We start from the raw sequence: 111,292 nt of genomic DNA on the forward strand, positions 1-111,292 counted from the left end.
CGCCGGGCGCAGCGTCACCGACTCGCCGATGATGTCGGCTATCGACGTCCGGTCCCGGACCAGCGCGATGTCCTCGTCCTTGACCCTGCCCGCCACGGCATACATCCTGCCTCGCGCTAGGTGCGGGCCGCCACCAGGGTCCGGTGCCACGCCATGGCCGCGGGATCGGTGAGCGAGGCCACCTGGTCGATCACCACCCGGAGTGCCGCCGCGTCAGTGTCGGCAGCCTCATAGAGGGGCCTGAAAACCGGGTCCAAAGCAGAGGGGGTACGCGACAGCGCCGCCACCAGCTCGATCAGGATGGTCCGCTGCTGTTCGTACCGCTCCCCCGCGGCCGGGGACCGCATCACGTACCGCAACGCTATGCCCTTGAGCAGGGCGCACTGGTTACGCACGGTGCGCGGCACGATGAGGTCGGCCTCGTACCGGCGCACCGGATCGGTCCCGTACCTGCTCTGCGTGGCACCCACCGCGGAGGCGACGAAGCGGCCGGTCAGGACACTGGTCATCCGCTTGAGGGTGACCTGGGCCGCAAAGGTGCCGTCGTAGTCGGCGACCGGGATCACGGCGGGGTCGGCCAGCAGCTGATCGAGGGCGGGCGCGAGCGCGTCGGGAGGCTCGTCGGAGTAGGTGGCGGCGACGTCGGCGCAGAGTTCGGCGCGTTCGGCCGGGTCGTCGAGCAGCGGGCGCAGCGACAGGTAGCCGCCGTGCACGCCGTCCTCGACGTCGTGCACCGAGTACGCCACGTCGTCGGCCCAGTCCATCACCTGGGCCTCCAGGCAGCGACGTTCGCCGAGGTGGGCCGGGCGGAACCAGTCGAAGACCGGGCGGTCGTCGGGGTACACACCGAACTTGCGGGCGCCGTTGCGGCGCGGCCACGGGTATTTGGAGCAGGCGTCGAGCGAGGCGCGGGTCAGGTTCAGACCGGCGCCGGGGACCTTGGCCTCGAGCCGGGTGAGCACCCGGAGGGTCTGCGCGTTGCCCTCGAAGCCGCCGCACTCCTCGGCGACCTGGTCGAGGGCGTGTTCGCCGTTGTGACCGAAGGGCGGGTGGCCGAGGTCGTGGGCCAGCCCGGCGACGTCCACCACGTCGGGGTCGCAGCCGAGGCGGGCGCCCATCTCGCGGGAGATCTGGGCGACCTCGATGGAGTGGGTGAGACGCGTACGCAGGAAATCGTCGGACCCTGCGGTGTGCACCTGAGTCTTGGCCGCAAGCCGGCGGAAGCCGGCCGAGTGCAGGACCCGGGCCCGGTCCCGCTGGAACGGGGTGCGTCCGTAGCCGGAATCCTTCGCCGGTTCGCTTTGCCACCGTTGCGCGTCGAGCGCCGTCATGATCTCACCCTAAGCGCCTCGTCCCCGATGCCGATGTGTAAGCCGTGGAGTCCGTTTCGTCAGTCAGTCGTGGTCTGACCATCGTTGCCCGCCTGATGGTGATGGGCGCGGCGGGTCTGCTGTCGGTGGCCCTCGTGGTCGGGTTCGCCATCTATAGCTCGGCCGTGCAGGCCGAGGCGAACCGGGACATCGCCGCGGTGAGCGACGGCATGAGCAACCAGTGGAACGCCGACATGATGCACGATGCATTACGGGCGGACGTGATGGCCGCGCTCTACGCCCGGACCGGCGCGCAGCGGGAGGCCTACGCCGTCGAGGAGGTCGCCGAGCACGGCGAGGTGATGCTGGCCAAGTTCGACGCCGCCGCGAAACTGGCGCCCGAGTCGATGCGGGCCGAGTACGAGCAGGTCCGCCCGCGCGTGGTCGCGTACGCGGAAACCGCCGCCCAGGTCGTGCAGACCGCCGGGACCGACCACGCGAAGGCCGAGGCCGACCTGGACGGTTACCTGGCGATCTACTCCGAGTTGGAGGAGTCGATGGGCAGCCTGGACGACGGCATGCTCGCGGCCGTGCAGGCGGCGGCCGAGGAGGGCAACGAGTCGGCCGCCGAGAGCGACTGGATCATCTTCGTGGCCGGCCTGGTCGGCGGGCTGATCACGCTGGTGGCCGGGGTGCAGACGCTGCGGGCGATCCGGCGGCCGTTGCGCGAGATGCTGTACGGCCTGCGCGCGGTGGCCGGCTGCGACCTCACCGTGCAGGTGCCGGTGCTGCGGCGGGACGAGCTGGGCGAGATGGCCGGTTCGCTGAACGGCGCGATCGGGTCGATTCGCAGCACCGTGGCGGCGACCGCGAGCAGCGTCGGCACGCTCGCCCAGGCCAGCGGGGACCTGCGGCAACTGGCCGGTGAGCTGGACTCGTCGGCCGAGCAGACGACGTCGCAGGCGCGCGCCGCGGACGCCTCGGCACGGCACGTGTCCGGCGCGGTCAGCGACATGATGGCGGCCACCGACCAGCTGTCCTCGTCGATCCGGGAGATCGCCCGGCAGACCGCCTCGGCGACCGAAACGACAAACGAGGCAAATCAAAATGCAGCGCGTACGGCCGAGGCCGTCGAGAAGTTGAGCGAGGCCAGCCGGGAGGTCGGCGACATCGTCCAGCTGATCACCAACATCGCCGAGCAGACCAACCTGCTGGCCCTGAACGCGACCATCGAGGCGGCCCGGGCCGGCGAGATGGGCAAGGGCTTCGCGGTGGTGGCCACCGAGGTCAAGGACCTGGCCCAGGAGACCGCGCAGGCGACCGCGGACATCACCGCCAAGATCTCGGCGATCCAGGAGATGACCGGCAGCACGGCCGCAGCCATCGCGTCGATCACCGACGTGATCGGGCAGATCGACGAGGGGCAGCGGACCATCGCGTCGGCGATCGAGGAGCAGTCCGCGACCACCGACCTGATGTCCCGCAACGTCGGTGACGTGTCGGCGGCGGCCGCCGAGATCACCGGCACGGTCACGAACATCACCCGATCGACGGAGGCCACCGCCGAGGGCGCGAACACGACGCGGACCTCGGCGGAGCGGGTCAGTTCGGCGGCGGGCGAGATCGAGAGCCTGATCGGGCGGTTCCGCTACTGAGGCTTGGCGGCCGAAAGCACGCAGAACTCGTTGCCCTCCGGGTCGGCCAGGACCACCCAGCTGACGTCGTGCTGGCCGATGTCGGCCGGCCGGGCACCCATGTCCACCAGGCGTTCCACCTCGGCCTCCTGGTCGTCCGGGCGCAGATCGATGTGCAGGCGGTTCTTCACCGTCTTGGCGTCCGGGGCGGTCGCGAACAGGATGCCGGGAAGCTGGTCGGGTGCACGCCGGATCTCCACCTCGTCCGGCTTCTCGTACACCAGCACGTAGCCGAGCGCCTCCGCCCACCAGCGGCCCAGCCGGGCTGGGTCCTCGGCGTCGACGACGATCTGCTCCCAGGTGCTCGGCATATGGCCGCCTCCTTATCGAAAAGTGACGATCATGTTACGCGACAACGGCCCGATCCCCCGGGCCGGAACAGCGGACTAACCGTCCGACGACCACGCTCGATACCCACGAGGATACGAAGCGTGCCGGAGCGGTGGAAGTTCCGGCCCTGGAGTTCGGGAGCAAGTCGTGATTCCAGGATCACCGGCGACCGCTACGCTGCGGCGCCTGCTGACCGAGTTGGGCGAGACCGGCCGGACCGGTGCGCTGCACGTCGGCGGCACTCCGGGGGGCGTCGTCTATCTAGTGGCCGGCCGGATCTCCTACGCCGAGACGCCGGCCTGCCCGGGCATCGGCGAGCGGCTGATCGGCTCCGGCCGGCTGCACCCGGACGCCTGGGCCGCCGCGGTCGCCGAGGGCCGCGGCGCGCACCGGGTGGGCCGCCTGCTGCTGCGCGACGGCCACATCGGACAGAACGAGCTGACCCTGCGGGTGGTGGCCGCGATCGGTGACGCCACGTGGGAGCTGCTCCAGTCGTCGGACGCGCCGGTGCGCTTCGTACCCGGCGAGCGGCACTGGCTCGGCGACATCCAGCAGGTCGAACTCTCCTCGCCCGGCCATGTCGCGGCGCGCCGGCTGCGTCGCGTACCGGAGCGCTGGCGACGCCCGATGCCGGGCCGGTTTGCGGCCTGCCGACCATGACGCACATCCGGTGCGACTTCTCGCCGCACTGTCGCCGCAGGATGGCCCACGGTGACGGCGCGGAACGCTGGTGCACCGGCAAGGGAACAAGAAGCGCTGAGGAGAGATGTGCCCGGCGTCGATCACTGTTTGCAGGAGGCCATGGCGATTCCTGGCGCGGTCGGCGCCAGCATCGTCGACTACACCACGGGATTCCCGGTCGCCACGACGGGATCAGCACCGAACTCCGACCACGAGGCGGCGGCGGCCGGCACGGCGGATGTGATCCAGGCGGCGACGAGCCGTTCACTGTTCGTCTCGGCGGTGCCGCACGACCTGCTGGAAGACCTGATCATCACGACGGCGGGCGGCTATCACCTGCTCCGCCTCGTCCAGACCGACTTCGACAGCCGGCTGGTCCTCTACGTCTGGCTGGACCGGGTGCAGGGCAACCTCGCCGTGGCCCGGCGCCGGATGCAGAAGCTCGCCGACGAACTCGTCCTCACCTGAGAAGTTACGGAGCGCATGTGACCACCTCGACGACCGCCTCCCCGGCGAGCCTGCTCGCGCAGGTGGCCGGCGAGCGGCAGACCGGAGCGCTGGTGGTCGGCGGCCACCCGGGCGGCACGGTCTACGTCCTCGAGGGACGGGTCATCTACGCCGAGTCGCCGGCCGCGCCCGGGGTGGGCGAGTTGCTCACCTCGTCCGGCCGGCTGGCCGGGCGCACCTGGCAGAACGCGCTGGACCGGGGCACCTCGACCGCTCGGGTGGGCCGGCTGCTGGTCGAGCAGGGCCACCTCACCCAGGGTGAGCTGGAGCTGTGCGTGCTGGGTGCGACGTACGACGCCGCGTACTTCGCGCTCGCACCGGCGTCGGCGCGGGTCGAGTTCCTCGACGAGGCGACGCACTGGCTGGGCCCGGTCGTCCACATCGACCCGGCCGCGATCGACCGCGAGGTCGCCCGCCGCCGCCGGCTGCTCGACGAGATCTTCCCGGACGCCCGGGTGGACACCGCGGTGGTCAGCCCGGCGCCCCGCCCGCCGCGGGAGCGGATCACGCTGACCGCCCTGCAGTGGGAGTTGCTGGTGCACGCCGACGGCCAGCGCACCCCCGCCGACCTGGCCCAACTGCTCGGAAAGGCCGGCTACGCGACCATCCAGGAGCTGCGGCGCCTGGCGGCGCTGGGGTTGCTGGAGCTTCCGGAGGTACGCGCCGACGCGCCGGAGTTCGTGCGGCTCCCCCGGGCCCGCGGCCAGGCCGTGGACGCCCGCCGTCCGGTGGTCCGGCCGGACGAGGCGCCGACCGTGCCCGTCGTCGCGGGCGCGGCACCGGAACGCCCGGTGGCCGCCGACGAGACCCCGGCCAACGGGACGGTGTACCGGCCACCCCGGCTGGCCCGCCGGAAACCCGGGGCCAAGCTGCCCAAAGAGGTCGCCGGCGAGGTACCGCCAGTACACCCGGGCACCGACGAAGTCCTGCTCAAACGTATCCGCACCGCATTGCGGGCCTTGCGGTGACGCGCGCACCCCCCGATGAGAAGGAGAGACCCGAGGATGACGGTGGATCCGGCGGTGCTCCAGGAGCTCGACCGCCTGCGTGGCAGAGTGCCGGAGCTGTCCGGCAGCGTGCTCGCCACCACCGACGGGCTGGTGGTCGCGCACGATGCGCACGGCATCGAGCCGGACGGGCTCGCCGCGCTGTCCGCCGCGCACCTCGCGCTCGCCCGCCGCTTCGCGCACGCGGTGAACCACGGCGAGCTGCGTGAGTCGGTGGTGGAGTGCGATCGCGGCTACATCACCACGTACAGCGTGGGCCCGAGCGCCCTGCTCACCCTCGTCACCTCGGGCGACGCCAACCTCGCCATGGTGCACCTGGAGGCACGGCGGTGCGTCCGCCGGCTCGTCAAGATCCTGGCGGTCGGCCCGAAACCGCAGGCCCGCCCCGAGATCCCCACCCAGTCCGGACCGCCCACGCCACTGGCCCGGCGTACGCCCATGGCCACCCTGCCCAACAACGCTCGCCGGCGGCAAGCCGCGGGCTGAGCCCCGGAAATCAGCGGCATCCGCCGCGACGACACGGTTCCGCCAGGCGGCGGACCGCCATCCCACCGCAACGGAGGACCATCCATGACCGACATGGACACCGCACTCAAGGAAATCATGGAGATCGACGGCGCCGTCGGTGTCGCCCTCGTGGACCACACGAGCGGCATGGCGCTGGGCACCGTCGGCGGCGGCAAGGAGCTCGACCTGACGGTCGCGGCCGCCGGCAACACCGACGTGGTACGCGCCAAGCTGCGCGCCATGGAGATGCTGAACATCTCCGAGAAGATCGAGGACATCCTCATCACGCTGGACAGCCAGTACCACATGATCCGCCCGCTGACCAGCCGCTCCGGCAAGGGCCTGTTCCTCTACCTGGCCCTGCGACGCGACCGCGCCAACCTGGCGATGGCCCGCCACCAGCTGAAGCGCATCGAAAACGACCTGGACGTCTGACCAGGCCACACCCGATGAGGCGGGGAGGGCCCGCACCGCCCTCCCCGCCCACCCGTGTCCCCTCCCACCGAACGAACGCGGGAGCTCAGGTGGTGGGCGCGGGGCTGGGCATCGCGACGGTTACCCCGGGGTGGGCTGCTCGCCGTTCGGTGCGGTGGTCAGCTGAAGTCGAAGCCGCCGGGGCGGTCGTTGCGGTCGGCGATGAGGCCGGCCAGGGTCGCCACGGCGATCTCGGCCGCCGTCCGGGAGCCGATGTTGAGGCCGACCGGGCGGTGCACCCGGGCGATCTGATCGTCGGGCACGCCGAGGGAGCGCAGGGCCGCCACGTGCGGTCCTTCCTTCTTGGGGTTGCCCACGATGCCCACCCACCGGGTCTGGGCCGCCAGCGCCGCCCGCAGCACCGTTCCGATCTCGGCGCGGTTGTGGTCGCTGAGCACCACGTCGGTGTCCGCATCGAGGTGCGCCGCCCCGAGATCGTGCACGAACAGGTCGCCGTGCGGGCGCGGCGTGCCCTGCAAGCGGGTCGCGTCCGGCTCCACCAGCACCGACTGGAAGCCGAGCTCGACCGCCAGCCGCAGCATCGCCTCGGCTATCGGCGACTCGAACACGACCACGAGCCGGCGCGGCCGGGAGCGTTTCTCCTCCGGATCAGCCATGGCGAGAACTCTGCCAGAGATCAGGCCGAGGCGCCCGCGGCCGCGGCGGCCTGGGCCTCCCACATGCTGATGACCACGCCGAGGACGAAGACCTGGAGGGCCGGGGCGAGGCCGGGGAGTTCGACGTCGACGTCGCCGCGCCAGAAGCTGGTCTTGCGGATGCTGCCCACCCGGGTGTCGCCGAGGACAAGTTCCTCCTCGTTGCCCCAGAACGAGCGGCGGCGGAAGTGGTAGGTCTGGCCGCCGGCCTCGACGGTCCAGCGTTTGCGGCCCACCCGGCTGGCCTCGGCGAGCACGGTGTCCGCGTCGTCGGTCATGGTGTATCTGGTGCCCCAGGCGTTGGAGCGGACCCGGAACTGCCGGCCGTCGAGCGTGAAGTCGCCGCCGCTGCGCCAGGCCGAGCCGTCCCACGTGGTGATCTCGCGGCCGCGGTCACTCACCAGGTACCGGCTCCGCCAGATGCTGATCTTGCGTGCCTCCATGATTTCAGCGTACGGAGAACCGGCAAGCGGGCCGGTTCGGTCGGCATGGCATCCTCGAAGGCGTGACTTCGCCCCTGATGCTCGGAAACCACGTGGTGCACCCGCCGGTCGTGCTCGCGCCGATGGCCGGGATCACCAACGTGGCGTTCCGGCGGCTGTGCCGCGAGCAGGGTGGCGGGGTCTACGTCTGCGAGATGATCACCACGCGCGCGCTGGTGGAGCGGATTCCCAAGACGCTCAAGATGATCGCGTTCGCCGAGGACGAGGACTTCCGCAGCCTGCAGCTGTACGGGGTCGACCCGGCGGTGACCGCGGCGGCGGTGCGGATGGTGGGCGAGGACGGCCTGGCCGACCACATCGACCTGAACTTCGGCTGCCCGGTGCCCAAGGTGACCCGGCGCGGCGGCGGTTCGGCACTTCCCTGGCGGCGCCGGCTGTTCGGGCAGATCGTGGGGCAGGCGGTGGCGGCCGCGCGACCGTTCGGCATCCCGGTGACGATCAAGATGCGCAAGGGCATCGACGACAACCATCTGACGTACGTCGAGGCCGGCCTGGCCGCGCAGGAGGCGGGAGTGGCCGCGGTGGCCCTGCACGCGCGCACCGCCGAGCAACGTTATTCGGGCCGTGCCGACTGGGACGCGATCGCCACCCTGAAACAGGCCCTGGACGTGCCGGTGCTGGGCAACGGCGACATCTGGGAGGGCTCGGACGCGCTGCGCATGGTCGAGCAGACCGGCTGCGACGGCGTCGTGGTGGGCCGCGGCTGCCTGGGCCGGCCGTGGCTGTTCGCCGACCTGGAGGCGGCGTTCACCCAGGGTGCCGGTTACCGGCCGGTGCTGCCGGCCCTCGGCGAGGTCGCCAAGATCATGTCTCGGCACGCCGAGCTGCTGGTCGACGCGCTCGGCGACGAGCGGCACGGCTGCGCCGACTTCCGCAAGCACGTGGCCTGGTATCTGAAGGGCTTCCCGGTCGGCGGCGACCTGCGCCGCAGCCTCGCGATGATCTCGTCGCTGGCCGAACTGGACGACCTGCTCGAGCTACTCGACCCGGGGGTGCCGTTCCCGGCCGAGGCGCTGGGCCAGCCGCGTGGCCGGGTCAACTCACCCGGCAGGGTCTCGCTGCCCTACGGCTGGTTGGACAGCCGGGACGACGAGACCGTGCCGGAGGGTGCCGAGTCCGACGACTCGGGCGGCTGAATCAGTAGGGCTGAATCAGTAGGGCTGAATCAGTAGGGCTGCGGATTCTTTTGGCCGCCGCCGAACGTCTCCAGCAGGATCTCGCGTTCGCCGTCGGTCAGGTTGGTGCTGATCAGCTTGCTGTGCAGGCCGAAGCCGTGGAAGCGCTCGCCCAGCCGGTCCAGGTTGCCGGCGTCGGTGACCAGGAACAGCGCGGACGTGCCCTCGGTGACCTCGGTGCGGATCCGCTCGAGTTCCTCCTTACGGATGCCGGAGTCCTCGGTGGCTTTGCTGAGCGCGCCCAGCCCGGCACCGACCGCACCACCGACCAGCGGAACCAGGAAGAGCGTGCCGCAGAGCAGGCCCCAGAGAGCACCCCAGCCGGCGCCACGCCACACCCCGTCGTGCCCGTGCAGCCGGGTCGGCTGGGACGCGCCCTCCGGCCAGATCACCGCCGCATGGTCGAGGATCTTGACGAGGCCCTCGGATTCGGCCCGGCGGAGTTGGTCGGTGGCACGTTCGGCGCCGTCGGCGCTGTCGAACTTCCACACCGTGAAGGTGGTCATGTCGGACTCCTCGGTGACGACTGAGTGCCATCGTCCGGATCGGCCGGGCCCGGCCCCTCATCCTTGGCGGGCGAATTCCGGCCGGGTGAGCGGGGGCCGGCGAGGAGCGCGGTCAGCAGCAACGGCAGGGCGCACATGGCGAACAGCACCGGCAGCGGCAGGGCCAGCGCGAACCAGGCGTACAGGCCGACCGCGAAGACCTCGGCGGCGAATCCGCTGACCGAGAGCACGGTGCTGCGGGCCCGGCCGGTGATCTCGTCCTGCAGGCGGGTCTCGGCCCGCACCATGCCGAATTGGAGCAGCCCGAACGCGGCCGACACGGCGACCATGCCGGCCAGCGGCGGCACCAGGGCGCCGGCCGCGAGCAGGGCGGCGGCCATGGCGGTGGCGACGGGCAGCAACACCGGGCGGGCCGCCGACTCCCGGCCGGCCAGCGAACTGCCGGCCGCCATGGCCAGCGCGGTCACGGCGTAGACCAGGGGCACCGCGACGGTCGGCGCACCCTTCTCCCGGGCGAGCAGCGGGAGGTATTCGTCCAGCGCGCTGAACCCGGGCAGCAGCGCGGCGATCGCCACGGCCCGCAGCACGCGCCGGTTGCGGGTGGCGTCGCGCACGCCGGAGCGCAGGAGCGCCAGGTAACCGCCGTCGCCGTCGTCGCCGCCCGGTGGCGTACGGCCAGACTCGGGAAGGCCGAGCGCGAGCAGCCCACCCAGGGTGACCGTCGCGATGCTCACGACGCCCACCAGCAGATAGCCGCCCGCCGCGAAGGCCGGCGTCGCGAGCAGCGTCGCGGCGAGCATGGCGAGGATCGCGACCGTGCCACCGCGACCGGCGATCCGGGCGTAGTCGGCGGACCGGCCCTCGGCGTCGAGTTCGTCGTAGAGCAGCGCCTCGAGCGACCCGGACGACAGCGAACCGCCCAGGCCCCAGAGCACGAAACCCAGCGCGAAGCCGGTGAACGTCGGCCAGATCAGCCACAGGGCGTAGCCGGCCGCGGTGAGGACCTCACCGATCGCGTAGAGGCGGCGGCGGGACCAGGCGTCGGCGAGCGCGCCCGAGGGCACCTCGAAGGCGAACGCCACCACCGACCAGATCGCGAACAGCGTGGAGATCTGCGCGGTGGAGAGACCGGCGTCGGCGAACAGCAGCGCGTAGACCGGGTAGAGGAGAACGCCCTCCGAGCAGGCCCGGACGGCGTAATAGCGTCGTGTTCAGCGTCAAACCGGGTGCATGGATTTATCCAAGCACCCTGGTCAAGCCAATTCCGCCCGGTCGGCGGCGGCCCGGCCGGACTCCCACCCCTCCAGGCTGTCGACCCGCGAGCCGCGGGCCCGGACCGTGCGCGGGAACGCCTTGGTCATCGCCTCGCGCACCTGCAGGTCGCGCCCGCGCAGCACCGGCAGCAGATCGCCGGCGGCCTGGGCGATCTCGTGCTGGGTGGCCCGGCTCAGCCGTTCCGCGATGCGGCTCGCGTACGCGATCAGGAAGCTGCGCCGGAACGCCTTGATCCGCGCCTTGCCCTTGGCCGGCTCCTCGGCCGCCATCGCCCGGTTGGCCTGCACCAGTAGCGAGGTGTGCAGCAGCTCGACGCCGTCGATGTCGGCGTCGAACCCGAAAACGGTCGAGAAGGCGAGCTCCGGCGACCACACGGTGTGACAGTGGTTGGCCCGGGCGACGGCGTCGAGCAGGCTGGCTTTCTCGCTCTCGTACGGGTGATCCACGCCGACCCGCCGGGCCAGCGGCACCACCTCCGGCCCCGCGGCCCGCACCTCCTCGATGCTGTGCCGGGCGATCAGTTCCTGTGCTTTGGCCGAGTACGCCTCGGCCTCGGCCGGAAAGTCGGTGGACTCGGCCTTGGCGAGCAGCGCCCGAACCCGGTCGAGGATGCGCGAGTCGGCGCCGCGGTGCACGGTGACCAGCGGACTGCCGGGCGGCGGCACGAGGATCTCGATGCGCGGCAGTTTGCGCAGCGCGAGCAACAGACCGAGCCGGGCGTCGAGCAGCCGGACGCGATCGGCCCGGCCGCGGCTGGGGCGGGTGAGGTCGCCGGCCTGCGCCCGCCAGCGCGGGTCGATCTCGGGGAACCGGGTGAGATAGCCGCGCAGGACGTCGGCGATGAGCTGCCCATGGAGCGGGTCACCGAGGCGCGCGACGACGCGGTGCAACTCGGCGGGCTGCCAGCCACCCTGCACGAGCCGCTCCACGCCGGCGTCGAGAGCGCCGCCCAGCGCGGCGTCGGCGTCACCCGCGGGAGCCACGGTGAGCGCGTCCAGGCCGTCCTCGTAGCTCAGCGTCCCGTGCTGAACCGCCTCGATGATCGCCGCAATCGACATCATGCCGACGGGGTGGTCCAGAGAGCGGAGATGGGCAGTGCGACCAGGCCGTCACCGAAGCTGAGCGACTCGGCGCCGCAGTAGAGCACGTAGCCGGCTCGGAAGCGCGCACCGAGGCGGCGCTGCAGCAGCCGGACCCCCCGGAAGTCCTCTGACCTGATGGTCTCGGCGGACTTCACCTCGATGGCGATGATCTCGCCTGCATTCTCGATCAGGCGTCCGCTCGACGTATCGGGCGCGGCTCCCGGTGCGAGGTGGCCGGCCAAGCCGGAGTCGAGAAACATCACCTTGGGTGTCGAAGTGGCGCGCGCCGTACGGTTCGCCGACCAGGCAGGCACCAACTTGATGAGAAAGATGGTCTCGAGAATGCGCAGCCAGGTCCGGACAGTGGGCACCGTAATGCCGACGGCGCCCGCGAGCCGGCTCATATCGGCAAAGAATCTTGCACGGCGCCGGTCGTTGTCTCGGTGGACGGCCTCGGGGTAGCCGCCTCGCCGGGCGCGGGCCAGGTAATCCCGGCGCCCGAGTCCTGCCGCCTCGGCCCGCAGTTGTGCACCGTGCCGGAAAGCGGCCTGCACAAATCCGTCCGGCATGCCGTCGATCTCGCCTTGCGACAGCGGCCATAGTTCGATCGTCTCGGAACGTCCGGGGAGCGCGTCCGGCAGACTCCGCAGGGCGAGCAGCCGCGCCGAACCCGTCAGCAGGAACCTGCCGGGCCGCGGGTCGCGGTCCACGAGGTATTTGACTGCCAGCCACAGGTCGGGGACCCGTTGCACCTCATCGATGAGCATCAACCCGTCGTGCTGGAGGAACCCGACAGGGTCGGCGGCGGCGGCCCGGGTACCGGGGTTGTCGAGAAATCTGGCGACCGCGGCCGGCTGCTGTTTGCGTACCTCTTCGGCCAGCGTGCTCTTGCCGGACTGCCGGGCACCGTTGACGACCACCACTCGGGTGTCCGCCAATGCCTCCTCGATGAGGCGCGCGGCGTGGCGCGGGAAGTACTGGCTGGCGTGACGCACCCGCCACCGGCAAGGAAGGGCCGCCCGGGGCGGCCCTTCGCTCACTCGGTTGGTCAGCAACCCGGCAGGCGCTTGATCAGGTAGTCCTCGATCTGGTCGAGGGCTACCCGCTCCTGCTTCATGGTGTCGCGGTCGCGCACCGTCACCGCGTCGTCGGTCAGGGTGTCGAAGTCGACCGTGACGCAGAACGGGGTGCCGATCTCGTCCTGGCGGCGGTAGCGGCGGCCGATCGCCTGCGAGTCGTCGAACTCGACGATCCAGCGCTTGCGCAGCGTGTCGGCCAGGCCGCGGGCCTTCGGCGACAGCTCCGGGTTACGCGACAGCGGCAGCACCGCGACCTTGATCGGGGCCAGCCGCGGGTCGAACCGCATGACCGTGCGCTTGTCGACGCCGCCCTTGGTGTTCGGGGCCTCGTCCTCGTCGTACGCCTCGAGCAGGAAGGCCAGCACCGCACGCGTCAGACCGGCGGCCGGCTCGATCACGTACGGGACCCACCGCTCTTGCTTCTCCTGGTCGAAGTAGGACAGGTCGACACCGGAGTGCTTGGAATGCGTGCTGAGGTCGAAGTCGGTGCGGTTGGCGATGCCCTCGAGCTCGGCGAACTCGGTGCCGCCGAACTGGAAGCGGTACTCGATGTCGACGGTCCGCTTCGAGTAGTGCGAGAGCTTCTCCCTGGGGTGCTCGTAGTACCTCAGGTTGGTCTCGGACAGGCCGAGCCCGAGGTACCAGTTCCAGCGCTCCTGGAGCCAGTACTCGTGCCACTTCTCGTCGCTGCCGGGCTCGACGAAGAACTCCATCTCCATCTGCTCGAACTCGCGCGTACGGAAAATGAAATTGCCCGGGGTGATCTCGTTGCGGAAGCTCTTGCCGATCTGCGCGATGCCGAACGGCGGCTTCTTGCGGGCCGCGGTGGCCACGTTGTTGTAGTTGACGAAGATGCCCTGCGCCGTCTCGGGCCGCAGGTAGTGCAGGCCCTCGGCGCTCTCGGTGGGGCCGAGGTAGGTCTTCATCAGGCCGTTGAACATCTTGGGCTCGGTGAAGGTGCCCTTGTTGCCGCAGTTCGGGCAGTTCAGCTCCTGCAGCGAGGACGGCAGCGAGCCGTGCTTGGCTTCGTATGCCTCCTCGAGGTGGTCGGCGCGGAACCGCTTGTGGCAGGACTGGCACTCGGTCAGCGGGTCGACGAACGCGTCCAGATGCCCGGACGCGGCCCACACGTCGCGAGCCAGGATGACGGCGGAGTCGAGGCCGACGATGTCGTCCCGCTGCTGCACCATGGCGCGCCACCACTGGCGGCGGACGTTCTCCTTCAGCTCCACGCCCAGCGGACCGTAGTCCCAGGCCGAGCGGGTGCCCCCATAGATCTCGCTGGAGGGGAAGACGAAGCCGCGGCGCTTGGCCAGGCTGACGACGGCGTCGATACGGTCGGCGGGCATGTTCCTCCTACGCCGGCTGGGTGTCGGCGGGGACCTCGAAGTAAGTTCAGGACAAACAGCGAGATTACTCCCCGAGGTTGCACACCTCGAAGGCGCCCGTGTCCGGGTCCTGTCCGAGGTACGCCTCCAACTCGGTGACGTCGCCGTCGGCGTAGGTGGCCTCCACCGGGACGGAGAGCGTGATCAGGGCGAACTCGCCGATCTCGTACGTCTCGATGGGCTTCTCGGCCGAGACCCGCTCGCGGAACTCGCCGGCGGTCTCGTCCTGTTGGGCCTGCTCGCAGAGCAACTCGTAGGCGCGGTCGTAACGCTTGTCGTGCAGGGCGTCGAGATAACCGCTCACGGCCGCCTCGGCCCGCTCCTGCAGCGCGCCCTCGGACGACGCGAACACCCCGATCGCCGCGGCGATGCCCCCGCCGCAGACCAGCACCAGCACGCCCGCCCCGATCGACAGGCTCAGCCAGAGCCGCTTGCCCCGGCCCTCGACGGGCGGCGCCGGGAACGGCGGATGGACGCCGGGGCCCTGCGGTGGCGGCGGAATGTGAGGGGCCGTCGACATACCGCCAGACTAGCCGTCAGCGCCAGGGCTCGGCCGCCCGGTCACTGGCGGTCACGACCACCGCGCCGCCGGGCTCGGCGCTCGCCAGCGTCTCGAACGCGGACGGCGCGTCCACCGACTCGGACAGCAGCGGGGTCGCGTGCACCTTGACGTCGTATCCGCCCAGCGCACGCCGGTAGGCTCCGACGGACTCCCACTCGGTCACCAGGGTCCAGTGGGCGGGGTCGTCGAGCGCGCGGGTGAGCCGGCCGGAGAGATATCCGGGCCGCTCGGCCAGGGCGGTCAGTGCGGCGTGCGCGCGCAGCACGAAGCCGTCCTGCGTGTCCGGCGGCACCACGAAGCGGTTGAGCACGAGCATGCGATGAGCGTACGCAGCACTAGGAGGCACCCGGTGACCCCGTCCGACAACATGCTGCGCCGGTTGGCCAGGGTCAACCCGACCACGGCCTTCATCGTGGCGCTGGCACTGATGCTGGCTGGAGTGTTCCTCCCCGGGATCGTCGGCGCCGCCCTGCTGTTCGTGCTGGCCGGCGGTCTGGCCGCGCTCACCTGGACGACCTGGCCGGTGCAGTCGCCGTCGACCCGGGTGCTGCGGATCGTGATGCTCGGCCTGCTGCTGGCCGCGGTGGTCGCGAAAGCGTGGTGACCCATGCGCTTTTGACAATCATTGTCATTATCGGGGACAGTGGATGCTATGCCCCGCCGTCACGCCTCCGCAGCCGCCGCCGTCGCCCTCCTCACCCTCGCCTCCGTGGCCGCCTGCGGTGACGGCAACAACGCCGCCGCCGACGACGGCAAGCTCACCGTGGTGACCGCGTTCTACCCGCTCCAGTTCCTCAGCGAGCGGATCGGCGGCGACGCGGTCGCGGTCAGCAACCTCACCAAGCCGGGCACCGAGCCGCACGACGTCGAGCTCAACCCGCGCCAGGTCGGCGAGGTGGCCAACGCGAAGCTCGTCGTACACCTGCATGGTTTTCAGCCGGCGGTGGACGCCGCGGTCGAGCAGGAGGCCAAGGACCGCGCGTTCGACGCGGCCACCGTGGTCGAGATGCTGCCGATGTCGGCCGACAAGCACGCCGGCGAGGAGGACGGCGCGCACGCCGGGGAAGAGGAGGCGCACGGCGGCACCGACCCGCACGTCTGGCTCGACCCGGTCCGGTACGCCACCATCGCCGACCGGCTGGCCGAGCGGCTCGGCCAGGCCGACCCGGCGCACGCCGCCGACTTCACCGCCCGCGCCGCCGCCCTGCACACCGAACTCGACCAGCTCAACGCCGAGTACGCCAAGGCGCTCACCACCTGCCAGCGGCGCGAGCTGGTGACCAGCCACACCGCATTCAACTACCTGGCCAGCCGGTACCAGCTCACCCAGGTCGGGATCACCGGCATCACCGGAGAGGACGAGCCGTCGCCGCAGCGGCTGGCCCGGGTGGCCGCCGAGGCCCGCGAGCACGGCGCCACCACGATCTACTTCGAGACGCTGGTCAGCCCGAAGGTGGCCGAGACCATCGCGCGCGAGGTCGGCGCCCAGACCGCGGTGCTCGACCCGCTGGAGGGGCTGACCGGCACCGGCAGCGACTATTTCTCCGTTATGCGGGCTAACCTGGCCGCACTCACCACGGGACTGGGGTGCAGCACATGACCGTTGTCGCAGTGCGCCGCCTGGCCGTCGGATACGACGGCCAGGCGATTCTGCATGACGTCTCGCTGGCCGTCGCGGCCGGCGAGATCGTGGCGATTCTGGGCGCCAACGGGTCCGGCAAGTCGACCCTGATCCGCTCCATCCTGGGCCTGGTGCCGGCGGCCCGCGGCGAGATCGAGCTGTTCGGCACCGAGCAGCGCCGGTTCCGCGACTGGGCCCGGGTCGGTTACGTGCCGCAGCGGCTCGGCGCCGGCAGCGGCGTGCCGGCCACCGTCGGCGAGGTGGTCGCGTCCGGCCGGCTGGCCCGCCGCGGCATCTTCCGGCCGTCCCGCGCCGCCGACCGGGAGGCGATCCGCGAGGCGCTCACCGACGTGGGCCTGCTCGACCGGATCGGCGACCCGGTCACCACCCTGTCCGGCGGCCAGCAGCAGCGCACGCTCATCGCCCGGGCCCTGGCCGGCCGGCCCGACCTGCTGGTGCTCGACGAGCCGACGGCCGGCGTCGACGCCGCGAGCCAGGAGGCGTTCGCCAAGGCGCTGGGCCGGTTCGCCGCGGCCGGTGGCACGATCCTGCTGGTCGCGCACGAACTCGGCCCGCTGCGACCGCTGATCGACCGGGCCGTGGTGGTGCACGAGGGGCGGATCGCGTACGAGGGGGAACCGCCCGAGCCGGCCGGGCACCACGCCGAGCCGGGACACGACCACGTGCACCCGCACGCCGCGCCGGTCGTCGCCGGCATCTGCGAATGGGCACCCACCGAGTAATGGCCCGTCCGACCGCCCCGCCGCCACCCTTGAAAGGACTGAAGTCTCATAGATCTTTTCCAGTACGACTTCATGCTGCGCGCGCTGATCGGCGCGCTGGTCATCGGGCTCGCCGCGCCGTCCCTCGGCGTCTACCTCGTGCAGCGCCGCTTGTCGCTGATCGGCGACGGGATCGGGCACGTGGCGCTCACCGGCGTCGGCGTGGGCCTGCTGCTCAACCAGTCCCCCGTGCTCACCGCCGTGGTGGTGGCGGCAGTCGGCGCGATCGGCATTGAGCTGATCCGGGAGCGCGGCCGCACCTCCGGCGACCTGGCGCTGGCGCTGCTGTTCTACGGCGGCATCGCGGGCGGCGTGGTGCTCGTCGGGCTCTCCGACGACAGCAGCAACGCGAGCCTGATGCAGTACCTGTTCGGCTCGCTGATCACCACCTCGCCGCAGGACATCGTGGTGATCTGCGTGCTGGGCGTGGCGGTGCTGGTGGCGATGACCGTGTTCCGGCCGGCGCTGTTCGCGGTCTGCAACGACGAGGAATACGCGAAGGTCAGCGGCCTGCCGGTGCGCACGCTCAACCTGCTGATGTCGGTGACCACCGCGGTGACCGTGACGATCGCCATGCGTACGGTCGGATTGTTGTTGGTCTCGGCTTTGATGGTGGTGCCGGTGGCCGCCGCCCAGCAGGTGACGCGCGGGTTCCGCAGCACCATGGCGCTGGCCATGGCGATCGGCCTGGTCGCCGCGGGAGCCGGCGTGGTGGTCTCCGCCGAGATCGACACCGCGCCCGGCGCCACCACCGTGATCGTCGCTCTGGTGATCTTCATGGGCATCGCGGCCGGCGGCGCTGCCCGGCGCGCCCTGCGGCGCACCCGGCACCAGCCGCGGGAGGTGGAGCCGCCGGATGTCGTGTTGCAGGCCTGAGCTGATGTTCGCGATACGGTGGGCGCAGCGATGACGACGACGTCCGGATATGAGGCCTACGAGTCGGCCGGGGAGCTGCTCCGCGCCCTGTCCGCGCCGATCCGTGTCGCCATAGTCGCCGAGCTCGGCGTGGGAGAACGCTGTGTGCACGAGCTCGTGGAAAAGCTGGGCGCACCCCAGCCCCTGGTGTCACAGCACCTGCGCGTGCTGCGCGGCGCCGGGGTGGTTCGGGGTGCGCGCCGCGGCCGCGAGATCGCATACTCCCTGGTGGACGACCACGTCGCGCACATCGTCGCGGACGCCGTGAGTCATGCCAGGGAGGTACGAGGGTGAACGCCGAGACGACCGCGCAGCGGAACACGAAACAGCGCAGTGCGGTCAGCGCAGTGCTCGACGACGCCAAGGGCTTCAACAGCGCCCAGGATCTGCACGCCATGCTGCGCGAGCGGGGTGAACGGGTCGGCCTCACCACGGTCTACCGCACCCTGCAGGGACTGGCCGACGCCGGCGAGATCGACGTGATGCGCCCGCCCGGCGGCGAGCACCTCTACCGGCGGTGCAGCCAGGGCCACCACCACCATCTGGTGTGCCGGTCGTGCGGGCGCGCGGTCGAGGTGGAGGGCCCGGCCGTGGAGTCGTGGGCCGACCGGGTCGCGGCCCAGCACGGCTATGTCGACGTGTCGCACACCATGGAGATCTTCGGCACCTGCCCGGACTGCGCCGCCAAGCGGTAGCCCGCGCCACGTGCGACCCTGAGCGTCGTGAAGCTCTATGCCGAACGGCTGCCCGCCGCGCTCAGCCAGCTGCTGACCGACATCGTCGTGGTGATCTGGGTCTACCTGTGGATCCGGGCCGGCCTCTGGGTGCACGACATGGTGCAGAAACTTGCCGTGCCGGGGCAGAAACTCGAGGACGCGGGCGGCGGCATCGCGGCCAACCTGGCCGACGTCGGCGGCCGGGTTAGCGGCGTTCCGCTGGTCGGCGACCAGCTGGTCAAGCCGTTCAACGGCGCCGCGTCGGCGGCCCGGGCGCTGGCCGACGCCGGCCGGGAGCAGCAGGAGATCGTCGACCAGATGGCGCTGCTGCTCGCGGTACTCGCGGTGTCCGTGCCGATGGCCCTGGTGCTGGTCCTCTGGCTGCCGCTGCGGGTGCGCTGGATGCGGCGGGCCGGCGTCGCCGCCGCGGTGCGGGGCGAGCCGGCCGGCCGCGACCTGCTGGCGTTGCGGGCCCTGGCCGGCCAGCCGCTGAACGAGCTGGCCAAGCTGGGCCCGGACATCGCGCAGAGCTGGCGCAACGGCGACGCCGAGGCGGTCGACGCGCTGGCCGCGCTGGAGCTCAGACGGCTTGGCCTGACGGGGTCCGGTCGTCGTCGCTGACCCGGTTCTGGCGGGGCAGGTCGGCGCCGGCTTCCTCGTCCTCCTCCTCCTCGTCGTCCTCGTCGATCCAGTTGTGCCGGTACATCGGGATGCCGGCCCAGAACACGATGAACCAGATGGCGGTGGCCCCGGTCAGCACGAGGGCCAACGGGAGGTTGAACAGGTAGTCGGTGATCAGCAGCACGCTGCTGACCATCGAGACCAGGATGAGGGCGAGGCCGCCGGTGGCCATCCGGTGCGCGTACCGGACCAGCTCCGGCTTGCGGCCCTGGCGGAACAGCGCGCGGTGGAACGCGACCGGCGCAATGATCATCGCAGTCGCGAACGCGGCCGAGAGCAACGCGACAATGTAGACGTCCTTCTGGAACGCGGTGACCCGCGGGAAACCGCTGCTGAACGGCAACGTCAGCAGGAAGGCGAACAGGATCTGAATACCGGTCTGCGCCACCCTGAGTTCCTGAAGCAGGTCGGCGAAATTCCGGTCCCAGCGTTGCTTCTCAGTTTCGCGGTGGCGGCGGTGGGGTTTCTCGGCGCTCATGCCGGTCGGAACTTCCCCAGTTCGATGATCGTCAAACGCCGACGATGCGCCCCAGGGCGGCGTCGGCCAGGGCCTCCGGAGCCTGTTCCGGGACCCAGTGGCTGATCCCGCGGAAGACGACCAGTTGGTAGTCGGCCTCGACCCAGTCGCGGGTGCGCAGGGCCGCGGTCCGCGCCACGCCGCCGTCGCGATCGCTCCAGACGTACGTGGTCGGCACCGTGATCACGCCGACCGGCGCGAGGTCCCTCGGATCGAAGGCGCGGTACCAGTTCAGGCCGCCGGTCAGCCGGCCCGGTTCGCGCATCGCCTCGACGTACAGCGCGGCGCGGTCGCCGATCGGCCGCAGCAGCGCGCGGAGCAGCACCGCGCCGGCGCCCAGCAACAAGCGCTCGGCCACCGACGACCGGAACAGACCGACGTAGGCGAACCGGGCGCGCTGGGTCGGGCGTACCCGCATCGCCAGTTGCAGCGCCCGCGGGTGCGGCACCGAGACCGCGGTGAGCGTGCGCACCCGCTCCGGGTGCAGCGCGGCCAGCATCCAGCCGACGCCCGCGCCCCAGTCGTGGCCGAGCACGTGCGCGGACTCCAGGCCGAGCGCGTCGAGCACCGCCACCGCGTCGGCGACCGGCTCGGTGATCCGGTAGTCGGCCACCTCGGCGGGGGTCGCGCCGGGTGAGCAGCCACGCTGGTTGAGGGCGTACGTGCGCAGCCCGGCCACGTGCAGCCGGGGCAGTAGGAGGTCGAACTCGCGGTGGTCCTGCGGGAACCCGTGCAGCAGCAGGACGGGCTGGCCGTCGGCCGGTCCGCCCTCGTACACGTCGAAGGTCAGGCCCCGCGCTTTGATCTCCGTCATGTGATCTGTCCCCCGAGCCGCCGCGGTGTTACGTTCATCGAACACAGTAATCCGACAGGGGAGCGCAAAGCGCTGAGAGTGTGGGGTAAAACCCGCAGACCCTCGTACCTGATCTGGGTAATGCCAGCGCAGGAAGTTCGGTCTTCTCCAGCCACGTCGTGAGCGGCGTGCGTCTCCTCCCGGCGTCCACTGGGAGGCAAATCAATGACAACCAAACCAAGCTGGCGAACGATTGACATCGTGATCGCCTCGATCATCGCGGTCGCGTTCGGCGTCATCTTCTGGGCCTGGGGCCTGCTCTGGAACGGCCCGGCGGACGCCATCCCGCTGCCCGGCCGCGCCGTGCTCTACGGCATGTGGCTGGTGCCGGCCGTGCTCGGCGCGCTGGTGGTGCGCAAGCCGGGTGCCGCCCTCTACACCCTCTCGCTGGCCTCGCTGGTGTCGGTGGCGATCGGCACCAGCTGGGGCTGGACGCTGGTGATCCAGGGCCCGCTTGAGGCGCTCGGTGCCGAACTGGTCTTCGCCGCGTTCGCCTGGAAGGTCTACCGGCTGCCGGTGGCCGCCCTGGCCGCGGTGGTGGCCGGCGTGGTAGCCGCGGTGTACGACGCGTTCGTCTGGTACCCGGACACCTCGTGGGCCACCCTGCGTCTCCCGTACATCGGACTCACCGCGCTGTCCGCCCTGGTGATTGCCGGCTTCGGCAGCGTCGTCCTGGTCCGCGCGCTCGCCCAGACCGGAGTTCTGGACCGGTTCCCGGCGGGCCGGTCGCGCGCGCTCGTGTGATCGGCTATTCAGGTAACCCATGAGCAAGGTCGTTCTGCGCGGCTTCGGGTGGCGGCACGCGGGCCGTCGCGCCTGGGCGGTCCGCGACGTCGACCTGGAGATCCAACACGGTGAGCGGGTGCTCCTGCTGGGTCCGTCCGGGGCCGGCAAGAGCACCCTGCTCGCCGCGCTGGCCGGCCTGCTCCCCGAGGACTCGGGCGAGTCGGCCGGCACGGTGCGGATCGACGGCCTGGACCCGCGCGCGGCCCGGGACCGGGTCGGCATCGTGTTCCAGGACCCGCAGACCCAGCTGGTGATGGCCCGCAGCGGCGACGACGTGGCGTTCGGCCTGGAAAATCGGGGCGTGCCGGCGGCCGGCATCTGGCCCCGGGTCAGCGACGCCCTCGACCGGGTGGGCTTCCCGTACCCGATCACCCGGCCCACCGCGGCCCTGTCCGGCGGCGAGGCGCAGCGGCTCGCCCTGGCCGGCGTGCTGGCGCTGCGGCCCGGCCTGCTGCTGCTCGACGAGCCGACCGCCAACCTCGACCCGGCCGGCGCCGACCTGGTCCGGGACGCCATCGTCCGGGGATCCGGCGAACATACGCTGATCCTGGTGGAGCACCGGGTCGCCGAGGCACTACCGCTGATCGACCGGGTGGTGGTGCTCGAGCCGGGCGGCGGGGTCCGGGCCGACGGGGCACCCGAGATGATCTTTGCCGCGTACGGGGACCGGCTGGCCGCCGACGGCGTCTGGGTGCCCGGTTTCGCGATCCCGCCGCTGAAGTCGCCGGTCGCCGTCACCGAGGAGGTGTGCCGGGCCGAGCAGGTCGCGGCCGGACAGCGGCTGGCCCCGGTGTCGATGCGCGTCGGCGCCGGCGAGGTGCTGGCCGTCACCGGCCCGAACGGAGCCGGCAAGTCGACGCTGGCGCTGTTGCTCGGCGGCCTGCTCGCGCCCACCGGCGGGTCGATCCGCGCGTTCGGCGACGACAAGCCGCCGCACCGCTGGCGAGCCACCGACCTCACCCGCCGGATCGGGTCGGTGTTCCAGAACCCCGAGCACCAGTTCGTGACCACCCGGGTCGCCGACGAGCTGGCGGTCGGGCCGCGGCGCCTGGGCCGGCCGGCCGCCGAGATCGCCGAGACCGTGGACGCGCTGCTGGACCGGCTGCGCCTGACCCGGCTCGCGCAGGCCAACCCGTACACCCTCTCCGGGGGTGAGGCCCGCCGCCTGAGCGTGGCCACCGCGCTGGCCACCGCGCCGCGCCTGCTGGTGCTCGACGAGCCGACCTTCGGCCAGGACCGGCGCACCTGGATCGAGCTGGTCACGCTGCTGGCGACGCTGCGCGACGAGGGTCACGCGGTGGTGGCGGTGACCCACGACGACGACTTCGTGCAGGCGCTGGCCGACCGCACGTTCCCGCTCGGCTCGCCCCGGCTGCCCGACCCGCTCCCCCGGCGGCGCCCGTCATGAATTTCACCATGGCTCCGGCGGGTAACCCGGCCGCACCCCTGGCCCGGCGCAACCCGGTGGCCAAGCTCGGCGCCGCGCTTCTGTTCACGCTGCCGCTGATCGCCACGGTCGACCCCCTGACCCCGGCGCTCGCGCTGCTCGTCGAACTGGCCGTGCTGCCGCTGTTCGGGGTTTCCTACGCGACCGCCGGCCGCCGGTCGCTGCCGCTGCTAACCGCGGCGGCCGGCATCCTGGTCACCATGGTGCTGTTCGCGGCCGAGCGCACCGGCCCGCTGCTGGTCGGCCTCGGCCCGTTCGACATCACCACCGGCGTGCTGATGTCGGCCCTGGGCCTGATCCTGCGCATCTTCGCGGTGGCCCTGCCCGGCGTGATCGTCTTTGCCACCACCGACCCCACCGACCTGGCCGACGCGCTGGTGCAGAACGCCAAGGTACCGCCGAGGTTCGCGATCGGCGCGCTGGCCGCGTTCCGCCTGCTGCCGCTGCTCGGCGCCGAGTGGCAACTGCTCACCCTGGCCCGCCGGGCCCGCGGCGTGGATGCCGGCCGCAACCCGGTGGCCAGGGTGCGGCTGTTCGGCGCGACCGCGTTCGCCCTGCTGGTCGGCGCGATGCGCCGCGGTGGCCGGCTCGCGGTGGCGATGGACGCGCGCGGCTTCGACTCGGGACATCCGCGCACGTACGCCCGCAAGCAGTCGTTCACCCGAGCCGACGCGCTCCTGATGGCCGGTGCCGCCGCCCTGGCCGCCGTGACGATCGCCACCACGGTGGCGCTGGGCCTGTTCCGCCCGATCCTCGGCTGAACTCCTAGGCTGGTCGGATGTCGCGTGCCACCCTGCAGTCGATGCTGGCCGAGGCGCGGAGCGGGATCCTGCTGTTCGGGATTCTGCCGCCGCGCCTCAGCGAGACCCCCGAGCGGGTCCGGGAGATCACCGGGATCACCCTCGGCCGGTTGTCCGGGATCGATCTGGACGGCCTGATCCTGTACGACATCGACGACGAGTCGGACCGCAATCCGGAGCAGCGGCCGTTCCCGTACCTGCCCACCCTGGACCCGGTCGAGTACCACGACGCGCACCTCGGCGCCTGGGACCGCCCGGCGATCATCTACCGCTGCATCGGCAAGTACACCGAGGACGACCTGCGTTCCTGGCTCGCGACCACCGACCCGAGCCGGGTGCTGAGCGTCTTCGTCGGCGCCTCGTCGGGCGACAAGCCGGTCAACACCACGCTGCGGCGCGCGCAGGAACTCCGCGCCGAGACCCGGCCCGACCTGTCGCTCGGCGCCGTGGTCATCCCCGAGCGGCACGCCCGTACCGGCGACGAGCACCTGCGCATGCTGACCAAGCAGGAGCGCGGCTGCGGCTTCTTCATCTCCCAGGTGATCTATCACGCCGGCGCGACGAAGGACCTGCTCAGCGACTACTTCTACACCTGTCGCGAGCGCGGCGTCGCACCCCGCCCGGTGATCTTCACGCTGTCGATCTGCAGTTCGCCCAAGACGCTGGAGTTTCTCAAGTGGTTGGGCGTGGACGTGCCGCGCTGGCTGCACAACACGCTGGTGCACGCGCCCGACCCGCTGGCCGAGTCATACCGGGAGAGCCTCGCGATCGCCCGCGACCTCAAGGCCTTCTGCGAACGCCTGGGAATCCCGTACGGCTTCCACGTGGAGAGCGTGTCGATTCGCAAGGTCGAGATCGAGGCAGCGGTACGCCTGGCCGGCGAACTGGCCAGTCTGCTGCGCCCGCTCAGTCCGGTGGGAACAGCGTGAACGCCGGCGCCATCAGCAGGTCGATCAGCTGGTCGACGCTGAGCGCCAGGTCGTCGCGGCCCAGCCGGCGATCGCCGGCGCTGCCGGCCTGACCGGTCGGTGCCGGCGGTGCGGGCAGCGCGTTCGAGGCGGACGCGAACGCCATCGTGTCACCCCGGAAGACGGTTATGTTGACGAGCCGCACCCCGGAGTCCTGCCGGACGTCCAGCACGATGATGGCCTCCCCGTTCGGCCCCCTACGGACCGTGCACGGCGGGCCATCACAGTTCGCGACGTTCTCCGCCTCCGTGCTGGCCCTGGCCCACATCCCGAAGGCGATCTCACCCACCCCACGCTCGTCGCTGACGACCGCCGACGCACTGATCGCCGGTGGCGTGGTCTCGGCGGGGTACGCCTCCAGCGGCACCGTGCCGGCGGGGGTCGACTCGGATCGGTAGTAGTCCGCACCCGGGAGCAGCGGCGGCACCGCCCCGGCCAGGTAGCAGCTGAGCCGCGCGGCCGCGTGCTCGGCCGGCTCGGCCGGTATCCGGACCGGGTAGCCGTTCTTCTCGTTGGTGACGGTCGTCGGCGCCTGCGTCGGCGCGATCCGCAGTGCGGCCGTGCAGAACGGTCGCGGGTCGAGCTCCGCCCAGAACGCGCCGGCCAGGCGGTGCGGCGCCGGCCGGGTGCCGTCGTCCGGGCGTACCCCCATCATCCCCGCACCGGCCGCGACCATCGCGACCACCGCTCCCGCACCGCTTAGCGCGGCGGCCCGGCGCCGACGCCGGGCCCGTCGGCCCGCAGCACGCACGTCGGCGAGCCCGAAGCTCATCGGCGGTTCGTCCGAAATGTAGTCGTCGAGCATCCGGCGGATGTCCGTGTCCGGCATGGTCATACCTCCCCTGGTTGCTTGCTCATGGCGGCCCGGAGTGCTGCTATCCCCCGGGCGGACTGGCTCTTCACGGTGCCCTCGGCCACCTGGAGCAGCTCGGCGACCTCGGCGACGGGCAGGTCCTCGAGGTGCCGCAGCACGACCACGGCCCGTTGTTGCGGCGGAAGTTGCCGCAGCGCGTGACCGAGGTCCTCATGACTGTCGGCAACCGGCGCGGCCGACTCGGGCAGTTCCGCCACGACCTGCTCATGGCGGTGCTTGCGCAGGTGGGTCAGGTAACTGTTGATCAGAATCCGGCGCACGTACGCGTCGACCGCGGCGTCCCGGCGCACCCGCCGCCAGCGCGGATAGAGCTTCACAAAGGTGATCTGCACCAGGTCGTCGGCCGTATGCCAGCTGCCGCACAGCGCGTACGCGAGCCGCCGGACGACGCTCACCCGCGCAGCGAAGTACGCCGCGAACTCCGCTTCCAGTTCCGCCACGCCTGGTTAACCCAGCGGACCGGGCGAAAGGTTCAGCGGCCGCACAACTTTCCGGGTCGAGGAGTATCAGATCCTCGTCGGTGAGCCGAACAACTCGGCCGCCACCGCCAACGCCTCCTCATCAAGTTCAAGGGACGTCTTGCTCATCAGCGCCTCCACGGTTTCCCGCGTTTCAGCGGGGCGGGAAACAAAGGGCAGGCCCGAGTGAGGAAGCGCGATCTCTCCCCCGTCTCCCCGCCGCCCGGATCACCGTGGCGCAGCATCGGCGTTCGCTTTGAGAGCGCTCTCCCGCCCGGTCCACCGCGGGCAATCCGAGGGTTGCCTCGGTACCGGTGTGGGCTGCCACTATGAGCCCATGCTGGTTGCTTTCTCTATTACGCCGCTCGGTGTCGGTGAGTCCGTGGGTGACCTCGTGGCCGAGGCTGTGCGGGTGGTTCGGGCCTCGGGGCTGCCGAACCGGACCGATGCCATGTTCACCACGATCGAGGGTGAGTGGGACGAATGCTTCGCCGTCGTCAAGCAGGCAGTCGAGGCGGTCGCCAAGGGCGCGCCCCGGGTCAGCGTGTCGCTCAAGGCGGATGTGCGGCCGGGGGTCTCCGGGGCGCTCACCGCCAAGGTCGAGCACATCGAACGGGCGCTGACCGAATGAGACGCCTGGTCATGTGGGACGTCGACTACACCCTGCTGCGCGGTGGCGGGGTGGCGGCGCGTGCCTGGCAGGCGGCGTTCACCGAGGTCACCGGAGTGGACTGGCGGGCCACCCCGGCGTTCGGCGGGCGCACCGACATGGACATCTGCGCCGAGGTCTTCGAGGTGCACGGGGTCACCGACTGCACGCCGGAACGGTTCTTCGTGCGCTACATCGAACTGGTGCTCGCCGCCCAGCACGAGTTCGGCGAGCAGGGCGCGCTGATGCCGGGCGTCCGGGATGTGCTGACCCGCCTCGGCACCCTGCCCGGTGTGGTGCAGACCCTGGTCACCGGCAACGTGCCCGAGGTGGCCGCCGCCAAGGTCGCCGCGTTCGACCTGGCCGGCGCGTTCGACGCCGAGGTGGGCGGATATGGCACCGACGACAGCCTGCGGGCCACCCTGGTGCGGCGCAGCCTGGAGCGGGCCGAGGCCAAGTACGGCGAGCGGTTCGCCCCGGTGGTGATCGGCGACACCGTGCACGACGTGACCGCGGCGCTGGCCAACGGCGCCATGGCCGTCGGGGTGGCGACCGGGTCAACCCGGATGGCCGACCTGGTGCTGGCCGGGGCGCACGCGGTGCTGCCGGATCTGTCCGACGTGGAGGCTACGGTGCGGATCCTGACCCATCCGACCGCCCCGCCCGCCACCCAAAAGCGGACTAAAGACTCGTAGGGGCGACCGGATTGGGCACGGCGCCGCCGAACCGGCGGTCGCGGCTGGCGTAGAGCTCGCACGCATACCAGAGGTGGCGGCGGTCGAAGTCGGGCCACAGCGTGTCCAGGAAGACCATTTCCGCGTACGCCGACTGCCAGAGCAGGAAGTTGGACGTGCGCTGCTCGCCGGACGGGCGCAGGAACAGGTCGACCTCGGGCACCTCGGGGTGGTAGAGGTATTTCGCGATGGTCCGCTCGGTCACCTTGTCGGGGTTGAGCTTGCCGGCCGCCACGTCGCGGGCGATCGCCGCCGCCGCGTCGGCGATCTCGGCCTGGCCGCCGTAGTTGACGCAGAACTGCAGGGTCAGCGTCTTGTTACCCCGGGACATCTGCTCGGCGGTCTGCAACTCGCTGATCACGCTTTTCCACAGGCGCCCGGCCCGGCCCGACCAGACCACCCGAACCCCCAACTCGACCAGCTGGTCGCGGCGGCGCCGGATCACGTCCCGGTTGAAGCCCATCAGGAAGCGCACCTCCTCGGGCGAGCGCTTCCAGTTCTCGGTCGAGAACGCGTACGCCGAAAGGTAGGGAATGCCCAGCTCGATAGCGCCCTCGATGGTGTCGAACAGGGAGAACTCGCCCTGCTCGTGACCCTTGGTGCGGGACAGGCCGCGATCCTTGGCCCAGCGCCCGTTGCCGTCCATCACGATCGCGATGTGCTTGGGCAGCGCCGCCTTGGGCAGGTCGGGCGGCCGGGCACCGGACAGATGAGGCGTGGGTGGACGCGGGGTGGATGGGCGCTGGATCATGGGTTCTCCCGTCGATCGACCAGCGGCAGCGAGCGCAACGCCCGCTCCATGTGCCATTGCAGGTGGGCGGCCACCAGCCCGCTGCACTCCCGGCGCACCGGCGACTCGGATGCGTCGGCCACCTGCCAGTCGCCCGCGGTCAGCGCCGCCATCAGCCCCAGCGTCGCGGGGCTGGGGTGGGCCGCACCGGGCGGGCGGCAGTCCGGGCAGACCGCGCCGCCGGCCGGCACCGAGAAGGCGGCGTGCCGGCCCGGTGTGCCGCAGACCGCGCACTCGGCGACCGCGGGGGCCCAGCCGGCGGTGGCCATGGCGCGCAGCAGGTAGGCGTCCAGCACCAGGCTACCGGCGTGTTCGCCGGCCGCTAGCGCCTTGAGCGCACCGAGGGTGAGCTGGAACAGCCGCAGCGACGGCTCGCGCTCGACCGGGGTGAGCCGCTCGGCCGTCTCGGCGATCGCGCTGGCCGCGGTGTAGCGCGGGTAGTCGCCGAGGAACTGCTTGCCGTAGAGCGCCACCGCCTCGACCTGGCTGACCGAGTGCAGTGCGCTGCCCACCCCCTCGGGTGAGCCGGCCAGTTGCAGGTCGATGTGGCCGAACGGCTCCAGCCGGGCGCCGAAACGCGAGGTGGTGCGGCGGACGCCCCGGGCCACCGCGCGCAGCCGGCCGTGCCGGCGGGTCAGCAGCGTGATGATCCGGTCGCTCTCGCCGAGCTTTTGCACGCGCAGCACGACCGCGTCGTCACGGTAAAGCTGGCGGCGATATCCGGCGGCGGGCACCCCGTCATTCTGCATCGTGGGTACGACAGACCCTGACCCGGATCTCAGGGTCATCTCCGGGGCCGGTCAGTGACAGGACCGATGGTGCTCTCCGGCGACACCCGCATAGCGTCGTGCCATGACCATGACACAGATCCGGCGCGCCGGGGTCCTCGCCCTCGTCGTCGCGACGACCACGACCCTGACCGCCTGCGCCGGGGTGGTCGGAGCAAAGATGACCTACAACGACACCGAGAAGGCGAAGATCACCGACATCGTGGTGGCCGGCGGCTCCGGCGACGTGACGGTGGAGACCGCCGAGGTCACCGAGACGACCATCACCCGGGTGATCCGGCGCAGTTCCGATCCCGGTGAGTCGTATCGGCTGGAGGGCAGCACGCTCACCATCGACACGTCCTGCGGCGTACGCTGCTCGGTCTCGTACCAGATAAAGACCCCACCCGGGGTGACCGTACGCGGCAAGCTGGGATCCGGCGATGTCCGGCTGGCCGGCATCGCGGCGGCCGACCTCGAGGTCGGCTCGGGCGACCTGACCGTGCTGAACGCGGCCGGCCCGGTCAAGGTGCAGACCAACTCCGGTGACATCAGGGTGCTGGACGCGAAGGGCACCGTGCAGACCGAGGCGGGCTCCGGCGACACCGACGTGATCAACGCGGCCAAGGCGGTCACCGCCAAGGTCCACTCCGGCAACCTGACCGTGCTGCTGGCCGAGCCCGGTTCGGTGACCGCGGAGTCCGGCAGCGGCGACATCAAGGTGACCGTGCCCGCGGGCAGCTACAAACTGATCACCGACACCGGTTCGGGCGACGTCGACCGGCACGGCATGGACAGCGACGCGGACGCCACCAACGTCATCGACGTCAAGACCGGCAGCGGGGATGTGGCCGTAGCCTCGTTGCCATGAGCTTCTATCTCCCGCGTGGCGACGACCGGTACGAACCGACCGGAGCCACCGAGAGCCCCTGGGACACCGCGATGCAGCACGGCGGCCCGCCGGCCGCCCTGCTCGGCCACCACCTGCGGCTGGACGGCCTGCGCCTGGCCCGGATCTCGGTGGACTTCCTCGGGCCGATCCCGCGCCGGGAGTGCCGGATCGAGGTCTCGCCGATCAAGCCGGGCCGGCTCACCGCCCTCAACGAGGCCCGGATGGTGATCGACGGCCGGGTCGCGGTCACCGCCCGCGCCTGGCACCTGGCGCCCGGCCCGCCGCCGCCGGTGGCCACCGAGGCGCCCCGGGCGGCGCCGCTGCCGGAAACCGAGGACCACGCGTTCGACGGCTTCGGCTACGGGCACGCGTTCGAGTGGCGCTGCACCTACGGCGGGCTGGACCGGCCCGGCGAGACGCACGTGTGGAGCCGGGCCCGGTTCCCGCTGATCGACGGCGTCGAGATGACCGGCCAGGACCGCGCACTCGTGGTCGCCGACTCGGCGAACGGCCTGTCGCTGGAGATGCCGCTGGACAAGTGGCTGTCCATCCCGCCGACCATGACCACCACGCTGCTGCGGCCGGCCGAGGGCGAGTGGGTGCACCTGGCCTGCCGCACGATCCTCACCCAGGACGGCCTCGGGCTGGCCGAGGGCGACCTGTTCGACTCAGCGGGAAAGATCGGGCTGGTGGCGCAGCCGCTGGTCGTCCGGGAGCGCTGACGGCTGCGGGATGACCAGGACGGGCGCCGGCGACACCGGAACCCGGCTGCGCGCCACGCCCGGGATCAGCCGCGGGCGACGACCGGCCGACACGTCCTCCACCCAGCCGACGGCCAGCACCACGAGACCCAGCAGCAGCGTGACGGCCGCAAGCCGCCAGGTGATGCCGACCCAGCCGTAGATCGGCAGACCGGTCCACGTCGCCAGCCGGCTCAACGCCACGATGAACGGCACGTGCCACAGATAGATCGTCAGGGCCCGGGCGTTGAGCACGGTGAGCAGCCGGGACGACCGCACCTGCGGCGAGCAGCCGAGCAGCACCAGCACGAAGGCGGCCGACCAGAGCGCGTTGGCCAGCGGGATGTCGTTGAGGTCTAGGCCACGCGGGCCCGGATGGGTCAGCGCCCACGCGGCACCGGACACCGCGAGCGCACCGATCAGCCACCAGCGGCGCTTGGCCAGCAGACCGTCGTGGTGGGCGAAACCGAGCAGCCAGGCTCCGCCGTACAGCGCCATGTCCCGGACGACCAGCGGCGGGTGCAGGCCGGCAAAGGTGATCACGGCGAGGCCCACGTACGGCGTCAGGATTGTCGGCAGCGGAAACCGGCGGAAGATCGGCAGCACCAGCGGGGACAGCAGCACGAACCAGAGGAAGTCCCGCAGGTACCACATCGCGGCGAGGGCCTCGAGCCAGTAACCGGTGGCCGGCGGGTCCTGCAGCGGGAACGCCCAGAGCAGCACCTGCCAGTCCCAGACCAGCCCGATCGCGAGCATCGAGGGCACCGCGACCGCGACCAGCACCCAGAGCGCGGGCAGCAGCCGCTGGAGCCGTCGTTCGACGGCCCACGGCCCGTGTCGGTCCAGGGAGGCCGCCATCATCGACCCGGCGAGCGCGAACATCACCGACATCGCGGGGAACACGACAGTGAGCGCGGCCCATCCGGTGGAGTGGTAGACCACGACCCGGACGGTCGCGACGGCGCGCAGCAGATCCAGGTACCGGTTACGCATAACTGTGGTAGTTAACCGAACGTCGGAGCGAAGCCGCAAACCAGCGTGAATTATCCCATAACCCGCAAAATCAAAAACCCAGCTTGCGTAACTGACGCGGGTCACGCTGCCATTCTTTAGCTACCCGCACATGAAGATCCAAATACACCTTCGTGTCGAGTAACTTTTCGATCTCCAGCCGGGCCCGGCTGCCGACCTCCTTGAGGCGCGCCCCGCGCGTCCCGATCACGATCGACTTCTGACTGTCCCGCTCCACGTACAGATCCGCATAGATCTTGGTGAGGCCGCCCTCGACCATCATCTCCTCGACGAGCACCGCGATCGAGTGCGGCAACTCGTCGCGCACGCCCTCGAGCGCCGCCTCCCGGATCAACTCGGCGATCAGCACCTGCTCCGGTTCATCGGTGAGCACGTCGTCCGGATACAACTGCGGCGACTCCGGCAGATACTTGATCATCATGTCCACGAGGGACTGCATCTGATGTCCGGAAACGGCGCTCACCGGAACAATTTCCGCGAAATCGTGCAACGCGCTGACCGCGAGCAGGTGCTCCGCCAGCTTCTGCGGGCTGACCAGGTCGACCTTGGTCACCACGGCGAACACGGTGGCCTTGAGCTCGGCCATCTCCTGCGAGATGAACCGGTCCCCGCGCCCCACCGGCTCGTCCGCCGGAAAGCACACCCCGATCACGTCGACCTCGCTCCACACCTCCCGCACGAGATCGTTGAGCCGCTCCCCGAGCAGCGTCCGCGGCCGGTGCAGGCCCGGCGTGTCCACGAGCACAAGCTGCGCATTCTCCCGATGCAGAATGCCCCGAATCACATGCCGAGTCGTCTGCGGTTTGTTGGAAGTGATCGCAATCTTCTGCCCGATGATCGCGTTGGTCAGGGTGCTTTTACCCGCATTTGGGCGTCCGACAAAACATGCGAATCCGGCCCGATAAACATCGTCGCCGCCGGCTTCCGGTCGAACAGCTTCCCGATGCCGATGCGCACGCTCAGGCCCACCCTTGGCACTGGCCTGACCAGGCCCGCCCTTGGCACTGCCGCGAGCGGGCCCACCCTTCGCACTCCCCCGACCGGGCCTGCCCTTGGCGCTGCCGCCCCGAGCGGCCTCGCTGGCCTCGGACCGGTCGCCGCTAACGCCGGCTGCGCTTTCCTGACGCCGAGGCGCGCTGCCGCCCTTGCGGTCGTTTGATGGCTCGGCCCGGCGGGCCGCGCGGCGCTCCTGGCGGCGCAGCTCGTTGCGCTCCCCGGGCGTCAGCCGCCGTCCCTCACCCGCCGCCGCCCCTCGGGGCGACAAATCGGATTTGTCGCCCGAGGTGGTGGTGCGCGAAATGGTGCCTGAGGTAGTTGGTGGGGTCGCCGAGCGAGCGGACCGCGCAGCCCGATCCGACCGCGGAGATTTCGGGTCGGTCATGCGGTGACCGAGCCGAGCAACGACCCGTCCGGCGCCGCCACGTGGATCGGCGCCTCGGTGCCCAGGTCGCGCACCGCCGCGTGACCCGCCCCGTCCAGTTCCGACGCCTCGGTGACGACCGCGGCCGCCTCCAACCGGCTGGCTCCGGACGCCGCCGCCGACGCCACGGCCAGCTGCAATGCGGTCACGGCCAGGCTGGGCAACGACACCGTGGCCGCCGCATATGTCCGGCCGTCCTGGTCGCGTACCGCTGCACCCTCGACCGCGCCCACCCGCGCGCGTGCGCTTCTCGCCAGGGTGACCAGCTTGGCGTCCTCGGCGCTCAGCGCGCCGCCCTCGGTCGCCGGCACGGCGGCACCGGCAAAGGTCTGGTCAGGCATCAGCGGTCTGTCTTTCCTCGGTTTCGGTCTCGGATTCGGGCTGCTCGGCCCGCGCCGGCGACTCCACCCGGCGCACCAGCACCGAGTCGATCCGGTTGCGCCGGCCCGTGGTGCCCTCGGCTTTCAGGTGCAGCCCGCACACGTCGACCGTCGCGCCCGGGATCGGCACCCGGCCCAGCGACTGCGCGAGCAGGCCGCCCACGGTCTCCACCTCGTCGGCGGGCAACTCGACGCCGAAGATCTCGCCCAGGTCCTCGATCGGCAGGCGGGCGGTCACCCGCACCGCGCCGTCCTCGAGGTGCTCCACCGGGGGACGCTCGACGTCGTACTCGTCGGTGATCTCGCCGACGATCTCTTCCAGGATGTCCTCGATGGTGACCAGGCCGGCCGTGCCGCCATACTCGTCCACCACGATCACCAGGTGGGTGCGTGCCGCCTGCATCTCGCTGAGCAGGTCGTCCACCGGTTTCGACTCGGGCACGAACGTCGCGGACCGCATCAGGTCGGCCACCGCCTCGGACGTCGCCGCCGGATCACCGGACTGGGTCCGCCGGATCACGTCCTTGAGATAGAGCACGCCCAGCACGTCGTCCACGCTCTCCCCGATCACCGGGATCCGCGAGAATCCGGACCGCAGGAAGAGGTACAAGGCCTGCTGCAGGGTCTTCGGCGCCTCGATCCACACCATTTCGGTACGCGGGACCATCACCTCGCGGGCGATCGTGTCACCGAGCGCGAACACCGAGTGGATCATCTCGCGTTCGCCGTGCTCCACGACGCCGCGCTCCTCGGCCAGGTCGACCAGTTCACGGAGTTCCACCTGGCTGCCGAACGGCCCCTCCGGGAAACCCTTACCGGGCGTCACCGCGTTACCGATCAGGATCAGCAGCGACGCCAGCGGGTTGAGTACCTTACCCAGCCAGCGCACCAGCGGCGCCGAGGCCCGGCCCACCGCGTACGCGTGCTGGCGCCCCACCGTCCGCGGCGCGACCCCGACCACCACGAAGCTGACCACGGTCATGGCACCGGCCGTGACCAGCGCCGCCCGCCAGCCGGGCCCCCAGCTGTCGACCGCGACCAGGGCGATCATGGTGGTCGCCGTCAGCTCCGCCAGCAGGCGCAACAGCAGCAACAGGTTGAGGTGCCGCACCATGTCCTTGGCCACCGCGGCGAGCGCGGCCGCGCCCCGCTGCCCCTCCCGGGCCATCTCGGCGGCCCGGGCCGGCGACACCGTGGCCAGCGCCGCATCCGCCATCGAGGCCAGGCCGGCGAGGAACACCAGCAGCACCGCGATCGTGATCAGTTGTACGTCCGGCAGGCCCGCGGAAGCCGGGGCGGCGGCGATGAGATGAGCGGGGTCCATGATGATCAGCCGACCTGCCGTCCGGCCCGCCAGCTTTGCAGCAGCCGGTTCTGCAACGCGAACATCTCGCGCTCCTCCTCCGGCTCGGCGTGGTCGTAGCCGAGCAGATGCAGCGCACCGTGCACGGTGAGCAGGTGCAACTCGTCGGCGGCCGAGTGCCCGGCGGCCGCGGCCTGTTTCGCCGCCACCTCCGGGGCCAGCACGATGTCGCCGAGCAGGGCCGGCTCACCGGTGCCCGCCTCGCCCGGCCCGTGGTCGACGCTCCCCTCGTCCATCGGGAACGCGAGCACGTCGGTGGGGCCGTCACCACCCATCCAGCGGTGGTTCAGCTCGGCCATGTAGTCGACGTCGACCAGCAGGATCGAAAGCTCGGCGAGCGGGTTGACCCCCATCTCGTCGAGCGCGTACCGGGCCACCGCGAGGATCGCGTCGGTGTCGACCTCGACTCCCGACTCGTTGGCGATCTCGATGGACATAGCGGTGCTCTTTACCCCTTGGGTTAGCGCCTACGCCCGGTGCGGCCGCCACCACTGGCGGCACGTCCTGGCACGGCGTGGACGGATTGTGTGGCGCGACGTTCCGCCTCGGCGTCGAACCGGGCGTACGCGTCGACGATCTCCGCGACCAGCCGGTGCCGCACCACATCGGCGCTGGACAACTCGGCGAAGTGCACATCCTCGACATTCTGCAGGATCTCGCGCACGACCTTGAGACCGCTGCTGGTGCCGCCGGGGAGGTCGACCTGCGTGACGTCGCCGGTGACCACGATCTTGGAACCGAAACCCAGCCGCGTCAGGAACATCTTCATCTGCTCGGGCGTGGTGTTCTGTGCCTCGTCGAGAATGATGAACGCGTCGTTCAAAGTCCTACCGCGCATGTAGGCCAGCGGGGCGACCTCGATCGTGCCCGCGGCCATCAGGCGCGGGATGGACTCCGGGTCGAGCATGTCGTGCAGGGCGTCGTAGAGCGGCCGCAGGTACGGGTCGATCTTTTCGGTCAGGGTGCCGGGCAGGAAGCCCAGCCGCTCGCCCGCCTCGACCGCCGGCCGGGTCAGGATAATCCGGCTGATCTGCTTGGCGATCAGCGCCTGCACGGCCTTGGCCATCGCGAGGTAGGTCTTGCCGGTGCCGGCCGGGCCGATGCCGAACACGATCGTGTTTTCGTCGATGGCGTCGACGTAGTGTTTCTGGCCCAGCGTCTTGGGGCGGATGGTGCGCCCGCGCCGGGACAGGATGTTGAGGGTCAGCACCTCGGCCGGCCGCTCGGAGGTGTTGGCCTCGAGCATGTCGACGGTACGGCGCACAGCGTCGACGCTGAGCGTCTCGCCCTTCTCGATCAGCTCGATGAGCTCGGAGAAGAGGCGCTCGGCGATCGCGTTCTCGGCCGGGTCACCGGTGATGGTGATCTCGTTGCCGCGGACGTGGACGTCGCTGGCCAGGGTTCGTTCGATGAGGCGCAGGATTTCGTCCTTGGCACCCAACAGGTTGACCATGATCTTTGGATCGGAGACCGAGATCTTGGTCTGCACCCGCGCCGCGCCGCTGGAGCCCGCGCTGGAAGGGTTCGGCGTACCGGTCATAGGGCGGCCCCGGGGGCCTCCGCCACCTGCTCTCGTTCTCGTCGCCAAGGGATCGTGCCATCGTATCCGCTGTTCCGCCCGCGTGCCGATGCCATTATCGCCCGCTCTCCCTGTCCCGTGCTCACCTGTCCCGTGCTCACCTGCCGGCCCCCGCCGATGCCGGGCCTCCGTCGAAGCCTTCCTGCACCCGGCTGAACCGGTAGGTGGCCCAGTGCATCTGGACCACCGCGCCGGCGTCGTCGCGGGTGAGCCGCAGAAGTTCCCCGGCTTCCCGTCCGGAAACGGTGCGCAGCATGTCAGGTTGCCCGTCCAGCGGCTGGAAGACCGACGGCGGCAGTCCGGCGGGCGCGTCCGCGTACGTGGCCCGCAGGGTGTTGTCCCGCCAGGAGAAAGCGAACGGCGAGCCCTCGCTCCACCAGACGCCGAGGACGCTGCGGTACGCAGCGGGCGCGGGCGGCGCGATCGCCCAGGGAGTGATGTCGGCCGGGTCCTGCTCGACGGCGAGTTTCAGCAGTTCGTGTACGAGTTCGTTGGTCTCGGCGGCGGTGCCGGAGGAACCGAGGACGGCGCACCCGAGGCCGCCGGGCGTGCCGTCGCCGCCGCGCCGGCCGTAGACGCCGGCCAGGAAGCCGGGCATAGCGCCGTCGTGCCCGACGTCCACCACCCGTTTGCCCTGCGGCACGAGGATCAGCCCGAGTCCGAAGCCGCTCGACCAGACGGCCTCGTCGCGGGTGGTGAGCGGCCAGCGCGCCTCGTCGAGGGTGGCGGCCGCCAGCACCTTGCCGTCCGGGTCGGCGGTTTCCGGGCTGACCAGGAACGCGGCCCACCTGGCCATGTCGCTCGCGGTGCTCCAGAGCTGCGCGGCCGGGTTGACCCCGCGCAGGTCGAACTGGGGTTCGGGCCGGGCGGCGTCGGAGTATGCGTCGACCAGGTAGCCGACGGCGGCCTGCGGCGGCGCGGCAACCGTGGTGGCGTCGAGCCCGAGCGGGCCGAGGATGCGGTCGGCGAGCACCTGCTCCCAGGTGCCGCCGCGCAGTTTGGCGACGAGCTGGCCGAGGATCGCGAACCCGAGGTTGGAGTAGTGGTAGCGCCGCGCGTTCGGCAGCACCCGCTCGGCCCGGTCGAGCTCGGCGAGCAGCGCGGCCGCGTCCGGGGTGATCAGGGTGTCCCACACGTCGCCGGCGGGTTCGCGCTGCAGGCCGGCGGTGTGCGACAGGATCCGGCGGATGGTGGCGTCGCCGTGCGCCGGCACGTCGAGGTGAGCCGAGATCGGCTGGTCCAGGTCGAGCAGGCCGTCATCGCGGGCCTGGAGCACGAGCACGGCGGTGAAGGTCTTGGTGACCGACCCGATCCGGAACCGGGTGTCCGGCCCGAGCGGGTGGTCCGGGTTGCCGCTGTCCCCGATCGTGCAGGTCCACGGCTCGCGGTCGGCCCGGTGCAGGGCCACGGACAGGGCCGGAATGCGGCCGTCGGCCTGGGCTTTCCGGGCGGCTCGTTCGTAGCGCGCGACCGGCGCGCTCATCGCGGGGCCAGCATCGGGCCGAGGGGTTCGCCGCCAAGGACATGACCATGTACGTGGAACACGACCTGTCCCGCGTATTCGCCGGTGTTGAAGAGCAGCCGGTAGCCGTTCTTGACGAGTCCCTCGGCCTCGGCCACCTCGGCGGCCGCGGCGAGCACATCCGCGGCGGCGGACGGGTCGGCGCGGGCCAGCGACGCCACGTCCGGATGGTGGCCTTTGGGAATCACCAGGACGTGTACGGGCGCCTTGGGGTCGATGTCCCGGAAGGCGAGCGTGGTGTCGGTCTCATGCACGACCGTCGCGGGGATCTCGCCGGCGACGATGCGGCAGAACAGGCAGTCGTTGTCCACCCCTGGGATCTTAAGGTGGCAGCGGTACACGAACCGACTGTGGGAGCGCTCCATGACCGATGTCGAACAACTCGTCAAGCAACTCGACCTGGCCGAGAAGGTCTCGTTGCTGGCCGGACAGGACTTCTGGTCGCTGCCGGCGATCGAGCGGATCGGCCTGCGGTCGCTCGTGATGTCGGACGGCCCGGTGGGCGTACGGGGAACTGGTTGGGCTCCCGACGATCCGTCAGTCGCGTTGCCCAGCCCGACCGCCCTCGCGGCCGCGTGGGACCGGGAGCTGGCCGCGACGGCCGGTCGCCTGCTCGGGCAGGAGGCGCGGCGCAAGGGCGTGGACGTGGTGCTGGGCCCGACCGTCAACCTGCACCGCACTCCACTGGGCGGCCGCCACTTCGAGTGCTACTCGGAGGATCCACTGCTCAGCGGCGAGATCGCGGTGGGTTTCATGCGCGGCGTCCAGGAACACGGTGTCGGCACGACGGTGAAGCACCTGGTGGGCAACGACTTCGAGACGGACCGCATGGAGGTCGACGTCCGGATCGGCGAGCGCGCGCTGCGCGAGATCTACCTGGCCCCGTTCGAGCGGGTGGTGGCGGCCGGCGGCTGGGGTCTGATGAGCGCCTACAACAGCGTGAACGGCACGTCGATGGCGTCGAACGGCCGTATCCAGCAGGAGATCCTCAAGGACGAGTGGGGCTTCGACGGGATCGTGGTGTCGGACTGGCGCGCCGCCCGCTCCACGGTGGGCGCGGCCCTGGGCGGCCTGGACATCGCCATGCCGGCGCTGGACAACCCGTGGGGCGCGGCGCTGGTCGAGGCGGTCCGGTCCGGCGAGGTGCCGGAAGAGCTCATCGATGACAAGGTACGCCGCGTGCTGCGCCTGGCCCTGCGTGTCGGCGCCCTGCCCGGCGGCCCGGCCGTCGATCCGCCCCCGCCGGTGGACGGCGACGCGGTGGCCCACGAGGTGGCGACCCGCTCGTTCGTCCTGGTCCGCAACGAGAACTTCACCCTGCCGCTGGAGCCGGCCGGCCTGACCCGGGTGGCGATCCTCGGCGCCCTGGCTCTGGACGCCCGGGTACTGGGTGGCGGCAGCGCCCAGGTCTCCCCGCCGCACACCATCTCCCCGCTGGAGGGCCTGGGCCGGGCATTGTCCGGCGTGGACGTGGAGTATGCGATCGGCGCCGACCCCCGCCCGTTCCTGCCGGCGGCCCGCGGCCCGCAGTGGTCCGGCTCGACCGTGACAATCGGCTCGCACTCCTTCGGCCTGGACCCCATCGCGATGCGCTGGATCGGCTCACTGCCCGGCGGCCTGGACCCGCAGGACGTCGACGGCCTCGTCGTCGAGTCCACGTTCACGCCGGATGAATCCGGCGACCACATCTTCGCCATCTCCGGCTTCGGCACGTTCCAGCTGACCATCGACAACCAGATCCGGTACGAGGGCTCGCTGCACCCCGCCGACACCGGCCGCGCCGAACTGCTGCTGCACCCGCGCGAGCAGCGGGTCACGGTCCCGTTGACCGCCGGAACTCCCGTGCGCGTGCTCCTGCGCCAGACCATCAAGCGCGGCACGGCCCACTCGATGGCCACCACCCTGGGCCACCGCCCCCCGTCCCCCGATCCGGACGGCATGATCGAGGAGGCCGTACGCCTGGCCGCCGAGTCCGACGTGGCGGTGGTGGTCGTCGGAACCACCGAACAGGTCGAGTCGGAAGGCTTCGACCGCACCTCGCTGTCCCTCCCCGGCCGCCAGGACGAGCTGGTGGCGAAGGTAGCCGCCGCCAACCCCCGCACGGTCGTGGTCGTAAACGCCGGCTCTCCGGTCCTGATGCCGTGGGCCGACGACGTAGCCGCGATTCTGCTCACCTGGTTTCCCGGCCAGGAGGCCGGCGCCGCCCTGGCCGACGTTCTGCTCGGCGTGGCCGAGCCCGGCGGCCGTCTCCCCACCACCTGGCCCAAGAGCGAGGCGGACTGCCCCGTTCTGGAGATCGCCCCCCGCGACGGCTCGCTGGCCTATGACGAGGGCATCTTCGTCGGTTACCGCGGCTGGCTGCGCTCCGGCGTGCAGCCCCGCTTCGCCTTCGGCCACGGCCTCGGCTACACCCATTGGCAGTACGAGGAACTGGCCGTCAACACCACCGAAGCCGTAGTCACCCTGACCAACACCGGCGTCCGCACCGGCCGCGAGGTGGTGCAGCTCTACGTGGCCCCCGCAACCCCCGACGACTCCCGCCCCACCCAGTGGCTCGCCGGCTTCGAAAACGTAGAGGCCCACCCCGACGAGACAGTCACGGTCCGCATCCCCCTGCCACCCCGAACCTTCCAGTCCTGGACCACCACAGGCTGGCAAACCTCACCGGGCGAATATCGCATCATCGCCGCCCACGCCCTGGACGACGCCCGCCTGGAAACCAGAATCACCGTCGAGCCCTGACTTGGCCACCCTTTAGTACGCTAGGTCACATGCCATTTCCGGGGCCCGGATTCTCCCCGGAAATGGCATGATCGAAAATTAGCGGGCGCCACTCGGGTGGCGAAATAATCGACGCATGCGGCAGCTGCAGCTTTCCCCAGTCCCAACTGTCCACAATGCGCGACCTCACCGCAGCCCGCTCCTACTCCCCCGAGGCCACCGAATTCCGCCGCACCCACCAACGCCACCGAGACTGGGGCCAGACTGGGGCCTAGCACAACGCCACGCCCAAAAACTGCACCGCACCCAACGCCAATGCCAACGCCAGGCGAGCGGCGCCCTACCCCAGACACCACTCAATCCCCGAACCCCTCCACAAGCCGAGCCTCTCCCCCACCGCACGCGGCCCCCACAGCCGCCCCGCTCGGCACCACCCCGGCCAACACCCCGCCCGGCACCACCCCGGCCAGCACCACCCCGGCCAGCACCACCCCGGACGGCACCACCCCGGACGGCACCACCCCGGACGGTGTCCACTTTGCCGGCCACGCCGACAGAGCGAGCCGCGCACTCACCACCGGCCCGAGCACTGCGTGCGTTGTCCGCACCGCCCCCGCCGCCGACCCCGCCACCAGCACCAATGCCCCAAGCACCGTCGCCAGCAGCACCAAGGCCCCCATTGCAAACTCCGCGGCCAGCGCCTTCGCGCCCGACAGCGCCACCACCGCAGGCAGCGCCACCACCACAGACAGCACCACCACCACAGACAGCACCACCACCGGCGCCTCGAACGCCGGCGCCGCGAGCACCGCAGCGACTGCGACTGCGACTGCGACTGCGACTGCGACCAACATCCCAGGCGGGACTAAATTCACGGCGGCCGGTTCCGCCACTGCGCCGGGCCGCGCCATCGCAGCACGTGCGGCAGTCACTGTTCTCAGCATCGTCACCGAGACCGCGAGCAGGAGCCCTCCCCCCGGCGCGGCCTGGCTGCCTCCTCGCAGCGGTCGCCGCAACCGCTAACGCAGCCACCACCGGCAGCATCGCGAGCGCCTTCCGTGCCGCCTTCCATCAACCCACGACGCGAAAGCTCTATACAGGGCTCCCCCGGTCCAGGGCGGCGACGAAATACCAATTAACTCCGCGGTACTGCGAAGGGCGCCGCCAAAACAATTCGCCGGTGGGGCGTTAATTCGGCTATTTCTGCCTGCCTGTCGTGCGCTGATGGCTGCGGTGGGGCGGGAATGCGCCCGTCCTCCATGAGCCGTCAGCAGGATTGGCGCGCGCTGCACTCTGCAGGAGCGGCTGAATAGGCAGTTGTTGAAGACCTTGAACGAGCTGGTCGAGCTATTTCATGACGGCCGCCTCCGGTACAAGATGTCGGTACTAGGTCATCAGCGCGATCGCGCGCAGTGTTGGCCGTCCGGGGCGGCTGCGGGCGGGCTAGGAGCGGGACTGCCACGCCTCCCACAGCTCGGCGTAGCGGCCGCCGGACGCCGCCAGTTCGGCGTGGGTGCCCTGTTCGACCACGGCGCCGTGTTCGAGCACCACTATGCGATCTGCGGCTGCCGCCTGGGTCAGCCGATGTGCCACTACCAGCGTGGTGCGGCCCCTCGTGGCCGCCAGTGCGGACTCCTCCAGGGCCCGTGCGCCAGCGCTGCCGGCCTCGGCCGTTGCCTCGTCCAGGATGGCCACGGCCGGGTCCAGCAGCACCAGGCGGGCCAGGGCCAGTTGTTGCGCCTGGGCCGCGGTCAGCGGGTGGGCGCCCTCACCAACCGGAGTGTGCACGTCCTCGGGTAGCGCCGACGCCCATTCCAGCGCACCCACCGTCGCCAGTGCCTCTTTCACCTGCTCGTCCGATGCCGCCGGGCGCGCCAGGCGTACGTCCTCAATCAAGGGGCCGGCGAAGACGTGGGCCTCCTGGCTGATCAACGCTATTACCCCGGGCGCCAGCCGATCGACCGAGATTCCGCCCGCCGTCGCCTTGCCCGCACCGGGACGCAGGATGCCCGCCGCTATCGACGCCACCGTTGTCTTCCCCGCCCCGGTCGAGCCCACCAGCGCCACCCTTTCCCCCGGCGCCACCCGCAGTGTGATGTCGCGCAGGACCGGCACCCGCTCGTCGTACGCGAAACTCACCTCGCACAACATCAGGTCCGCAGTGGACAGCCGCACCAACCCGGCCGGCGGCACCGGCAGCGTTCCCACGCCGACCAGGCGGGCCAGGCTGGCACCGGCCGCCTGGATCTGGTCGAACGTGAACAGGATCGTCGAGACCGGGTTGAACAGGCGGTGGAACAGCAGCGCCGCCGCGGCCGTCTCGCCCACCGTCACCCAGCCCGCCCGGACGAACCAGAAACCCGCCACCAGGATTGTTGCCAGGCCCACGAACTCGGCCCTGTTCATCCGCCCCACGAAGCGCGTGAACAGCGTGAACACCCCGACCGACAGGTCTCGGGCGCGGGCCGACGCCGCCTCGATACCGGTCAGGTGCCGGCTTTCGAGGCGGTACGCGTGCACCGTGCGCACCCCCTGAAGGCTCTCCACCAGGAGTTGCGAGCGCGAGCCCACCGCCGCCCGTTCCCGGGCGTAGATCGGGGCCGAGCGCGGCAGATACCAGCGCAGCGCCACCAGGTAGAGCGGCATGGCCGCGAGCCCGGCCAGCCCCAACCGCCAGTCCAGGCCGAACATCGCCGTCACGCTCAGCGCCGCGAGCAGCACCGCCGAGATCACCGTGGGCAGGATCTCGGCCGCCGCCGTGCCGATCGCCGCCACGTCCGCGCCCACCCGGGACAGCAGGTCACCACGGCCGGTCCGGTCCAGCACCGTGGCCGGCAGCCGCAGCGCCACCCCCACCGTCTGTTCCCGCAGGACCGCCAGAATCCGCTCGCCGAGCCGGCTGACCAGCGTCGTGGTCGCGCCGGACGCGATGCCGCCGATCAGGGCCGCCACCGTGACCAGCACCGCGATCGGCACGAGTGCACCGGGCCGCGCGCCGCCGCGTACCAGATCAACCAGCCGGCCCAGCGCAGTCACCGGAACCACCGACGCCGTTGCCGCCACCAACCCGGCCGCGATGGTCACCGCGAGTTCCATCCGCCGGACCCGCAGCTGGCCGACCACCCAGGCCCCGGTACGCCCCCGCGACGCCACCGGCAACGCATCCGTCGTCATCGCAGCACCGCCGCCCGGTACCCGGGATCGGCCGCACCGAGCGACGCGTGCGTGCCGGTCGCCACCACCTCGCCGTCGCGCAGCACCACCACCCGGTCGGTGACCGCGAGCAGGGCGGGACTGGTGGTGACGATCAGCGTGCCGAACGTGGAGCCGGGCCGGTGCCGCAGGTCGCGGATGCCGCGCGCGATGGCGTGCTCGGTGACCGCGTCGACCGCCGTGGTGGGGTCGTGCAGCACCAGCAGCCGGGGCCGGGCGAGCAGCGCGCGGGCCAGCGCGAGCCGCTGCCGCTGCCCGCCGGAGAGGGCCGCACCGCGTTCGGAAATGGTGTGGTCGAGTCCGTCGGGGTGGGCGGCCACCACGTCGTCGGCGGCCGAGGCGCGCAGCACGTCGTCGAGACCGTCCGATGCGGACAACACCACGTTCTCCCGGATGGTGCCGGAGAACAGTTCCGGGTCGTGCGGCGCCACCAGCACGTCGGGTGACCCGTCGTCGTAGAGCTGGACCAGCCCTACCGGGTCGGTCTCGGCGACCACACCGAGGATCTCGCCGGACGCGGGCAGCACCGGCGGATCACCCGCCGTTTCCACCGCCGGCGAGGCGCGCAGCACGTCGGCGATCCGGTCGGCGGACGCGCGGGCGGTGGCGATCCAGCCGGGCGCCGCGGACAGCGCCCCGAACGGTTCGCCGAGGAACGCGGCCAGCCCGATCACCGTGATCAGTTCGCCGGCGCTGATCCGGCCGGTCAGCGCGAACCACCCGGCCAGGATCGCGATGCCGCAGGCCAGCAGCGTGCTCACGGTGATCGAGGCGGCCTGGAACAACCCCTGTGTCCGGGCCGCCAGCAGGGTGGCCCGCAGCGCCTCCCGGCTGACCTCCCGGTAGCGCGCGTCGGCCGCCTCCTGCGCACCGATCCCGCGCAGCGGCCGCAGCCCGGTGACCAGGTCGGTGGCGGTCGACGAGGCCCGGCCGGCCACTTCCTGCCGGGTGGCGACCCGCCGGGCGATGCGCGGCGCGGCCCGCTGCAGGCCGATCAGCACGACCGGGGTGCCGACCAGCACCACGAGCCCCAGCGGCACCGAGATGAGGCACAGCCCCAGGCCGCTGACCGTGGTGGCGACCAGCGCCCCGATGATCCGCGGGATGTAGTCGAGCAGGTACGACGCATGGTCCGCGTCGGTGGTCGAGATGGTCAGCACGTCGCCGGTGCGGTTTTCGGCCCGCGGGTCGAGCACCTTGGCCGCGACCTCCAGCCGCAGCGCGTGCGATTCGTCGGCGAGCGCCCGCATGAGCAGCCGCGCCCCGGTCCGGTACGCGACGGTGAGCAGCAGGAACAGCAGCCCCAGCAGCCCCACCCAGGTGACCAGCCGGAGGAACGAGCCGGTCGCCACGGCCAGGTCCACGGTCTCCCCGATCACCACCGGTACCAGCGCCTCGCAGGCCTGGTGCAACGCCACCAGGAGGCAGCCGGCCAACAATCGCCATCGGTTCCGGGCGATGGCCCGCCGCAGGATGTTCATCGGCTTCGACCTTTTCGCGGTTGGCGTGTCGAATCAAGTGCCCAGAGTTAGCTCCACGGCATGTGATAACTCTCAGTAATGTCAACCTCTTTGACTCTGCGTAGTTTTTGGCTATAGTCGGATGCGTCCGATTCACCCGAAATAGCCGCTCACAGCGTCGCCCGCTCCCAGGGCAACGTCACGTTGAGTAAGGTCCCCGCGGCTGGTCGTTGCGAAAGGTTCTGATCATGTCCTACAACCTCCCCGAGGGAACCGTTCGCAAGCTGGTCGCCACCGCGTTCACCAACCACACCTCGACGGCCCGCTTCGTCGGCCTCGCGGTCGGCCCGCACACCCCGCTGGCCGATGTGGCCCGCACCGTGGAGCGGCAGGTGTTCGAGGAGACCTTCGGCATGGACGCGGCCGCCATGTCCGCCGAGTACCGCCGGTACGAGGACGACAGCCTGTTCTTCGTGGTCCTGGACCGCCGGACCGGCCTGCCGGCGGGCGCGGCCCGGGTGATCGACGGCGGCGGCAAGACCCTGGACGACGCGCCGGACTGCATCGACGTGCCGCTGTCCACCATCGTCGGGCTGCACGACCTGCACACCGGCCGGATCTGGGACTTCGCCACGCTCGCGGTGCTGCCCGCGTACCGGGGCGTGCGGGCCGGGGTGGCGGTCAGCGCGATGCTGTACCGCACCTTCCTCAACGCGGGACGGCTGGCCGGCGTACGCCACATCGTCGCGATGCTGGACCACCGCGCCCACCGCAACCTCAAGCTGATCGGCGTGGAGTTCACGCCGATGGCCGGCTCGGACCCGGTCGAGTACCTCGGCTCGTCCTCCACCGAGGCGCTGCACGTGCTGTTCGACGACCTCGAGCCGTCGATCGCCCGACAGTGCGAGCGGCTCCGCCAGAACACCGCCAATACCGGCGAGATCGACGGCCGCGGGCTGCGCCGCCTGCTCACCCGCCGGACCGCCGCCCGGGTCGCCTACCAGGTGCACTCCGGCATGGGCCTGGACGAGCACATCCTGCTGCCCGCCCTGGACCGCCGCCGCCTGATCCGCCAGCGCTAATCAGATCACCAGCGGCTCAGGCGGGCGGAGAGCACCGCCAAGGCGGCCACCCCGGCAGTGGAGGTACGCAGCACATCGCGGCCCAGCCGCACGGCCGTCGCCCCCGCCGCCACGAACTCCGCGAGTTCCCGGGTGTCGATGCCGCCCTCCGGGCCTACCACCAGCACGATCTCGCCGGACGCCGGCAGCGCCGCGGCGGCCAGCCGCTCGGTCGCCTCCTCGTGCAGCACGAACCCGGCGGCCGCGCCGGCCAGCCGGGCCGCCACCTGCCTCGTCGAGCAGTCCGGCGCGCCACCCACCACCGGCAGCCACGACCGGCGGGCCTGCTTGGCCGCCTCGCGCGCGGTCGACACCCACTTCTCGCGGGCCCTGGCACCGCGGTCACCGCGCCACTGCGCCACCGACCGGGCGGCCGACCACGGCACGATCTCGTCCACCCCGACCTCGGTCATCGCCTGCACCGCCAACTCGCCCCGGTCGCCCTTGGCGATGCCCTGCACCACCACGAGCCGCGGGTCGGCGGCGGCTTCGTGCTCGCGCCCGGTGATAGTCAGCTCGACCGTGCCCCGGCCCACCGCGGTCACCTCGGCCACCGCCGTGCCGCCGCGGCCGTCGGCGAGGAACAGCGTCTCGCCGGGGCGCATCCGCTGCACGGTGGCGGCGTGATGGCCCTCGGGACCGGCCAGCGTGCAGGACGGGCCGGCGGGCAGGTCGTCGACCAGGAACAACGGTGCGGACACCGGAGGGACGCTACCGGGCCGCCTTCGCGGTGAAGCTGTCGACCACCGTGGTCAGGGCCGGCACCTGGGCGGTCCACTCGTCGCGGGGGGTGCGCCAGTCGAGGGTGTAGGTGAGCGAGCCGGCGCGGAAGATCCGCAGCCGGCCGTGCATCTCGCCGCGCTTCGCGTCGCGGTACGTGTATTCCCAGACGCTGTCCCGCGAGCCGGGCAGGCGCTCTATCCGGATCCGGCGGTAGCCGGGCAGCCTGGTGGCCCGCTCCTCGGCGAGCGGGTCGGGCGGGGTCTCCAAGAGCGTCAGCCGCATCGAGGGCTGCCCGGTGCCGGCGGTGGCGACCAGGCCGTTCCTGCCGTCGCCGTAGCTGATCCACCCGGCCGGCACGGCCACCCGGTAGAGCATCGGGTCGTACCAGACAAAGCCGTCGGGCGCCGCGGCCTGCACCGGGCGCGCCTCGGGCGGCGACTCCGGCCAGGTCAGCGGGACGGCGGCGACCGGCGTCAGTAAAGCCAGCGCCAGCGCCAGCACGGCGACGCGGCGCCGGCGCGGGACGGGGACCGGCTGCACCACGCCGGGCGGCTCGCGCAACATGGCCCGCACCTCGTCCGGCGCCGGCCGGGCCGAGGGGTCGCGGCACAGCAGCGCCTCCAGCACCGGCGTCAGCACCCCGGCCCGCACCGGCGGGTCCGGCGGATCCTCGGACAGCGCCAGCAGCATGTCCACCGTGGTCGGTCGCTGGTAGGGCGGCCGGCCCTCCACCGCGTGGTAGAGCGTGGCACCCAGCGACCACAGATCGGACGCGGCGGTGGCGACCCCGGACATCAGCCGCTCGGGCGCCAGATATTTCGGCGAGCCCAGGATGATGCCGGCGCGGGCCAGGGCGCGGACCCCCTCGGTCGTCACCGCCGGGCCGGAGTCGGTGAGCACCACCCGGCCGTCGTCGGCGATCAGCACGTTGCCCGGCTTGACGTCGAGGTGCAGCAGCCCGGCCCGGACGATCGCCAGCAGGCCCTCCAGCACGGCCAGCCCGATGCCCGCCACCCGGGCCGGCGGCAGCGGCCCGGACTCGTCCACCACCTGCTGCAACGACCGGGACGGCAGGTATTCCATGACGATCCAGGGAGCGTCGTCGTCGGGCACCACGTCCAGCGTGCGGATCACGTTGGGGTGCCGCACCACGGCGAACGCGCGCGCCTCGCGGACCGTCCACACCCGGAACAGATCCTGCTCGTCGGGGGTGAGGCCGGGCGGCAACTCGCACCGCTTGAGCGCGACCGGGTCACCGGTCATCTGGTCGGCCGCCAGCCAGACCCGGCTCAGGCCACCGGCCGCGAGGGGGCGCACGACGCGGTAGCGCCCGGCGACGACCTGACCCTCCGTCACAGGCCGACCGTACGCCATGGACGCACCGTGTGGGGGGTGCCGCTTTTCGGCTCCCGGCGTAGCGTCGGCTTGCGACTTCGCCACGGAGGGCGATGAGGCAGATGCGGATACGAAAATTCGGACAGCTCTGGCGGGCGCTGCCACTTCTGGTCTGCGGCCTGCTCGTGATCATGCCGGCCCCGACGAGCGCGGCACCGCCGGCCGCCGACCTGGCGATCCGGTTCGAGGCGCTGCTCGGCCAGCACTCGGTGCTCGCCGCCGACGGCATGCGCAGCCGGATCCGCGGCGACGACGACTTCGTCCAGGCCGCGGACGCCGCGCTGGGCCGCAACACGGCCGCCATGTCGGCGCTCGTGCGGCAGATGTTCGGTGCCCGGTTGGCGGGCGAGTTCGGTCCGATGTGGGCGGAACACATCGTCTCGCTGTTCGAGTACGCCAGCGCGGTCGCGGCCCGCGACGAGGCGGCGCTCGACCACGCCCGCGAGGAGATCGAGGAGTACGAACTCGAACTCGCCGACTTCCTGGCCGCCCAGTCCCGCGGCCGCCTCACCCGGTCCGCGGCCCGCGCGGCGGTCATCCAGCATGTCGAACACCTGACGATGCAGGCCGACGCGTACGCGAAGCAGGACTACGCCACCGCCGACCGCCTCTACCGGCTCGGCTACCAGCACAGCTACGACCTCGGCCTGGCGCTGGCCGGTGCGCTGCTGCCGGCCCGCGACCGGGACACTCTGCGCGAGCCGGTCTGGCGGCTGCGGTCGCAACTGGGCAAGCTGCTCGCCGAGCACGCGGTGCTGGTGGAAGACCTGACCCGGGCCGCCGCGGCGGGCACGCCGGACTTCGACTCCTCGGCCCAGATGATCAACGGAAACACCCGGGACCTGGTCGCCGCGGTGGACACGCTGTTCGGCGCGGCCGCCGCCGAGGAGTTCGACGAGGTCTGGGGCGCCCGCGTCGAAAACCTGGTGGCCTATGCCTCCGGCAACGACCAGGCCCGGTCCGCGCTGGCCGACTGCAGCGGTGAGCTGGCCACCTTCCTGGCCGGGAACACCGGCGGGCGGGCGGACGCGGCCGCCCTGCGATCGGCGCTCGCGGCCACCGACGGCAAGCTGCTCCAGCACGCCGACGCGTACGCGGCCAAGGACTACCCGGCCGCCTACTCGCTGGCCCAGGAGAGCTACGACCAGATGTTCGACCTGGCCCGCGACCTGGCCGACGCGTTCGGTGCCACGGTGGCGGCCCGGCTGCCGCGGGGCGGGGCGCAGACCGGGTACGGCGGGATGGCCCGCTGATGCCGCCGGCCGTCCGGGTCCCGGCCCTCGGCGTGGTGACCATTGCGCTGGTTGCCACGCTGTCCGGGACGCCGCCGGCGGCCGATCGACCACCACCGGCCCGGCCGAAGGAGCACAAGACCTTCCGCTCCGACAGCGGCTACCGCGCCGTCGCCGAGCCGGTCCGGCTGCGCATCCCGGACCTGGGCATCGACGGCAAGGTGCAACGCATCGGCCGCAACCCGGACGGCACCATCGCGGTCCCCGAGCGCACCGACGTGGCCGGCTGGTACCGGCACGGCCCGCGCCCCGGCCAGCCCGGCCCCGCGGTCGTGCTCGGCCACGTCGACTCGCGCGACGGCCCCGGCATCTTCCTCGACCTGTCCCGGGCGCAACCCGGCAGCACGGTCCGGATCGACCGGGCCGACGGCAGCGCGGTCAGCTTCCGGATCACCGGGATCTCCCGGGTTGCCAAGGTCAGCTTCCCCACCGACCTGGTCTACGGCCCCACCCTCGACCCCAGCCTGCGGCTGGTCACCTGCGGCGGCAGCTTCGACCGGGTCCGCCGCAGCTACCGGGACAATGTCATCGCGTACGCCGACCAGGTGTGAGACCTGGCGGGCGGCCGTCGCGACCATGCTGCTGGTGGTCGTGACCCAGCCGCTCGCCGCCCGCCCGGCCGCCGCCGCGGTCCCGTTGCCGGTGGCCGGCGTGCTCACCGCCGGCGGGCAGACCGCGCTGGTCGTCGACCTGAGCGCGAGCACCCGGCCGGGCCGGCGCGGTGTCACGGTGACCGCGGGCGGCGTCCGGCAGCGGGCGGAACTTATCCCGGTGATGTCCGACGGCCTCGCCGTGCCGCTGGTGGTGGACACCTCGTCGGTCGGCGCCGTCACCCTCCCGGCCTGGCTGAGCGCCGCCGCCCGGTTCGTCCTCGAGGCGCCGTCCGGCTGCCAGACCGTGGTGATCACCGACCACGAGCCGGCCACCACGATCACCCCGCCGCTGCGCGGGCCCACCGAGGTCATCCGGGCGCTCACCGCGGTGCGCGCCAGCGGCCCGCGGGACACCGCGGCGGCGCTCTCCCTGGCTGCCCGGCAGTTCCCGCAGGCCGGCACCGGTCGCCGGGTGGTCGTCCTCTACACCACCGCGCCGGACGCCGGCGGCCCGTCGGCCGCGACGCTCGCCGCCCGGTTCCGGTCCGGCGGCACGATCCTCGTGGTGGTCGGCACCGACGGCGCCGAGTACTGGTCGGCGGCGGCCGCACCGACCGGCGGCTTCTTCGCCCCGGCCGGCCGCCCGGTCGTGGTGCCCGCCCTCGACCAGGTGGAGTCCACGTTGAGTGGCCGGTACCTGGTGCGCTTCGCCACGCCGGCGACGCTGCCGGCCACCGTCGCCGTCCGGGTCGACACCGGCGATCTGACGCTCAGCGGCGACGTCGTCGTCCCGCTGCCCCCGCCGCCGGACGCCGGCGAGTCCACCGCCTCGCCCACGCTGCCCTGGTCGATGGCGATCACCGTCACGGTGGCCGCGATCGTGGCGCTGACGCTGCTGCTCGTGCTGCGGTCGCGCCGGCCCCGGGTGCCGCTCGGGCCGCCCGGCCTGACCTCGGTGTTCCGGGGTCGTGCCGCGGTGCCCGCCCCGCGCATCCTGGGCCGCGCCGCCATTCCGCTGGACGTGCGGCAGCGGGCCCTGATCCCGCCACCGACCGGCGAGGAGGACGCACAGGCCTGAACTATTCGGGGTCGGGCTTGGTCTGCTGGCGCATCCGGGCCAGCGCGGCGTCCCACTCGTCGGGCTCCGCGTCGGCTGAGGCCCGCGGCAGGAAGTACTCGCTGTGTGCGATCACCGCCGCGATCAGCGCGATCACCGCGGCCAGCGTGACCAGCACCTGGAGGCCCTGAAGGATGTCCTCGGCCCACGAGTACCAGCCGGGATAGAACAGCTCGCGCACCGCCGGGATCCGTTCCGGGATGGCCGACCCGCGCATCTGGGCGAAATAGCTGCCCGGGGTGTGCGCCTCGGCCGCGTCCGAGCCCACGCCGATCAGCCCGACCAGGAAGGTGAGGCCACCCGCCGCGAGTGCCCACGTGCGGGCCCAGAGCCGGCCGCGCAAGATCCAAAAACCGAGGATGCCGTACGCCATGCCGGCCGCACCCAGGACCACCAGCTGAACCGCCCCGTCCCGCCCGCGCAACAGGGCGGGCGGGATCAGGCCGTACTCCTCTTGCAGTTGCCCCAGCAGGGCCAGCAGCCGGCTCGCCTCGCCGGTGCCCCACCACCGCAGTTCCAGCAATCCGTGGAGCGCGAGCAGCAGCCCGACCGGCACCATCGCCAAGGTCAGCCAGGCTGCCACCCGGACCGCTCGCGGAGCATCGATCCCCGTCATGCGGGCATGCTATGCCCAGCTCTGCGGCGCTGGCGTGCGATTAATCGCGTTGAGCCGGTTGAAGAAATTCGTGGTGGCGATCCACAGCGACAAAGCCGCCAATTCCGGCTCGGTGTAGTGCTTGGTGGCCTCCTCCCACACCTCGTCGGACACCGCGTCGCCGCGGTCGGCGAGCCGGGTCGCCGCCTCGGCCAGGGCCAGCGCGGCCCGCTCCGCGCCGGTGAAGTACGGGGTCTCCCGCCAGGCCGCCACCGCGAACAGCCGGTCGTCGGTCTCGCCGTTCTTGCGGGCGTTGCGGGCCCCCGAGTCGACGCAGACGCTGCACCCGTTGATCTGGCTGGCCCGCAGGTGCACCAGTTCGAGCGTGGCCGGCGCCACCCCGGCCGAGTGCGCGGCCTTGTAGAGCAGGTTGACCGCCTTCATCAGGTCCGGCGTCACCGAGTCCTGCATCCGTGCCTGCATGATCTGCTCCCTGTTGTCCGGCGCCGTCACATCGGCGCTTCCGGGTCCGTCAGTGCTACGACGGATGCGGTGGGCCGAATGTGACGGAGGAACGCCAATGGATCGGAACGCCCTGCTGGCCGAGCGGTTCGAGGAGAACCGGCCCCGGCTGCGCGCGGTCGCGTACCGGATGCTCGGCTCGCCGGCCGAGGCGGAGGACGCCGTGCAGGAGGCGTGGCTGCGGCTCAGCCGGGCCGGCGACGGCGGGGTGGACAACCTGGCCGCCTGGCTCACCACGGTGGTCGGCCGGGTCTGCCTCGACATGTTGCGGTCGCGCACCGCCCGCCGCGAGGACACGTACGGCGAGCACGCCCCGGAACCGCCGGCCGGCGGGCCCGATCCCGAGCAGGAGGCGCTGCTGGCCGACGCGGTGGGCCTCGCCCTGCTGGTGGTGCTCGAGACGCTGACGCCCACCGAGCGGCTCGCGTTCGTGCTGCACGACCTGTTCGGGGTCCCGTTCGACGAGATCGCGCCGATCGTCGGCCGGTCGCCGGACGCGGCCCGTCAGCTGGCCAGCCGGGCCCGGCGCCGGGTGCGCGCCGACCCGGCCGCCGCCGATCCGGAGACGCCGGCCGGCCGCGAGGTGGTCGAGGCGTTCCTGGCGGCGTCCCGGGGCGGCGAGATGAACCGGCTGCTCACCCTCCTGGACCCCGACGTCGAGGTGCGCATCGACCAGGCCGCCGGTGCGCGCGGCGCCGACGCGGTGGCGCGCTTCTTCGCCGGCCGGGCCCAGGCCGCGCGGCCCGCCCTGGTCGACGGCGTGCTCGGGTTCGCCGCGATCACCGGCGGCGAGCTCCGGGTCGCCGTCCGGGCCACGCTGGTGGACGGCCGGATCACCGCCCTGCACGCGGTCACCGACCCGCGGCTGCTGGCCGAGATGGTGGTGACCCTAGTCGAGTGACAGCACGATCCGGCCGTTCGCGGCGCCCGCCGCCTGCCGCGCCCAGGCGTCCGGCACCTCGTCGAACGGCACGATCTCGTGCGTCACGGTGAGCCGGCCGGCGGCCGCGTGCCGGGCCACCACGCCGAGTGACTCGGCCCGCTGGGACACCGACAGCGAGTTGTTGGTGTAGCCGAGGATCCGCAGCGAGCCGCTGCGCAGCGTGGCCGAGTCGATCGGCGCGGTGGGCGCCGCCGAGCTGCCCAGGTTGACCAGCCGGCCACCGGGCCGCAGCACCCGCAGGGCGGCCGCGGCCGGCACACCGAAGACCGGGTCGAGCACCAGGTCGACCGGGCCGCCGGCCGCCGCGTGCAGGCGTTCGGCCAGCTCCGGCACGTCGTCGTCGGGCAGCAGCGGCACCGCCGCCGAGGCGCCCAGGGCGAGCGCCCGGTTCAACGCCGCCGAGGTGCGGGACACCGCCACCACCTGCGCCGCACCGGCCAGCACGGCCAGCTGGACCGCGGCCTGGCCGACCACGCCGCCGGCGCCGAGCACCACCACCCGCTCCCCCGCGGCCAGCCCGCCGGTGCGGGTCAGCGCCGCGTGCGCGGCCACCGCGGACAGGCCGAGGGCCGCGATCAGCTGCAGCGGTACGTCCTCGGGCAGCGGCACCACGTCGACGCCGGGCACCATCACGGCCTCGGCCATGCTGCCGTCGCCCGGGCGCATCCCCGCCGAGGTGGCGAACCAGACCGGCGTACCGTCCTCGCGATGCCCGACCCCCTGCACCCCCGGCACGTACGGCGTCACCGGCGTGCCGAAATAGCTGGTGCCGGAGGCACACAGCAGGTCGAGCGGGGTGATCGGCGCGGCCACCACCGCGATGGGTTCCTCACCGGCACCCGGGCCCGGCACCGGTCGCTCCTCGATCCAGGGCGGCCGGCCGCAGACCCGCAGCACCGCGGCTCGGATCATGTCGCGATGTCCGGGTAGGGCAGGTCGAAGTGGGCCAGGCGGGCGCCGTACGCCTTCTGGTATTCCAGTGGCTCGGTGTTGTCCCGCTCGAACATCGCGATGAACAGGGTGAGCGTGAGGAACGGGTGCGCACCCAGCTCGAACAGCCGGATGTGGTCGTGCGCGACGAGCGCCTCGCGTTCGGCGTCCTCGAAGCGCAGCCAGGTGCTGGCCTCGCCGGTGTGGCAGTTCAGCACGGCGTTGGCCCGCTCCGCCTCCCACCACTCGACCAGCGCGCGCGGCTCCTCCCGGTAACGCTCGACGAGGTCGGGATCCCGGTCCACCGTGTACAGGAACTTGTTCAGCAGGTACTTGCTCATGCTGTGCCCCCTTTGGCATGCGCTCCTGGCCCTACGCCTGCTTCGCTTGCTCCGGTGCAGTCGCTCATGCCGGAGCTCCGTTCGGGTACCAGGTGAAGTACGCCTCCATCGTGTGGAACAGATCGAGCGTGTCCACGTGGTCGGCCTTCGCACCGGCCCCGGCCACGCCCATCATCAGCATGAAGTCCATGAAGCCGTGGGTGGCGTTGCCCGGCGAGTGCAGGCTGTCCAGGGTCACCTCGCGCAGGCAGTTGTCCAGGTCGCCGGTGGCGATCCACTCCACCGCCCGGCGATCGAACTCCGGGTCCGGCCCGTGCGGCCCGAACTGGCGTGGCCCGCCCAGCTCCAGCGACAGGTGCCCGGTACCGATGATCGCCACCCGGAGATCGGACGGCCACTCCTCGACGATCTTCCGGATGGCCGCGCCGAGCGCGACGAACCGGGACGGCTGTGGCAGCGGCGGCGCGAAGATGTTGGTGTAGATCGGCACGATCGGCAGGTCGGCCTCCGGCCGCAGCGTGATGATCGGGCAGGTCACGCTGTGGTCGATCCGCAGCTCGTTGCTGAACGCCAGGTCGAACCCGGAGTCCAGGCCGGCCCGCAGAATGTGCGCGGAGAGATCCTCCTGGCCCTTGAGCAGCATCCTCGGCAGGCCGAACTCGCGCTCCTCGTTGTACCAGTTGGCGTCGTAGAACGGCGCCTTGCCGACCAGGAACTGCGGCATGTTGTCCAGCCACAGCTGATGGAAGTGGTCGGAGCCGACCATCACGAGCACGTCCGGGTTGGCCCTGGTCAGGGTCTCGCGGAAGGCCAGGATCTTGCGGGTCCACTCGTCCGCGAACGGCGGCCGGTCCGCGCCGGTGGCCGTGCTGGCCTTGAGGTAGAACGGATGATGGGTGGAGGCGATGACCGCGACGATGCTGGCCATGGGCGATCTCCTCAGGGTTTCGTTTGTCAGGGTTCGTAGACTGCGTTCCGGTCGACGGTCAGGTAGATCTGGTTCGCGATCGGCCGGCGGCGCTCCTCCGCCAGCTGGCCGAGCAGCCCGGCGGCCCGGGCCAGCAGGGCGAAGCCGCGCAGCAGGTCGGTCGGCAGGCCCAGGTCGGCCAGCGCGGCGCCGCACACGCCGGCCCCGTTGAGCGGCAGCTTCTTGCCGAGCACCTGCGGATGCACCCGGCCGATCGCCTCGAACAGCCGCAGGTGCGGCCCGCGCAGGCCCTCCTCGTCGGCGATCCGGAACAGCACCGGGGTGCGCGGGTCCTGCTCCTTGTGCACCGGGTGGCCCAGGCCGGGCACGAAGCGGCGCTCGTCGCGGGCCCGCTGCACGGCGGCCAGCGCGATCACGTCGTAGTCCTGCTCGGTGCCGGCCGCCACCAGGGTGTCGGCCAGGAAGCGGCCGCTGTCCTCGGTCACGCCGAGGAACCGGGAGCCGCCGCCGAGCAGGCCGGCGGCGATGGCGCCCTGCACCGACTCGGGGGCGGAGAGGTAGGTGAGGCGGGCCGCGATCGCGGTCGGGGTGAAGCCGTGGTCGGCCAGCGCGACCAGCACGGCCTCGAACAACCGCACCTCACCGGCACTCGGTCGCCGGCTGGCGACCAGCCAGAACGCCAGCTCACCGAAGCCGACCTTGCCCATCAGGTCGGCGGCCAGGTCCTGCCCGAGCAGCGAGATGGTGCTCGCATCGGAGGTGCCCAGGCCGGTCGGGAACTTCATCGGTTTTCCTCTGGGGTTTTCCGCCGCGGGTAAGTTCAGCTCCTCAGCCATGCGCGGATCTCCTCGCCGTGTTCGTCGAGCCCGGGCGGCGGCAGCTCGTACCGGGCCGGGGTGTCGGAGAAGGTGATCGGGTTGCGGACGCCCGGGATGCCGCCGGTGGTGACCACCGGGTCGAGGCCGAGCTCCTCGGCGAGCGCCACCCCGCCGTCGATCGTGTTGATCGGTGCGCACGGCACGCCGGCCGCCAGCAGGTCGCGGAACCACTCGTCCTTGCCCCGCTTGCTGAGCCGCTCGACCAGGATCGGCCGCAGCTCGGCCCGGTTGGCGGTACGGTCCTGATTGCGGAGGAACCGCGGATCGTCCGGCAGTTCGGGCAGGCCGAGCACCTGGCACAGCTTGCGGAACTGCCCGTCGTTGCCGGCGATCACGATCAGTTCGCCGTCCGCGGTGGGCAGCGGCTCGTACGGGAAGAGGCTCGGGTGCGCGTTGCCCATCCGGTACGGCACCGTGCCGCCGGCCACGTAGCCGCTGGAGTGGTTGACCAGGCCGGACAGCGCCGAGCTGAGCAGGTTGACCTCGACGTGCTGACCGCGGCCGGTCTCCTGTCGCCGGTGCAGTGCGGCCAGGATGCCGATGTTGGCGTGCATGCCGGCCATCACGTCGAAGACCGAGATGCCGGCCCGGTACGGCGAGCCGTCCGGGTCGCCGGTGAGGCTCATCAACCCGGAGATCGCCTGCACCATCAGGTCGTACCCGGGAAAGTTCGCGCCCGCGCCGGTGCCGAAGCCGCTGATGCTCGCGTACACGATCTGCTCGTTGCCGGCCGCCACCGCGTCGTAGTCGAGGCCGAACCGGGCCAGGCCGCCGGGCCGGAAATTCTCGATCATGACGTCCGCGCGCCGGGCCAGTTCCCGCGCCGCGGCCACGTCGTCCGGGTCCTTGAGATCCAGCGCGATGGACCGTTTGTTGCGGTTGATGCCGAGGTAGTACGTGGAGACGCCGTCCCGCACCGGTGGCATCCAGGTGCGGGTGTCGTCCCCGCCCGGGCTCTCCACCTTGATCACCTGCGCGCCCAGATCGGCCAGCAGCATCGTCGCGTACGGTCCCGCCAGAATCCGGGAGAAATCGGCGACGAGCAACCCCGCCAGGGGACCCGCCGGTTGCTGCACCATCTGTTACCGCCCGTCCTGCGGACATCTGTCCGCCGGATTAGCGTCCGCTTCCACAGCGCCAATGTCAACGACCGCGCCATACTGCCGGAACACACTATTGACCCTGATAGTGACCGGGAGCACACTGGCGCCACTCGCCCTGCCCGCCTAGCGGACAGTGGTCCGGAAAACTCGAAAGGATGGGCGATGACCGACCGGCCTGTGGTATTCCGTAACGGCCTCGTACTCACCATGGACGACTCGCACTCCGTGCTCGACGGGGCCGACGTACTGGTCGTCGGCGACCGGATCGCCGAGGTCGGCCACAACCTGACCGCGCCGGACGGCGCACTCGAGATCGACGCCGCCGGCGGCATCGTCATGCCCGGCATGATCGACACGCACCGGCACATGTGGCAGACCGCGATGCGCGGGTACGGCGCCGACTGGACGCTGACCCAGTATTTCGTCTGGTACTACCTCGAGTCCGGCAAACTGTTCCGGCCCGAGGACATCCACGCCGGCAACCTGCTCGGCGCGCTCGAGGCGATCGACGCCGGCGTCACCACCACCGTCGACTGGTCGCACGGCCTGCAGACCGTCGACCACGCGGACGCCGCGGTCGACGCGCTCGAGGCGGTGCCCGGCCGGTTCGTCCTCGCGTACGGCAACATCCAGCAGGGTCCGTGGGAGTGGTCGGCCTCGCCCGAGTTCCGCGACTTCCACCGCCGCCGGATCGACGGCGGCAAGCTGGCCGGCTTCCAGATGGCGTTCGACATCCCGGGCGACCCGGCGTTCCCGGAGAAGGCGGCCTTCGAGGTGGCCCGCGAACTCGGCGTCGCCGTCACCACCCACGCCGGGGTCTGGGGTGCCACCAACGACAACGGCATCCGGCTCATGCACGAGCACGGCTTCATGCAGCCCGGCACGGTGTACGTGCACGCCGCCACGCTCTCCGACGACTCGTACCACCGCATCGCCGCCACCGGCGGCTCGGTGTCGGTCTCCACCGAGAGCGAGCAGAGCGCCGGCCAGGGTTACCCGCCCACCTGGCAGCTGCGCAAGCACGGCATCCCGGTCTCGCTGTCGATGGACACCAGCGTGTGGTGGAGCGGCGACCTGTTCTCGGCGATGCGCACCACGCTGAGCGCCGACCGGGTCCGCGAGCACCTCGAGGCGCACGGCAAGCAGGAGACGGTCACCCACCACCACCTGCGCGCCGAGAACGTGGTCGAGTGGGCCACCCGGGGCGGCGCCAAGGCCCTCGGGATGGACTCGGACCTGGGCGCGCTCACCCCGGGACGCAAGGCCGACGTCGTGCTGATCAAGAACGACGCGTCGCCGGCGATGTCGCCGATCCTGCACCCGTACGGCCACGTGGCCTACCAGGCGCAGCGCGGCGACGTGCACACCGTGCTGGTCGGCGGCCGGGTGGTCAAGCAGGACGGCAAGCTGGTCGATACCGACCTCGCGTCGGCCCGGGCCAAGGTCGGCGCCACGGTCGCGTACCTGCGCGAAACCATGGGCGAGGAAGCCTGGCGGCGTGGCATGAACCCGGAGATCCCGGAATCCCGGATCCTGCACAACCCCTACCAGTACACCAAGTAGTGGGCATGACGGCCGCAATGAAAGCATGAGGCCATGACCGACAGCGGAAGGGGCGCGGGGCCCGACTTCATCGAGGCCCTGGCCAGGGGTCTCGATGTCCTGCGCTCCTTCCGGCCGGGCACCCCGGCCATGACGCTCAGTGAGATCGCCGGACAGACCGGTCTGGCCCGGCCCACCGTCCGGCGCATCCTCATCACGCTGGAGCAGCTCGGCTACGTGCGCACGGCGGTCCGCGGCTACGCGCTCACCCCGCGGGTGCTCGAGCTCGGCATGACGTACGTGAACGCCCTGAACATGTGGGAGGTCGCCCGCCCGCACATGGAAAGGCTGGTCGGCCAGACCAACGAGTCGACCTCGATGGCGCAGCTCGACGGCAGCGACATCGTCTACGTGGCCCGGGTGGCGGTTCCCAAGATCGTGACGCTGTCCGTCTCGATCGGCACCCGGTTCCCGGCGCCGGCCACCTCGATGGGCAAGGTGCTGCTGGCCGCCCTGCCCTCGGCGGCGCTGCCGGCGGTGCTCGACGAGCCGACCCGGTCCGGCATCAACCCGCGCTGGAAACCGTCGGTGGCCGAGCTGGAGAGCGCGCTGCGCGAGGTCCGGGCCAAGGGGTGGGCCCTGGCCGATCAGGACCTCGCGCCGGGCGTCCGGTCGATCGCCACCGGGGTCCGCGACGGCGACGGTCAGGTGGTGGCCGCGATCAACGTGACCGTGCACGCGGCCGAGACGTCGGTTGACACGCTGCTCGAGGACCACCTGCCCAAGCTGCTGCGGACGGCGGCCGACATCAGCCACGACTGGGCACTGACCGCCACGGTCCCGGCCGTGACGGTCTAGCGCCGCGTCAAGATCAGCCGGTGACCGAGAACGAGTTGGTCACGAAGTCCTTGCCGCCCGAGGACGAGGTGATCTCGTACCCGAACTGCACGTTGCCGATCGTGACGTCGCCGAACCAGCCGCGCGAACGGATCCACTGCGCCACCGCGGTCACGTCGATCGTGCCCGAGCTGGCGTTGCTGGTCCGCAGGAACGAGTAGACCTGGTTGGCGCCGTTCGAGCCGCGGTAGATGCGCCAGGTGTGGCCGCCCACGCTCGCGGTGGTCTGCAGCGTGCCCAGCGGGCCGATCGGGCCGTAGTAGTTCATCCACAGCATGATCTCGTGGGCATTGTCGGACGACCAGATGTCGTACGACGTCGTGAAGGCGACCCCGCTGGTCGGGACGGTGACGTTGAAGCTGCTCCGCACGGTGCCGAGCGCGCTGACCTTACGGCCGATGTACCGGGTCGCGTTCGGGTAGGACTTGATGCCACCGGTGTTCGGGTGGTTGGCCCAGACTCCCCAGTTGCTGGTCGAGTTCACCCACAGCGTCTGCGGTCCGTAGCCGTTGCCCCAGATGTTGTTGTAGAGCGTGTAGCCGTTGCTGGACCAGGTGCCCCAGCGGTCGCTCGAATACCAGGCGGCGGCGCTGGCGGTGTTCGCGGTGACCAGGCCGGTGACGGCGAGCGTGGCTGCCACGACGAATGCCCCGACGGCGAGGCGGATCTTGCGCACGGTACCTCCATGAATGTCCCGGCGGGGGAGTGCACCGGCTGTGGAACTTCAGGACTAGCCGCGCGGCTGGGTCGAGATTAAGCGGGTAAACGGTTTCCAGCAAGTGATAGGTATCAATTTCTGCCCGTTACGACGTGCAGCCGGTTCCCGCCCGTGCCACGCTGACCTCATGAAACAAGTGGTCGATCTCTTCACCCCGGAGCCGTTGCGCTGGGGCCTGCGCGGCGACCCGTGGGTGTGGCAGGCCATGCGCGATCACCTCACCGGCATCAGCCTGCCGCCCAGCCTGGCCGAGATGGAAAAGATCCTGTACGCGGCGTTCAACCGGCTGGTCGGCGTCGACCTGGCCACCGCGCTGGAGCCGTCGGTCTGGCGCGAGCGGTTCGCCCACGGTGACGGCCCGTCCCAGGGCAGCGTCCACCTGGACACCTGGCGCGCCGAGCTGATCCCGCTGCTGATGGACCGCGCCCGCGCCAAGCTGTGAAAGGTTTCAGCAGGCTTCGCCCGGGGGGAGGTCCAGCAGGCCCACCTTGTCCGGGGCCGCGGCACCGACGATCTGCCGGGCGATCCGCTGCAACTGCTCCACCTGCTCGGCACTGAGCACGTCGAAGACCAGCCGGCGCGCCTCGCGCACGTGCTCAGGCGCCGCCGCGGCCAGCACCGCCATGCCCTCCTCGGTGAGCACCGCCTCGGTGCACCGGAACTCCCCGGTCTGCACCCGCCGGGTCACCCAGCCCTGCCGTTCCAGCCGGCTGACCGCGTGCGACAGCCGGGACAGCGAGCCACCCGCCACCATCGCGAGGCTGGTCATCTGCACGGCGCGGTTGTCCGGCCGGGACAGCGCCACCAGGATCGAATACTCGAAGAAGTTGAGCCCGGAATCCCGCTTGAGCTGCGCGTCGATGGCCGGCGGCAGGGTCATGAGCATGGCGGTCAGCGCCATCCACGACGCCATCTCCGCACCGGACAGCCACGGTACCCCGGCGTCGGCCGTGTCATTGCTCACCCGGCAACAATATCCGGAGCAGGCGACTTGAATGTTCAACTCGCAGCTGTCAGCATCGAGTTGAACATTCAAGTCGAAAGGATCCCGCCGTGACCGTTCTGCGTATCGACGCCAGCATCCAGGGACCGCGGTCGGCCAGCACCGAACTGGCCGATCTCGCCGAGGCCGAGTGGCTCGCCACCCGGCCGGGCACCGCGTTCGTCCGCCGGCACCTGGGTGCCGAGCCGCTGCCCGCGGACGCCTGGCACCACGCGATCCACGCCGGCTTCACCCCCGAGGAACGGCGCACCGACCGCCACCGCGAGGCCCTGACGCTGGCCGGCACACTGGCCGACGAGTTGCGCGCAGCGGACGCCGCGATTCTCGCGCTGCCGCTCTACAACTGGGGCGTCTCGCAGCACGTCAAGACCTGGATCGACCTGGTCATCGCCGGTGGGGTGCACGGCGAACGGCTGCTCGACGGCAAGCCCGCCATCGTGCTCACCACCCGCGGCGGCGGCTACTCCCCCGGCACGCCGCGCGAGGGCTGGGACCACAACACCGCGTACCTGCGCCGGATCGTGGCCGACGTGTGGGGCGCCGACCTCACCCTGATCGAGCGCGAGCTGACCCTGGCCGGTGTGAACCCGGCCATGGACCCGTTCCTGGAGGCCGCCGAACTGCTCAAGAAGACCGCGCACGAGGCCGCGACGCAGGCCGGCCGCGCGCTGGCGGCCCGCTAGGGGCTCAGTGCCCGTTGAAGGCGTCCCGCATCCGGCTGAAGAAGCCGCCCTGCTTGCTGAGCTCGGCGACGTCCTCACCGCGGGTCTTGGCGAACTCGCGCAGCATCCGCTCCTGCTCGGCGGTCAGCTTGGTCGGCGTCTTGACGTCGAGGTGCACGAAGAGGTCACCCCGGCCCTGGCCGCGCAGGTGGGGCACGCCCTTGCCGCGGATGCGCAGCGTGCTGGCCGGCTGGGTGCCGGGCTTGACCTCGATCGCCTCCTCGCTGTCCAGCGTCTTGATGGTCAGCCGGGTGCCCAGGGCGGCCGCCGTCATCGGCAGCGTGACCCGGCAGTGCAGGTCGTCGCCCTTGCGGGAGTAGACGTCGTGCGGCCGCTCGTGGATCTCCACGTAGAGGTCGCCGGCCGTGCCGCCGCCGGGGCCGACCTCGCCCTGCTGGGCCAGCCGGATGCGCATGCCGTCCTCGACGCCGGCCGGGATCTTGACGGTCAGCGAGCGCCGGGTGCGCACCCGGCCGTCGCCGGCGCAGGTGGGGCAGGCGTGCGGGATGACCGTGCCGTGGCCCTGGCAGGTCGAGCACGGGCGGGACGAGACGACCTGGCCCAGGAACGTGCGCTGCACGCTCTGCACCTCGCCGCGGCCACCGCAGGTCTCACAGGTGGCCAGGTGGGTGCCGGGCGCGGTGCCGGCTCCGGAGCACTGGGTGCACAGCACCGCGGTGTCGACCGTGATCGGCGCCTCGACGCCGAAAGCCGTCTCGACCAGGTCGAGTTCGAGGCGCAGGATCGCGTCGGCACCCGGCCGGGTCCGCGGCCGCGGACCCCGGGTGGCGCCGCCCGCGGCCGTGCCGAAGAACGCGTCCATGATGTCCTGGAACCCGACGAACGGGCCGCCCGGGCCGCCGGGACCACCGGGGCCGCCACCGCCGCCGGGCGCCAGCGGGTCACCGCCGAGGTCGACGATCTGCCGCTTCTGGTCATCGGACAGGACCTCGTACGCGGCATTGATGTCTTTGAACTTCTCGTGCGCTTCCGGGTCGGGGTTGACGTCCGGGTGGTACTGCCGTGCCAGTTTGCGGTAGGCGCGCTTGATCTCGTCGTCGGTCGCCTCCCGGCTAACGCCGAGAATGCCGTAGTAATCCTTGGCCACGGGGTTTGGAGTCCTCAATGTCAGCGCGATTCCGTCAGTTCTGTGCCAGCAGGTCGCCAACGTAGCGTGCCACCGCGCGCACAGTAGCGATGGTGCCGGGGTAGTCCATCCGGGTGGGCCCCAGCACGCCGAGCCCACCAACGATCGTCGCACCCGGTCCGTAACCGGTGCTGACCACCGAGGCCGACCGCAGGTTGTCGATCTCGTTCTCGTCACCGATCCGGACCCTGGTCTTGCTCGGTTCCACTTCGCCGATGAGCTTGAGCAGGATGACCTCCTCCTCGAGCGCCTCCAGCACCGGGCGGAGCGTGCCCTGGAAGTCCAGCACACCGCCCCGGGTCAGGTTCGCCGTTCCGGCCAAGGCCAGCCGTTCCTCGCTGCGCTCGACCAGGGTCTCCAGCAGCACGCTGGCCAGGCAGGCCATGGTGCCGCGGCGGTCCGGCGAGCACTCGTCGACCAGACCCTGGACCAGCGGCGGGGTGTCCGCCATCCGCTGACCGGCGAGTTTCTCGTTGACCTTGCGACGCAGGTCGGTGACGTCGTCGGCGGCGACCGGGGTGGGCAACTCGACGAGGCGCTGCTCGACCCGGCCGGTGTCGGCGATCATCACCAGCATGACCCGGGTCGTGGAGATCGGCACCAGTTCGAGGTGGCGCACGCTGGACCGGGCCAGCGACGGATATTGCACCACCGCGACCTGCCGGGTCAGCTGGGCCAGCAGCCGCACGGTGCGGTGCACGACGTCGTCGAGGTCGACCGCGCCGATCAGGAACCGCTCGATGGCCCGGCGCTCGGCCGGGGTCAGCGGCTTGACCTTGGACAGCCGGTCGACGAACAGGCGGTACCCGGCGTCGGTCGGCACCCGGCCGGCGCTGGTGTGCGGCTGGCGGATGTAGCCCTCCTCCTCCAGCACGGCCATGTCGTTGCGCACGGTGGCCGGCGAGACGCCCAGCTGATGGCGTTCGACCAGCGCCTTGCTGCCGACCGGCTCCTGGGTCTCCACGTAGTCCTCGACGATCGCCCGCAGCACCTCGAGCTTGCGGTCATCCAGACTCATATGACCCCTCCCTCCGGGCGTTCCTGGCACTCCGACCGACAGAGTGCCAGTCTACGTCCCCGCGCGCGGCAGCGCGATGATCGAGCCTGCTGTCTATTCCCCGACCTGATTCGCATGTCGCTCTCGACCCTGATGACCTGCGGCCCTACGGTGTCTGCCATGACTGAACCGCCTCGCCCGCCCGGTGAAGGTAATCCGCACGACCCCACCGCGCCATTCAACCCTTATGCGGCTAACGACCCGACTTCCGGATCGGCACCGCCGCCACCGCCCCCGGGCGGGTACGCTCCCCCGCCGCCTGGGGGCTACCCGCCGCCGCCCGGAGGTGCACCCCAGTATGGGTACGGCCCGCAACCCGGCCCGCAGCAGGACGACAAGACCTGGATCCTGCTCGCCCACTTCGGCGGCGCCGGCGGCGCCTTCCTCGGTGGCGGCTGCGGCGGCTGGATCGTCCCGCTGATCGCGATGCTCGCCCGCGGCCAGCAGTCCCCGATCGTGCGCGCCGAGGCCGTCAAGGCGCTGAACTTCCAGATCCTCTGGACGATCGTGGCGCTGATCGGCTACGTGACGATGTGCATCGGCATCGGCCTGTTCATCACGCTCGCCGCCTGGCTCGTCGCGGTGATCTTCGGCGTGATCGCCGGCATCAAGGCGAACAACAACGAGCCGTACAACTACCCCATGAGTGTGCAGTTCATCAAGTAGTTCCGTCGGCGCCGGGGCGGGGGCCCGGCGCCCTTACACGACGTCGCGGATCACCGCATCGGCGAGCAGCCGGCCCCGCAAGGTCAAGATCAAATTCCCGTCCTCGTACGCGCTGCGCTCCAGCAGACCGTCGGCGAGTGCCTGCTTGGCCCCGACCGCGTCGACCCGGGCCAACGGGATGCCCTCGCGCAGGCGGACCCGCAACATGATGTCCTCCATCCGGCGGTCCTCGTCGCTGAGCACCTCCCGCGCGTGCCCCGGCGAGACACCGTCGGCCAGCCTTTTCGCGTACGCCGACGGGTGTTTGACATTCCACCAGCGCACCCCGCCGACGTGGCTGTGCGCGCCCGGCCCCAGCCCCCACCAGTCCGCCCCGGTCCAGTAGAGCAGGTTGTGCCGGCACCGCGCCGCCGCGCTGGTGGCCCAGTTGGAGACCTCGTACCAGCCAAAATCCGCCGCCGTCAGGGCGGCCTCGGCGGCCAGGTAGCGGTCCGCCGCGACGTCGTCCGAGGGGTACGGCATCTCGCCGCGGCGCATCCGCCCGGCCATCCGGGTGCCGTCCTCGACGATCAGGGCGTACGCGCTGACGTGATCCACCCCCGCACCGACCACCGCGGCCAGCGAAGCTGCGAAGTCGTCCGCGGTCTCCCCCGGCGTGCCGTAGATCAGATCGAGGTTGACGTGCTCGAACCCCGCCTCCCGCGCCTCGAGAGCGGCGGCCGGCGCCCGGCCCGCGGTGTGCTGCCGGTCGAGGATGCGCAGCACGGCCGGGCTGGCCGACTGCATGCCGAGGCTGATCCGGTTGAAGCCGTGCGACCGCAGCCGGCGCAGGTAGCCGGCGTCGACCGACTCCGGGTTGGCCTCGGTGGTGACCTCGGCGTCCGGGCTGAGCCCCCACGCGTCGTCGACCGCCGCCAGGATCCGCCCGAGGTCGTCCGCGCTGAGCAGGGTCGGCGTTCCCCCGCCCACGAACACGGTGTCCACTCTTTTCGGATTTATTAGACTTTTTCCGAGCTGGAGCTCGGCCAGCACAGTGTCCACGTAAGTGTCCCGGCTGACGCCGCCGCCCAACTCGCTGGCCGTGTACGTGTTGAAGTCGCAGTAGCCACACCGGCTGGCGCAGAACGGCACGTGCACATACACCGCAAAGCCCCGCGAGCCGGCCGTCTCGGCAACTCCCGGGGGCAACGACCCGTCCGCGGGAACCGGATCACCGTCGGGAAGCACACCAGCCATCCGTCAAGTGTGCACCCCGCCCCGTTTAGGGTTCCGGCATGGATCTGGTCCGTTCCGCCACCGACGCCGGGGTGACCACGCTGACCCTCGACAGCCCCGCCAACCGCAATGCCCTGTCCACTCCCCTGATGCGCCAGTTCCTCGACCTGCTGGGCACCGCGCTCACCGACCCGGCCGTCCGCTGCGTGGTGCTGTCGCACACCGGCACGGTCTTCTGCTCCGGCGCCGACCTCAAGGAAACCGCCGAGGCGAGGGAGACCGGCCGGGTCCCCGCCGAGATGATCGCCGACGTGCTGGCCGCCCTCTGGGAGTTCCCGAAGCCGGTGGTGGCCCGGATAGCCGGCCCCGCCCGGGCGGGCGGCCTGGGCCTGATCGCCGCCGCCGACATAGCCGTCTGCGCGCACGAGGCCACCTTCGCCTTCTCCGAGGTCCGCCTGGGCGTGATCCCGGCTGTCATCAGCGCCACGGTCCTCCCCCGCCTGACCGCCCGCGCGGCAGCCGAGCTCTACCTGACCGGCGAGGTTTTCGACGGCCACCGGGCAGCCGAGATCGGCCTGGTCACCAGGGCAGTCCCGGCCGGAGCCCTGGACGAGGCGGTGGCCACCTATTGCGCGGCTCTGGTCCGCGGCGGCCCGCTGGCCTTGGCCGGCACCAAGCAACTGCTGCGCCGCACCCCGGCCCCGTCGATCCGAGCCGACCTGTCCGACCTGTCCGAACGCTCAGCCGGCTACTTCCGCTCCGCCGAGGGCCGGGAGGGCGTGACCGCCTTCCGCGAAAAGCGCCCCCCGTCCTGGCTCCCCATCCCCGCCGAACCCACCCCATGAAGCCCTCTCCCACCGCCAAATGCCGCCCGCAGCACTCGGCGCCCGCCCCACCACGCCGCACCCGCCTCACCACGCCGCACCACCCCGCACCCGCCCCACCACGCCGCCGCACCGGGCGGCCACTCTTCCGATTAATCCCTTATCGCCCGGTAAATCGCGACAAGGTGCGGCGCGGCGCAACCTCCCGTGTCCCATCGACCTCAGGCGGTGACGCGCGCCGCACCGCACAGCCGGTGGTGACGCGGGGGCCGTGCGGTCGTTGATTACGCTTGTTACCTGACCCCCTCGGGGGCCCGTCTAGGAGGTGTGGGTGCGCAGGACGCCGCTGGTGGTGGTTGCGGTGCTGGCACTGGTCGGCTCGCTGGGCTTCGTCGCCCTGGTGCGCAGCTTCTCGGGCGACATCAAGCTGCCCAGACTCGGCCCCGAGTGCACCGTCCGCGCCGACGGCGAGGTCACCCTCGACTCCGTCCAGATGGCCAACGCCGCGACGATCAGCGCGGTTGGCCTGCGCCGCGGCATGCCCGAGCGAGCCGTGGTGGTCGCCCTCGCCACCGCCCTCCAGGAATCCAAGCTGGAAAATCTCGACAGCGGCGATCGTGACTCCGTCGGCCTCTTCCAACAGCGGCCCAGCCAGGGTTGGGGCACCCCCGAAAAAATTCAGGATCCCCGGTACGCCGCGGACAAGTTCTACGCCTCCCTGAGAAAGGTCAAGGGCTGGCAGAAAATGCGGGTCACCGACGCCGCGCAAAAGGTGCAGCGCTCGGCCTACCCGAACGCGTACGAGAAATGGGCCGACGAATCCGCCGTGCTCGCCATGGCCCTGACCGGCCGGGCCACCGGCGCGGTCGAGTGCACGGTCACCGGCGCGCCGGTGCTGCGCGGTGCCGCCGCCGCGGCCGCCCTGGTCGAGGGTCTCAAGCTCGACTGGGGCAAGGGCCTGACCCACGCGCCCACCGCCGAGCAGACCGGCAGCGTCACGGTCACGGTCGCCGACCGCAGCACCGGCTGGCGGTACGCGCACTGGCTCGTCTCGCACGCCTCGGACACCGGCCTCGAACGGGTACGTTTCGCGGATCTCGAGTGGCACGCCCCGGATGGAAAGTGGCAGCGGGTAACCGCCGCGGCCGGCACCGACGAAAGCCGCGTCATCGCTCACGTGTACAGCTGACCGTGAGTTATGTGCTGTCGATAGCTCTCCGTGACGCCCGTCGATTCGGCGCATGAATAGCACAGCGTATAAGCCGACGTGGACAGACAGCTACCGCCCTGGTACTAAGTAGAACGTGTCGAGGGCGATCGAATGGATCCTGCTGGGTGCCGGAAGTTGTCTGGCGATCGTCATCGGGCTCGGATGGCATCGGCCCAACCGGTTCGGACCCTGGTTGCTGCTGGCCGGCGCGATCGCCTGCCTCGCGATCGGTGACGTCTTCTACGCGCTGCCCCTGACGTCCGTGGCCGAGGGGTGCTACCTGGCCATGTTCGTGCTGGTCGCGGCCGCGCTCCTCCAGTTCACCCGGGACGGTTCGCTGCTGGTCGACCGCGCCCGGCTGATCGACCTGCTCGCGTTCGGCTGCTCCTCGCTTTTGGTGGTCTGGGTTTTCGTGATCGGTTCGAGCGGGCAGATCGGGGCAATCTCGGCCGCCGACGTGATCGGCGACCTGCTCCTGATCGGCGTCGCGGCCCGCCTGGTCCACGCGGCCGGACGCAACGTCGCGGCCGCCCTGTTGCTGGCCGGCTCGATCGGCATGCTGGCCGGCGACATCGCCTACCCGCTGGCGCCAGGCCCGCTCACCGAAGGCGGGTACGTGGTGCTCTACGTGACCTGGGGCCTCGCCGCGCTGCACCCGTCGATGGCCCGGCTCACTCAGCCGATGCGCCCCCGGCCGACCCCGTGGGGTGGCCGCCGGGCCGTCATGCTGTGCCTCGCCGTGGCCACGCCGCCGGCGGTCCTGCTGATCGAGGCCCTGACCGGCGAGATCCGCGACGGCGTGGTCATCGCGGTGGCCGGTGCCCTGACCCTGCTGCTCACGATCACCCGCCTGGCCGACTCGATCCGGCAGAACAGCCAGGCCGCGGCCCGCGAGCGCGCCCTGCGCACCGCCAGCGGCGCCCTGGTGTCGGCAGCCGACCTGCCCGCGGTCGACGAGGCGGTACGCGCCGCCGTGGCCGCCCTGATGCCACCGGCCGCCGTGCACCGCGTCGCGTTCACCCCCGACTCGTCCGACGACCACGACCCGGCCCCGGCCCAGCGCTCCTCCCCGGACGCCGACGCCCGCAGCTGGTGGGTGGCGGACACCGCAGACCAGGGCACCCGCGACGAGGGCACCCTGGTCTGCCCACTGTGGCTGGAACCGATGTCGGTGGCCCGCCCGCACGGCGGCGCCCTGATCCTGACCGGCCGCCGCGACGTCCTGATGGCCACCCGCGACGCCCTCGAGGTCCTGGCCGGCCAGGCCGCGCTGGCCCTGGACCGGATCAACCTGGTCGAGGCGGTCGGCCGCCGCGACAGCGACCAGTACCTCCGCACTGTGATCAGCAACACAGCCGACCTCATGGTCGTCATCGACGAGGATCAGCGCATCCGCTACGCCAGCCCCGCCCTGCACGACCTCCTGGGCGGCCACAATCTCTCCCCGCTGGCCACCCTCACCGACCTGGTCCACCCCGACGACCAGGGCCAACTGCGCCGCGCCTTCCTGGGCAACGGCGACGGCACCCTGTTCTGCTCCCTGCGCCGCGCCGACGACAGCCAGATCCTGGTCGAGGCCACCTACCGTGACTTGCGCGACGATCGCCTGGTCCAGGGTTACGTAGTGACCATGCGAAACGTCACCGAGGCTCGCGACCCGGGCGAAAGGCAGCCCCACGTCGAAAACGTGGACGCCCTACCGGCCTGGATCAACCGCCGCAGCGCCCAGCACAAGTTCCGCTACTGACTTTGTTCCGCCCCAGACATCTTTGCTCCGCCCCAGACACGACGAAGCGCCAACCCGGGGAGGGGTTGGCGCTTCGCTGCGGGGATTCAGTTACCGGGTGATGCGGCGACGCCCGCCGATGCCGGCCACCAGGGCGACACCAACGGCCGCGAGGACGATCTGGAACAGCAGCTCCGTCCAGTCCAGGCCGGCGGTGTCCGCCACACCGACGGCCCGCGCGATCACGGTGCCCAGCAGGGCGGCAACGATACCGACCACGATGGTCAGCCAGATCGGGATGTTCTGCTTGCCCGGTACGACCAGGCGGCCCAGAGCGCCGATGATCAGGCCGACGACGATGGCGGTGATGATGCCGGTGACAGTCATGAGGTTTCCTCCTCGGGGGTGGAGCATCTGTTGCGTCCGTCGAGCCCCAATTTCCCGACCTTCGGAGAAACCAAACCGCCCTATTTCTTTGTTGCCCCCTTGGTGTCTGGTGTGTCGGATGTCGAGAGGGCGGCGATGAAGGCCTCCTGCGGCACCTCCACGCGCCCGACCATCTTCATCCGCTTCTTGCCCTCTTTCTGCTTCTCGAGCAGCTTGCGCTTCCGCGAGATGTCACCGCCGTAGCACTTCGCGAGCACGTCCTTGCGGATCGCCCGGATGGTCTCGCGGGCGATGATCCGGCTGCCGATGGCCGCCTGGATCGGCACCTCGAACTGCTGCCGCGGGATGAGTTTCTGCAGCTTGGAGGCGATGGTTACGCCATAGTTGTACGCCTTGTCCTTGTGCACGATGGCGCTGAACGCGTCGACCGGCTCACCGTGCAGCAGGATGTCCACCTTGACCAGGTCCGCCACCTGCTCACCGGACGGCTCGTAGTCGAGTGACGCGTACCCCTTGGTCTTGCTCTTCAGCTGGTCGAAGAAGTCAAAGATGATCTCCGCCAGGGGCAGCGTGTACCGCAGTTCCACTCGTTCGGCGGACAGGTACTCCATGCCGAGCAGGCTGCCGCGCCGGCTCTGGCACAGCTCCATGACCGAGCCCACGTACTCGTTCGGCACCAGAACTGTGGCGCGTACCACAGGCTCGTGAATCTCGGCGATCTTGCCGGTTGGGAACTCGCTCGGGTTGGTGACGACCTTTTCGACCGCATCCTCGGTGTAGACCCGGTAGACCACGTTCGGCGCCGTCGAGATGAGGTCCAGGTTGAATTCGCGCTCCAGCCGCTCCCCGATGATCTCCAGGTGCAGCAGGCCGAGGTAGCCGACCCGGAAGCCGAAGCCGAGCGCCGCCGACGTCTCCGGCTCGTAGACCAGCGCGGCGTCGTTGAGCTTGAGCTTGTCGAGCGCGTCACGCAGCGCCGGGTAGTCGGAGCCGTCGATCGGGTAGAGGCCCGAGTAGACCATCGGCTTCGGGTCTTTGTAGCCACTGAGCGGCTCGGCAGCCGGCCGGTTGTTGCCGGTCACGGTGTCACCGACCCGGGACTGCCGCACGTCCTTCACGCCGGTGATCAGGTAGCCGACCTCGCCCACGCCGAGCGCGCCGGCCTTCTCCATCTCGGGCGAGACAACCCCGATTTCGAGAAGCTCATGCACGGCCCCGGTCGACATCATCTTGATCCGGTCCCGCGCCCCGATCCGCCCGTCAATGACCCGGACGTACGTGACCACGCCGCGGTACACGTCGTACACCGAGTCGAAGATCATCGCCCGGGCCGGCGCCGCCGCGTCACCCACCGGCGGCTGGAACTGCCGGACGATCTCGTCGAGCAGGTGCTCCACACCGTCCCCGGTCTTGCCCGACACCCGCAGCACGTCCTCGGGCTCGCACCCGATCAGCTTGGCGAGCTCAGCGGCGTACTTCTCCGGCTGCGCCGCCGGCAGGTCGATCTTGTTGAGCACCGGGATGATGTGCAGGTCGTTCTCCATCGCCAGGTACAGGTTGGCGAGCGTCTGAGCCTCGATCCCCTGCGCCGCGTCGACCAGCAGAATCGCACCCTCACAGGCGGCCAGGCTTCGGGAGACCTCGTACGTGAAGTCGACGTGCCCCGGCGTATCGATCATGTTGAGGACCGCGGTCTGCCCCGCCTGCTCCCCCGCACGAACCACCCACGGCATCCGGACGGCCTGCGACTTGATCGTGATGCCGCGTTCCCGCTCGATGTCCATCCGGTCCAGGTACTGAGCCCGCATCTGCCGCGGGTCGACCACCCCGGTGATCTGCAACATCCGATCGGCCAGCGTCGACTTGCCGTGGTCGATGTGCGCAATGATGCAGAAGTTGCGGATGCGACTCGGATCGGTAGCTCCGATCACGTTGTCGGCATGGTCGAGCGGTCCAGGCACGGTCTTCCGTTCTTCCCAAGCTGAAGGACACCGACGAACAGCCGGCGCGCGTCCTATCGTCCCACGCCCGCGCGCAAGCCCCGATCACACCCGCGCAGGAGCTCCCCGCCCACCGCGAGGCGCCCGGGTCCGCCCCCGGTTGCGGTCCGCCCGAAGCGGGCCCCCGACGACCCCTCAGACCCAGCTCACACCCGGTCGAGCGGAACGTGCGGCAGCGGCGGCAGCTGCACCGTCACAGCATCCCCCGGCCGAACCACACCACCCCGCAGCACGACCCCCATGATCCCCGCCTTGCGCACCAGCCGTCCCTGCTCGTCCCGGCCCAGCACCTCGTTGAGCAGCCCAGCCCGAAACCCGTTGATCTGCCCACACGGATTCCGCAACCCAGCCACAATCACCGCCGGCCGCAAATCATCCCCTAAATCCCGCCCGACCGCCGCCGCCACAGCCGCCGCCGACACCGCAGTAGCCGCATCCAACGCCGCCGCCGCAGCCACCCCGAGCACGGCCGCCAGAGGCCCGCCAGCCCCCGCCACCCCAGAGTCGCCACCCGCAGCCGCCGCGCCAGACTCGCCGCCCGCAGGCGCCGCCCCAGGCCCGCCGCTGGCGCCCGCCGTCACCGCCCCAGGCCCCCCGCCGGCGCCCGCCGTCACCGCCCCAGGCCCGCCGCCGGCGCCCGCCGTCACCCCTGGCAACGCCCCGAACCGCAGGATCGTCCCCGTGGGCAACCCCAGCAGATCGATCCCACTGGTCGTCACGTTCTCGCCCAGGTCGCCGGCCGCCACCGCGAACCCCTTCGCCCCCACCTCCGCGAAGAGCTCCCGATGAATCAGGTGGACCTGACGCAGGTTGGGCTGCGTCGGATCGGTCCGCACCCGGCCGCGGTGCTTCACGTAGGCGCCGGCGTGCACATCTCCCGCCACCCCGACACCCGCCACCAACCGGATCTCACCGCGCACCGGCTTTGTGAACGCGTATGTGTCGTTACAACTGACCGCCGCGACCGTCCCCTGTTCCGCCGTCATGGGCCGGAGTCTCTCCCGAGCGCCTCCTTGCGCTCGACCCCAAATCCGGCCTCCGAGACCCGCTCATCCGGGACCGCTCATCCGGCACCGCTCATCCGGCACCGCTCATCGGGACCTCACTCCGGCGGCATCAGGAACAGCGCGGACAACTTCGGCAAACGTCGCTGCATCTCCTCCTCGTTGTCGAAATCCCACAGATCGTTGGCGTCGGGGCGGGTCACCGGACGATCCCAGACCGGCAACTCGGACCCCGTGGCCTGCTGATAGGCGTCGTTGGCGATGGACAAGACCTCCTCCGCCTCGAAAACCGCCCCGCTGTCGGCGGCGGACCGCACCGCCGGGACGTCGGCCAGCGAATCCGGCGACCGCACCGATCGCGCCACGGCCTCCCGCCCGTGCGCGATCAGCCAGCCCCGGAAGTTGTCGAAGCCCTCGTCGGAGCAGCCCCCGTTGATCAGGTAGGCCGCGGCCCACAGATCCTGGGTGCCGGACGCGACCATCACCTTGTCGAGGTGGCGGGCCCAGGCGACGATCTCCTCCGGGTCATGGGCGGCCAGGTCGGCGGCGGCACGCTTGGCCACCTCGGCCGGGGACGCTGGCCGGTCGGCGGTGGCACGGCCGATGATGGCCCAGAAGTCGTCGGTTCTCATGGGGAGGATCCTGCCAGTGGGGTACGACAAAATTCGGGACGGCAGGATGGGTCGGGTGCGGCCGATTTCACTTCCCGACGTCGCCTACGGCACTACCGCCGTACGCCCGGATTGGCAAGACCTGCCCAAACGCCTGCAGCGAGCCATCTCCACCCGCCTCGGCGCCCCGGTCACCTTCGCGCGGAGCGCGGGCGGCGGCTTCACCCGCGCCTTCGCCGCGGTGCTTCGCACAGAGTCCGGCCTGGGAGCCTTCGTCAAGGCCGCGGCGCTCAAGGATCCGACGTCTGAGTGGTACGCGAGAGAGGCCGCGATCACCGCGGCGCTGCCCGAGGCGGTCGACGCCGCCCGGCCGCTCTGGACCATGGTCGACGCCGGACACTTCGTGCTGTGCCTGGAACTCGTCGACGGCCACGTCCCGGCCCTGCCCTGGGACCCGGCCGAACTGACCGCCGCCCTGGCCGCCTGGTCGACCGCCGCCGACGCCCTGGCCCGCCCCTCCGGTGACCTGCTGGCGGTGGGCATACCCACGTTGCCGGAAATCTTGCGTTCCGAAATGTCGTGGTGGTCGGAAGTCGCCGCCGGCCGTGAACCGATGCCCCGCACCGCGCAGCGCACCGTCGCCCCGGCACACCTCGCCGATCTGGCCGGCCTCGAACGTGCCCTGCCCCCGCTTGCGGCCGATTCCAGCCTCCTGCACGGCGACCTGCGGATCGACAACGTGCTGATCGGCCGGGACGGCCGCGCCCGGCTCTGCGACTGGACCTGGCCCTGCCTCGGCGCGCCCTGGTTCGACACGGTGACGCTGCTGGTCAGTGCATTCGCGAGCGGCCTGGACGCGGACGCCTACCTGGAACCCTGGGACGCGCCCGCCGAGGGTGTGGACGGAGCCCTCGCGGCGCTGGCCGGATATTGGCTGGTCCGGGCGGACGGCGGCCCGAGCAGCGCCTCCCCGCACAGCCGTCAGCACCAGCGGTTCAGCGGCGAGCAGGCACTGGCCTGGCTGGCGAGCCGGCGGGGCTGGTGACGCCGGGGTGAGGCCGTTTTGGCGGGTCGGAACGGTGCTGGTAGTCTGGTTCATCGCGTGTGGTGACGCGCCGCTGTTTGCTGCTCCGGCAGCCGGTTGCTCCGGTAACCGACCGTGGTGGCCACCGCGCTTGAGACCAGTTTCCGAACCTAGTCAGGACAAGGCTGTCGCGTGGCGAACATCAAGTCCCAGATCAAGCGCAACCGGCAGAACGAGAAGGCCCGGCTGCGCAACAAGTCGGTCAAGTCGTCGCTGAAGACCGTGATTCGCAAGCTCAACGAGGCGAGCGAGGCGGGCAACAGCGAGACGGCGACCGCGCTGCTGCGTGACGCCTCGCGTCAGCTGGACAAGGCTGTCAGCAAGGGCGTCATCCACAAGAACCAGGCGGCCAACCGCAAGTCGGCCATCGCCAAGCGGGTCGCCGCGCTGTCTGCCTGATCCGTCAGGCTTCCGGCGCGGCTGCATGGACGCGGCCGCGCCGCAGGCCCGCTTACCCGCGGGCTAGGTCGCAGAACACAAATTCGGGCATCGCCGGATCACGGCGGTGCCCGAATTCTATTGCGAGTTGATTCCTACTCGTAGCGACGGCTGGCCGACTGGCGAACCCGCTGCTGCTCCGCCTCCAGGCGCTCGGCCCACGGCCGCTGCACCTGGGCGCCGGCACCGCGGTTGAGCACACCCGGAAGGCGGGTCGTGGTCTCGCCGACGATCTCGACCGGCGGCGCCGGCTCGGCGATCGGCGCCATGCGGGGCCGGGGCGGCGGCGGTGCGGGCTGCGTGAGCGCGCCGGCCACCACGTCGTTGAGCTTGACCATGCCGGCCACCGTCGCGGGCAGCACCAGCACGCCCCACCAGCTCACCAACTCGGCCAGGGCGAGCAGGACGCCGAGCGCGATGGTGCCCTCGAGGAAGATGAAGCAGAGGAAGCCGCTGGGCGTGAGGGTCCGCAGCCGCAGCATGCGGGCATAGAGCGGAGGCTGTACGTCGTGCGGCAGGCGGGACCGGCTCATCGGGCGCCACCCGACCGGCGGGCCGCGGCCACCGCGAAGACGGCCTGCTCCAGGGCGTAGCCGCGGTCTTCGGCGCCACCCTTGACGGCCGCATTGCAGTCGGCGGCCGCGCGCATGGCGTCGACCAGGCCCTCCGGCGTCCAGCCCCGGCTGCGTTCCTGTGCCCGCTGGATCTTCCACGCCGGCATGCCAAGCGAGCTGGCCATCTGATACGGGTTGCCGCGTCCGGCCGAGGCGACCCGCGCGATGGTGCGGACCCCGTCGGCGAGGGCATCGGCGATCGGCACCGGGTCGACGCCGACGTGCAGCGCCCAGCGCAGCGCCTCGAGCGCGCCCGGCACGTCACCCACGACCGCCGCGTCGGCCACGTTGAAGCCGCTGACCTCGGCGCGGCCTTTGTAATACCGCGCGACCACGGCCTCACTGATCTTGCCGTCGGTGTCGGCCAGCAGCTGCGAGCAGGCCGCCGCGATCTCCCGAAGGTCGTTGCCCACGGCCGCGAGCAGCGCCGACGCGGCCGTCTCGTCGCAGCGCCCGCCGTGCCGCCGGAACTCGTCGCGGACGAAAGCGATGCGCTCCCGGTCGCCCTTGAGCTTCGCGGCCGGGACCACCGTGGCGCCGGCCGAGCGCATGCCGTCGGCGAGCGCCTTGCCCTTGGCGCCACCGAGGTGCGCCACGATCAGGGTGACCTCGGGATCCGGATTTTTCGCGTACGCCAGCAGGGCCGTGATCAGGTCTTTGCGCGCGTCCTGTCCACTGCGGATCACCAGCACCCGGCGACCGCCGAACAGCGACGGGCTGAGCATCTCGGCCACCTCGCCGGCCGCGAGCGCGCCTCCCTCATACTCCCGGACGTCGGCGCCCGGGTCAGCTGTCCGCGCCGCGTCGACCGCCGCGGCGATCGCACGGGCGGCGAGCAACTCCTCGTCGCCCAGGACGAGGAGCAGCGGTTCGGGGGATGCCGTCGTCACGCCCAACATCGTCGCACGAGGGGCTGACGTTTCCGCGAGCCTCACTCCTTCGCGCAGAACGCCGATCACCGAATGCGAAAGCAGACATATCGGCGGCCTGCCATGTCCCTCTAGCCGTAGAGTCGCTCGATCAGGCTGAATGTCTGCCCGGCCCGCACCGCGCCGCCGAACGGTCATCGACGGCTGTCATCGGCAACTATTCGGACTAACCCGGGCGTGTCGGCAGCTCCGGCCTGAGCAGCGCGCCGACCACGCGTCCACCCGCACGCCCCGGTGCACGAGCCGCTGCCGCGCGCCACCGGATCCATCCAGTACCCGATCTCGGCCGTCCGGTTGCCCTTCAGCCCGAACTCGACCCGGTCCAGCCGAACACCGTCCCCGGTATCCACCACGACGTACTCGCCACGCCGCCCCGCGGTCCAACCCGCGATCGCCATCTCCCGCATGAAGTGCTCGGCGTGTGCCATCTAGTACGCCTGCGGGATCTGGACGAACCGCTGCACCTCGGGGTCATGTGACACCGCGTACACCCAAGGGATGTCGCCCTCGGTGAACGGCCGCAGGGTGATCTCCCCCCGCCGTGATCGTCGCCGGCTCCACCCCGCAATTGTCACGGTGGCTCTCCGCGAACCACCACGGCGAGTCCGGTCCCGGTCGCGACCGCGGCCACATCTCCGGACAAGTCGGTGCGCATAACCCGCGCGCCACCTCGCTCGATCCGTTCGAGCAGCGGCCCGTTGGGGTGCCCGTAGTCGTTGTCCGCCCCGACCGAGACCAGCGCGACCGCCGGATCGGTCGCGTCGACAAAGCCCACGGACTGATAGGCCGATCCGTGGTGAGCAACCTTGAGCACGTCGGCCCGCAGCGCCTCGGCACCCAGCCGGTGCAGCAGATCGTCCTGCTCCTCGGTCTCGGCGTCGCCGGGCAGCAGCACCGTCACCCCGTCCACCCGGGCGCGCAGCACCAGCGAGTTGTTGTTGGGGTCGGAGTTCGTGCCCCGCATCGGCTCGACCGGCCCCAAAACCGTCAATTCCACATCACTGACCTGGTACGCCCAGCCGGCGCCGATCGCATGCAGCGGTGCCGAACCGGCCGCGGCCCGGACCGCAGCCCGCCCACCCGGCGGTTCCGGCCAGTCCGGACCGGCCACGGCGGCCACCGCGCGCCCGCGGAAGACCCCGGCCACGCCACCCACGTGGTCGACGTGGAAGTGGCTGAACAGCAGCAGGGCGACCTGCCGCACACCCAGCCGGCGCAGGCAGTGGTCGACCACGTCCGCCTCCGGCCCGGCGTCGACCACCACGGCCCGCCCCGGTCCGGCCGGCAGCACGATCGCATCACCCTGCCCGACCGCGCACGCGACCACCACCCAGCCGGTCGGCGGCCAACCCGCGGCCAGTAACCGTACCGGCAGCGACCCCAGCATCCCAGCCAGCGCGACCACCGCGACGAGCCGCCGCACGATCGGCCGCCGCGCCGCCACCAGCAGCGCGACCGTGATCACGGCGAGCAGCAACGCCCCCGTCACGCCGCCCGGCCAGGGCAGCGCACCGGCCGGCACCCGGGAACCGGCCGTGGCCACCAGCACGAGCCAGCGGGCCGGCCAGTGCCCCAGCCAGGCCACGAACTCGGCCCCCGCCGGCCACAGCGGCGACAGCACGGCCGCACCAACGCCGAGCAGGGTGGCCGGCGCGATGGCCGGCACCACGACCAGGTTGGCCGGGATCGCGACCAGGCTGATCGCGCCGGACAACCCGGCCACCACGGGCCCGCAGGCGGTCTGGGCCGCGGCCGGGACGGCCAGCGCCTCGGCCGCACCCGGCGGCCAGCCCCGCCGGCGCAATCCGTCCCGCCAGACCGGCGCGAGCAGCAGCAGCCCCAAGGTGGCCAGCACGGACAGCGCGAAGCCCACGTCACCGGCCAGTTCCGGGTCGACGATCACCAGCACGGCCACCCCGGCGGCGAGCGCGGGCAACGCCGCCCGGGGCCGCCCGGATGCCAGACCGAGCAGGGCGATCGCACCCATCGCGGCGGCACGCACGACACTCGGGGACGGCCGCGCCAGGATCACGAACCCGGCCAGCGCCACCAGGCAGACCAGCGCCTGCACCACCGGACCGGCCCGGGCCCGCCGCACCAGGAACAGCACCACGCCCAAGATGATCGCGACGTTAGCTCCGCTCACGGCCACCAAATGCGTCAGACCGGTCGTCCGGAAGTCTGCCTCCAGTCCCGGATCCAGCCGGCTCGTGTCCCCCACCACGAGGCCCGGTAGCAGCCCACCGGCGTCGTCCGGCAGCGGCTCGCAAGCCCGCTGCAGCCCGGCCCGCAGCACCCCGGCGGCCCGCTGGATCCAGGGTGGACGGTCCAGCACCGTCGGCGGATCGCGGACCGAGACCACGGCGGCCCGCAGGTCACCGCCCCGCGGCGGCAACAACCGGCCCCGTGCCGCCACCCGCTGACCGGGCAGCAGCCCGCGCCAGCCGGGGTCGCTGCCGAGCACGAGACCCCGGGCGGAGAGCCGCAGCGCCGGCCCGTCCGGGCCCTGAACCGCGCGGATCTCCACGGGTACCAGGTAGGTCGGTGGCCGGCCCGGCGTCTCGCGCAGGGCTCTCGGGTCGTCCCGGACCACGGCCTCCACGCGTACCGGATCATGGGAGCGCACGAGGGCAACCAGCGGACCCGCCTCACGCACCGCGACCCGCGCCCCCGTCGCGATCGCCCCGCACCCCGCGCCCAGCAGGACCGACAATGCGATCCAGCGGATCGCGGCGGGCGCCCGCAGGCGAACCACGGCAACCACCGCACCCAGTGCCAACGCCGCCGCGCCGAGCAGCAGGCCGGCCCGCGCCGGCAGATAGAGCGCGGCCAGGGACGCGAGCCAGGTCGCCAGCGCGAAGCCGGCCAGCCGCAGATCCGGCGCCTTCACACCGTCACCAGATCTTTCAGCTGCTCGTAGCGGGCGTCGCCGATGCCGCTGACCTTGCGCAGGTCGCTGACCGCGGCGAATCCGCCCTGCGCGTCGCGGGCGTCGAGGATGCGCTGCGCCAGTACCGGGCCGACCCCGGGCAGTGTGTCCAGGTCGGCGAGTGTGGCGGTGTTGAGGTTGACCGGCCCGCCCGGCGGACCACCCGCACCCGGAGCTGCGGCGGGACCGGTGGCGACCACGCCCGGCGGCGGGGTGACGCCAACCATGATCAGCTCGCCGTCGACGACCTTGCGGGCCAGGTTGAGAATCGCCACGTCGACGCCGGGGTTCGCGCCGCCGGCCGCGGTCAGCGCGTCGGCCACCCGGGCGCCCTGCGGCAGGCGTACCAGACCGGGCTTGCGCACCTTGCCACCCACCGCAACCACCAGTTCGGACGGCGCGGAGCTTTGGCCGGCCGCCGCCCCGGTCCGGCGGGCCGGCTCACCGGTCGGCCCACCGGTCGACTCGGTTGTCGTGAACGCGGGCGGCGCCACCGTGTCGACCCGCGGCCGGGCCCGCCAGGCCAGCACCGCGGCGATCACGATCACCACGATCGCGACGGCGGCGAGCGCCTTGACCCCGCGCCGGCCCGGATCGAAGGCACCCAGACCGAACCGCCGCTCCGGCTGCGGTGACGGGCCGCCGAACGCCCCGGCGGTACTGAATTCCGGGGCCTCAGGCTCGGGAGCGGTGGCGAACTGCCAGCTCAGGCTTCGGTTCGCCTCCTCCTCCGGCAGCACCCAGGCGGGCGGCGGCAACGTGCGGGGGGTCGTTGCGGGGGCGCGGAACGGCTCGGGTTCGGCCATCGGTTCTCCGGATTCCTGGTCGGGTGCGCGAAACTCCTGGTCGGGTGCGCGGGATACCTGGTCAGGGGCGCGGGATACCTGGTCAAGGGCGCGGGATACCTGGTCAGGGGCGCGGGGTGGCGAGGCCCATGGCGTGCCGGGGCGATAGCCGCCGGTGTCCTCGGGCGGCAGCGGCGGCAGGGCCACGACGCCGCTGGCCACGACGTGCGCCCCGGCCGCCGCGGCGTCGGGCGGGATGTGGATGCCGTCGTCGTCCGGCGACGGGTCTGGCAGCGGGTCGAGGTCGACGTCGTCCGGCCAGGCCGGGATGATGTCCGACCAGTTCAGCGGGTCGCCGCCGGCGGACAGGCCGGCCAGCCCGTCGGTGTACCGGGACGGCTGCGCAGGGCGCGGAGCTGCGGTGGCCGCCTGATCGCGGACGTAGAGCGGCGTCGCGGCCAGGACCGACCGCAGCCTTGCCGCCACCTCGTCGTCCTCAAGCACGCCCGGCACGTTAGGCAGTTCGCCTGGTGATCGCTTAACGCATTGTGGATAGCGCGAACTGTGGATAACTCCCACGGTCCATCGCGGTGTGCTATCGACAGCGGGTGACAACAAGAATTTCCGCTCCGGCGCTGACCGCCGCGATCGACCGGCTACGGGCCGCGGGCTGCGTTTTCGCCGAGGAGGAGGCGGCGGTGCTGAGCGCTGCCGCACCCGACGAGGCGACGTTAGATCAGCTGGTCGGGCGGCGTGCGCTGGGTGAACCGCTGGAGCAGGTCGTCGGCTACGCCGACTTCGGCGGGGTCCGGGTCCGGCTTCGTCCGGGCGTTTTTGTTCCCCGCGTACGCAGTGAGCTCCTGGTCCGCCTGGCTGCCGAGGCGGCCGGACCGGGGGCCGTGGTGGTGGATCTCTGCTGCGGGTCGGGTGCGCTGGGTTTGGCCGTACGCCGTCAGCGGCCGGACGTCGAGCTGCACGCGGCGGACATCGACCCGGTGGCGGTCGCCTGCGCTCGGGACAATATGGACGGAAACGTCTATCAGGGCGATCTGTTCGACGCGCTGCCGGATCGCCTGCGCGGCCGCATCGCGATCCTGCTGGCCAACGTGCCGTACGTCGCGACCAGGCACATCGCGCTGCTACCGGCCGAGGCGCGCGACCACGAACCGCACACGGCGCTGGACGGCGGTGCGGACGGGCTTGACGTCTTCCGCTCGGTGGTGGGCTGCGCCCGTGACTGGCTGTCTCCCGGCGGCATCGTGCTCTCCGAGATCACCGAGTCGCAGGCCAACCCGGCGATCGCCGCGATGCGCGCCGCCGATCTCGGCGCTGACCTGCACTTCGACGAGGATCTTGAAGCTCGGGTGGTCCGCGGGCGGAAAACTGTCGGCCCCGTGCGATAAGGTCGGCGCCCTCAGGGAGATGAGGACGTCAGGGTGGGCCTGCTGCACAGGGTTCGCCGGGCCCGGTTGGCCGGCATGGTCATCCGGCGGCTACGCCGAGCCGGGTTCGCTGACGCACGTTACGACGCACGCGGTTTCCGTGTTCGCTTCACCGCGCACGGCGACGACACACCGACGATCCTGGAACTCGCCCCGCTGCTGGCGGCACGGGGCGGGCGCCGCCGAGAGCGGGTCAAACGGTTCGTCGCCGGCCTGGCCGCAGCACCACGGCTGCCGCAGACCTGGGCCGAAGCCCGGCCGCTGCTGCGTCCGGTGCTGCGGGGAGGCACACCGGGTGCACCGTTGAGCCGACCGGTCCTGCCGTTCCTGTTCGAGTACGTGGTGATCGACCAGCCGGACACCATGACATATGTGGGCCCCGAGCAACTGGCCCGGTGGGAGGTGACCAACGAGGAGGTTTTCGAAGCGGCCCGGGCCAACCTGTCCGGCGCGGTCCTGCACGGCGTCGCGGCCCAGCCGGTCGTGGTGCGCTTCGTCGACAACGGCGACGCGTACTGGACGTCGCACCTGCTGCTGCCGCACTGGCTGGAACGCCTGACCGACCAGGTGGGCGGCACACCGGTGGCGTTCGCCCCGGAACGCGGCACGCTGCTGGTAACCGCCGACGGCAGCGACCATCTGACCGCCCTTTTCACCCTGGTAGAGGAGATCTATACGAACTCATCCCGCCCGATCACCCCGATGGCCTACACCAGCGACGCCCAGGGCTGCCCCGTGCCCTACCCAGCCCCACCGGGCCACCCGCAGCACCGAGCAGCCCAACGCGCCCAGTGCCTCCTGGCCGTCCACGAATACACCCGCCAGCAGTCCCACCACCCCAGTGACGCGCCTCCACCCACCCGCACAGACCCGCCGCCCGATGAGATGTCCACGCCCGATCAGCCGTCCGCCGAGGCCGCAGTTCACGGGCACGCGACACCAGACGGCGTGCCCGAGGCAGCAGCCGCAGCACCGGCCGCAGCACCAGCCGAAGCACCAGCCGAAGCGTCCGCCGAAGCGTCAGCGAGCGGCGACGCCGCCGTGATGCCCACGACCGGGCCGGCAATGGCGGACCTGCTGCTCGTCGGGTCGGACGATCTGGGCTGGCGCACGCGCGCGGCCTGGCCACGCGACGAGCCGATCCTGCTGCCCACCGCCGACGAGGTGCAGATCGGCTCCGAGGTCCGCTCATGGGCTTCGCTACGGCGCCACCTCACCGCGGCGCCGGACCTGAGCCCGCCCCGCTGGGCGGCAAACCGCTGGCCGCAGCGCTGACCCGGGCGCCGGGCGCCGGGCACCGGGCACCGGGCGCCGGGCGCCGGACGCCGGACGCCGGACGCCGGGCGTGCGGATGGTGTCAGGTTCGGCGGTGGACCACTATCCCGGCCACGCCGGGGCCTACGTGGGCGGCCACGACGGCGCCGATCTCGGTGATGTAGCTGTCGCGGAGACGGTCGCCCAAGCGCATGGCTACCGCGTCGGCCAGGGCGGAGGCTCGGTCGGCCGCTTCGAGGTGGTGCACGGCTATGTCGACGTCGCCTTCGCCGGCTGCCTCCACGGACAGGTCCACGAGTCTGGCCAGGGCTCGGCCGGCCGTCCTGACCTTGTCGCGGACCACGATGGCGCCGTCTACCACGTGCAGGATGGGCTTTACCGACAGGGCGGTGCCCAGCAGGGCCGAGGCGGCGCCTATTCGGCCTCCCCGGCGCAGGAACTCCAGGGTGTCGACGTAGAAGAGGGTGCTCACCCGGGCTGCGTGGGTGACGGCCTCCAGGCGTACCGCCTCCAGGTCTTTGCCGTTGCGCGCCGCGGTGGCCGCAGCCAGCGCGGCGAAGCCCAAGCCCATGCCGGTGGTTTCGCTGTCCACCACGCGGACCTGGTCGCCCACCTCGGCCGCGGCCAGCACCGCTGCCTCGAACGTGCCGGACAGTTTTGCCGACAGGTGGACCGAGACAATGCCATCGGCGCCGCCGTCCAGCAGTCTGCGGAATGCCTCGACGAACTGCGACGGCGCCGGGCGGGACGTGGAGACGGCGGGACGGCGGGCGCTGCGCAGGGCGCGGGCCACCTCGGCGGGCTGGATCTGTTCGCCCTCCAAACCCTCGCTGCCGTTGATCACGACCGTGAGGGGCACGACGGTCAGGTCATACGTGCCGCTCAGTTCGGCGGGCAGGTACGCGGTGGAGTCGGTGACAACCGCGACGGGCATGCGGGCACGTTAACCGATCCGAGGCCGCTCGGCCGCATTGGAGCCGATCACACCGCGAACGTGGCGCCGATCAGCCCGGCGCCACCGAGAAAAAGCCAGCGAGAAAAAGCCAGCGAGGAGAAGCCAGCGAGGAGAAGCCAGCGAGGAGAAGCCGACGTGGAAAGCCGACGTGGAAAGCCGACGTGGAAAGCCGACGAAGGTCAGGCCGCCTTCACCGACGTCACGATGAACGGAGTGCCCTGCTGGCAGGTCGACATCATCCCGGGCTCGGACCGCCCGGTGACCGTCACCCTCGCCCCGACCGGCGCGCTCGCCTTGAGTGCGGGGTCGTCGAAGACCAGCAGGTGCGAGCCCTTGGCATCCTGCACGAGAAGCAGGCAGTTGGGTTCCACGCCCGCGGTGACCGTGCCGGTGATCGTCTCGGCACCGCCCGCCGTGGGGCCGCCGCTCGGCTCGGTCGACGGCTCCAGGGCCGGCGCGGAGGCCGAGGGCAGGTCGGATGCCGTTGGGGCCGGCGCGCCGGCCCCCGAGTCACTGGCGTTGTTGGCGCAGCCGGTGAGGGCTAGCAGAAGCATCAATGCGGCGAAACGACGAGTGACCATGATCCTTGGACGCTACCGGATCGGGCTCGGTTCCACATAACGCCTCAGACCGGCGGCGGCACCGGGCGATCGCTGAACGGTCCGACGTTGTATGCCGCGACCTGCCAACCCCGCTCACGGTCATGGGTCAGCTCCACCCAGTGACAGTTTTGCAGCGCCCGCAACGTGCGCAACTGCTCCAACGGCCACTCCAGCAGATGACCGATCCCCTGCCGGGCCGCGGCGCCGTGGGTCACCGCCACCACGGTGCCGCCGGGTGGTGCCAGGGCGGCCGCCGCCAACAGCCCCTCGGACACCCGGGCCCCGAGTTCGGCGAGGGTTTCCACCTCACCGCCGACCTCCTGGCCGTGGGTCCACCGGTAGTGCTGGTCGGGGTACAGCTCAGCCACCTCGGCCATCGTCAGGCCCTGCCAGTTGCCGAAGTACCGTTCGCGCAGCCGCTTGTCGTATCCCACGGCCAGACCGGTGTGCGCGGCCAGCGCGGCCGCGGTGTCGGCGGCCCGGTGCAGGTCGCTGGAGACGATGGCGTCGGGACGCATCGTGACCAGCAACTCGGCGGCGTCGATGGCCTGCTGGCGGCCGATCGCGTTGAGCGCCACGTCGGTTTGGCCCTGGACGCGATGGGTCGCGTTCCAGTCCGTGTTGCCGTGCCGCCACACGATCAGTCGGCTCACGCCACGCCCGAAGCGTCGGCGTCGACCATGTCGCGGTCGACGAACGGGACCGTGGGACAGTCTTTCCACAGCTTGTCGAGGGCGTAGAACTCGCGCTCCTCGGCATGCTGGATGTGCACCACGATGTCGACGTAGTCGAGCAGCACCCACCGACCCTGACGCTCGCCCTCGCGGCGCACGGGTTTGGCCTTTTCCGGCAGGTTGACCAGGGCTTCCTCGATGGCGTCGACGATCGCGACGACCTGACGCTCGTTGGAGGCGGAGGCGATCACGAAAGCGTCGGTGATGTAGAGCTGCTCGGCGACGTCGATGACGACGATGTCCTGCGCCTTCTTGTCGGCGGCGGCCTGGGCGGCCGTCATCGCCAGTTCAAGAGCGCGTTCCGTAACGGGCAAGAGGGTCCCCTCGTTCGGCTTCGTGGTCTCCCAAGCGTCTCACACTGCTGTGACATTTCCCGAGCCCCGATAGAGGCCGCGCTTGTTGATGTATTGCACAACCCCGTCCGGGACCAGGTACCAGACGGGTTCGCCGTCGGCCACCCGGGCCCGGCAGGCGGACGACGAGATGGCCATGGCCGGCACCTCGACCAGGGTGACCGAGTCGTCCGGGAGATGATCGTCGGACAGTTCGAAACCGGGGCGGGTGACGCCCACAAAGTGCGCGATGGTCAGCATCTCGAGCGCGTCTTTCCAGCTCAGGATGCGGGCGAGCGCGTCCGCGCCGGTGATGAAGAAGAGCGCGGTGTCGGCGCCGAAGATCGCCCGCATGTCGCGCAGCGTGTCGATCGTGTAGGTCGGGCCGTCCCGGTCGATGTCCGCCCGGCTCACGTGGAAGCGCGGATTCGAGGCCGTGGCGATGACCGTCATGAGGTAGCGGTCCTCGGCCGGCGAGACCCGGCCCTTCTCGTACGGCTGACCGGTGGGCACGAAGACCACCTCATCGAGGTTGAACCGGGCCTGCACCTCGCTGGCCGCTACCAGGTGGCCGTGGTGGATCGGGTCAAAGGTACCGCCCATGATCCCGATCCGGCGCATCTGAGGACGATACCGCGGCCGGCCGGGGGATCAATCGTCGAGACGCTTGCGCACGGCGGCCAGGAGGTCGCCGGCCGTGAAGGGCTTCTCCAACAACGCCACCCCAGGATCCAGCGTCCCCTGCGAGTGCAGCACCGGCTGCGCGTACTCCGACATGTAGAGCACCCGAGTATCCGGCCACGCCCCGGTGATCCGATCGGCCAGTTCCTTGCCCGGCATCCCCGGCATCACCACGTCGCTGACCAGCAGGTCGATCGCGCCCTCGTGGCCGGCCGCCAGTGCCAGCGCCTCGGGACCGCACTCCGCCGCGAGCACGTGGTACCCGGCGCCGGACAGGATTCGCCCGGCCACCTCGCGCAGCTCCGCCTCGTCGTCCACCACCAGCAGCGTCTCGCCCTGCCCGGCCGCCGCGGCCGTCGTCGGGTCGGGCGCCGGCAGGTCACCGCCGACCGGCAGCAGCACGGTCACCGTCGTGCCCAGGCCGGGCGACGACGCGATGCTCACCTCGCCGCCGGCCTGCGCCACGATGCCGTACACCGTGGCCAGGCCCAGCCCGCTCCCGCCGCCGGCCTTCGTGGTGAAGAACGGCTCGAAGACCCGCTCCACCACCTCCGGCGCCATGCCCTTGCCCGAGTCGCTCACCCGCAGCCGGACCCGGTCGGCGCCGTGCCGCCCCGTGTCGATGACCAGGTTGCCGCCGGACGGCATGGCGTCCCGCGCGTTGCTCACCAGGTTCGTCAGCAGCTTCTCGATCTGCCCGCGGTCGCAGTTGACGGCGGGCAGGTCCGGGTCCGGCCGGACGATCAGCCGGATGTCCGCACCGGCCGGCGGCAGCCCGGCGACCACCTGGTTGAGGTCGAGGGCCTCCGGCCGCACCGCCTCACGCTGGGCGAACGCGAGCAGCTTGTGGGTCAACTCGGTGCCCCGCTCACCGGCCCGGATCACCTGCTTGGCGTCCGTCGCGATCATCTGCGGGTCGGGCGCCTCGGACTCGGCCTCCTCGATCACGAAGTTCGCGTAGTTCACGATCACGCCGAGCATGTTGTTGAAGTCGTGCGCGATGCCGCCGGCCAATTGTCCGAGGCTTTCCAGCCGGGCCCGTTCGGACAGACCGGTGCGGTCGCGCACCACCGCGATGGTGAACGGCCCGCTCGGGGTGTCGACGACGGACACCGAGGACTCGACCGGGATCTCCGAGCCGTCCGGCCGCCGGATGGCCCGTCGCAGCGCGGGCATCAGATCATCGATGTCGCTGCCCAGCAGTTCGTCCCGGGACCGGCCGCTGAGCCGCTCGGCGCGGTCGTTGACCTGCACGATCCTGCCCTCTGCCAGGACCAGGATCGCTTCCGGGGCGGCCTTGAGCAGACTACCGGCGAGTTCCTCGGACCACTCCACCCCGTCACGGTATCGACTGAAAGCTCAATAAAAGCCTAAAAACGCGCAGTCAGCGCCCGACGCAGATCGTCGTCCGCATCGGTAACCACCCGGCGCAGGATCGGATCCAGATCTTCGCGGGCCAACAGCTCGGCGGCCAGCCGCCGGGTCTCCGGGTCCACCATCACTTCCGGGTAGGCGTAGTCGGCCACCCGTTCGGCGCTCATCCCGCTGCGGATGCGCATCATCCCCGGCATGTCCGCGAAGTAGCGGGCCACGTACGGCGTCAGCACCTCGCACTGCTCCGGCTGCCAGAACCCGGACGCGGTCATCTCGGCCAGCCGGTTGGACAGCGACGCGTCGCCGACGATCGCCTGCCAGGCCGCGGCCTTGGCCTCGGCGTCGGGCAGCGCGGCCCGGCAGCGCGCGGCCCACTGCTCGCCGGTGGCACTGCGGTCCCGCGCGAACTCGGCGTCGATCTCGGCGCGCCCGGCCGAGCCGAGCACCACCATCCGGTACAGGATCAGCCAGCGCAGGTCGTCGTCGACCGCCAGCCCGTCCGGCACGCCCTCGCCGGCCAGCCAGCCACCCAGCCGGGCGGTCTCGACGGTCGCGCCGATCAGCCCGCGGGCCGCGGCCAGCTGCCGGGAGCCGCCCGGTTCGGAGGCCGCCAGCAGCCGGTCGGCGGACTGTGCCACCAGCTCGAGCGCGGCCGGCCGGGTCTCCGGGGTGGCGTAGCGGTCGACCAGGCTCCGGGTGGCCCGCAGCACGTCCTCGACGATCACCACCTCGCTCTCCACCGGCAGCGCGGTCAGCACCAGGGTGACCAGCTCGGCGACCGACCGCTCGCCGTCCACCACGGCGTCCAGCGTCGAGGCCCAGATCACCGCCCGGGCCAGCGAGTCGCCGATCAGCGGCAGCACGGTCGGCACCGCCGCGGTGGAGTCCTCGTCCAGCCGGATTTTCGCGTACGTGAGATCGCCGTCGTTGAGCAGGAGCAGGTCGGCGGCCCGCGCACCGGCCAGTGCCGGCACCACGGTCCGGCCGCTCGCATCCACCTCGGCCTCGACCCGCTCGCGCCGCACCACCGTGCCGTCCGGGGCCCGGTCGAACAGCCCGATGCCGATCCGGTGCGGGCGCAGCGTCGGGTGCTCGTCCGGCGCCGTCTGCACGACCGCGACCTCGGCGTACCTGTCACCGTCCCGGCTCACCTCGGCGCGCAGCGTGTTGACCTGCGGGCGGCGCAGCCACATCTCGGCCCAGGCGCCGAGGTCCCGGCCGCTCGCCTTGGTGAGCGCGCCCAGCAGGTCGGCGAGCGTGGCATTGCCGTACGCGTGCGCCGCGAAGTGCTCGTTGAGCCCGGCCTGGAACGGCTCGTCGCCCACCCAGGCCACCAGCTGCTTGAGGGTGGCCGCGCCCTTCGCGTACGAGATGCCGTCGAAGTTGAGCAGTGCCTCGTCGGAGTCGCCCACCTCGGCCGGCGCCACCGGGTGGGTGGACGGGTGCTGGTCGGCCCGCAGGCCCCACGCCTTGCGCTGCATCGCGAACGTGGTCCAGGTGTCCTTGAACTGGGTGACCTCGGCCGCCACCCGGGTACCCAGGTATTCCGCGAACGACTCGTTCAACCACAGGTCGTCCCACCAGGCCATGGTTACCAGGTCGCCGAACCACATGTGGGCCATCTCGTGCGCGATCACGTTGGCCCGGTGTTCGCGCTGGCTGTCGGTGACCGCGGACCGGTAGATCAGCTCGTCCCGGAAGATCACCAGGCCGGGGTACTCCATGGCGCCGAAGTTGAGCTCGGGCGCGAACGCCTGCTGGTAGTGCCCGAAGGGATAGCGGATGTCGAACATCTGGTGATAGCGGTCGAAGCACTGCTTGGTGATCGTGAAGATCTCTTCGGCCTGCGCGTCCAGGTGCCCGGCCAGCGCGGCCCGGGTGTATATGGCCAGCGGGATGCCGTCGTGCTCATCGGTGCACACGTGGAACGGACCGGCGAACAGCGTGGCCAGGTACGTGGAGATCGGCTTGGTCGGCGCGAACTCCCACTCGCCGTCGTCCTGCCGCACCAGCTCGCCGTTGGTGGCCACCCGCCAGCCGGCCGGCGCGGTCATCCGCAGCCGGAACGAGGCCTTGAGGTCGGGCTGGTCGAACGCGGGCAGTACCCGGCCCGCGTTGTTGATGAACAGGTGCTGGTAGAGGTAGACGTTGCCGTCGCCCGGGTCGGTGTACTTGTGCAGGCCCTCGCCGGTGTTCGAGTACCGCATGGTCGCGGTGACCGCCAGCTCGTTCCGCTCGGCCAGCCCGGTCAGCGTCAGCCGGCCGTCGGCGACCGCACCGGCCGGCACCGGTTCGCCGTTCAGCTTGATCGAGTGGACCTCGACCGGCTCGAATTCGAGAAAGGTGCCGGCGCCCGGCCGGGCATCGAACCGGACCACCGTGCGCGCGCCGAAGGTGTCACCCTCGGCGGTCACGTCGAGATGGATGTCGTACTCGTGGACGTCGACGGTGGTAGCCCGGGCGGTGGCCTCGGAGCGGGTCAGGCGCGGCATGAAGACAATCATGCCCGTCCGACCGGTTCGGCGGGTCGGCGCCTCGCGGTAGCATCGTGATATGCGCACGCCGATCCAGAACTGGTGGTGGCCCTGACGGGCGGCCACCCCGACGCGCATGACCTCATCGCGGCCGCCCCTTCGGGCGGCCGTTCTGCATGACACGACTCTGCATGACACGACGGTTCCCGGCGGGGACGGCTGCCTCCCCGCACGGAAGGAACCGACCATGACCCGCCGTCTCACCGGCTTTCAGCCCACCGGCAAGCTGCACCTCGGCAACCTGCTGGGCGCCATGCGCCCGCTGGTCGCCAGGCAACACACCACCGACACGATCGCCATGATCGCCGACCTGCACGCGCTCACCCTGGAGCATGATCCGGCGACCGTCCGGGCCACCACGCTCGAGGTGGCCACCGTGCTGCTGGCCGCCGGCATCGATCCGCAGCGCACGCCGATCATCGCGAACTCGCAGATTCCCGAGCACGTCGAGCTGCACTACCTGCTGGAATGCACGACCGGCTTCGGCGAGGCGGCCCGCATGATCCAGTTCAAGGAGAAGTCGGCGGGCGGCGGCCCGGTCCGGCTCAGCCTGCTCACCTACCCGGTGCTGATGGCCGCCGACATTCTGGTGTACGACGTGCAGCAGGTGCCGGTGGGCGACGACCAGAATCAGCACCTCGAGCTGTCCCGCACGCTCGCCACCCGGTTCAACGCCCGGTACGGCGAGACGTTCACGGTGCCCGAGGGGGTCCGGCCGGAGTCCTCCGCGCGGATCATGGACCTGGCCGAGCCGACCCGCAAGATGAGCAAGAGCGCCTCGTCGACGGCCGGCCGGATCGGGCTGCTCGACCCGCCCGAGGTGATCCGCCGGACCATCGGCCGGGCGGTCACCGACGCGATCGGCGTGGTTCGCCACGATCCGCAGCATCAGCCAGGAGTGACCAACCTGCTGGGCATCCTGGCCGAGTGCACCGGCCGCGAACCGGGCGAGTTCTCCTCCTACGGCGCGCTGAAACGGGAGGTGACGGACGCGGTGGAGGATCTGCTCGCGCCCATCCGGGCGCGGTACGCCGAGCTTTCCAAGGACCCCGGGCACGTTCGCGAGATCTTGGCGGAGGGCAAGACCCGGGTGCGTCCCCTTGCCCAGGCCACCGTACGACGGGCCCGCGCGGCCATCGGATTACTGGACTAACACCCCGAGGTCCGGGTCGTGCGCGGGGCATCAGCACGGGCGCGACAGTAGGCGGGGCCGCTGTCCGTGGGGTTGCGACGAGCTGGCGACGTCCTATTCGTCGGTGTCGTCCTCATCGTCGGAGTCGGTCACCAGCACCGGCCGCTGCGCGTTCGCGACGCTGCTGATCGTGCCGTCCGGCGCCATGTGCAGCAGTTCGTCGTCGGAGCGCACCCGGCGCGCCTTACGGGCCGCGAGGCGCTGCGCCGCGGTGGCCCGGCCGCTGGCGTCCTCGAGACGGGCGTCGGTGCCGCGCGGGCCGGTCACGTACTCGCCCGCGGTCGGCTGCCAGTCGAACTCGCGCTCGCCGATCCGCACCGGGTCGCCCGGCTGGGCGCCCTTCTTGGCCAGTTCGCTCTCGACGCCGAGCCGCTCCAGCCGGTCGGCGAGGTAGCCCACCGCCTCGTCGTTGTCGAAGTTCGTCTGCTGGATCCAGCGCTCAACCCGGGCGCCCTTGACCACGAACACGCCCTCGGCGTCCTGCTCGACGGTGAAGCCCTGCTCGTCGACCGCGCGCGGGCGCACGATCGCCCGGGTCGGCTCCGGCGCGGGCCGGGCCAGCCGGTGCTCGGCGACCGCGGTGGCCAGCGCGTACGTCAGTTCCTTGAGTCCCTCGCGGGTGACCGCGCTGACCTCGAAGACGGGGTAGCCGCGGGCCTCCAGGTCGGGCCGGACCATCTCGGCCAGGTCGCGGCCGTCCGAGATGTCGATCTTGTTGAGCACCACGAGCCGCGGCCGGTCCTCGAGCCCGCCGTACGCGGCCAGCTCCGCCTCGATCGCGTCCAGGTCGGCCAGCGGGTCCCGCTCGATCTCCGGCGCCGCCGAGTCGAGCACGTGCACCAGCACCGAGGTGCGCTCGATGTGCCGCAGGAACTGCATGCCGAGGCCCTTCCCGGTGGCCGCGCCCGGGATCAGGCCCGGAACGTCGGCGATCGTGTAGGTCTGGTCGCCGGCCTGTACCACGCCCAGGTTGGGCACCAGCGTGGTGAACGGGTAGTCGGCGATCTTCGGCTTGGCCGCGGACAGCACCGAGATCAGCGAAGACTTGCCGGCCGACGGGAAGCCCACCAGGCCCACGTCGGCCACGCTCTTGAGCTCCAGCACCACGTCCAGCTGGTCGCCGGGCTCGCCCAGCTCGGCGAAGCCGGGCACCTTGCGACGGGTGTTGGCCAGCGAGGCGTTGCCGCGGCCGCCGCGGCCGCCGCGGGCCACGTCGAAGCTGGTGCCGGCCCCGATCAGGTCGGCCAGCACCTCGCCGTCCTGGGTGTGCACCACGGTGCCGTCCGGCACCTTGAGCACCAGGTCCTTGCCGTTGGCGCCGTCCCGGTTGGCGCCGGCACCGCCCCCGCCGTTGGCCGCCTTGATGTGCGGGTGGAAGTGGAAGTCGAGAAGCGTGTGCTGCTGCGGGTCGACGACCAGCGTGATGCTGCCGCCGTGCCCGCCGTTGCCCCCGTCGGGACCGCCGAGCGGCTTGAACTTCTCCCGGCGCACCGAGACGCAGCCGTGCCCGCCGTCACCGGCCTGCAGGTGCAACACGACCCGATCGACGAACGTGGTCACTGAAACTCCTCGAAAAAGCAACAGCGGGCCAGGGACCCATCAGGGTCCGTGGCCCGCTGAGAAAGAACGAACTACTCCGCGACCGGCACGATGCTGACGGTCTTACGGCCCCGGCTGTTACCGAACAGCACGTTGCCCTTGGCCAGCGCGAACAGCGTGTCGTCGCCGCCGCGGCCGACCAGGTCGCCCGGGTGGAACTTGGTGCCGCGCTGCCGGATCAGGATCTCGCCGGCGTTCACCAGCTGGCCACCGAACCGCTTGACGCCGAGCCGCTGCGCGGCGGAGTCACGGCCGTTGCGCGAGCTGGACGCACCCTTTTTGTGAGCCATGGCTGATCCGCCCCTTACTTCCCGCTCTTAATGCCGGTCACCTTGACGCGGGTCAGCGGCTGACGGTGCCCCTGGCGCTTGTGGTAGCCGGTCTTGTTCTTGAACTTGTGGATCCGGATCTTCGGACCCTTGGTGTGCTCGGCGATCTCGCCGGACACCGTCACCTTGGCAAGCTTGGCCGCGTCGGTCACCAGGTTGTCACCGTCGACGAGGAGGACTGCGGCGAGCGTCAGCGCATCGCCGGGCACACCCGCGAGCTTCTCGACCTCGATCACGTCGCCCTCGGCAACCTTGTACTGCTTGCCGCCGGTCTTGACGATCGCGTACATGGACGCGGACTCCCTGAGACTTGCGCAGCGTGGACCGCTGCTTGGCGGATGATGCTTGTAACCCCGCCATGACTCCGCGGGAAGCACGGCGCCGAAAAAGCGCCGTCGACAAGCGTACGTCATGGGTCCGGTCGATCCCAAACCGGGGCCTCAGGCCTTCCCGCAGGCCTTGTCGAGGGTAGCCGTGAGCTCCGACATCTTGTCCGCATTGAGCTTGGTGACGTCGCCCTTGAGCGCCTGCACCTGCTTGCTCATCTGGGTCAACGCGGTCTTGAGCGCCCTGTCGCCGGCCAGTTCGGCCATCCCGGACAGCGCCGAGGAATAGCTGGACACGTCCCGGTCGATCTTCTGCTGGGCCTGCGCCTTGGCGGCCGGTCCCTGGCTCGCGGCGTCGATCTGGAGCTTGAGGTCGGCGATGAAGGTCTCGCCGAACGTGGCGCTGGTGCGCGCCGCCTGGTCGCAGATGGCCTTGGTGTTGCCGGACAGCGCCTTGTCACCGGCCGCGGCCACCGACGGGTCCACCGGCGGGGGTGCCACGGCCGAACCGCCGGCGGGCGCGCCGACCGACGGATTGGTGACCGGTGCGGGCCCGGTCGTGGTGGTCCCGCCGGCGCCGTCACCGGAGCAACCGGCCAGGGCGAGGACGGGAAGGGCTAGCGCGGCGGCGAGGGGGCGTCGCATCGGAACTCAATCTCCTCGGGGGATGGTGATCGATCCCCGCGAGGGTAGCCGACGCTGACCGCCGGAAGCGGCTTGGCAGTTAACTTTCTTTACCAAACCGCTCCCGTCGCGTCATCCGAGCTAGGGACGGGTGCGCCGCCGGGCACCGCCGCGCCGCGACCGTCGACGGCCGCCCGCGCCGGCGCCGACCGGCTCATCGTCCTCGTCCTCGTCGTCATCGTCGGCCGCATCCGGGTCGTCCGCCCCGGTGAGCCGCAGCGGCTCGACCTCCGGCTCGGCCGACTCGTAGCGGGACAGGTCGTAGCCGCTGATGTCGTAGTCGTCGTCCGAGTCGGCCGCGGCGACCGGTGCCGGGGCCCGGCCCACGATGCCCGACGCCGGGTGCTGAGGCGGCAGCTCGGCGGCGATCGCCATCGGGCTTTCCACCTCGGTTGCCACTGCCTCGGTGACCGGCGCGGCGGCTGCCGGCTCGGCCAGCAGCTCGACCGGCTCGGGCGCGGGCTCGGCACCGCCGCGACGCCGGCGTGACCGGGTCGACTGCTGCTGTTGCGGCGGCGCCTCGATCCGTGCCGCTGCGGCGACGGCCTTGACCTGGGCCGCACCGCCGCCGTTGGACCGCTTCTCCGGCACCGGCTCGGTGTGTACCACCAGGCCGCGGCCCTTGCAGTGGTCGCAGGTCTCGCTGAACGCCTCGAGCAGGCCCGAGCCGATCCGCTTCCGGGTCATCTGCACGAGGCCGAGCGAGGTGATCTCGGTGACCTGGTGCTTGGTCCGGTCGCGGCCCAGACACTCGGTGAGCCGCCGCAGCACCAGCTCGCGGTTGCTCTCCAGCACCATGTCGATGAAGTCGATCACGACGATGCCGCCGAGGTCGCGCAGCCGTAGCTGGCGGACGATCTCCTCGGCCGCCTCCAGGTTGTTGCGGGTGACCGTCTCCTCGAGGTTGCCGCCGGCGCCGGTGTACTTGCCGGTGTTGACGTCCACCACGGTCATCGCCTCGGTGCGGTCGATCACCAGGTGGCCGCCGGACGGCAGGAACACCTTGCGGTCCAGCCCCTTGAGGATCTGCTCGTCGATCCGCTTGTCGGCGAAGACGTCGGCCGCGCCGGTGTACCGGTGCAGGCGCTCGACCAGGTCCGGCGAGACCGAGTTCAGGTAGTTCTCGACCTCGGCGTACGCCTGATCGCCCTGCACCACGAGCTCGCGGAAGTCCTCGTTGAAGAGGTCCCGCACCACCCGGATGACCAGGTCGGGCTCCTCGGAGAGGGCGACCGGCGCGTGGCCTTCGGCGGCCTTGCGCTGGATCTCCTCCCACTGCGCCTGCAGCCGCTTGACGTCGCGGGCCAGTTCGTCCTCGCTGGCGCCCTCGGCCGCGGTCCGCACAATCACCCCGGCGCCGTCCGGCACCAGCTTCTTGAGCACGTCGCGCAGCCGCTTGCGCTCGGTGTCCGGCAGCTTGCGGCTGATACCGGACGCGTTGCCGTTCGGCACATAGACCAGGTGCCGGCCGGAGAGCGCGATGTGGCTCGACAGCCGGGCGCCCTTGTGCCCGATCGGGTCCTTGGTGACCTGCACCAGCACCGAGTCGCCGGACTTGAGCGCCTGCTCGATCGAGCGGGCGCGGCCCTCCAGGCCGGTGGCGTCCCAGTTGACCTCGCCGGCGTACAGCACCGCGTTGCGGCCCCGGCCGACGTCCACGAACGCCGCCTCCATGCTGGGCAGCACGTTCTGCACCTTGCCGAGGTACACGTTGCCGACCATGGTGCCGGAGGTGGCCCGGGCGACGTAGTGCTCGACCAGGATGCCGTCCTCGAGCACGGCGATCTGGGTGCGGTCCGGCTTCTGCCGGACGACCATGACCCGGTCGACCGCCTCGCGGCGGGCTAGGAACTCCGACTCGCTCAGGATCGGCGGACGGGTGCGGCGCTGCTCACGCCCGTCCCGGCGGCGCTGGCGCTTGGCCTCGAGCCGGGTCGAGCCGGAGACGCCCTGCACCTCGTCGCTGCGGCGGGGCTCGCGCACCCGCACCACGGTGTGCACGCCGTCCTCGATGCCGCCGGTCTCGGCGTCGCCGCCGGAGCCCTTGCGGCGCCGGCGACGCCGGCGGCGGGTCACGCCGTCGTCCTCGCCGTCGTCGGCGGCCTCATCCTCGGCGGCGGTCTCGTCCTCGGCGGAGGACTCGGCCTCGTCCTCGACGGAGTCGTCGCCGTCCTCCAAGGGGCCCTTGCCGCGGCCCCGGCCGCGACGGCCCCGGCGGCGGCGACGCCGGCCGGCGCTGAGCTCGTCCTCGTCCTCGATGCCGTCCTCGACGTCGTCGGCAGTCTCGTCCACCTCGTCGACGACGGTCTCGGCGGCCTCGACCGGCTCGGCCGGCTCCTCGGCGGCGGCACCGCGACGGCGGCGCCGGCTGCGGCGGACGCCCTCGGCCGGCTCCTCGGCCACGGCGGCCGGCTCAGCAACCGGCTCCTCGGCGACCGCGGCGGCAGGCTCCTCGGCCACGGCGGCCGCGGCGGCCCGGCGGGAACGGCGCACCGCGGGCGCCGGCGCCGCCTCGGTGGCTTCCGGCGGCATGAAGAGTACGGCGGGAGGCAGGGCGGCCTTGCGGGCCCGCGGCCCCGGCTCCTCCTCCACGAAGTCGTCGTCCAGCGGCAGGACGCCGATGATCGGGACGGCGAGCGGTGCCGTCGCCTCGGCGGCGGCCTCCTCGTCCTCCTCGTCCTCGACGGCGACCGGCTCCTCGACCACCGGAGCGGGCTCCGCCACCGGGGCCGGCGCAGCCTTCTTGCGCCGGGCGCGGGTGGCCTTCACCGGCGCCGCCGGCTCCTCGGAGGTTTCGGCGTCGGCGGACGGCTCGGCGGCCACCGCCTTGCGACGGGTGCGTTTGACCGGTTTTACGACGGTCTCGGCCTCCGTCACCGCATCCTGTGCGGCGCCGGCCTCGATGGCCGTGCCAGGCTCGGCTCCGGCTCCGGCTCCGGCTCCGGCGCCGTCGTCGGCTGCGGGGGCCGCGGCTTTCTTGCGAGTAGTCCGGGTACGGCGGGCAGGGGTGCTGGTAGTTGTATCGGCGGCGGTTTCGGCGGGCGGTGTAACCGCTCCGTCGAGTTCACCGCCCTGTGGCTCGTTATCGAGCATGGGCGCTCTCCAGTTCTGGCCACCCCGGGCGCGTGTGAGCGCTGCCACGCAGGGTCGCCGCAAGTTTTTCGGGTCCGGCCGGGTAAGCGGACGGGCTGCCGAAGTCTGCCTTTGGACGCCGGCTGCGAACAGCTAGCGGCCTCCGATGACGTCCGTCTCCATCCGAGGTGGGAGCGGCTCGCGATCCGCGTCCAACGGATCGACGATCTCCCCCTGCACGGTAAGTGCGCCCTGGGCCAGCCGGGTCACCCGAGGGGGCACCGGCGGCTCCAGGCCAGCCACCACGCGCAGGCCGGAAAGGACGTCATCGGGTCGAACGGCGGGCGTTACCTGTCGCACGACAAGGTCGATTATCGCACACCGTGCGCCGTCCGCCCCGGAAGGTAGGTCGGACACCTCAGCCAGCTGGTCCGACACAGCGAAGTAGGTCACTGCGGCACGGCAGTCGAAGGACCGGCGACCCTGCTTGGTCATGCGTTCGACCAGCACCTCGCCGGTTTCCAGAAAACTTTTCACGGCCGCCGCCACCACCGCCGGGTCGATCGACGGCAGTTCCAGCCGCCAGCGGGAGGCGTCGATCCGGTCGGCCAGGCTGCCGGCGCCCTCGACCGCCACCACGGCATCGAGGATGTCCAGTCCCGGCGACAGGGCGGCGTCCAGGGCCGTCCGCAGTTCGGCCGGGTCGACCGGTGCCTGCAGGCCGATCTCCAGGTATTCGGCCTCGCTGCCGACGCCGGTGGGCGCCGCCGAGGCGTACGAGATCTTGGGGTGGGGGGTGAAGCCTTGGGAGTAGGCGATCGGCACCGCGGCCCGCCGCAGGGCACGCTCGAACGCACGGGCGAAGTCCCGGTGCGAGGTGAAGCGCAGCGGGCCGCGCTTGGCGTACCGGAGCCGGATCCGCTGGACGACCGGTGCCTGGCCGCCCACCGGTTGGTTCTTGGGGGGAATGTTTACTCCTAGACTGGGACCCGCAGGGGATGGCCTTCAGGCGAATTTTGGGCGGCGGGCGGGGCGGTTGGATGGTTCACGGGGGTCAGGGGCAGCAGCTTCTTACCCGTGGGGCCGATCTGGATCTCGGTGTCCATCGACGGGCACACGCCGCAGTCGAAGCACGGGGTCCAGCGGCAGTCGTCCTGTTCGTACTGGTTTAGCGAGTCCTGCCAGTCCTGCCAGAGCCAGTCCTTGTCGAGACCCGAGTCGAGGTGGTCCCACGGCAGCACCTCGGACTGCTCGCGCTCGCGGGTGGTGAACCAGTCCAGGTCGACACCGAAGCCCGGGAGCACCTCGGCGGCCGACTCGACCCAGCGGGCGTACGAGAAATGCTCGCTCCAGCCGTCGAACCGGCCACCCTTTTCCCACACCCGCCGGATCACCGCGCCGACCCGCCGGTCGCCCCGGGAGAGCAGGCCCTCGATCAGCGAGGGCTCGCCGTCGTGGTAGCGGTAACCGATCGCCCGGCCCAGCGACCGGTCGCTGTTGATCTCTTGCTTGAGCAGCTGGAGGCGGCCGTCGATGACCTCGGGCCGCTCCATGGGCGCCCACTGGAACGGGGTGTGCGGCTTGGGCACGAACCCGCCGATCGACACCGTGCAGCGGATGTCCTTGCTGCCGGTCGCCTGCCGGCCCGCCTTGATCACCTCGTGCGCCATCCGGCCGATCTGGAGCACGTCCTCGTCGGTCTCGGTGGGCAGACCGCACATGAAGTAGAGCTTGACCTGGCGCCAGCCGTTGGAATACGCCGTCACGACCGTCCGGATCAGGTCTTCCTCGGTCACCATCTTGTTGATGACCTTGCGGATCCGCTCGGAGCCGCCCTCGGGCGCGAAGGTGAGGCCGGTGCGCCGCCCGTTGCGGGACAGCTCCTGGGCCAGGTCGATGTTGAACGCGTCCACCCGGGTCGACGGCAGCGACAGCGAAACGTTGGTCCCCTGGTACTGCTCGGCGAGGCCGGAGCACATGTCGCCGATCTCGGAGTGGTCGGCGCTGGACAGCGAGAGCAGACCGACCTCGTTGAACCCGGAGAACTCCAGGCCCTCCCGCACCATCTGGCCGACCGTGGTGATCGACCGCTCCCGGACCGGCCGGGTGATCATGCCGGCCTGGCAGAACCGGCAGCCCCGGGTGCAGCCCCGGAAGATCTCCACGGCGTAGCGCTCGTGGACCGTCTCGGCGAGCGGGACCAGCGGTTTCTTGGGATAGGGCCAAGCATCAAGATCCATGGTCGTACGCTTGGCGACCCGGAACGGCACGTCCGGGCGGTTGGGCACGACCCGCTGGATCCGGCCGTCCGGCAGGTAGTCGACGTCGTAGAAACGCGGGACGTAGATGCTCTCGGTGCGGGCCAGCCGCAGCAGCAACTCGTCGCGGCCGCCGGGGCAGCCCTCGGCCTTCCACTCCCGGATGATGCCACTGATCTCGAGCACCGCCTCCTCGCCGTCGCCGAGCACGGCGGCGTCCAGGAAGTCGGCGATCGGCTCCGGGTTGAAGCTGGCGTGGCCGCCGGCCAGCACGATCGGGTCGTCCGGGCCGCGGTCGGCGCTGAGCAGCGGGATGCCGGCCAGGTCGAGGGCGGTGAACATGTTGGTGTAGCCCAGCTCGGTGGCGAACGACAGGCCGAGCACGTCGAAGGCCCGGACCGGCCGGTGCGCGTCGACCGTGAACTGCGGCACGCCGTGCTCACGCATCAGCGCCTCGAGGTCGGGCCAGACCGCGTACGTGCGCTCGGCGAGCACGTCGTCCTGCTCGTTGAGCACCTCATACAGGATCTGCACGCCCTGGTTGGGCAGGCCCACCTCGTACGCGTCGGGGTACATCAGAGCCCAGCGGACCGTGGTGGCGTCCCAGTCCTTCACGACGGCGCCGAGCTCGCCGCCCACGTACTGGATCGGCTTGCTTATCCGGGGCAGCAGCTGCTCGAGCTGAGGAAAGACGGACTGCACGCTCATGGGACTCCAGGGTACGCGGGCGATTAACGGAGTTCCGCCGCGGCCCGGTCCAAATCTGTGGTCAGCACGTCCTCGCGAAAGGCACAAAGCTGGAGCGTCATCCGGGCCGCTCCGCGCTCGCCGACCACCAGCCGGGTCGGCGTGCCGTGCGCGGACAGGTCGCCCACCAGCGCGTCCAGCAGCCGCACCCCGGCGCTGTCCAGGAACGAGACCGTGGTGAGGTCGATCAGGACCTTGCCGGCCTGGTTGATCCGCTTCACGATGGCCCGGCCGATCTCGGCCGAGTTGGCCAGGTCGATCTCGCCGGTCAGGCTGACCAGCTCGGCGTCGCCGAACTTCGAAAAGGTCACCCACTGATCCGTCTGATGCGTCACTTGGCCTCCCCTCGGCTGCGCCGCATCGTAACGGTCGTGCCGTCGCTGCGGTCGAAGTTGACCTGGTCCATCGACTCCCGGATCAGTTGGAGGCCGCGCCCGCGGGCTACGTCGGTCACCGCATCGTGCCAGGTGCCGTGGTCGGTGACCCGCACTTCGACCGCGTCGCCGCTCACCGTGGCGGTCACGTCGATCATGCCGAACGGGTCGTCCCGGTAACCGTGCTCGATCGCGTTCGCCACGGCCTCCGAGCAGGCCAGCAGCACCGCGTCCCGGCACTCGGAGTCGACGTCGTGCGACTCGAGCCAGCCACGCAGGTCGGCGCGCAGCAGCGCGATCTGCACACGCTCGGCGCCGATAGTGCGCTCGATCCGCTCCTCGGTGCCGAGCGTGAGGCAGAGCAGGCAGACGTCGTCGAGGTTGTCCCGGCCCACCATCGTGTCGGCCAGCGCCGCCGTGAATCCCTGCAGCGGCGAGTCGCGGCGCTGGTCGAACTCCCGGGCCAGCACCTCGAAGCCCTTGTCGATGGGCCGGGTCCGCCGCTCGATCAGTCCGTCGGTGAACAGCAGCAGGCGGCTCCCGGCCGGCAGCCGACGCCGGTGCTCGGTGCGGTTGTTGTTGCCGGCCCGCGAGCCGAGGGCCGCCGACCGCGCATCGAGGAGGAACTCGGGACTGCCGGCCGGCTCGTGCAGCAGCGGCGGCAGGTGCCCGGCGCACGCGTACGTCAGCTCGCCGCTGCTCAGGTCGACCTCGGCGTAGGCGACCGTGGCCATCCGGGCCGACTCGACCCGCTCGACGAACCGGTCCAGGCCGACCAGCAGCCGGGCCGGCCCCTCCTCGGCGTTCGCCAGCGCCCGGACCGCACTGCGCAGCTGGCCCATCGTGGTGGCCGCGTCGATGCCCCGGCCCACCACGTCGCCGACCACCACGGCCAGCTTGTCTTTGGTGATCTTGAACGCGTCGAACCAGTCGCCGCCGACCTCGAGGTCCTGGGAGCCGGCCTGGTAGTGGGTCTCCACCGCAAACCGCACGTCGCCGCTGGGCAGGTCGCTGGCCAGCAGGCTGCGCTGCAGGGTCCGGGCGATCTGCCGTTCCTGCTCGTAGAGCCGGGCGTTCTCCAGCGCCAGTGCGGTGCGGTCGGCCAGGTCGGTGAGGAAGGCCCGCTCGGCGGCCAGCCCGCGGCGGTCCAGCGGCATGCGCAGCGCCAGCGTGCCGAGCACCCGGCCCCGGGCGGTCAGCGGCAGCACCACGCAGCCGAGCGGGTCGGTGTCGCCAGGGAAGATCGGTTGACCGGCAGTGGTCGCCCGGGCGACCGCCGCGGCCAGCAGCTCGGGATCCGGCGCCGGGCCACCGGCCTCCTCGAGCAGGCCGGTCGGACCGACCTGGAGCCGGAGCACGGCCCAGTCGGCGATCTCGGGCACCGCGCGGTCGACCAGGCGCCGGGCCTTGGGCAGCAGCCGGTGCAGCTCGTCCAGCGAGCGGGCGGTGCCGGCCAGGAAGGTGGCCCGGTCCTCGCGGCGGCGGGCCTCGTCGTACAGCCGGGCCCGGTCGAGCGCCTGGCCGGCCTGCTGGCCGAGCAGGCGTACGACGCGCAGTTCGTTGTCGTTGAGCTGCCGCTCGCCGGTGAAGCTGAACGCGAGCACGCCCAGGGTCTCCGAGCTGGACTGCTCGTCGGACGGGCCGGTGGTGAGCGGCAGCAGCACCACCGTGTTGCGCCCGGACCGGCGCATGGTCTCGACCAGGTCCGGGAAGTGCTGCTTGGCGTCGGTCAGCGAGCCGACCACGTGCAGGTCGCCACGATCGGCCACCCGGGCCACCGCGCGCGGCGAGGACCGCGGCATGTCGTCCCAGTTGCCGGTGGTCGGGTCGGTCGAAGCCACCGCCACGATCAGGTCGCGTTCCTGGTCGACCAGGTAGATGCTGCTGCTGGTGGCGCCGAAGGCGGGTTCCGGCGCACGCACCACGGCCTCGGCCACCTCGGCCTCGGTCGGCGCCGCGGCCAGGTCGGCCACAATCTGCTGGAGGACCTGGACGCGGCGCTCCGACTCCTCGGCGCGCCGGGTGGCGAACAGCAGTTCCTGCTCGTAGCCGCGGCGCTCGGTGGCGTTGAAGACCGTGGTGCGGATGGCCCGCGGCTCGCCGGACCCGTCGCGGGCCAGCGTCGAGTTGACCAGCGTGGGCAGCGTGCGGCTGTCCGCGCAGACCACGTCGAAGGCCAGTTCGTGCACCTCGTCCTGCATGCGCAGCAGCGGGGCGTAGTGGGTCTCGTGATAGATCTGGCCGCCGGAGCTGAGCAGATCCCGGAAGCGACGATGACCGACCAACTCGGCCCGGGTGTATCCCGTCCAGGTCAGGAACGTCTGATTGACCTTGACGATGGTCCCGTCGGGGAGCGTGGTCAGATACCCGCACGGCGCATGCTCGTACAGGTCGTTCGGGTCGTCGTCCCAGGGCAGCCGTAACTCCTGCGTCACGTCCGGCCCACCAGAATCACTCACGGTCCCGCTTTACAGCCAAGCCTTCATCGCTTCGATCGTTTCGTCCGGAGCACTGAGGTTGGGGCAGTGTCCGGTGGCGTTCATCTGCACCAGCGTGCTGCCCGCCGTGTGCCTATGAACGTAGTCCCCCACGACGCCGGGCGCGATCACGTCGTCGGAGCATTGCAGGATCAGCGCCGGCGTGCGGAGCTTGAGCAGGTCGTCGCGATTGTCGGAGAGGAAGGTGACGCGCGCGAACTTCTTGGCGATGTCCGGATCGGTGCGGCAGAAGCTGTTGGTCAGTTCCTCGCCCAGTTCCGGCCGCTGCGGGTTTCCCATGATCACCGGTGCCATCTGACTGGACCAGCCCAGGTAGTTGGCGTCCAGGGAGTCCAGGAGGGACTCGATGTCGGCCCGGGCGAACCCACCCACGTAGCCGTCGGCCGGCTCGTTGATGTACCGCGGGGAGGGTCCGACGAGGACCAGCTTGGCGAACCGCTCCGGCTCCTTGTTGGCCGCCAGGATGCCGATCATGGAACTCACCGAGTGCCCGACGAACACCACATCCCAGAGGTCGTGCTCGTGCAGGATCTCGAGGATGTCGTCGGCGTAGCCGCTGAGCGAGGCGTAACGCTCGTCGTCATATGCCGAAAGGTCGGATTTGCCGTTGCCGACATGGTCGAAAAGAACGAGCCGATACGTGTCCGCGAAGGCGGGCGCCACCAGACGCCACATGTTCTGGTCGCAGCCGTAACCGTGCGCGAACATCATCGGCTGACCGAGCTGGTTGCCGGTCAACGTGACAGCGTTTCTCTGCATCGTTCTCATGTCTCGGTAACCATACGGCTCCGGACGGTCCGGCACATCGCCCAAGTTGTCCGCCTTCGCGCCGGGCCCGGTGGCGCACCGCCTCTAACCTGGGATGAGGTGACGAAGGAGATCGACCGATGACCGACCCCGCGGCCGGCACTCCGGACCCGACGCGCGTGGACGGCGGCGAGGAGCCGTCGACCGTGGACGCGCCGGTGCGGTGGAGCGGCTCAGCGACCGTGCCCGCGGCGAGCGAAAAGCAGGCGTGGTGGTCGCGGCGGCGACCGGCACCGGAGCACACCGACTGGGCCACCATCCCGGCCGTCGACCCCTGGGAGGGCGAGGACACACCGGTCGACCCGTTCCCCGCCGTACCGCAAATGCCCGAAACGCACCTGCCACCGACCCGCCTGGAGCAACCACCGCCGACCCGGCTCGAGCCGCCGCCGGCGGCGAAACCTCCCAAGATCAGCAAGAAGGAGCGCAAGGCCCGGGAGCGCGCCGCCCGCGAGTTGGAATCGGCCCGAGCCCGGATGGCCGACCAGCGCCAGACGCCGGTGAACCGCCTGGCGGTCCAACCTCGACCGGCCCAACCCCGACCGGGCCAACCTCGACCGGGCCAACCTCGATCGGGCCTGCCCGCTCCGCCCCCGTGGGTCTCGCGCGAACCGCAGCGCCCGCTGCCGCCGGCGCCCCGCAAACGTCGCCGCTGGGGCCGCCGGTTCGCGCTCCTCAGCCTGTTCGGCCTGGTCTGCTGCTGCGGCGGACCGATCGCCTGGTTCCAGTTCCCGGCCGCCCGCCAGCACCCGGTCAGCGCCACCCTGCCGCAGACCTTCGCCGACCTGAACCGCCGCGACGACAACGCCAGCCAGCGGGCCGTCGAACGGCTGGCCGACGAGCTGCGGGCCACGGACGCCGGCACCGACGGAGCCTTCGCCGGCGTCTACGGCGACAACCGCGGCAAACGGGTCACCCTGTTCGGGGTGACCGGCTTCCGGTTCAACCCGGGCACCGACGCGCGGACCCAGCTGGAGACCCTGTCCAGTGATCTCAAGCTGTCCGGCGTGCAGAAATTCGACCTCGGCGAGCTGGGCGCGCACGAGTTCTGCGGCATCGGCCGGGTGGACGGCACGGCGGTGGTGGTCTGCGCGTGGGCCGACCACGGCAGCATGGCCACCGTGCTGCTCACCCGCCGCTCGCTGGACGACAGCGCCGAGCTGGTCGGCCGGCTGCGCGACGCGGTGCTCAGCCCGGGGTAGCCTCGCCGTCGACCGGCGCCTTCGCCGGCGCGTACCGCGGCACGTACTCCTGCCCGGTCAGTTTCTGGATCTCGCCCATCACCTCGTCGGTGAGGGCGCGCAGCGCGGTGCGGTCGTCGGGCCGGCCCACCGTCTCGATCGGCTTGCCGAACCGGACGGTGATCTTGCCGCGGAACGGCATCGGGTACGGCTGGCCGATCGGCTGCACCTTGTCGGTGCCGAGCATGCCGACCGGGATGATCGGGACGCCGGCCGCCACCGCGAGCCGGGCCACGCCGGTGCGTCCCCGGTAGAGCCGGCCGTCCGGCGAGCGGGTGCCCTCGGGATAGACCACGACCATGTCGCCGGACTTGAGCACCGGGATGGCGCCGTCGAACGCGGTGAGCGCCGCGCGGCCGCCGCCCCGCTCCACCCGGATGGCGCCGAGGCCGTTCAGCAGGTTGCGGGTGAGCCAGCCGCCGAGGCCGGTGCCGTCGAAGTATTCGGACTTGGCCCAGAACGCGAGGTGCCGCGGCACGACGGCGCCGAGGAACAGTTCATCGGCCACCGACAGGTGGTTGCCCGCGAAGATCGCGCCGCCGGTGCGGGGCACGAACTCGAGGCCCTCGACATGCGGACGCCAGCCCAGCATCAGGGCGTTGCCGACGGTGACTTTGCCGATCGAGTAGAGCAGCGGCAACTGGGGATCCTCCGGGGTCCTGCGCAAGAAGTGGGGGCAGGGTGAGGTTATCGGACGGCACCCCGGAAGTTCGTGTCGATCTTGCCAACCGACCCGGACGTTCACCGCACAGGCGGCAAATATCCGGGTCGGGTTGCCAGATATCACAGATCCAATGACTGGCTGGCGCGCTCCACCGTCACCGTGACGGCTTCGCCCTCGCCCACCTCGCCGGCGAAGCCCGGCGCGCCGGCGTCCGCGAAGGACACCGCGAGCGCGAGCGTCTCGCCGGCCACGAACTCGCGGTGAGCCTCCACCGCGCGCCGCACCGGCTCGGCGGCCGAGACCGCCAGCGAGATCCGGTCGGCGACGTCCAGGCCGGCGTCCCGGCGGGCCTGCTGCACCACCCGGATCACGTCCCGGGCCAGACCCTCGGCGTGCAGCTCCGGGGTGACCGCGGTGTCCAGCACCACGACCCCGGCGCCGGCCGGCAGCGGAGCGGAGTTCGCCACGTCGGCGGCGACCAGCTTGAGCTCGTACTCGCCCTCCTGGAGGGTGACACCGGCCGCGACCGGCGCGCCGTCGACCAGCTGCCAGTCGCCCTTCTTGACCGCCTGGATCACCTGCTGCACCTGCTTGCCGACCCGCGGGCCGAGCGCCCGCGGCACCACGGTGAGCACCTGCTGGCAGTACGCCGCCACGTCGCCGGTGAAGACCACGTCCTTGACGTTGACCTCGTCGGCGAGCAGGTCGGCGAACCCGGCCAGCGCGGTGGCGTCCGCGGTGGCCACGGTGAGCCGGGCCAGCGGCAGCCGGACCCGCAGGGCGCGGGCCTTGCGCAGGGACAGCGCCGCGGAGGCCGCGTCCCGGATCGCGTCCATCGAGGCCACCAGCTGGTGGTCGGCCGGGAACGGATCCGCCGACGGCCAGTCGGTCAGGTGCACCGACCGGCCACCGGTCAGGCCGCGCCAGATCTCCTCGGCGGTCAGCGGCGCGAGCGGCGCCACCACCCGGGTCACCGTCTCCAGGACGGTGGCCAGGGTGTCGAACGCGTCCGCGTCGCCGGCCCAGAACCGGTCCCGGGACCGCCGCACGTACCAGTTGGTGAGTGCGTCCAGGTAAGACCGCACCGATGCGGCAGCGCCCGAGATGTCGTACTCGTCCATCTGGTTCTGGACGTCCGTGACCAGCTCGCCGGTCTTCGCGAGGATGTACCGGTCGAGCAGGTGCTGTGAATCGACGCGCAGGGCAGCCGAGTGGCCCGAGGCGTTCGCGTAGAGGCTGAAGAAGTACCAGACGTTCCACAGCGGCAGCAGCACCTGGCGCACCGAGTCGCGGATCGCCACCTCGGTGACCGGCATGTCACCGCCACGCAGCACCGGCGAGGACATCAGCATCCAGCGCATCGCGTCCGAGCCGTACGTGTCGAAGACCCGGTACACGTCCGGGTAGTTGCGCAGGCTCTTCGACATCTTCCGGCCGTCCTCGCCCAGCAGGATGCCGTGGCTCAGGCAGTTCCGGAACGCGGGCCGGTCGAACAGCGCGGTGGCCAGCACGTGCATGGTGTAGAACCAGCCGCGGGTCTGCCCGATGTACTCGACGATGAAGTCGCCCGGGTAGTGGTGCTCGAACCAGTCCTTGTTCTCGAACGGGTAGTGCACCTGGGCGAACGGCATCGAGCCCGACTCGAACCAGCAGTCCAGCACCTCCGGCACCCGGCGCATGGTCGACTGCCCGGTCGGGTCGTCCGGGTTAGGCCTGGTCAGCTCGTCGATGTACGGCCGGTGCAGGTCGGTGACCGTCACTCCGAAGTCACGCGACAGCTCCTCCAGCGAGCCGTACACGTCGACCCGCGGGTACTGCGGGTCGTCCGACTTCCACACCGGGATCGGCGAGCCCCAGAACCGGTTCCGGGAGATCGACCAGTCCCGCGCGTTGGACAGCCACTTGCCGAACGAGCCGTCCTTGATGTGCGCCGGCGTCCAGGTGATCTCCTGGTTGAGCTCGACCATCCGGTCCCGGAACTTGGTCACCGCCACGAACCAGGACGACACCGCCTTGTAGACCAGCGGTGTGTCGCAGCGCCAGCAGTGCGGGTAGGAGTGCGTGTAGCCGTCGTGCCGCAGCACCACGCCGCCCCGGCCCTTGAGCTCGGCGATCACCGGCTTGTTGGCGTCGAACACCTGCACGCCCTGCCACGGCGGGACCAGCCCGGTGAACCGGGTGTGCTCGTCGACGGTCACCACGGTCGGGATGCCGGCCGCGTTGCAGACGTTCTGGTCGTCCTCGCCGAACGCGGGCGCCAGGTGCACCACGCCGGTGCCGTCCTCGTCGGTGACGAAGTCGGCGGCCAGCACCTGATATGCCGCCGGGCCGGCGTGCTCGACCAGGAAGTCGAACAGCGGGGTGTAGCGCCGCCCGGCCAGGTCCCGGCCCAGCACGGTGCCGACCTGCTCGTACCCCTCCAGCTCCTTGGCGTACGCACCCAGCCGGGACGCGCCCACCAGCAGTTTCTCGCCGTTCTTCTGGAGAACCGCATACTCCAGCGAGGGGCCGACCGCCAGCGCCAGGTTGGACGGGAGCGTCCACGGCGTGGTGGTCCAGACCGCGACCTTCTCCCCCGTCTCCAGCTGGAACGTGACGGTCAGCGCCGGGTCGGTCCGGTCCCGGTAGACGTCGTCCATCCGGGTCTCGGTGTTGGACAGCGGCGTCTCGCACCGGAAGCAGTACGCCAGCACCCGGAAACCCTCGTATACCAGGCCCTTGTCGTGCAGCGTCCGGAACGCCCACATGACCGACTCCATGTAGCTGAGGTCGAGGGTCTTGTAGTCGTTGTCGAAGTCCACCCAGCGGGCCTGCCGGGTGACGTAGCGCTCCCAGTCCTTGGTGTACGCCAGCACGGACGAGCGGCACGCCTCGTTGAACTTGTCGAGGCCCAGCTCGACGATCTGCGCCTTGGTGGTGATGCCGAGCTGCTTCTCGGCCTCGACCTCCGCGGGCAGCCCGTGGGTGTCCCAGCCGAAACGCCGCTCCACCCGCTTGCCGCGCATGGTCTGGTAGCGCGGGACCAGGTCCTTCACGTACCCGGTGAAGAGGTGCCCGTAGTGCGGCAGCCCGTTGGCGAACGGCGGCCCGTCGTAGAAGACGTACTCGTTGCTGCCGTTCGCACCGGCCGGCCGCTGCTCGACGGACGCCTCGAAGGTCTGGTCGGCCGCCCAGTGCTCCAGCACCGCGCGCTCCACCGCGGGCAGGTCCGGGCTGGCCGGCACGCCCGTCGCGTCGGTGTGCTTGGGATAGGCCATGGTTCTCCTCTAGCAGTCATCATCCGACTGCGAGGACGAGCACAGAGCCCGCGGTACCACCTCGCTTGACGGGGCAAACCACCCCGCCCGCTCATTCGACCGGCGCTGCGCGCGTGCCGATCCGCCCGGTTCTAGTGAGACCCGAAGGTCCGTTCTTCCGGAGGCTCCCCGGTGATGGCCGGTTCAGTGCCTGCGTGGTGACAACGATACCGGTCACCCCAGGACTCCCTCATCCGCATTAAGTGGTACGCCTCGGCGCTGGTCCCGGGGCTAGAGCTTGGGGAACCAGAGGGCCAGCTCGCGGGCCGCGCTCTCCGGCGAGTCGGAGGCGTGCACCAGGTTTTCCCGGTTGGACAGCGAGAAGTCGCCGCGGATCGTGCCGGCCGCGGCCTTGCGCCCGTCGGTGGCGCCGAGCATGGCCCGGACCACCTCGATCACCTGGTCGCCGCTGAGCACCAGCGCCACCAGCGGACCGCCGGTCATGAACTCCTTGAGCGGCGGGTAGAACGGTTTGTCCACGTGGTCGGCGTAGTGCTCGGCGGCCAGCGCCGCGTCCATCGTGCGCATCTCCAGCGCGTCGACGACCAGGCCCTTACGCTCGAACCGGGCGAGGAGCTCACCGATCAGGCCGCGGCGGACCGCGTCGGGCTTGATGAGCACGAGCGAACGCTCGATGGGGCTGGACACGGGGTTCCTCCAGGACTACCGACGGACCGACACGCGAGGTTCAGCCTATCGGTACCCGGATTCGGGCGAGCGGCAACGCCGGGACTACCGCACTTTCGCGGAACCGGCGCCGGGCAATAACCTGACGGGGAACGAGCAGGAGGTCCACATTGGCAAACCAGACCGGCCGTCCTGTCGCACCGGCACGCAAGCTGGTGGCGGCCGTCATGGGCACGATCGCCGT

The 111,292-nt window shown here is 71.3% G+C and carries 114 protein-coding genes, 2 pseudogenes and 1 riboswitch (2 of these 117 only partly in view); of the genes and pseudogenes, 43 read left to right on the top strand and 73 right to left on the bottom strand.

Annotation, left to right across the window (positions count from 1 at the left end; translation table 11 throughout):
• Nucleotides 1–105, bottom strand: partial view of a DNA primase gene (gene dnaG, locus Ari01nite_RS37850; protein WP_203787569.1) — the beginning only. It extends 1,755 nt beyond the left edge of the window; only the first 105 of its 1,860 coding nucleotides appear in the window; the start codon lies at nt 103–105; the stop codon falls past the left edge of the window.
• 11 nt (nt 106–116) lie between these two features.
• A complete protein-coding gene (locus tag Ari01nite_RS37855) occupies nt 117–1,331 on the bottom strand; it encodes a deoxyguanosinetriphosphate triphosphohydrolase (protein ID WP_203787572.1) in 1,215 nt (404 codons plus the stop codon).
• 44 nt (nt 1,332–1,375) lie between these two features.
• Here Ari01nite_RS37855 and Ari01nite_RS37860 point away from each other — a divergent pair, with 44 nt between their 5' ends.
• Nucleotides 1,376–2,965, top strand: a complete 1,590-nt coding sequence (locus Ari01nite_RS37860; protein WP_239163358.1) for a methyl-accepting chemotaxis protein — start codon at nt 1,376–1,378, stop codon at nt 2,963–2,965.
• On the opposite strand, the gene Ari01nite_RS37865 is transcribed toward Ari01nite_RS37860, so the two are convergent.
• Entirely contained in the window at nt 2,959–3,315 is a 357-nt protein-coding gene (locus Ari01nite_RS37865; RefSeq protein WP_203787574.1) for a VOC family protein, read from the bottom strand. The genes Ari01nite_RS37860 and Ari01nite_RS37865 overlap by 7 nt on opposite strands.
• Nucleotides 3,316–3,481: 166 nt before the next feature.
• Between Ari01nite_RS37865 and Ari01nite_RS37870 the strand changes: the two genes are divergently transcribed.
• The 5 genes from Ari01nite_RS37870 (at nt 3,482) to Ari01nite_RS37890 (ending at nt 6,471) form a co-directional block, all read left to right on the top strand.
• Nucleotides 3,482–3,994 (top strand): DUF4388 domain-containing protein, encoded by a 513-nt coding sequence (locus Ari01nite_RS37870; RefSeq protein ID WP_203787577.1) that lies wholly within the window; start codon nt 3,482–3,484, stop codon nt 3,992–3,994.
• 141 nt (nt 3,995–4,135) lie between these two features.
• Entirely contained in the window at nt 4,136–4,483 is a 348-nt protein-coding gene (locus Ari01nite_RS37875) for a roadblock/LC7 domain-containing protein (RefSeq protein WP_239163359.1), read from the top strand.
• 17 nt (nt 4,484–4,500) lie between these two features.
• Entirely contained in the window at nt 4,501–5,490 is a 990-nt protein-coding gene (locus Ari01nite_RS37880) for a DUF4388 domain-containing protein (RefSeq protein ID WP_203787582.1), read from the top strand.
• 36 nt (nt 5,491–5,526) lie between these two features.
• Complete coding sequence (locus Ari01nite_RS37885; protein ID WP_203787585.1) at nt 5,527–6,015, top strand: roadblock/LC7 domain-containing protein; 489 nt, start codon at nt 5,527–5,529, stop codon at nt 6,013–6,015.
• 84 nt (nt 6,016–6,099) lie between these two features.
• Nucleotides 6,100–6,471, top strand: a complete 372-nt coding sequence (locus tag Ari01nite_RS37890; protein ID WP_203787588.1) for a hypothetical protein — start codon at nt 6,100–6,102, stop codon at nt 6,469–6,471.
• Between the two features lie 158 nt (nt 6,472–6,629).
• Here the strand turns inward: Ari01nite_RS37890 and Ari01nite_RS37895 are convergent, their stop codons facing one another.
• Nucleotides 6,630–7,127, bottom strand: a complete 498-nt coding sequence (locus Ari01nite_RS37895; RefSeq protein WP_203787591.1) for an XdhC family protein — start codon at nt 7,125–7,127, stop codon at nt 6,630–6,632.
• A 20-nt stretch (nt 7,128–7,147) separates the two neighbouring features.
• Nucleotides 7,148–7,609: a hypothetical protein gene (locus Ari01nite_RS37900; protein WP_239163360.1), complete on the bottom strand. Its 462-nt coding sequence runs from the start codon at nt 7,607–7,609 to the stop codon at nt 7,148–7,150.
• Between the two features lie 77 nt (nt 7,610–7,686).
• Here Ari01nite_RS37900 and dusB point away from each other — a divergent pair, with 77 nt between their 5' ends.
• The gene (dusB, locus tag Ari01nite_RS37905) at nt 7,687–8,805 is read left to right on the top strand and encodes a tRNA dihydrouridine synthase DusB (RefSeq protein WP_203787877.1); all 1,119 of its coding nucleotides are present in this window, start codon (nt 7,687–7,689) and stop codon (nt 8,803–8,805) included.
• 29 nt (nt 8,806–8,834) lie between these two features.
• On the opposite strand, the gene Ari01nite_RS37910 is transcribed toward dusB, so the two are convergent.
• The 7 genes and pseudogenes from Ari01nite_RS37910 to Ari01nite_RS37940 all read right to left on the bottom strand — a co-directional run bounded on the left by Ari01nite_RS37910 (nt 8,835) and on the right by Ari01nite_RS37940 (nt 15,052).
• Entirely contained in the window at nt 8,835–9,350 is a 516-nt protein-coding gene (locus Ari01nite_RS37910) for a DUF1269 domain-containing protein (RefSeq protein ID WP_203787593.1), read from the bottom strand.
• Nucleotides 9,347–10,507: pseudogene (locus Ari01nite_RS37915) on the bottom strand (MFS transporter); the annotation flags it as partial. The gene Ari01nite_RS37910 and the pseudogene Ari01nite_RS37915, both read right to left, overlap by 4 nt.
• Nucleotides 10,508–10,603: 96 nt before the next feature.
• Nucleotides 10,604–11,686, bottom strand: a complete 1,083-nt coding sequence (locus Ari01nite_RS37920) for a DUF2786 domain-containing protein (protein WP_239163361.1) — start codon at nt 11,684–11,686, stop codon at nt 10,604–10,606.
• Complete coding sequence (locus Ari01nite_RS37925) at nt 11,683–12,702, bottom strand: ATP-binding protein (RefSeq protein ID WP_203787596.1); 1,020 nt, start codon at nt 12,700–12,702, stop codon at nt 11,683–11,685. Before Ari01nite_RS37925 ends, Ari01nite_RS37920 begins: the two co-directional genes overlap by 4 nt.
• Nucleotides 12,703–12,755: 53 nt before the next feature.
• Complete coding sequence (locus tag Ari01nite_RS37930) at nt 12,756–14,135, bottom strand: glycine--tRNA ligase (RefSeq protein ID WP_203787599.1); 1,380 nt, start codon at nt 14,133–14,135, stop codon at nt 12,756–12,758.
• Between the two features lie 64 nt (nt 14,136–14,199).
• A complete protein-coding gene (locus Ari01nite_RS37935; RefSeq protein ID WP_203787602.1) occupies nt 14,200–14,694 on the bottom strand; it encodes a hypothetical protein in 495 nt (164 codons plus the stop codon).
• Between the two features lie 16 nt (nt 14,695–14,710).
• The gene (locus tag Ari01nite_RS37940) at nt 14,711–15,052 is read right to left on the bottom strand and encodes an antibiotic biosynthesis monooxygenase family protein (protein WP_203787604.1); all 342 of its coding nucleotides are present in this window, start codon (nt 15,050–15,052) and stop codon (nt 14,711–14,713) included.
• Between the two features lie 33 nt (nt 15,053–15,085).
• Between Ari01nite_RS37940 and Ari01nite_RS37945 the strand changes: the two genes are divergently transcribed.
• Genes Ari01nite_RS37945 through Ari01nite_RS37975 form a run of 7 tightly spaced genes read left to right on the top strand, consistent with a single transcriptional unit; the run spans nt 15,086 to nt 19,391 of the window.
• Nucleotides 15,086–15,340 (top strand): DUF6703 family protein, encoded by a 255-nt coding sequence (locus tag Ari01nite_RS37945; protein WP_203787606.1) that lies wholly within the window; start codon nt 15,086–15,088, stop codon nt 15,338–15,340.
• A 48-nt stretch (nt 15,341–15,388) separates the two neighbouring features.
• Entirely contained in the window at nt 15,389–16,336 is a 948-nt protein-coding gene (locus Ari01nite_RS37950; protein ID WP_203787609.1) for a metal ABC transporter substrate-binding protein, read from the top strand.
• The gene (locus Ari01nite_RS37955; RefSeq protein ID WP_203787611.1) at nt 16,333–17,100 is read left to right on the top strand and encodes a metal ABC transporter ATP-binding protein; all 768 of its coding nucleotides are present in this window, start codon (nt 16,333–16,335) and stop codon (nt 17,098–17,100) included. The genes Ari01nite_RS37950 and Ari01nite_RS37955 overlap by 4 nt, the downstream gene beginning before the upstream one ends.
• A 48-nt stretch (nt 17,101–17,148) precedes the next feature.
• Nucleotides 17,149–18,015, top strand: coding sequence for a metal ABC transporter permease (locus Ari01nite_RS37960; protein ID WP_203787883.1), 867 nt, complete (start codon nt 17,149–17,151; stop codon nt 18,013–18,015).
• Nucleotides 18,016–18,045: 30 nt separating this feature from the next.
• Nucleotides 18,046–18,348 carry an ArsR/SmtB family transcription factor gene (locus Ari01nite_RS37965; RefSeq protein WP_203787614.1) on the top strand — a complete coding sequence of 101 codons (303 nt, stop codon included), beginning with the start codon at nt 18,046–18,048 and terminating at the stop codon, nt 18,346–18,348.
• Entirely contained in the window at nt 18,345–18,749 is a 405-nt protein-coding gene (locus Ari01nite_RS37970; protein WP_203787617.1) for a Fur family transcriptional regulator, read from the top strand. Before Ari01nite_RS37965 ends, Ari01nite_RS37970 begins: the two co-directional genes overlap by 4 nt.
• Before the next feature lie 27 nt (nt 18,750–18,776).
• On the top strand, nt 18,777–19,391 hold the full coding sequence (locus Ari01nite_RS37975; protein WP_203787620.1) for a hypothetical protein: 615 nt from the start codon (nt 18,777–18,779) through the stop codon (nt 19,389–19,391).
• On the opposite strand, the gene Ari01nite_RS37980 is transcribed toward Ari01nite_RS37975, so the two are convergent.
• Together Ari01nite_RS37980 and Ari01nite_RS37985 are read right to left on the bottom strand one after the other, a co-directional pair.
• Nucleotides 19,351–19,929: a DUF6328 family protein gene (locus Ari01nite_RS37980; RefSeq protein ID WP_203787623.1), complete on the bottom strand. Its 579-nt coding sequence runs from the start codon at nt 19,927–19,929 to the stop codon at nt 19,351–19,353. The two genes, Ari01nite_RS37975 and Ari01nite_RS37980, sit on opposite strands and share 41 nt — an antisense overlap.
• Before the next feature lie 31 nt (nt 19,930–19,960).
• Nucleotides 19,961–20,782, bottom strand: a complete 822-nt coding sequence (locus tag Ari01nite_RS37985; protein WP_203787625.1) for an alpha/beta fold hydrolase — start codon at nt 20,780–20,782, stop codon at nt 19,961–19,963.
• Nucleotides 20,783–20,828: 46 nt separating this feature from the next.
• Nucleotides 20,829–20,935, top strand: a riboswitch (TPP riboswitch).
• Between the two features lie 51 nt (nt 20,936–20,986).
• On the opposite strand from Ari01nite_RS37985, the gene Ari01nite_RS37990 reads away from it, so the two are divergent.
• The 4 genes from Ari01nite_RS37990 to Ari01nite_RS38005 are packed head-to-tail and all read left to right on the top strand — an operon-like array spanning nt 20,987 to nt 24,783.
• Nucleotides 20,987–21,565, top strand: a complete 579-nt coding sequence (locus Ari01nite_RS37990; RefSeq protein ID WP_203787627.1) for an ECF transporter S component — start codon at nt 20,987–20,989, stop codon at nt 21,563–21,565.
• A 19-nt stretch (nt 21,566–21,584) separates the two neighbouring features.
• Entirely contained in the window at nt 21,585–23,015 is a 1,431-nt protein-coding gene (locus Ari01nite_RS37995) for an ABC transporter ATP-binding protein (protein WP_203787630.1), read from the top strand.
• On the top strand, nt 23,012–23,815 hold the full coding sequence (locus tag Ari01nite_RS38000; protein WP_239163362.1) for an energy-coupling factor transporter transmembrane component T family protein: 804 nt from the start codon (nt 23,012–23,014) through the stop codon (nt 23,813–23,815). The genes Ari01nite_RS37995 and Ari01nite_RS38000 overlap by 4 nt, the downstream gene beginning before the upstream one ends.
• 17 nt (nt 23,816–23,832) lie before the next feature.
• Nucleotides 23,833–24,783 carry a methylenetetrahydrofolate reductase gene (locus Ari01nite_RS38005; protein WP_203787632.1) on the top strand — a complete coding sequence of 317 codons (951 nt, stop codon included), beginning with the start codon at nt 23,833–23,835 and terminating at the stop codon, nt 24,781–24,783.
• Here Ari01nite_RS38005 and Ari01nite_RS38010 read toward each other — a convergent pair.
• Nucleotides 24,761–25,651: a hypothetical protein gene (locus tag Ari01nite_RS38010; RefSeq protein ID WP_203787635.1), complete on the bottom strand. Its 891-nt coding sequence runs from the start codon at nt 25,649–25,651 to the stop codon at nt 24,761–24,763. The two genes, Ari01nite_RS38005 and Ari01nite_RS38010, sit on opposite strands and share 23 nt — an antisense overlap.
• A 2-nt stretch (nt 25,652–25,653) precedes the next feature.
• A complete protein-coding gene (locus tag Ari01nite_RS38015) occupies nt 25,654–26,136 on the bottom strand; it encodes a SigE family RNA polymerase sigma factor (protein ID WP_203787638.1) in 483 nt (160 codons plus the stop codon).
• 355 nt (nt 26,137–26,491) lie between these two features.
• Between Ari01nite_RS38015 and Ari01nite_RS38020 the strand changes: the two genes are divergently transcribed.
• Entirely contained in the window at nt 26,492–26,785 is a 294-nt protein-coding gene (locus Ari01nite_RS38020; RefSeq protein ID WP_203787641.1) for an MTH1187 family thiamine-binding protein, read from the top strand.
• Nucleotides 26,782–27,498 carry an HAD family hydrolase gene (locus Ari01nite_RS38025; RefSeq protein WP_239163363.1) on the top strand — a complete coding sequence of 239 codons (717 nt, stop codon included), beginning with the start codon at nt 26,782–26,784 and terminating at the stop codon, nt 27,496–27,498. The genes Ari01nite_RS38020 and Ari01nite_RS38025 overlap by 4 nt, the downstream gene beginning before the upstream one ends.
• Here Ari01nite_RS38025 and Ari01nite_RS38030 read toward each other — a convergent pair.
• On the bottom strand, nt 27,485–28,288 hold the full coding sequence (locus Ari01nite_RS38030) for an isoprenyl transferase (RefSeq protein WP_203787645.1): 804 nt from the start codon (nt 28,286–28,288) through the stop codon (nt 27,485–27,487). The two genes, Ari01nite_RS38025 and Ari01nite_RS38030, sit on opposite strands and share 14 nt — an antisense overlap.
• A complete protein-coding gene (recO, locus tag Ari01nite_RS38035) occupies nt 28,285–29,076 on the bottom strand; it encodes a DNA repair protein RecO (protein ID WP_203787648.1) in 792 nt (263 codons plus the stop codon). Before recO ends, Ari01nite_RS38030 begins: the two co-directional genes overlap by 4 nt.
• Nucleotides 29,077–29,179: 103 nt before the next feature.
• On the opposite strand from recO, the gene Ari01nite_RS38040 reads away from it, so the two are divergent.
• Both Ari01nite_RS38040 and Ari01nite_RS38045 read left to right on the top strand, forming a co-directional pair.
• Complete coding sequence (locus tag Ari01nite_RS38040; protein WP_203787650.1) at nt 29,180–29,965, top strand: DUF4097 family beta strand repeat-containing protein; 786 nt, start codon at nt 29,180–29,182, stop codon at nt 29,963–29,965.
• The gene (locus Ari01nite_RS38045) at nt 29,962–30,708 is read left to right on the top strand and encodes a thioesterase family protein (RefSeq protein WP_203787653.1); all 747 of its coding nucleotides are present in this window, start codon (nt 29,962–29,964) and stop codon (nt 30,706–30,708) included. The genes Ari01nite_RS38040 and Ari01nite_RS38045 overlap by 4 nt, the downstream gene beginning before the upstream one ends.
• On the opposite strand, the gene Ari01nite_RS38050 is transcribed toward Ari01nite_RS38045, so the two are convergent.
• From Ari01nite_RS38050 to Ari01nite_RS38085, 8 genes and pseudogenes are all read right to left on the bottom strand, one after another.
• The gene (locus Ari01nite_RS38050; RefSeq protein ID WP_203787655.1) at nt 30,655–31,719 is read right to left on the bottom strand and encodes an acyltransferase family protein; all 1,065 of its coding nucleotides are present in this window, start codon (nt 31,717–31,719) and stop codon (nt 30,655–30,657) included. The genes Ari01nite_RS38045 and Ari01nite_RS38050 overlap by 54 nt on opposite strands.
• 70 nt (nt 31,720–31,789) lie before the next feature.
• Nucleotides 31,790–32,662 (bottom strand): annotated as a pseudogene (gene era, locus Ari01nite_RS50385) (GTPase Era); the annotation flags it as partial.
• A 473-nt stretch (nt 32,663–33,135) separates the two neighbouring features.
• Nucleotides 33,136–33,519, bottom strand: coding sequence for a cytidine deaminase-like protein (locus Ari01nite_RS38060; protein ID WP_203787661.1), 384 nt, complete (start codon nt 33,517–33,519; stop codon nt 33,136–33,138).
• Entirely contained in the window at nt 33,512–34,882 is a 1,371-nt protein-coding gene (locus Ari01nite_RS38065) for a hemolysin family protein (protein ID WP_203787665.1), read from the bottom strand. The genes Ari01nite_RS38060 and Ari01nite_RS38065 overlap by 8 nt, the downstream gene beginning before the upstream one ends.
• A gap of 5 nt (nt 34,883–34,887) precedes the next feature.
• Complete coding sequence (gene ybeY / locus Ari01nite_RS38070) at nt 34,888–35,358, bottom strand: rRNA maturation RNase YbeY (protein WP_203787667.1); 471 nt, start codon at nt 35,356–35,358, stop codon at nt 34,888–34,890.
• A gap of 23 nt (nt 35,359–35,381) precedes the next feature.
• Nucleotides 35,382–36,461: a PhoH family protein gene (locus Ari01nite_RS38075; protein ID WP_203787670.1), complete on the bottom strand. Its 1,080-nt coding sequence runs from the start codon at nt 36,459–36,461 to the stop codon at nt 35,382–35,384.
• A 136-nt stretch (nt 36,462–36,597) separates the two neighbouring features.
• The gene (locus tag Ari01nite_RS38080) at nt 36,598–37,983 is read right to left on the bottom strand and encodes a serine hydrolase domain-containing protein (protein WP_203787673.1); all 1,386 of its coding nucleotides are present in this window, start codon (nt 37,981–37,983) and stop codon (nt 36,598–36,600) included.
• Nucleotides 37,980–38,387 carry a histidine triad nucleotide-binding protein gene (locus tag Ari01nite_RS38085; RefSeq protein ID WP_203787676.1) on the bottom strand — a complete coding sequence of 136 codons (408 nt, stop codon included), beginning with the start codon at nt 38,385–38,387 and terminating at the stop codon, nt 37,980–37,982. The genes Ari01nite_RS38080 and Ari01nite_RS38085 overlap by 4 nt, the downstream gene beginning before the upstream one ends.
• On the opposite strand from Ari01nite_RS38085, the gene Ari01nite_RS38090 reads away from it, so the two are divergent.
• The gene (locus Ari01nite_RS38090; RefSeq protein ID WP_203787679.1) at nt 38,386–40,764 is read left to right on the top strand and encodes a beta-glucosidase; all 2,379 of its coding nucleotides are present in this window, start codon (nt 38,386–38,388) and stop codon (nt 40,762–40,764) included. The genes Ari01nite_RS38085 and Ari01nite_RS38090 overlap by 2 nt on opposite strands.
• Nucleotides 40,765–41,099: 335 nt before the next feature.
• Here the strand turns inward: Ari01nite_RS38090 and Ari01nite_RS38095 are convergent, their stop codons facing one another.
• The 3 genes from Ari01nite_RS38095 to Ari01nite_RS38105 form a co-directional block, all read right to left on the bottom strand.
• Complete coding sequence (locus Ari01nite_RS38095; protein WP_203787682.1) at nt 41,100–41,552, bottom strand: hypothetical protein; 453 nt, start codon at nt 41,550–41,552, stop codon at nt 41,100–41,102.
• A 634-nt stretch (nt 41,553–42,186) separates the two neighbouring features.
• Nucleotides 42,187–43,917 carry an ABC transporter ATP-binding protein gene (locus Ari01nite_RS38100; RefSeq protein ID WP_203787685.1) on the bottom strand — a complete coding sequence of 577 codons (1,731 nt, stop codon included), beginning with the start codon at nt 43,915–43,917 and terminating at the stop codon, nt 42,187–42,189.
• On the bottom strand, nt 43,914–45,437 hold the full coding sequence (locus tag Ari01nite_RS38105) for an ABC transporter transmembrane domain-containing protein (RefSeq protein WP_203787687.1): 1,524 nt from the start codon (nt 45,435–45,437) through the stop codon (nt 43,914–43,916). The genes Ari01nite_RS38100 and Ari01nite_RS38105 overlap by 4 nt, the downstream gene beginning before the upstream one ends.
• 227 nt (nt 45,438–45,664) lie before the next feature.
• On the opposite strand from Ari01nite_RS38105, the gene Ari01nite_RS38110 reads away from it, so the two are divergent.
• Nucleotides 45,665–46,498, top strand: coding sequence for a hypothetical protein (locus Ari01nite_RS38110; RefSeq protein ID WP_203787690.1), 834 nt, complete (start codon nt 45,665–45,667; stop codon nt 46,496–46,498).
• 5 nt (nt 46,499–46,503) lie between these two features.
• On the opposite strand, the gene Ari01nite_RS38115 is transcribed toward Ari01nite_RS38110, so the two are convergent.
• The gene (locus Ari01nite_RS38115; protein WP_203787692.1) at nt 46,504–47,238 is read right to left on the bottom strand and encodes a 16S rRNA (uracil(1498)-N(3))-methyltransferase; all 735 of its coding nucleotides are present in this window, start codon (nt 47,236–47,238) and stop codon (nt 46,504–46,506) included.
• Between the two features lie 10 nt (nt 47,239–47,248).
• Nucleotides 47,249–48,616: a serine/threonine-protein kinase gene (locus tag Ari01nite_RS38120; protein ID WP_203787695.1), complete on the bottom strand. Its 1,368-nt coding sequence runs from the start codon at nt 48,614–48,616 to the stop codon at nt 47,249–47,251.
• A 101-nt stretch (nt 48,617–48,717) separates the two neighbouring features.
• Here Ari01nite_RS38120 and Ari01nite_RS38125 point away from each other — a divergent pair, with 101 nt between their 5' ends.
• Genes Ari01nite_RS38125 through Ari01nite_RS38135 form a run of 3 tightly spaced genes read left to right on the top strand, consistent with a single transcriptional unit; the run spans nt 48,718 to nt 51,618 of the window.
• Nucleotides 48,718–49,908: a hypothetical protein gene (locus Ari01nite_RS38125; RefSeq protein ID WP_239163365.1), complete on the top strand. Its 1,191-nt coding sequence runs from the start codon at nt 48,718–48,720 to the stop codon at nt 49,906–49,908.
• Nucleotides 49,908–50,498 (top strand): class F sortase, encoded by a 591-nt coding sequence (locus Ari01nite_RS38130; RefSeq protein ID WP_203787698.1) that lies wholly within the window; start codon nt 49,908–49,910, stop codon nt 50,496–50,498. The genes Ari01nite_RS38125 and Ari01nite_RS38130 overlap by 1 nt, the downstream gene beginning before the upstream one ends.
• Nucleotides 50,499–50,523: 25 nt before the next feature.
• Nucleotides 50,524–51,618, top strand: coding sequence for a vWA domain-containing protein (locus tag Ari01nite_RS38135; RefSeq protein WP_203787701.1), 1,095 nt, complete (start codon nt 50,524–50,526; stop codon nt 51,616–51,618).
• Between the two features lies 1 nt (nt 51,619).
• On the opposite strand, the gene Ari01nite_RS38140 is transcribed toward Ari01nite_RS38135, so the two are convergent.
• Together Ari01nite_RS38140 and Ari01nite_RS38145 are read right to left on the bottom strand one after the other, a co-directional pair.
• Nucleotides 51,620–52,273 (bottom strand): hypothetical protein, encoded by a 654-nt coding sequence (locus tag Ari01nite_RS38140; protein ID WP_203787704.1) that lies wholly within the window; start codon nt 52,271–52,273, stop codon nt 51,620–51,622.
• Nucleotides 52,274–52,282: 9 nt separating this feature from the next.
• Nucleotides 52,283–52,735 carry a carboxymuconolactone decarboxylase family protein gene (locus tag Ari01nite_RS38145; RefSeq protein ID WP_203787707.1) on the bottom strand — a complete coding sequence of 151 codons (453 nt, stop codon included), beginning with the start codon at nt 52,733–52,735 and terminating at the stop codon, nt 52,283–52,285.
• A 97-nt stretch (nt 52,736–52,832) separates the two neighbouring features.
• Here Ari01nite_RS38145 and Ari01nite_RS38150 point away from each other — a divergent pair, with 97 nt between their 5' ends.
• Nucleotides 52,833–53,675, top strand: coding sequence for a sigma-70 family RNA polymerase sigma factor (locus Ari01nite_RS38150; protein WP_203787710.1), 843 nt, complete (start codon nt 52,833–52,835; stop codon nt 53,673–53,675).
• Here Ari01nite_RS38150 and Ari01nite_RS38155 read toward each other — a convergent pair.
• From Ari01nite_RS38155 to Ari01nite_RS38175, 5 genes are all read right to left on the bottom strand, one after another.
• Entirely contained in the window at nt 53,664–54,629 is a 966-nt protein-coding gene (locus tag Ari01nite_RS38155; RefSeq protein ID WP_203787713.1) for a quinone oxidoreductase family protein, read from the bottom strand. The genes Ari01nite_RS38150 and Ari01nite_RS38155 overlap by 12 nt on opposite strands.
• Nucleotides 54,626–54,988: a hypothetical protein gene (locus Ari01nite_RS38160; protein WP_203787715.1), complete on the bottom strand. Its 363-nt coding sequence runs from the start codon at nt 54,986–54,988 to the stop codon at nt 54,626–54,628. Before Ari01nite_RS38160 ends, Ari01nite_RS38155 begins: the two co-directional genes overlap by 4 nt.
• A gap of 64 nt (nt 54,989–55,052) precedes the next feature.
• Nucleotides 55,053–55,916 (bottom strand): DODA-type extradiol aromatic ring-opening family dioxygenase, encoded by an 864-nt coding sequence (locus Ari01nite_RS38165; protein WP_203787718.1) that lies wholly within the window; start codon nt 55,914–55,916, stop codon nt 55,053–55,055.
• A gap of 26 nt (nt 55,917–55,942) precedes the next feature.
• A complete protein-coding gene (locus Ari01nite_RS38170) occupies nt 55,943–56,701 on the bottom strand; it encodes a citryl-CoA lyase (RefSeq protein WP_203787721.1) in 759 nt (252 codons plus the stop codon).
• Between the two features lie 35 nt (nt 56,702–56,736).
• Nucleotides 56,737–57,873 carry a CaiB/BaiF CoA transferase family protein gene (locus tag Ari01nite_RS38175; RefSeq protein WP_203787724.1) on the bottom strand — a complete coding sequence of 379 codons (1,137 nt, stop codon included), beginning with the start codon at nt 57,871–57,873 and terminating at the stop codon, nt 56,737–56,739.
• A 186-nt stretch (nt 57,874–58,059) separates the two neighbouring features.
• Between Ari01nite_RS38175 and Ari01nite_RS38180 the strand changes: the two genes are divergently transcribed.
• The gene (locus Ari01nite_RS38180) at nt 58,060–59,460 is read left to right on the top strand and encodes an amidohydrolase family protein (RefSeq protein WP_203787727.1); all 1,401 of its coding nucleotides are present in this window, start codon (nt 58,060–58,062) and stop codon (nt 59,458–59,460) included.
• A 33-nt stretch (nt 59,461–59,493) separates the two neighbouring features.
• On the top strand, nt 59,494–60,297 hold the full coding sequence (locus Ari01nite_RS38185; RefSeq protein WP_203787730.1) for an IclR family transcriptional regulator domain-containing protein: 804 nt from the start codon (nt 59,494–59,496) through the stop codon (nt 60,295–60,297).
• Nucleotides 60,298–60,310: 13 nt separating this feature from the next.
• Here Ari01nite_RS38185 and Ari01nite_RS38190 read toward each other — a convergent pair whose 3' ends face one another.
• The gene (locus tag Ari01nite_RS38190) at nt 60,311–61,012 is read right to left on the bottom strand and encodes a GH12 family glycosyl hydrolase domain-containing protein (protein WP_239163366.1); all 702 of its coding nucleotides are present in this window, start codon (nt 61,010–61,012) and stop codon (nt 60,311–60,313) included.
• 169 nt (nt 61,013–61,181) lie between these two features.
• Between Ari01nite_RS38190 and Ari01nite_RS38195 the strand changes: the two genes are divergently transcribed.
• Complete coding sequence (locus tag Ari01nite_RS38195; protein ID WP_203787734.1) at nt 61,182–61,496, top strand: hypothetical protein; 315 nt, start codon at nt 61,182–61,184, stop codon at nt 61,494–61,496.
• Nucleotides 61,497–61,502: 6 nt separating this feature from the next.
• Here the strand turns inward: Ari01nite_RS38195 and Ari01nite_RS38200 are convergent, their stop codons facing one another.
• Nucleotides 61,503–62,018, bottom strand: coding sequence for a MarR family winged helix-turn-helix transcriptional regulator (locus Ari01nite_RS38200; protein ID WP_239163367.1), 516 nt, complete (start codon nt 62,016–62,018; stop codon nt 61,503–61,505).
• Between the two features lie 89 nt (nt 62,019–62,107).
• Between Ari01nite_RS38200 and Ari01nite_RS38205 the strand changes: the two genes are divergently transcribed.
• Nucleotides 62,108–62,740: an FMN-dependent NADH-azoreductase gene (locus Ari01nite_RS38205; protein ID WP_203787737.1), complete on the top strand. Its 633-nt coding sequence runs from the start codon at nt 62,108–62,110 to the stop codon at nt 62,738–62,740.
• Nucleotides 62,741–62,744: 4 nt separating this feature from the next.
• Here Ari01nite_RS38205 and dnaJ read toward each other — a convergent pair whose 3' ends face one another.
• Nucleotides 62,745–63,887: a molecular chaperone DnaJ gene (dnaJ, locus tag Ari01nite_RS38210; RefSeq protein WP_203787741.1), complete on the bottom strand. Its 1,143-nt coding sequence runs from the start codon at nt 63,885–63,887 to the stop codon at nt 62,745–62,747.
• A 34-nt stretch (nt 63,888–63,921) separates the two neighbouring features.
• Nucleotides 63,922–64,944 (bottom strand): heat-inducible transcriptional repressor HrcA, encoded by a 1,023-nt coding sequence (hrcA, locus tag Ari01nite_RS38215; protein WP_203787744.1) that lies wholly within the window; start codon nt 64,942–64,944, stop codon nt 63,922–63,924.
• Between the two features lie 159 nt (nt 64,945–65,103).
• Between hrcA and Ari01nite_RS38220 the strand changes: the two genes are divergently transcribed.
• The gene (locus Ari01nite_RS38220) at nt 65,104–65,649 is read left to right on the top strand and encodes a DUF4870 domain-containing protein (protein ID WP_203787747.1); all 546 of its coding nucleotides are present in this window, start codon (nt 65,104–65,106) and stop codon (nt 65,647–65,649) included.
• Nucleotides 65,650–65,682: 33 nt separating this feature from the next.
• Here Ari01nite_RS38220 and hemW read toward each other — a convergent pair whose 3' ends face one another.
• Nucleotides 65,683–66,885, bottom strand: coding sequence for a radical SAM family heme chaperone HemW (gene hemW, locus Ari01nite_RS38225; protein WP_203787750.1), 1,203 nt, complete (start codon nt 66,883–66,885; stop codon nt 65,683–65,685).
• A gap of 38 nt (nt 66,886–66,923) precedes the next feature.
• On the opposite strand from hemW, the gene Ari01nite_RS38230 reads away from it, so the two are divergent.
• The 3 genes from Ari01nite_RS38230 (at nt 66,924) to Ari01nite_RS38240 (ending at nt 70,645) form a co-directional block, all read left to right on the top strand.
• Nucleotides 66,924–67,709 (top strand): enoyl-CoA hydratase-related protein, encoded by a 786-nt coding sequence (locus tag Ari01nite_RS38230; protein ID WP_203787753.1) that lies wholly within the window; start codon nt 66,924–66,926, stop codon nt 67,707–67,709.
• A 304-nt stretch (nt 67,710–68,013) separates the two neighbouring features.
• Nucleotides 68,014–68,877: a hypothetical protein gene (locus Ari01nite_RS38235; protein WP_203787756.1), complete on the top strand. Its 864-nt coding sequence runs from the start codon at nt 68,014–68,016 to the stop codon at nt 68,875–68,877.
• A 115-nt stretch (nt 68,878–68,992) separates the two neighbouring features.
• Nucleotides 68,993–70,645, top strand: coding sequence for a PAS domain S-box protein (locus Ari01nite_RS38240; protein WP_203787759.1), 1,653 nt, complete (start codon nt 68,993–68,995; stop codon nt 70,643–70,645).
• Between the two features lie 90 nt (nt 70,646–70,735).
• On the opposite strand, the gene Ari01nite_RS38245 is transcribed toward Ari01nite_RS38240, so the two are convergent.
• The 4 genes from Ari01nite_RS38245 to Ari01nite_RS38260 all read right to left on the bottom strand — a co-directional run bounded on the left by Ari01nite_RS38245 (nt 70,736) and on the right by Ari01nite_RS38260 (nt 74,647).
• A complete protein-coding gene (locus Ari01nite_RS38245) occupies nt 70,736–71,011 on the bottom strand; it encodes a GlsB/YeaQ/YmgE family stress response membrane protein (protein WP_203787762.1) in 276 nt (91 codons plus the stop codon).
• Between the two features lie 80 nt (nt 71,012–71,091).
• On the bottom strand, nt 71,092–72,972 hold the full coding sequence (gene lepA, locus Ari01nite_RS38250) for a translation elongation factor 4 (protein ID WP_203787765.1): 1,881 nt from the start codon (nt 72,970–72,972) through the stop codon (nt 71,092–71,094).
• A 185-nt stretch (nt 72,973–73,157) separates the two neighbouring features.
• Nucleotides 73,158–73,997, bottom strand: a complete 840-nt coding sequence (locus Ari01nite_RS38255) for an MOSC domain-containing protein (protein WP_203787768.1) — start codon at nt 73,995–73,997, stop codon at nt 73,158–73,160.
• Between the two features lie 116 nt (nt 73,998–74,113).
• Nucleotides 74,114–74,647, bottom strand: coding sequence for a DUF4240 domain-containing protein (locus tag Ari01nite_RS38260; protein ID WP_203787771.1), 534 nt, complete (start codon nt 74,645–74,647; stop codon nt 74,114–74,116).
• A 46-nt stretch (nt 74,648–74,693) separates the two neighbouring features.
• Between Ari01nite_RS38260 and Ari01nite_RS38265 the strand changes: the two genes are divergently transcribed.
• Complete coding sequence (locus Ari01nite_RS38265) at nt 74,694–75,671, top strand: phosphotransferase (protein ID WP_203787774.1); 978 nt, start codon at nt 74,694–74,696, stop codon at nt 75,669–75,671.
• A gap of 171 nt (nt 75,672–75,842) precedes the next feature.
• A complete protein-coding gene (rpsT, locus tag Ari01nite_RS38270) occupies nt 75,843–76,109 on the top strand; it encodes a 30S ribosomal protein S20 (protein ID WP_203787777.1) in 267 nt (88 codons plus the stop codon).
• Nucleotides 76,110–76,243: 134 nt separating this feature from the next.
• Here the strand turns inward: rpsT and Ari01nite_RS50390 are convergent, their stop codons facing one another.
• The 6 genes from Ari01nite_RS50390 to Ari01nite_RS38300 all read right to left on the bottom strand — a co-directional run bounded on the left by Ari01nite_RS50390 (nt 76,244) and on the right by Ari01nite_RS38300 (nt 81,426).
• A complete protein-coding gene (locus Ari01nite_RS50390; RefSeq protein ID WP_239163369.1) occupies nt 76,244–76,681 on the bottom strand; it encodes a hypothetical protein in 438 nt (145 codons plus the stop codon).
• Nucleotides 76,678–77,661 carry a DNA polymerase III subunit delta gene (gene holA, locus Ari01nite_RS38280; protein ID WP_203787780.1) on the bottom strand — a complete coding sequence of 328 codons (984 nt, stop codon included), beginning with the start codon at nt 77,659–77,661 and terminating at the stop codon, nt 76,678–76,680. The genes Ari01nite_RS50390 and holA overlap by 4 nt, the downstream gene beginning before the upstream one ends.
• A gap of 164 nt (nt 77,662–77,825) precedes the next feature.
• A complete protein-coding gene (locus tag Ari01nite_RS38285) occupies nt 77,826–78,119 on the bottom strand; it encodes a GNAT family N-acetyltransferase (protein WP_203787783.1) in 294 nt (97 codons plus the stop codon).
• Nucleotides 78,120–78,266: a hypothetical protein gene (locus Ari01nite_RS38290; protein WP_203787786.1), complete on the bottom strand. Its 147-nt coding sequence runs from the start codon at nt 78,264–78,266 to the stop codon at nt 78,120–78,122. It lies immediately after the preceding gene.
• Entirely contained in the window at nt 78,263–80,581 is a 2,319-nt protein-coding gene (locus Ari01nite_RS38295) for a ComEC/Rec2 family competence protein (protein ID WP_203787790.1), read from the bottom strand. Before Ari01nite_RS38295 ends, Ari01nite_RS38290 begins: the two co-directional genes overlap by 4 nt.
• Nucleotides 80,578–81,426, bottom strand: a complete 849-nt coding sequence (locus tag Ari01nite_RS38300; protein ID WP_438872271.1) for a ComEA family DNA-binding protein — start codon at nt 81,424–81,426, stop codon at nt 80,578–80,580. The genes Ari01nite_RS38295 and Ari01nite_RS38300 overlap by 4 nt, the downstream gene beginning before the upstream one ends.
• A 587-nt stretch (nt 81,427–82,013) precedes the next feature.
• Here Ari01nite_RS38300 and Ari01nite_RS38305 point away from each other — a divergent pair.
• Together Ari01nite_RS38305 and Ari01nite_RS38310 are read left to right on the top strand one after the other, a co-directional pair.
• Nucleotides 82,014–82,808 carry a putative protein N(5)-glutamine methyltransferase gene (locus Ari01nite_RS38305; protein ID WP_239163370.1) on the top strand — a complete coding sequence of 265 codons (795 nt, stop codon included), beginning with the start codon at nt 82,014–82,016 and terminating at the stop codon, nt 82,806–82,808.
• Between the two features lie 33 nt (nt 82,809–82,841).
• Nucleotides 82,842–84,122: a DUF1444 domain-containing protein gene (locus tag Ari01nite_RS38310; RefSeq protein WP_203787793.1), complete on the top strand. Its 1,281-nt coding sequence runs from the start codon at nt 82,842–82,844 to the stop codon at nt 84,120–84,122.
• A gap of 82 nt (nt 84,123–84,204) precedes the next feature.
• Here Ari01nite_RS38310 and Ari01nite_RS38315 read toward each other — a convergent pair whose 3' ends face one another.
• The 7 genes from Ari01nite_RS38315 to pepN form a co-directional block, all read right to left on the bottom strand.
• Nucleotides 84,205–85,056: a DegV family protein gene (locus Ari01nite_RS38315; protein WP_203787796.1), complete on the bottom strand. Its 852-nt coding sequence runs from the start codon at nt 85,054–85,056 to the stop codon at nt 84,205–84,207.
• A gap of 200 nt (nt 85,057–85,256) precedes the next feature.
• A complete protein-coding gene (locus Ari01nite_RS38320; RefSeq protein ID WP_203787799.1) occupies nt 85,257–85,658 on the bottom strand; it encodes a hypothetical protein in 402 nt (133 codons plus the stop codon).
• A 44-nt stretch (nt 85,659–85,702) separates the two neighbouring features.
• Entirely contained in the window at nt 85,703–86,332 is a 630-nt protein-coding gene (locus Ari01nite_RS38325) for a histidine phosphatase family protein (protein ID WP_203787802.1), read from the bottom strand.
• Nucleotides 86,329–86,727 (bottom strand): ribosome silencing factor, encoded by a 399-nt coding sequence (rsfS, locus tag Ari01nite_RS38330; RefSeq protein WP_203787805.1) that lies wholly within the window; start codon nt 86,725–86,727, stop codon nt 86,329–86,331. Before rsfS ends, Ari01nite_RS38325 begins: the two co-directional genes overlap by 4 nt.
• 39 nt (nt 86,728–86,766) lie before the next feature.
• Nucleotides 86,767–87,366, bottom strand: a complete 600-nt coding sequence (gene nadD, locus Ari01nite_RS38335) for a nicotinate-nucleotide adenylyltransferase (RefSeq protein ID WP_203787808.1) — start codon at nt 87,364–87,366, stop codon at nt 86,767–86,769.
• Between the two features lie 30 nt (nt 87,367–87,396).
• The gene (locus Ari01nite_RS38340) at nt 87,397–88,761 is read right to left on the bottom strand and encodes a hybrid sensor histidine kinase/response regulator (RefSeq protein ID WP_203787811.1); all 1,365 of its coding nucleotides are present in this window, start codon (nt 88,759–88,761) and stop codon (nt 87,397–87,399) included.
• Nucleotides 88,762–88,796: 35 nt separating this feature from the next.
• Nucleotides 88,797–91,292: an aminopeptidase N gene (gene pepN / locus Ari01nite_RS38345; protein WP_203787814.1), complete on the bottom strand. Its 2,496-nt coding sequence runs from the start codon at nt 91,290–91,292 to the stop codon at nt 88,797–88,799.
• Between the two features lie 229 nt (nt 91,293–91,521).
• Between pepN and trpS the strand changes: the two genes are divergently transcribed.
• The gene (gene trpS, locus Ari01nite_RS38350) at nt 91,522–92,487 is read left to right on the top strand and encodes a tryptophan--tRNA ligase (protein ID WP_203787817.1); all 966 of its coding nucleotides are present in this window, start codon (nt 91,522–91,524) and stop codon (nt 92,485–92,487) included.
• Between the two features lie 93 nt (nt 92,488–92,580).
• Here the strand turns inward: trpS and obgE are convergent, their stop codons facing one another.
• The 10 genes from obgE to Ari01nite_RS38400 form a co-directional block, all read right to left on the bottom strand.
• Entirely contained in the window at nt 92,581–94,086 is a 1,506-nt protein-coding gene (gene obgE / locus Ari01nite_RS38355) for a GTPase ObgE (RefSeq protein WP_203787820.1), read from the bottom strand.
• A gap of 71 nt (nt 94,087–94,157) precedes the next feature.
• The gene (gene rpmA / locus Ari01nite_RS38360; RefSeq protein ID WP_203787823.1) at nt 94,158–94,415 is read right to left on the bottom strand and encodes a 50S ribosomal protein L27; all 258 of its coding nucleotides are present in this window, start codon (nt 94,413–94,415) and stop codon (nt 94,158–94,160) included.
• 14 nt (nt 94,416–94,429) lie between these two features.
• Nucleotides 94,430–94,744: a 50S ribosomal protein L21 gene (gene rplU, locus Ari01nite_RS38365; RefSeq protein ID WP_203787826.1), complete on the bottom strand. Its 315-nt coding sequence runs from the start codon at nt 94,742–94,744 to the stop codon at nt 94,430–94,432.
• A gap of 150 nt (nt 94,745–94,894) precedes the next feature.
• Nucleotides 94,895–95,425 carry a hypothetical protein gene (locus tag Ari01nite_RS38370; protein ID WP_203787829.1) on the bottom strand — a complete coding sequence of 177 codons (531 nt, stop codon included), beginning with the start codon at nt 95,423–95,425 and terminating at the stop codon, nt 94,895–94,897.
• Between the two features lie 120 nt (nt 95,426–95,545).
• Nucleotides 95,546–98,557, bottom strand: coding sequence for an Rne/Rng family ribonuclease (locus Ari01nite_RS38375; protein ID WP_203787832.1), 3,012 nt, complete (start codon nt 98,555–98,557; stop codon nt 95,546–95,548).
• A gap of 132 nt (nt 98,558–98,689) precedes the next feature.
• Nucleotides 98,690–99,484, bottom strand: coding sequence for a TIGR03936 family radical SAM-associated protein (locus Ari01nite_RS38380; RefSeq protein ID WP_203787834.1), 795 nt, complete (start codon nt 99,482–99,484; stop codon nt 98,690–98,692).
• A 29-nt stretch (nt 99,485–99,513) separates the two neighbouring features.
• Nucleotides 99,514–101,502 (bottom strand): TIGR03960 family B12-binding radical SAM protein, encoded by a 1,989-nt coding sequence (locus Ari01nite_RS38385; protein ID WP_239163371.1) that lies wholly within the window; start codon nt 101,500–101,502, stop codon nt 99,514–99,516.
• A gap of 23 nt (nt 101,503–101,525) precedes the next feature.
• Entirely contained in the window at nt 101,526–101,852 is a 327-nt protein-coding gene (locus tag Ari01nite_RS38390) for an STAS domain-containing protein (protein WP_239163372.1), read from the bottom strand.
• 20 nt (nt 101,853–101,872) lie between these two features.
• On the bottom strand, nt 101,873–104,374 hold the full coding sequence (locus Ari01nite_RS38395; protein ID WP_239163373.1) for a SpoIIE family protein phosphatase: 2,502 nt from the start codon (nt 104,372–104,374) through the stop codon (nt 101,873–101,875).
• Between the two features lie 9 nt (nt 104,375–104,383).
• Entirely contained in the window at nt 104,384–105,172 is a 789-nt protein-coding gene (locus tag Ari01nite_RS38400; protein ID WP_307837813.1) for an alpha/beta fold hydrolase, read from the bottom strand.
• Between the two features lie 128 nt (nt 105,173–105,300).
• On the opposite strand from Ari01nite_RS38400, the gene Ari01nite_RS38405 reads away from it, so the two are divergent.
• The gene (locus Ari01nite_RS38405) at nt 105,301–106,422 is read left to right on the top strand and encodes a hypothetical protein (RefSeq protein ID WP_203787840.1); all 1,122 of its coding nucleotides are present in this window, start codon (nt 105,301–105,303) and stop codon (nt 106,420–106,422) included.
• On the opposite strand, the gene Ari01nite_RS38410 is transcribed toward Ari01nite_RS38405, so the two are convergent.
• The 3 genes from Ari01nite_RS38410 to ndk form a co-directional block, all read right to left on the bottom strand.
• Entirely contained in the window at nt 106,409–107,101 is a 693-nt protein-coding gene (locus Ari01nite_RS38410; protein ID WP_203787842.1) for a lysophospholipid acyltransferase family protein, read from the bottom strand. The two genes, Ari01nite_RS38405 and Ari01nite_RS38410, sit on opposite strands and share 14 nt — an antisense overlap.
• 143 nt (nt 107,102–107,244) lie before the next feature.
• Nucleotides 107,245–110,382, bottom strand: coding sequence for an isoleucine--tRNA ligase (ileS, locus tag Ari01nite_RS38415; protein WP_203787844.1), 3,138 nt, complete (start codon nt 110,380–110,382; stop codon nt 107,245–107,247).
• Nucleotides 110,383–110,652: 270 nt separating this feature from the next.
• On the bottom strand, nt 110,653–111,069 hold the full coding sequence (gene ndk, locus Ari01nite_RS38420; protein ID WP_203787846.1) for a nucleoside-diphosphate kinase: 417 nt from the start codon (nt 111,067–111,069) through the stop codon (nt 110,653–110,655).
• 149 nt (nt 111,070–111,218) lie between these two features.
• Between ndk and Ari01nite_RS51100 the strand changes: the two genes are divergently transcribed.
• A protein-coding gene (locus tag Ari01nite_RS51100; RefSeq protein ID WP_275410913.1) for a VOC family protein crosses the window boundary here: on the top strand, nt 111,219–111,292 show its 5' end (the start). 2,017 nt of this gene lie beyond the right edge of the window; only the first 74 of its 2,091 coding nucleotides appear in the window; its start codon is at nt 111,219–111,221; its stop codon lies off the right edge, out of view.

Source organism: Paractinoplanes rishiriensis (assembly GCF_016862375.1).
Taxonomy (GTDB): domain Bacteria; phylum Actinomycetota; class Actinomycetes; order Mycobacteriales; family Micromonosporaceae; genus Actinoplanes; species Actinoplanes rishiriensis.

Coding starts and splice junctions, on each gene's coding strand:
- hemW (WP_203787750.1), bottom strand. CDS start 66,885: ATGGCTGGTGTGCTTCCCGACGGTGATCCGGTTCCCGCGGACGGGTCG.
- Ari01nite_RS37935 (WP_203787602.1), bottom strand. CDS start 14,694: ATGTCGACGGCCCCTCACATTCCGCCGCCACCGCAGGGCCCCGGCGTC.
- Ari01nite_RS37995 (WP_203787630.1), top strand. CDS start 21,585: ATGAGCAAGGTCGTTCTGCGCGGCTTCGGGTGGCGGCACGCGGGCCGT.
- Ari01nite_RS38320 (WP_203787799.1), bottom strand. CDS start 85,658: ATGGTCACTCGTCGTTTCGCCGCATTGATGCTTCTGCTAGCCCTCACC.
- Ari01nite_RS38065 (WP_203787665.1), bottom strand. CDS start 34,882: ATGGACCCCGCTCATCTCATCGCCGCCGCCCCGGCTTCCGCGGGCCTG.
- Ari01nite_RS38400 (WP_307837813.1), bottom strand. CDS start 105,172: ATGCAGAGAAACGCTGTCACGTTGACCGGCAACCAGCTCGGTCAGCCG.
- recO (WP_203787648.1), bottom strand. CDS start 29,076: ATGCAGAATGACGGGGTGCCCGCCGCCGGATATCGCCGCCAGCTTTAC.
- Ari01nite_RS37955 (WP_203787611.1), top strand. CDS start 16,333: ATGACCGTTGTCGCAGTGCGCCGCCTGGCCGTCGGATACGACGGCCAG.
- Ari01nite_RS37900 (WP_239163360.1), bottom strand. CDS start 7,609: ATGGAGGCACGCAAGATCAGCATCTGGCGGAGCCGGTACCTGGTGAGT.
- Ari01nite_RS38245 (WP_203787762.1), bottom strand. CDS start 71,011: ATGACTGTCACCGGCATCATCACCGCCATCGTCGTCGGCCTGATCATC.
- Ari01nite_RS37920 (WP_239163361.1), bottom strand. CDS start 11,686: ATGATGTCGATTGCGGCGATCATCGAGGCGGTTCAGCACGGGACGCTG.
- Ari01nite_RS38135 (WP_203787701.1), top strand. CDS start 50,524: ATGCTGCTGGTGGTCGTGACCCAGCCGCTCGCCGCCCGCCCGGCCGCC.
- Ari01nite_RS38000 (WP_239163362.1), top strand. CDS start 23,012: ATGAATTTCACCATGGCTCCGGCGGGTAACCCGGCCGCACCCCTGGCC.
- Ari01nite_RS38405 (WP_203787840.1), top strand. CDS start 105,301: ATGACCGACCCCGCGGCCGGCACTCCGGACCCGACGCGCGTGGACGGC.
- rplU (WP_203787826.1), bottom strand. CDS start 94,744: ATGTACGCGATCGTCAAGACCGGCGGCAAGCAGTACAAGGTTGCCGAG.
- Ari01nite_RS37930 (WP_203787599.1), bottom strand. CDS start 14,135: ATGCCCGCCGACCGTATCGACGCCGTCGTCAGCCTGGCCAAGCGCCGC.
- Ari01nite_RS50390 (WP_239163369.1), bottom strand. CDS start 76,681: ATGAGCCGGTCCCGCCTGCCGCACGACGTACAGCCTCCGCTCTATGCC.
- Ari01nite_RS38155 (WP_203787713.1), bottom strand. CDS start 54,629: ATGATCCGAGCCGCGGTGCTGCGGGTCTGCGGCCGGCCGCCCTGGATC.
- ileS (WP_203787844.1), bottom strand. CDS start 110,382: ATGGCCTATCCCAAGCACACCGACGCGACGGGCGTGCCGGCCAGCCCG.
- Ari01nite_RS37980 (WP_203787623.1), bottom strand. CDS start 19,929: ATGAGCGCCGAGAAACCCCACCGCCGCCACCGCGAAACTGAGAAGCAA.
- pepN (WP_203787814.1), bottom strand. CDS start 91,292: ATGCCGCGCCTGACCCGCTCCGAGGCCACCGCCCGGGCTACCACCGTC.
- trpS (WP_203787817.1), top strand. CDS start 91,522: ATGACCCGCCGTCTCACCGGCTTTCAGCCCACCGGCAAGCTGCACCTC.
- Ari01nite_RS38260 (WP_203787771.1), bottom strand. CDS start 74,647: ATGAGAACCGACGACTTCTGGGCCATCATCGGCCGTGCCACCGCCGAC.
- Ari01nite_RS38175 (WP_203787724.1), bottom strand. CDS start 57,873: ATGGTGCAGCAACCGGCGGGTCCCCTGGCGGGGTTGCTCGTCGCCGAT.
- Ari01nite_RS38040 (WP_203787650.1), top strand. CDS start 29,180: ATGACCATGACACAGATCCGGCGCGCCGGGGTCCTCGCCCTCGTCGTC.
- Ari01nite_RS37875 (WP_239163359.1), top strand. CDS start 4,136: ATGGCGATTCCTGGCGCGGTCGGCGCCAGCATCGTCGACTACACCACG.
- holA (WP_203787780.1), bottom strand. CDS start 77,661: ATGTTGGGCGTGACGACGGCATCCCCCGAACCGCTGCTCCTCGTCCTG.
- ybeY (WP_203787667.1), bottom strand. CDS start 35,358: ATGTCCATCGAGATCGCCAACGAGTCGGGAGTCGAGGTCGACACCGAC.
- Ari01nite_RS38060 (WP_203787661.1), bottom strand. CDS start 33,519: ATGCCTGACCAGACCTTTGCCGGTGCCGCCGTGCCGGCGACCGAGGGC.
- Ari01nite_RS38045 (WP_203787653.1), top strand. CDS start 29,962: ATGAGCTTCTATCTCCCGCGTGGCGACGACCGGTACGAACCGACCGGA.
- Ari01nite_RS38165 (WP_203787718.1), bottom strand. CDS start 55,916: ATGGCCAGCATCGTCGCGGTCATCGCCTCCACCCATCATCCGTTCTAC.
- Ari01nite_RS38010 (WP_203787635.1), bottom strand. CDS start 25,651: ATGCCGGACACGGACATCCGCCGGATGCTCGACGACTACATTTCGGAC.
- nadD (WP_203787808.1), bottom strand. CDS start 87,366: ATGCGCCGGATCGGGATCATGGGCGGTACCTTTGACCCGATCCACCAC.
- Ari01nite_RS38025 (WP_239163363.1), top strand. CDS start 26,782: ATGAGACGCCTGGTCATGTGGGACGTCGACTACACCCTGCTGCGCGGT.
- Ari01nite_RS38105 (WP_203787687.1), bottom strand. CDS start 45,437: ATGAACATCCTGCGGCGGGCCATCGCCCGGAACCGATGGCGATTGTTG.
- Ari01nite_RS38140 (WP_203787704.1), bottom strand. CDS start 52,273: ATGACGGGGATCGATGCTCCGCGAGCGGTCCGGGTGGCAGCCTGGCTG.
- Ari01nite_RS38145 (WP_203787707.1), bottom strand. CDS start 52,735: ATGCAGGCACGGATGCAGGACTCGGTGACGCCGGACCTGATGAAGGCG.
- Ari01nite_RS37940 (WP_203787604.1), bottom strand. CDS start 15,052: ATGCTCGTGCTCAACCGCTTCGTGGTGCCGCCGGACACGCAGGACGGC.
- Ari01nite_RS37950 (WP_203787609.1), top strand. CDS start 15,389: ATGCCCCGCCGTCACGCCTCCGCAGCCGCCGCCGTCGCCCTCCTCACC.
- Ari01nite_RS38370 (WP_203787829.1), bottom strand. CDS start 95,425: ATGCGACGCCCCCTCGCCGCCGCGCTAGCCCTTCCCGTCCTCGCCCTG.
- Ari01nite_RS38085 (WP_203787676.1), bottom strand. CDS start 38,387: ATGGAGCGCTCCCACAGTCGGTTCGTGTACCGCTGCCACCTTAAGATC.
- Ari01nite_RS38030 (WP_203787645.1), bottom strand. CDS start 28,288: ATGATCCAGCGCCCATCCACCCCGCGTCCACCCACGCCTCATCTGTCC.
- Ari01nite_RS37990 (WP_203787627.1), top strand. CDS start 20,987: ATGACAACCAAACCAAGCTGGCGAACGATTGACATCGTGATCGCCTCG.
- Ari01nite_RS38080 (WP_203787673.1), bottom strand. CDS start 37,983: ATGAGCGCGCCGGTCGCGCGCTACGAACGAGCCGCCCGGAAAGCCCAG.
- Ari01nite_RS37865 (WP_203787574.1), bottom strand. CDS start 3,315: ATGCCGAGCACCTGGGAGCAGATCGTCGTCGACGCCGAGGACCCAGCC.
- Ari01nite_RS38230 (WP_203787753.1), top strand. CDS start 66,924: ATGGATCTGGTCCGTTCCGCCACCGACGCCGGGGTGACCACGCTGACC.
- Ari01nite_RS38075 (WP_203787670.1), bottom strand. CDS start 36,461: ATGACCGGTACGCCGAACCCTTCCAGCGCGGGCTCCAGCGGCGCGGCG.
- Ari01nite_RS37885 (WP_203787585.1), top strand. CDS start 5,527: ATGACGGTGGATCCGGCGGTGCTCCAGGAGCTCGACCGCCTGCGTGGC.
- Ari01nite_RS37855 (WP_203787572.1), bottom strand. CDS start 1,331: ATGACGGCGCTCGACGCGCAACGGTGGCAAAGCGAACCGGCGAAGGAT.
- Ari01nite_RS38220 (WP_203787747.1), top strand. CDS start 65,104: ATGACTGAACCGCCTCGCCCGCCCGGTGAAGGTAATCCGCACGACCCC.
- Ari01nite_RS38375 (WP_203787832.1), bottom strand. CDS start 98,557: ATGCTCGATAACGAGCCACAGGGCGGTGAACTCGACGGAGCGGTTACA.
- rpmA (WP_203787823.1), bottom strand. CDS start 94,415: ATGGCTCACAAAAAGGGTGCGTCCAGCTCGCGCAACGGCCGTGACTCC.
- Ari01nite_RS38090 (WP_203787679.1), top strand. CDS start 38,386: ATGACCGATGTCGAACAACTCGTCAAGCAACTCGACCTGGCCGAGAAG.
- Ari01nite_RS38150 (WP_203787710.1), top strand. CDS start 52,833: ATGGATCGGAACGCCCTGCTGGCCGAGCGGTTCGAGGAGAACCGGCCC.
- Ari01nite_RS38185 (WP_203787730.1), top strand. CDS start 59,494: ATGACCGACAGCGGAAGGGGCGCGGGGCCCGACTTCATCGAGGCCCTG.
- dusB (WP_203787877.1), top strand. CDS start 7,687: ATGCTCGGAAACCACGTGGTGCACCCGCCGGTCGTGCTCGCGCCGATG.
- Ari01nite_RS38315 (WP_203787796.1), bottom strand. CDS start 85,056: ATGCCCGTCGCGGTTGTCACCGACTCCACCGCGTACCTGCCCGCCGAA.
- Ari01nite_RS38285 (WP_203787783.1), bottom strand. CDS start 78,119: ATGGCACACGCCGAGCACTTCATGCGGGAGATGGCGATCGCGGGTTGG.
- Ari01nite_RS38300 (WP_438872271.1), bottom strand. CDS start 81,426: ATGGCCGAACCCGAGCCGTTCCGCGCCCCCGCAACGACCCCCCGCACG.
- Ari01nite_RS38160 (WP_203787715.1), bottom strand. CDS start 54,988: ATGAGCAAGTACCTGCTGAACAAGTTCCTGTACACGGTGGACCGGGAT.
- Ari01nite_RS38005 (WP_203787632.1), top strand. CDS start 23,833: ATGTCGCGTGCCACCCTGCAGTCGATGCTGGCCGAGGCGCGGAGCGGG.
- Ari01nite_RS38195 (WP_203787734.1), top strand. CDS start 61,182: ATGAAACAAGTGGTCGATCTCTTCACCCCGGAGCCGTTGCGCTGGGGC.
- Ari01nite_RS38125 (WP_239163365.1), top strand. CDS start 48,718: ATGCGGATACGAAAATTCGGACAGCTCTGGCGGGCGCTGCCACTTCTG.
- Ari01nite_RS37985 (WP_203787625.1), bottom strand. CDS start 20,782: ATGACGGAGATCAAAGCGCGGGGCCTGACCTTCGACGTGTACGAGGGC.
- Ari01nite_RS37890 (WP_203787588.1), top strand. CDS start 6,100: ATGACCGACATGGACACCGCACTCAAGGAAATCATGGAGATCGACGGC.
- Ari01nite_RS38265 (WP_203787774.1), top strand. CDS start 74,694: ATGGGTCGGGTGCGGCCGATTTCACTTCCCGACGTCGCCTACGGCACT.
- Ari01nite_RS37910 (WP_203787593.1), bottom strand. CDS start 9,350: ATGACCACCTTCACGGTGTGGAAGTTCGACAGCGCCGACGGCGCCGAA.
- Ari01nite_RS38050 (WP_203787655.1), bottom strand. CDS start 31,719: ATGCGTAACCGGTACCTGGATCTGCTGCGCGCCGTCGCGACCGTCCGG.
- Ari01nite_RS37965 (WP_203787614.1), top strand. CDS start 18,046: ATGACGACGACGTCCGGATATGAGGCCTACGAGTCGGCCGGGGAGCTG.
- Ari01nite_RS38170 (WP_203787721.1), bottom strand. CDS start 56,701: ATGAAGTTCCCGACCGGCCTGGGCACCTCCGATGCGAGCACCATCTCG.
- Ari01nite_RS38100 (WP_203787685.1), bottom strand. CDS start 43,917: ATGACGACGGATGCGTTGCCGGTGGCGTCGCGGGGGCGTACCGGGGCC.
- Ari01nite_RS37895 (WP_203787591.1), bottom strand. CDS start 7,127: ATGGCTGATCCGGAGGAGAAACGCTCCCGGCCGCGCCGGCTCGTGGTC.
- Ari01nite_RS38130 (WP_203787698.1), top strand. CDS start 49,908: ATGCCGCCGGCCGTCCGGGTCCCGGCCCTCGGCGTGGTGACCATTGCG.
- Ari01nite_RS38180 (WP_203787727.1), top strand. CDS start 58,060: ATGACCGACCGGCCTGTGGTATTCCGTAACGGCCTCGTACTCACCATG.
- Ari01nite_RS38020 (WP_203787641.1), top strand. CDS start 26,492: ATGCTGGTTGCTTTCTCTATTACGCCGCTCGGTGTCGGTGAGTCCGTG.
- hrcA (WP_203787744.1), bottom strand. CDS start 64,944: ATGAGTCTGGATGACCGCAAGCTCGAGGTGCTGCGGGCGATCGTCGAG.
- Ari01nite_RS38110 (WP_203787690.1), top strand. CDS start 45,665: ATGTCCTACAACCTCCCCGAGGGAACCGTTCGCAAGCTGGTCGCCACC.
- Ari01nite_RS38255 (WP_203787768.1), bottom strand. CDS start 73,997: ATGACGGCGGAACAGGGGACGGTCGCGGCGGTCAGTTGTAACGACACA.
- Ari01nite_RS38385 (WP_239163371.1), bottom strand. CDS start 101,502: ATGAGCGTGCAGTCCGTCTTTCCTCAGCTCGAGCAGCTGCTGCCCCGG.